The organism is Neptunicoccus cionae (assembly GCF_014643735.1).
In the GTDB taxonomy this organism is placed as follows: Bacteria; Pseudomonadota; Alphaproteobacteria; order Rhodobacterales; family Rhodobacteraceae; genus Amylibacter; species Amylibacter cionae.
On record NZ_BMKA01000001.1, the window covers coordinates 229,771 to 345,113 of the forward strand.

At 56.9% G+C, this 115,343-nt stretch carries 96 protein-coding genes, 1 tRNA gene, 5 pseudogenes and 1 riboswitch (2 of these 103 only partly in view); of the genes and pseudogenes, 59 read left to right on the forward strand and 43 right to left on the reverse strand.

The window, feature by feature from the left end:
- Nucleotides 1-1,384, reverse strand: the 5' portion of a protein-coding gene (locus tag IEX10_RS01005) for a phosphoenolpyruvate carboxykinase (RefSeq protein WP_188670065.1). It extends 221 nt beyond the left edge of the window; only the first 1,384 of its 1,605 coding nucleotides appear in the window; it begins with the start codon at nt 1,382-1,384; its stop codon lies off the left edge, out of view.
- A gap of 344 nt (nt 1,385-1,728) precedes the next feature.
- Here IEX10_RS01005 and IEX10_RS01010 point away from each other — a divergent pair, with 344 nt between their 5' ends.
- From IEX10_RS01010 to IEX10_RS01040, 7 genes are read left to right on the forward strand one after another with little or no spacing between them, the layout of a single operon-like run.
- Nucleotides 1,729-2,433, forward strand: a complete 705-nt coding sequence (locus IEX10_RS01010; protein ID WP_188670067.1) for a response regulator transcription factor — start codon at nt 1,729-1,731, stop codon at nt 2,431-2,433.
- 59 nt (nt 2,434-2,492) lie between these two features.
- Nucleotides 2,493-4,100: a sensor histidine kinase gene (locus IEX10_RS01015; RefSeq protein ID WP_229678383.1), complete on the forward strand. Its 1,608-nt coding sequence runs from the start codon at nt 2,493-2,495 to the stop codon at nt 4,098-4,100.
- 9 nt (nt 4,101-4,109) lie between these two features.
- On the forward strand, nt 4,110-4,553 hold the full coding sequence (locus tag IEX10_RS01020) for an HPr kinase/phosphorylase (RefSeq protein ID WP_188670069.1): 444 nt from the start codon (nt 4,110-4,112) through the stop codon (nt 4,551-4,553).
- A gap of 24 nt (nt 4,554-4,577) precedes the next feature.
- Nucleotides 4,578-5,465 carry an RNase adapter RapZ gene (rapZ, locus tag IEX10_RS01025; protein WP_188670071.1) on the forward strand — a complete coding sequence of 296 codons (888 nt, stop codon included), beginning with the start codon at nt 4,578-4,580 and terminating at the stop codon, nt 5,463-5,465.
- 24 nt (nt 5,466-5,489) lie between these two features.
- On the forward strand, nt 5,490-5,885 hold the full coding sequence (locus IEX10_RS01030) for a PTS sugar transporter subunit IIA (RefSeq protein WP_188671544.1): 396 nt from the start codon (nt 5,490-5,492) through the stop codon (nt 5,883-5,885).
- A 14-nt stretch (nt 5,886-5,899) separates the two neighbouring features.
- On the forward strand, nt 5,900-6,166 hold the full coding sequence (locus IEX10_RS01035) for an HPr family phosphocarrier protein (RefSeq protein WP_188670073.1): 267 nt from the start codon (nt 5,900-5,902) through the stop codon (nt 6,164-6,166).
- Complete coding sequence (locus IEX10_RS01040; RefSeq protein ID WP_188670075.1) at nt 6,166-7,029, forward strand: lysophospholipid acyltransferase family protein; 864 nt, start codon at nt 6,166-6,168, stop codon at nt 7,027-7,029. The genes IEX10_RS01035 and IEX10_RS01040 overlap by 1 nt, the downstream gene beginning before the upstream one ends.
- Nucleotides 7,030-7,064: 35 nt before the next feature.
- On the opposite strand, the gene soxR is transcribed toward IEX10_RS01040, so the two are convergent.
- Nucleotides 7,065-7,529, reverse strand: coding sequence for a redox-sensitive transcriptional activator SoxR (gene soxR / locus IEX10_RS01045; protein ID WP_188670077.1), 465 nt, complete (start codon nt 7,527-7,529; stop codon nt 7,065-7,067).
- Between the two features lie 81 nt (nt 7,530-7,610).
- Between soxR and IEX10_RS01050 the strand changes: the two genes are divergently transcribed.
- Nucleotides 7,611-7,994, forward strand: coding sequence for a VOC family protein (locus IEX10_RS01050; protein WP_188670079.1), 384 nt, complete (start codon nt 7,611-7,613; stop codon nt 7,992-7,994).
- 14 nt (nt 7,995-8,008) lie between these two features.
- Here the strand turns inward: IEX10_RS01050 and cobN are convergent, their stop codons facing one another.
- The 3 genes from cobN to cobW all read right to left on the reverse strand — a co-directional run bounded on the left by cobN (nt 8,009) and on the right by cobW (nt 13,317).
- Nucleotides 8,009-11,713, reverse strand: coding sequence for a cobaltochelatase subunit CobN (gene cobN, locus IEX10_RS01055; RefSeq protein WP_188670081.1), 3,705 nt, complete (start codon nt 11,711-11,713; stop codon nt 8,009-8,011).
- A 66-nt stretch (nt 11,714-11,779) separates the two neighbouring features.
- Nucleotides 11,780-12,232 carry a GNAT family N-acetyltransferase gene (locus IEX10_RS01060; RefSeq protein ID WP_188670083.1) on the reverse strand — a complete coding sequence of 151 codons (453 nt, stop codon included), beginning with the start codon at nt 12,230-12,232 and terminating at the stop codon, nt 11,780-11,782.
- Nucleotides 12,229-13,317: a cobalamin biosynthesis protein CobW gene (gene cobW / locus IEX10_RS01065; RefSeq protein WP_188670085.1), complete on the reverse strand. Its 1,089-nt coding sequence runs from the start codon at nt 13,315-13,317 to the stop codon at nt 12,229-12,231. The genes IEX10_RS01060 and cobW overlap by 4 nt, the downstream gene beginning before the upstream one ends.
- A gap of 76 nt (nt 13,318-13,393) precedes the next feature.
- On the opposite strand from cobW, the gene IEX10_RS01070 reads away from it, so the two are divergent.
- The gene (locus IEX10_RS01070; RefSeq protein WP_188670087.1) at nt 13,394-13,744 is read left to right on the forward strand and encodes a DUF1636 family protein; all 351 of its coding nucleotides are present in this window, start codon (nt 13,394-13,396) and stop codon (nt 13,742-13,744) included.
- A gap of 31 nt (nt 13,745-13,775) precedes the next feature.
- On the opposite strand, the gene IEX10_RS01075 is transcribed toward IEX10_RS01070, so the two are convergent.
- From IEX10_RS01075 to IEX10_RS01085, 3 genes are all read right to left on the reverse strand, one after another.
- A complete protein-coding gene (locus IEX10_RS01075; RefSeq protein WP_188670090.1) occupies nt 13,776-14,261 on the reverse strand; it encodes a DUF6130 family protein in 486 nt (161 codons plus the stop codon).
- Between the two features lie 3 nt (nt 14,262-14,264).
- Complete coding sequence (locus tag IEX10_RS01080; RefSeq protein WP_188670092.1) at nt 14,265-14,942, reverse strand: CbtA family protein; 678 nt, start codon at nt 14,940-14,942, stop codon at nt 14,265-14,267.
- 203 nt (nt 14,943-15,145) lie between these two features.
- A complete protein-coding gene (locus IEX10_RS01085) occupies nt 15,146-15,328 on the reverse strand; it encodes a CbtB domain-containing protein (protein WP_188670093.1) in 183 nt (60 codons plus the stop codon).
- Nucleotides 15,329-15,367: 39 nt separating this feature from the next.
- A riboswitch (cobalamin riboswitch) is annotated at nt 15,368-15,587 on the reverse strand.
- Between the two features lie 196 nt (nt 15,588-15,783).
- On the opposite strand from IEX10_RS01085, the gene smc reads away from it, so the two are divergent.
- From smc to IEX10_RS01100, 3 genes are all read left to right on the forward strand, one after another.
- The gene (smc, locus tag IEX10_RS01090; protein ID WP_188670095.1) at nt 15,784-19,239 is read left to right on the forward strand and encodes a chromosome segregation protein SMC; all 3,456 of its coding nucleotides are present in this window, start codon (nt 15,784-15,786) and stop codon (nt 19,237-19,239) included.
- A gap of 131 nt (nt 19,240-19,370) precedes the next feature.
- On the forward strand, nt 19,371-20,738 hold the full coding sequence (locus tag IEX10_RS01095) for a GMC oxidoreductase (protein ID WP_188670097.1): 1,368 nt from the start codon (nt 19,371-19,373) through the stop codon (nt 20,736-20,738).
- Nucleotides 20,738-21,166: a hypothetical protein gene (locus IEX10_RS01100; RefSeq protein WP_188670099.1), complete on the forward strand. Its 429-nt coding sequence runs from the start codon at nt 20,738-20,740 to the stop codon at nt 21,164-21,166. The genes IEX10_RS01095 and IEX10_RS01100 overlap by 1 nt, the downstream gene beginning before the upstream one ends.
- Here the strand turns inward: IEX10_RS01100 and IEX10_RS01105 are convergent.
- Nucleotides 21,163-22,335: a lytic murein transglycosylase gene (locus tag IEX10_RS01105; protein WP_229678384.1), complete on the reverse strand. Its 1,173-nt coding sequence runs from the start codon at nt 22,333-22,335 to the stop codon at nt 21,163-21,165. The genes IEX10_RS01100 and IEX10_RS01105 overlap by 4 nt on opposite strands.
- 207 nt (nt 22,336-22,542) lie before the next feature.
- Here IEX10_RS01105 and IEX10_RS01110 point away from each other — a divergent pair, with 207 nt between their 5' ends.
- The 5 genes from IEX10_RS01110 (at nt 22,543) to IEX10_RS01130 (ending at nt 26,567) form a co-directional block, all read left to right on the forward strand.
- Nucleotides 22,543-23,196: a peroxiredoxin gene (locus IEX10_RS01110; protein ID WP_188670103.1), complete on the forward strand. Its 654-nt coding sequence runs from the start codon at nt 22,543-22,545 to the stop codon at nt 23,194-23,196.
- Between the two features lie 192 nt (nt 23,197-23,388).
- The gene (locus IEX10_RS01115) at nt 23,389-24,432 is read left to right on the forward strand and encodes a glycosyltransferase family 4 protein (protein WP_188670105.1); all 1,044 of its coding nucleotides are present in this window, start codon (nt 23,389-23,391) and stop codon (nt 24,430-24,432) included.
- Nucleotides 24,417-25,151, forward strand: coding sequence for a glycosyltransferase family 25 protein (locus tag IEX10_RS01120; RefSeq protein WP_188670106.1), 735 nt, complete (start codon nt 24,417-24,419; stop codon nt 25,149-25,151). Before IEX10_RS01115 ends, IEX10_RS01120 begins: the two co-directional genes overlap by 16 nt.
- Entirely contained in the window at nt 25,144-25,719 is a 576-nt protein-coding gene (locus IEX10_RS01125; RefSeq protein ID WP_188670108.1) for a CatB-related O-acetyltransferase, read from the forward strand. The genes IEX10_RS01120 and IEX10_RS01125 overlap by 8 nt, the downstream gene beginning before the upstream one ends.
- The gene (locus IEX10_RS01130) at nt 25,716-26,567 is read left to right on the forward strand and encodes an alpha-1,2-fucosyltransferase (RefSeq protein WP_188670110.1); all 852 of its coding nucleotides are present in this window, start codon (nt 25,716-25,718) and stop codon (nt 26,565-26,567) included. The genes IEX10_RS01125 and IEX10_RS01130 overlap by 4 nt, the downstream gene beginning before the upstream one ends.
- 13 nt (nt 26,568-26,580) lie before the next feature.
- Here the strand turns inward: IEX10_RS01130 and IEX10_RS01135 are convergent, their stop codons facing one another.
- The 4 genes from IEX10_RS01135 to rpsO all read right to left on the reverse strand — a co-directional run bounded on the left by IEX10_RS01135 (nt 26,581) and on the right by rpsO (nt 31,655).
- Nucleotides 26,581-27,639, reverse strand: a complete 1,059-nt coding sequence (locus tag IEX10_RS01135) for a hypothetical protein (RefSeq protein ID WP_188670112.1) — start codon at nt 27,637-27,639, stop codon at nt 26,581-26,583.
- Between the two features lie 140 nt (nt 27,640-27,779).
- Nucleotides 27,780-29,903, reverse strand: coding sequence for a polyribonucleotide nucleotidyltransferase (pnp, locus tag IEX10_RS01140; RefSeq protein WP_188670114.1), 2,124 nt, complete (start codon nt 29,901-29,903; stop codon nt 27,780-27,782).
- A 185-nt stretch (nt 29,904-30,088) separates the two neighbouring features.
- Nucleotides 30,089-31,303 (reverse strand): MFS transporter, encoded by a 1,215-nt coding sequence (locus IEX10_RS01145; protein ID WP_188670116.1) that lies wholly within the window; start codon nt 31,301-31,303, stop codon nt 30,089-30,091.
- A gap of 82 nt (nt 31,304-31,385) precedes the next feature.
- Entirely contained in the window at nt 31,386-31,655 is a 270-nt protein-coding gene (gene rpsO / locus IEX10_RS01150; protein WP_188670118.1) for a 30S ribosomal protein S15, read from the reverse strand.
- Nucleotides 31,656-31,946: 291 nt separating this feature from the next.
- Between rpsO and IEX10_RS01155 the strand changes: the two genes are divergently transcribed.
- Nucleotides 31,947-32,813: a calcium-binding protein gene (locus IEX10_RS01155; RefSeq protein ID WP_188670120.1), complete on the forward strand. Its 867-nt coding sequence runs from the start codon at nt 31,947-31,949 to the stop codon at nt 32,811-32,813.
- 86 nt (nt 32,814-32,899) lie between these two features.
- Here the strand turns inward: IEX10_RS01155 and IEX10_RS01160 are convergent, their stop codons facing one another.
- Nucleotides 32,900-33,589: a glutathione S-transferase N-terminal domain-containing protein gene (locus IEX10_RS01160; RefSeq protein ID WP_229678385.1), complete on the reverse strand. Its 690-nt coding sequence runs from the start codon at nt 33,587-33,589 to the stop codon at nt 32,900-32,902.
- 4 nt (nt 33,590-33,593) lie between these two features.
- Complete coding sequence (locus IEX10_RS01165; protein ID WP_188670124.1) at nt 33,594-34,025, reverse strand: tellurite resistance TerB family protein; 432 nt, start codon at nt 34,023-34,025, stop codon at nt 33,594-33,596.
- Between the two features lie 101 nt (nt 34,026-34,126).
- On the opposite strand from IEX10_RS01165, the gene IEX10_RS01170 reads away from it, so the two are divergent.
- Nucleotides 34,127-35,773, forward strand: coding sequence for a lysine--tRNA ligase (locus tag IEX10_RS01170; RefSeq protein WP_188670126.1), 1,647 nt, complete (start codon nt 34,127-34,129; stop codon nt 35,771-35,773).
- Nucleotides 35,774-35,902: 129 nt separating this feature from the next.
- Here the strand turns inward: IEX10_RS01170 and IEX10_RS01175 are convergent, their stop codons facing one another.
- Nucleotides 35,903-36,385, reverse strand: coding sequence for a HugZ family pyridoxamine 5'-phosphate oxidase (locus IEX10_RS01175; protein WP_188670128.1), 483 nt, complete (start codon nt 36,383-36,385; stop codon nt 35,903-35,905).
- A gap of 139 nt (nt 36,386-36,524) precedes the next feature.
- On the opposite strand from IEX10_RS01175, the gene IEX10_RS01180 reads away from it, so the two are divergent.
- Together IEX10_RS01180 and IEX10_RS01185 are read left to right on the forward strand one after the other, a co-directional pair.
- Nucleotides 36,525-36,935, forward strand: a complete 411-nt coding sequence (locus IEX10_RS01180; protein ID WP_188670130.1) for a DUF4864 domain-containing protein — start codon at nt 36,525-36,527, stop codon at nt 36,933-36,935.
- Nucleotides 36,936-37,090: 155 nt separating this feature from the next.
- Complete coding sequence (locus IEX10_RS01185) at nt 37,091-39,385, forward strand: glycosyl hydrolase family 28-related protein (protein WP_188670132.1); 2,295 nt, start codon at nt 37,091-37,093, stop codon at nt 39,383-39,385.
- Nucleotides 39,386-39,454: 69 nt separating this feature from the next.
- Here the strand turns inward: IEX10_RS01185 and uvrB are convergent, their stop codons facing one another.
- A complete protein-coding gene (gene uvrB, locus IEX10_RS01190) occupies nt 39,455-41,638 on the reverse strand; it encodes an excinuclease ABC subunit UvrB (protein WP_373287395.1) in 2,184 nt (727 codons plus the stop codon).
- A gap of 538 nt (nt 41,639-42,176) precedes the next feature.
- Between uvrB and IEX10_RS01195 the strand changes: the two genes are divergently transcribed.
- The 5 genes from IEX10_RS01195 to IEX10_RS01215 all read left to right on the forward strand — a co-directional run bounded on the left by IEX10_RS01195 (nt 42,177) and on the right by IEX10_RS01215 (nt 45,226).
- A complete protein-coding gene (locus IEX10_RS01195) occupies nt 42,177-43,496 on the forward strand; it encodes a sensor histidine kinase (protein ID WP_188670134.1) in 1,320 nt (439 codons plus the stop codon).
- A 142-nt stretch (nt 43,497-43,638) separates the two neighbouring features.
- Nucleotides 43,639-43,950, forward strand: a complete 312-nt coding sequence (locus IEX10_RS01200) for an ETC complex I subunit (protein ID WP_188670136.1) — start codon at nt 43,639-43,641, stop codon at nt 43,948-43,950.
- A gap of 43 nt (nt 43,951-43,993) precedes the next feature.
- A tRNA-Arg gene (locus tag IEX10_RS01205) sits at nt 43,994-44,070 on the forward strand.
- 356 nt (nt 44,071-44,426) lie between these two features.
- Nucleotides 44,427-44,627 (forward strand): hypothetical protein, encoded by a 201-nt coding sequence (locus tag IEX10_RS01210; RefSeq protein ID WP_188670138.1) that lies wholly within the window; start codon nt 44,427-44,429, stop codon nt 44,625-44,627.
- Between the two features lie 329 nt (nt 44,628-44,956).
- Nucleotides 44,957-45,226 (forward strand): hypothetical protein, encoded by a 270-nt coding sequence (locus IEX10_RS01215; RefSeq protein ID WP_188670140.1) that lies wholly within the window; start codon nt 44,957-44,959, stop codon nt 45,224-45,226.
- A 31-nt stretch (nt 45,227-45,257) separates the two neighbouring features.
- Here IEX10_RS01215 and IEX10_RS01220 read toward each other — a convergent pair whose 3' ends face one another.
- Entirely contained in the window at nt 45,258-46,025 is a 768-nt protein-coding gene (locus IEX10_RS01220) for an SDR family NAD(P)-dependent oxidoreductase (protein WP_188670142.1), read from the reverse strand.
- A gap of 38 nt (nt 46,026-46,063) precedes the next feature.
- Between IEX10_RS01220 and pcaD the strand changes: the two genes are divergently transcribed.
- Nucleotides 46,064-46,900: a 3-oxoadipate enol-lactonase gene (gene pcaD, locus IEX10_RS01225; RefSeq protein ID WP_229678386.1), complete on the forward strand. Its 837-nt coding sequence runs from the start codon at nt 46,064-46,066 to the stop codon at nt 46,898-46,900.
- A gap of 78 nt (nt 46,901-46,978) precedes the next feature.
- Nucleotides 46,979-47,923 carry a DMT family transporter gene (locus IEX10_RS01230; RefSeq protein ID WP_308420673.1) on the forward strand — a complete coding sequence of 315 codons (945 nt, stop codon included), beginning with the start codon at nt 46,979-46,981 and terminating at the stop codon, nt 47,921-47,923.
- 178 nt (nt 47,924-48,101) lie between these two features.
- Here the strand turns inward: IEX10_RS01230 and IEX10_RS01235 are convergent.
- A pseudogene (locus IEX10_RS01235) lies at nt 48,102-48,277 on the reverse strand (transposase); the annotation flags it as partial.
- A 281-nt stretch (nt 48,278-48,558) separates the two neighbouring features.
- Here IEX10_RS01235 and IEX10_RS01240 point away from each other — a divergent pair.
- Nucleotides 48,559-52,317 (forward strand): peptidoglycan-binding protein, encoded by a 3,759-nt coding sequence (locus IEX10_RS01240; RefSeq protein ID WP_188670144.1) that lies wholly within the window; start codon nt 48,559-48,561, stop codon nt 52,315-52,317.
- Nucleotides 52,318-52,502: 185 nt separating this feature from the next.
- Here the strand turns inward: IEX10_RS01240 and tnpC are convergent.
- The 5 genes and pseudogenes from tnpC to IEX10_RS01265 form a co-directional block, all read right to left on the reverse strand.
- A pseudogene (tnpC, locus tag IEX10_RS01245) lies at nt 52,503-54,049 on the reverse strand (IS66 family transposase).
- A gap of 210 nt (nt 54,050-54,259) precedes the next feature.
- The gene (gene tnpB, locus IEX10_RS20165) at nt 54,260-54,499 is read right to left on the reverse strand and encodes an IS66 family insertion sequence element accessory protein TnpB (RefSeq protein WP_373287396.1); all 240 of its coding nucleotides are present in this window, start codon (nt 54,497-54,499) and stop codon (nt 54,260-54,262) included.
- Between the two features lie 11 nt (nt 54,500-54,510).
- A pseudogene (locus IEX10_RS01255) lies at nt 54,511-55,091 on the reverse strand (transposase); the annotation flags it as partial.
- A gap of 357 nt (nt 55,092-55,448) precedes the next feature.
- Nucleotides 55,449-56,114, reverse strand: coding sequence for a tyrosine-type recombinase/integrase (locus IEX10_RS01260; protein WP_188670148.1), 666 nt, complete (start codon nt 56,112-56,114; stop codon nt 55,449-55,451).
- 72 nt (nt 56,115-56,186) lie between these two features.
- Nucleotides 56,187-56,492, reverse strand: a pseudogene (locus IEX10_RS01265) (Arm DNA-binding domain-containing protein); the annotation flags it as partial.
- Between the two features lie 408 nt (nt 56,493-56,900).
- Between IEX10_RS01265 and IEX10_RS01270 the strand changes: the two are divergent.
- Complete coding sequence (locus tag IEX10_RS01270; protein ID WP_188670150.1) at nt 56,901-58,289, forward strand: aspartate aminotransferase family protein; 1,389 nt, start codon at nt 56,901-56,903, stop codon at nt 58,287-58,289.
- Between the two features lie 10 nt (nt 58,290-58,299).
- Here IEX10_RS01270 and IEX10_RS01275 read toward each other — a convergent pair whose 3' ends face one another.
- The gene (locus tag IEX10_RS01275; RefSeq protein WP_188670152.1) at nt 58,300-58,530 is read right to left on the reverse strand and encodes a hypothetical protein; all 231 of its coding nucleotides are present in this window, start codon (nt 58,528-58,530) and stop codon (nt 58,300-58,302) included.
- Nucleotides 58,531-58,730: 200 nt separating this feature from the next.
- On the opposite strand from IEX10_RS01275, the gene IEX10_RS01280 reads away from it, so the two are divergent.
- Both IEX10_RS01280 and IEX10_RS01285 read left to right on the forward strand, forming a co-directional pair.
- Nucleotides 58,731-59,768 carry an ATP-binding protein gene (locus IEX10_RS01280; protein ID WP_229678387.1) on the forward strand — a complete coding sequence of 346 codons (1,038 nt, stop codon included), beginning with the start codon at nt 58,731-58,733 and terminating at the stop codon, nt 59,766-59,768.
- 131 nt (nt 59,769-59,899) lie between these two features.
- Nucleotides 59,900-61,990, forward strand: a complete 2,091-nt coding sequence (locus tag IEX10_RS01285) for a S8 family serine peptidase (RefSeq protein ID WP_188670154.1) — start codon at nt 59,900-59,902, stop codon at nt 61,988-61,990.
- A gap of 7 nt (nt 61,991-61,997) precedes the next feature.
- Here the strand turns inward: IEX10_RS01285 and IEX10_RS01290 are convergent, their stop codons facing one another.
- Nucleotides 61,998-63,137: a phosphatase PAP2 family protein gene (locus IEX10_RS01290; RefSeq protein WP_188670156.1), complete on the reverse strand. Its 1,140-nt coding sequence runs from the start codon at nt 63,135-63,137 to the stop codon at nt 61,998-62,000.
- A 192-nt stretch (nt 63,138-63,329) separates the two neighbouring features.
- Between IEX10_RS01290 and IEX10_RS01295 the strand changes: the two genes are divergently transcribed.
- The 4 genes from IEX10_RS01295 (at nt 63,330) to IEX10_RS01310 (ending at nt 68,038) form a co-directional block, all read left to right on the forward strand.
- On the forward strand, nt 63,330-64,916 hold the full coding sequence (locus IEX10_RS01295; RefSeq protein ID WP_188670158.1) for an AfsR/SARP family transcriptional regulator: 1,587 nt from the start codon (nt 63,330-63,332) through the stop codon (nt 64,914-64,916).
- A gap of 106 nt (nt 64,917-65,022) precedes the next feature.
- The gene (gene speB / locus IEX10_RS01300) at nt 65,023-65,991 is read left to right on the forward strand and encodes an agmatinase (RefSeq protein WP_188670160.1); all 969 of its coding nucleotides are present in this window, start codon (nt 65,023-65,025) and stop codon (nt 65,989-65,991) included.
- A 1-nt stretch (nt 65,992) separates the two neighbouring features.
- A complete protein-coding gene (speB, locus tag IEX10_RS01305) occupies nt 65,993-66,937 on the forward strand; it encodes an agmatinase (RefSeq protein ID WP_188670162.1) in 945 nt (314 codons plus the stop codon).
- A 21-nt stretch (nt 66,938-66,958) separates the two neighbouring features.
- Nucleotides 66,959-68,038 (forward strand): Zn-dependent alcohol dehydrogenase, encoded by a 1,080-nt coding sequence (locus IEX10_RS01310; RefSeq protein ID WP_188670164.1) that lies wholly within the window; start codon nt 66,959-66,961, stop codon nt 68,036-68,038.
- Here IEX10_RS01310 and IEX10_RS01315 read toward each other — a convergent pair.
- A complete protein-coding gene (locus tag IEX10_RS01315) occupies nt 68,035-69,300 on the reverse strand; it encodes a GAF domain-containing sensor histidine kinase (protein ID WP_188670166.1) in 1,266 nt (421 codons plus the stop codon). The genes IEX10_RS01310 and IEX10_RS01315 overlap by 4 nt on opposite strands.
- 281 nt (nt 69,301-69,581) lie before the next feature.
- The gene (locus tag IEX10_RS01320; RefSeq protein WP_229678424.1) at nt 69,582-71,156 is read right to left on the reverse strand and encodes a SulP family inorganic anion transporter; all 1,575 of its coding nucleotides are present in this window, start codon (nt 71,154-71,156) and stop codon (nt 69,582-69,584) included.
- 221 nt (nt 71,157-71,377) lie between these two features.
- On the opposite strand from IEX10_RS01320, the gene IEX10_RS01325 reads away from it, so the two are divergent.
- Together IEX10_RS01325 and IEX10_RS01330 are read left to right on the forward strand one after the other, a co-directional pair.
- On the forward strand, nt 71,378-72,607 hold the full coding sequence (locus tag IEX10_RS01325) for a mandelate racemase/muconate lactonizing enzyme family protein (protein ID WP_188670170.1): 1,230 nt from the start codon (nt 71,378-71,380) through the stop codon (nt 72,605-72,607).
- 113 nt (nt 72,608-72,720) lie between these two features.
- Nucleotides 72,721-73,926, forward strand: coding sequence for a TCR/Tet family MFS transporter (locus IEX10_RS01330; RefSeq protein ID WP_188670172.1), 1,206 nt, complete (start codon nt 72,721-72,723; stop codon nt 73,924-73,926).
- A gap of 3 nt (nt 73,927-73,929) precedes the next feature.
- Here the strand turns inward: IEX10_RS01330 and IEX10_RS01335 are convergent, their stop codons facing one another.
- From IEX10_RS01335 to IEX10_RS01375, 9 genes are all read right to left on the reverse strand, one after another.
- Complete coding sequence (locus IEX10_RS01335; RefSeq protein WP_188670174.1) at nt 73,930-74,868, reverse strand: aldo/keto reductase; 939 nt, start codon at nt 74,866-74,868, stop codon at nt 73,930-73,932.
- Between the two features lie 113 nt (nt 74,869-74,981).
- Nucleotides 74,982-76,058, reverse strand: a complete 1,077-nt coding sequence (locus IEX10_RS01340) for a BMP family ABC transporter substrate-binding protein (protein ID WP_188670176.1) — start codon at nt 76,056-76,058, stop codon at nt 74,982-74,984.
- A 67-nt stretch (nt 76,059-76,125) separates the two neighbouring features.
- Entirely contained in the window at nt 76,126-77,058 is a 933-nt protein-coding gene (locus IEX10_RS01345; RefSeq protein ID WP_188670178.1) for an ABC transporter permease, read from the reverse strand.
- Nucleotides 77,058-78,146 (reverse strand): ABC transporter permease, encoded by a 1,089-nt coding sequence (locus IEX10_RS01350; protein ID WP_188670180.1) that lies wholly within the window; start codon nt 78,144-78,146, stop codon nt 77,058-77,060. Before IEX10_RS01350 ends, IEX10_RS01345 begins: the two co-directional genes overlap by 1 nt.
- A complete protein-coding gene (locus IEX10_RS01355; protein WP_188670182.1) occupies nt 78,133-79,644 on the reverse strand; it encodes an ABC transporter ATP-binding protein in 1,512 nt (503 codons plus the stop codon). Before IEX10_RS01355 ends, IEX10_RS01350 begins: the two co-directional genes overlap by 14 nt.
- Complete coding sequence (xdhC, locus tag IEX10_RS01360; RefSeq protein WP_188670183.1) at nt 79,641-80,570, reverse strand: xanthine dehydrogenase accessory protein XdhC; 930 nt, start codon at nt 80,568-80,570, stop codon at nt 79,641-79,643. The genes IEX10_RS01355 and xdhC overlap by 4 nt, the downstream gene beginning before the upstream one ends.
- Nucleotides 80,561-82,864 (reverse strand): xanthine dehydrogenase molybdopterin binding subunit, encoded by a 2,304-nt coding sequence (gene xdhB / locus IEX10_RS01365; protein WP_188670185.1) that lies wholly within the window; start codon nt 82,862-82,864, stop codon nt 80,561-80,563. The genes xdhC and xdhB overlap by 10 nt, the downstream gene beginning before the upstream one ends.
- Entirely contained in the window at nt 82,861-84,243 is a 1,383-nt protein-coding gene (gene xdhA, locus IEX10_RS01370; protein ID WP_188670187.1) for a xanthine dehydrogenase small subunit, read from the reverse strand. The genes xdhB and xdhA overlap by 4 nt, the downstream gene beginning before the upstream one ends.
- A gap of 274 nt (nt 84,244-84,517) precedes the next feature.
- Nucleotides 84,518-85,300, reverse strand: coding sequence for a sulfotransferase family protein (locus IEX10_RS01375; RefSeq protein WP_188670189.1), 783 nt, complete (start codon nt 85,298-85,300; stop codon nt 84,518-84,520).
- Between the two features lie 83 nt (nt 85,301-85,383).
- Here IEX10_RS01375 and dnaE point away from each other — a divergent pair, with 83 nt between their 5' ends.
- Nucleotides 85,384-88,893: a DNA polymerase III subunit alpha gene (gene dnaE, locus IEX10_RS01380; RefSeq protein ID WP_188670191.1), complete on the forward strand. Its 3,510-nt coding sequence runs from the start codon at nt 85,384-85,386 to the stop codon at nt 88,891-88,893.
- A gap of 54 nt (nt 88,894-88,947) precedes the next feature.
- Here the strand turns inward: dnaE and IEX10_RS01385 are convergent.
- Nucleotides 88,948-89,724: pseudogene (locus IEX10_RS01385) on the reverse strand (phenylalanine 4-monooxygenase); the annotation flags it as partial.
- 106 nt (nt 89,725-89,830) lie between these two features.
- Here IEX10_RS01385 and IEX10_RS01390 point away from each other — a divergent pair.
- Together IEX10_RS01390 and IEX10_RS01395 are read left to right on the forward strand one after the other, a co-directional pair.
- On the forward strand, nt 89,831-90,289 hold the full coding sequence (locus IEX10_RS01390) for an Lrp/AsnC family transcriptional regulator (protein ID WP_188670195.1): 459 nt from the start codon (nt 89,831-89,833) through the stop codon (nt 90,287-90,289).
- Between the two features lie 126 nt (nt 90,290-90,415).
- Entirely contained in the window at nt 90,416-91,636 is a 1,221-nt protein-coding gene (locus IEX10_RS01395) for a bifunctional alpha/beta hydrolase/OsmC family protein (protein WP_188671558.1), read from the forward strand.
- A 7-nt stretch (nt 91,637-91,643) separates the two neighbouring features.
- Here the strand turns inward: IEX10_RS01395 and IEX10_RS01400 are convergent, their stop codons facing one another.
- Nucleotides 91,644-91,835, reverse strand: a complete 192-nt coding sequence (locus IEX10_RS01400; protein WP_188670196.1) for a SlyX family protein — start codon at nt 91,833-91,835, stop codon at nt 91,644-91,646.
- Nucleotides 91,836-91,959: 124 nt separating this feature from the next.
- On the opposite strand from IEX10_RS01400, the gene IEX10_RS01405 reads away from it, so the two are divergent.
- The 4 genes from IEX10_RS01405 to hisG all read left to right on the forward strand — a co-directional run bounded on the left by IEX10_RS01405 (nt 91,960) and on the right by hisG (nt 95,784).
- Nucleotides 91,960-92,397 (forward strand): hypothetical protein, encoded by a 438-nt coding sequence (locus IEX10_RS01405; protein WP_188670198.1) that lies wholly within the window; start codon nt 91,960-91,962, stop codon nt 92,395-92,397.
- An 83-nt stretch (nt 92,398-92,480) separates the two neighbouring features.
- The gene (hisS, locus tag IEX10_RS01410) at nt 92,481-93,974 is read left to right on the forward strand and encodes a histidine--tRNA ligase (RefSeq protein WP_188670199.1); all 1,494 of its coding nucleotides are present in this window, start codon (nt 92,481-92,483) and stop codon (nt 93,972-93,974) included.
- Nucleotides 93,974-95,080 (forward strand): ATP phosphoribosyltransferase regulatory subunit, encoded by a 1,107-nt coding sequence (locus IEX10_RS01415; protein ID WP_188670201.1) that lies wholly within the window; start codon nt 93,974-93,976, stop codon nt 95,078-95,080. The genes hisS and IEX10_RS01415 overlap by 1 nt, the downstream gene beginning before the upstream one ends.
- Entirely contained in the window at nt 95,077-95,784 is a 708-nt protein-coding gene (gene hisG / locus IEX10_RS01420) for an ATP phosphoribosyltransferase (protein WP_188670203.1), read from the forward strand. The genes IEX10_RS01415 and hisG overlap by 4 nt, the downstream gene beginning before the upstream one ends.
- A 20-nt stretch (nt 95,785-95,804) precedes the next feature.
- Here hisG and IEX10_RS01425 read toward each other — a convergent pair whose 3' ends face one another.
- Both IEX10_RS01425 and IEX10_RS01430 read right to left on the reverse strand, forming a co-directional pair.
- Nucleotides 95,805-95,960, reverse strand: a complete 156-nt coding sequence (locus IEX10_RS01425; RefSeq protein ID WP_188670205.1) for a hypothetical protein — start codon at nt 95,958-95,960, stop codon at nt 95,805-95,807.
- 70 nt (nt 95,961-96,030) lie between these two features.
- Nucleotides 96,031-96,468 (reverse strand): DUF1489 family protein, encoded by a 438-nt coding sequence (locus tag IEX10_RS01430; RefSeq protein WP_188670207.1) that lies wholly within the window; start codon nt 96,466-96,468, stop codon nt 96,031-96,033.
- A gap of 158 nt (nt 96,469-96,626) precedes the next feature.
- Between IEX10_RS01430 and IEX10_RS01435 the strand changes: the two genes are divergently transcribed.
- From IEX10_RS01435 to purU, 11 genes are all read left to right on the forward strand, one after another.
- Nucleotides 96,627-98,891 (forward strand): adenosylcobalamin-dependent ribonucleoside-diphosphate reductase, encoded by a 2,265-nt coding sequence (locus IEX10_RS01435; RefSeq protein ID WP_188670209.1) that lies wholly within the window; start codon nt 96,627-96,629, stop codon nt 98,889-98,891.
- A 271-nt stretch (nt 98,892-99,162) separates the two neighbouring features.
- Complete coding sequence (locus tag IEX10_RS01440; protein ID WP_188670211.1) at nt 99,163-100,413, forward strand: sarcosine oxidase subunit beta family protein; 1,251 nt, start codon at nt 99,163-99,165, stop codon at nt 100,411-100,413.
- Nucleotides 100,413-100,700: a sarcosine oxidase subunit delta gene (locus tag IEX10_RS01445; protein ID WP_188670212.1), complete on the forward strand. Its 288-nt coding sequence runs from the start codon at nt 100,413-100,415 to the stop codon at nt 100,698-100,700. Before IEX10_RS01440 ends, IEX10_RS01445 begins: the two co-directional genes overlap by 1 nt.
- A complete protein-coding gene (locus tag IEX10_RS01450; protein WP_188670214.1) occupies nt 100,697-103,630 on the forward strand; it encodes a sarcosine oxidase subunit alpha family protein in 2,934 nt (977 codons plus the stop codon). Before IEX10_RS01445 ends, IEX10_RS01450 begins: the two co-directional genes overlap by 4 nt.
- Nucleotides 103,623-104,177, forward strand: a complete 555-nt coding sequence (locus tag IEX10_RS01455; RefSeq protein ID WP_229678388.1) for a sarcosine oxidase subunit gamma — start codon at nt 103,623-103,625, stop codon at nt 104,175-104,177. Before IEX10_RS01450 ends, IEX10_RS01455 begins: the two co-directional genes overlap by 8 nt.
- Before the next feature lie 36 nt (nt 104,178-104,213).
- On the forward strand, nt 104,214-104,864 hold the full coding sequence (locus IEX10_RS01460) for a helix-turn-helix domain-containing protein (RefSeq protein ID WP_229678389.1): 651 nt from the start codon (nt 104,214-104,216) through the stop codon (nt 104,862-104,864).
- A gap of 238 nt (nt 104,865-105,102) precedes the next feature.
- On the forward strand, nt 105,103-106,029 hold the full coding sequence (locus IEX10_RS01465; protein ID WP_188670219.1) for a class II glutamine amidotransferase: 927 nt from the start codon (nt 105,103-105,105) through the stop codon (nt 106,027-106,029).
- Nucleotides 106,030-106,707, forward strand: coding sequence for a GltB/FmdC/FwdC-like GXGXG domain-containing protein (locus IEX10_RS01470; RefSeq protein WP_188670221.1), 678 nt, complete (start codon nt 106,030-106,032; stop codon nt 106,705-106,707). It abuts the gene before it with no gap.
- Between the two features lie 9 nt (nt 106,708-106,716).
- A complete protein-coding gene (locus tag IEX10_RS01475; protein WP_188670223.1) occupies nt 106,717-108,060 on the forward strand; it encodes an FMN-binding glutamate synthase family protein in 1,344 nt (447 codons plus the stop codon).
- A 62-nt stretch (nt 108,061-108,122) separates the two neighbouring features.
- Nucleotides 108,123-109,448 (forward strand): type III glutamate--ammonia ligase, encoded by a 1,326-nt coding sequence (gene glnT / locus IEX10_RS01480; protein ID WP_188670225.1) that lies wholly within the window; start codon nt 108,123-108,125, stop codon nt 109,446-109,448.
- 143 nt (nt 109,449-109,591) lie between these two features.
- The gene (gene purU, locus IEX10_RS01485) at nt 109,592-110,476 is read left to right on the forward strand and encodes a formyltetrahydrofolate deformylase (RefSeq protein ID WP_188670227.1); all 885 of its coding nucleotides are present in this window, start codon (nt 109,592-109,594) and stop codon (nt 110,474-110,476) included.
- 81 nt (nt 110,477-110,557) lie between these two features.
- Here the strand turns inward: purU and IEX10_RS01490 are convergent, their stop codons facing one another.
- A complete protein-coding gene (locus IEX10_RS01490) occupies nt 110,558-111,115 on the reverse strand; it encodes a c-type cytochrome (RefSeq protein WP_188670229.1) in 558 nt (185 codons plus the stop codon).
- Nucleotides 111,116-111,293: 178 nt separating this feature from the next.
- Between IEX10_RS01490 and IEX10_RS01495 the strand changes: the two genes are divergently transcribed.
- Nucleotides 111,294-112,217: a lipid A-modifier LpxR family protein gene (locus IEX10_RS01495; RefSeq protein ID WP_188670231.1), complete on the forward strand. Its 924-nt coding sequence runs from the start codon at nt 111,294-111,296 to the stop codon at nt 112,215-112,217.
- 173 nt (nt 112,218-112,390) lie between these two features.
- Nucleotides 112,391-113,011: a 30S ribosomal protein S4 gene (gene rpsD, locus IEX10_RS01500; RefSeq protein ID WP_188670233.1), complete on the forward strand. Its 621-nt coding sequence runs from the start codon at nt 112,391-112,393 to the stop codon at nt 113,009-113,011.
- 161 nt (nt 113,012-113,172) lie between these two features.
- On the opposite strand, the gene IEX10_RS01505 is transcribed toward rpsD, so the two are convergent.
- Nucleotides 113,173-114,186: a hypothetical protein gene (locus IEX10_RS01505; RefSeq protein WP_188670235.1), complete on the reverse strand. Its 1,014-nt coding sequence runs from the start codon at nt 114,184-114,186 to the stop codon at nt 113,173-113,175.
- A gap of 294 nt (nt 114,187-114,480) precedes the next feature.
- Between IEX10_RS01505 and IEX10_RS01510 the strand changes: the two genes are divergently transcribed.
- Nucleotides 114,481-115,343: the beginning of a SulP family inorganic anion transporter gene (locus IEX10_RS01510; RefSeq protein ID WP_188670236.1), read on the forward strand. The gene runs 889 nt beyond the window's last position; 863 of the gene's 1,752 nt are visible here — the first part of the coding sequence; its start codon is at nt 114,481-114,483; its stop codon lies beyond the right edge, outside the window.

A 115,343-nucleotide genomic window follows, 5' to 3' on the forward strand; every position in this document is an offset into this window, starting at 1 on the left:
TCAGCGACCCGTCCAGTGCCGCGGTCAGCAAGGTCCGCGTAGCGTGGATCGGCATCCGTGAACCTGTCCCATAGGCGCCCCCAGTCCAACCGGTGTTCACCAGCCAGCAGGTCGCGCCTGAGTCTGCGATCCGGTCGCGCAACAAAGCGCCGTAAGCCTCGGGGCGGCGGGGCATGAATGGCGCGCCAAAGCAGGTGGAGAACGTCGGCTGAGGCTCTGTCACGCCCCGTTCGGTGCCGGCCACTTTGGAAGTAAAGCCCGACAGGAAGTGGTACATCGCCTGCGCCGGTGTCAGACGGGCAATCGGGGGCAGCACGCCAAAAGCATCACAGGTGAGCATGATGATATTGCGCGGCGTCCCACCAAGACCGGTTTCCGAAGCGTTAGAGATATAGTGTAGCGGGTAGGCGCAACGCATGTTCGCGGTCAGGCTGTCATCGTCAAAATCCAGTTCTTTGGTGAACGGATCGTAAACCATGTTTTCGATCACAGTGCCGAACTTTTGCGTGGTCGCATAGATTTCAGGCTCTGCTTCTTGGGACAGGTTGATCGTCTTTGCGTAGCATCCGCCTTCAAAGTTGAACGTGCCGTTGTCCGACCAGCCGTGCTCGTCATCACCGATCAGGATGCGGTTGGGATCAGCTGACAGGGTTGTTTTGCCAGTGCCAGACAGTCCAAAGAAGACCGCAACATCATCCGTGTCGTCCTTGGCGTGGTTGGCAGAGCAGTGCATCGGCATGACGCCATGGTCCGGCAACAGGTAGTTTAGCAGAGAGAACACGGATTTTTTGTTCTCACCGGCATATTCTGTCCCACCGATCAGAATCAGCTTTTTCTCGATAGAGATCGCAATAACCGTATCAGTCCGGCACCCGTGTTTGGATGGGTCGGCCTTAAAGGTCGGGCAGTTGATCACGGTGTATTCAGGAACAAAACTGTCGAGCTCTTCAGGTTCGGGACGCCGTAGCATGGTGCGGATGAACAGCGAATGCCAGGCAAGTTCGGTAACCATACGAACATTTACACGGTAGTCAGGGTCGGCCCCACCGAACAGATCCTGTATATAATATTCCTTGCCCCCCATATGGGCGAGCATATCGGCGTGCAATTGGTCAAAGGCATCTGCCGCCATTGGGGGATTGTTTTCCCACCAGATAGTGTCTTTGACTGATGGTTCGTCGACAACGAATTTGTCTTTGGGGGAGCGGCCGGTGAATTTGCCGGTGGAGACCAGAATCGTGCCGCCTTGGCCCAGCTCGCCTTCGCCTTTTTTGATCGCAATCTCGATCAGCGCAGATTCACGCAAATTGTAATGTGCAGTTGCGACGCCGGTAATACCGGTTTTTTCCAGCGTCTGGGTCGGATTTACGCGACCTGCTTCCATATTAATGCTCCTCAAAGCGGGCGCGGCTTGCGCGGCCTGCACTTGAATTTAACGATTGCGGCCGTTGGAGACCCTTTGTTTTGTGCCGTTTCAGCAACGCGGTTTGTATAGCACCATCGTCTTTGAATGGAAGTCTCGGGAGGCGTGCAATAGCGCGCAGTTAACGTTAACTTGGTAAAAAAGTTTTTTTCGAACGTTAAAAAAGTGTGACTCAAAGGACAAAAATAGGAAAAATTGTGGCGAAAAATAGACCATTTAGCCCAGAAACCGTTTGCCTCGTTAACCAAGCATAACCTAAATGGGCGTAATAATAAAAATAATGCAGGCAAGTATCGAGGGCAAAAATGGCACGAATTGCGTTGGTCGATGACGACCGGAATATCCTCACTTCAGTCTCTATGACACTGGAAGCAGAAGGATATGATGTTTCTACTTATAATGATGGGCTACAGGCGCTGAATGCGTTCACGGACGAGCTGCCGGACATGGCTGTGCTCGACATAAAAATGCCCAGAATGGACGGTATGGATCTGCTCAGCCGCTTACGGCAGAGAACGGACATGCCAGTGATTTTTCTGACTTCCAAAGACGACGAGATTGACGAAGTGCTTGGTCTGCGCATGGGCGCTGACGATTACGTGCGCAAACCTTTCTCCCAGCGTCTTCTGGTAGAGCGGATTCGCGCGATTCTGCGCCGTCAGGAAGCCAAGCTTTCAGATGCCGGTAAAGCCGAAGACACACCGAATGAAAATCTGATCGAACGGGGCGATTTGACCATGGATCCACTGCGCCATGCCGTGACATGGAAGGGCAAACCGGTCAGTCTTACAGTTACAGAGTTCCTTCTGTTGCAGGCACTTGCCAGCCGCCCGGGCTTTGTCAAAAGCCGCGACCAGCTGATGGATGTAGCCTATGACGATCAGGTTTATGTGGACGACCGTACCATCGACAGCCACATCAAACGCTTGCGCAAAAAAATGCGCAGTGTGGATGACGACTTCTCGGCAATCGAGACGCTTTACGGTATCGGGTACCGGTACACCGAGTAATGGCGTTGCTAGCGGACGAACATATAACGGAAAAACCGCGCGGGGGCCGGGGATTTTCGTTGGGACGCATAGCTAAAGCTATCGGATTACGCGGCGGCTCCGGCCTGCTGCGATCTTTCGGGTTGGAACAATTGACGCGCATCCGCACGTCTGCGCTGGCGCGGCGCATTATTACGTTCAATCTGATTGCCTTGTGCATCCTTCTAGTGGGGATGTTGTATCTGAACCAGTTCAAGGGCGGTGCTGTTGTTGAAAAACAAACCAGTATGCTTATCGAATCAGAACTGTACTCCAGTGTGATTGAGGCAAGATTGCTGGATGAACGCACGCCGAACAGTGCTTTGATCAGCGGTCTGCCGGTGTCAGAAGGTCTTATTGCACGGGTTTACCTTGGCGATAGCGCGCTGGCGGCACAGCTTGAAGGGGCTGCAAGTCCTTTTGAAACGGGAAGCGGTATTCTGGCTTGGCTGGGGCGCGCGATGGATGTGCTGCCGGGCCTGCGCAACATGGGGGGGGGCAACACCCGCATGTCCGAGCAGTTCTTCGCAGATGAACTGTCCCGTGCTGCGTTATCCGGGCAGGAATTGATCCGCCGCGCTTCCACGCAGGACCATGAAACTGTGCTGGGTGTTGGGCGTCCGATTCTGGTGGATGGCAATGTGGCGGCGGCGATGGTGCTGACCTCTCAGCCGGGGTATCTGGATGGTCTGATCCACGCCGAGCAACAAGCCGTTTTGCGGCTGTTTTTGCTGGCTGTTGTGGTTTCTGTGGTTCTGTCTGTCGTACTGGCCAATACCATTGCGAACCCGATTCATGATCTGGCACGGGCCGCCGAAGCGGGCACAACCCGCGAAGGCCGTCAGGGCGATGCGGCGCGGGTTCGAATCCCCGACCTGTCGGGTCGCCCCGATGAAATTGGCCGGCTAAGCCGTGCCATGCGGGACATGACCTCTGCGCTTTATGACCGGATCGACACAAACGAAGAGTTCGCCGCCGATGTGGCCCATGAGATCAAAAACCCTCTGGCCTCTCTGCGGTCTGCGGTGGAAACCCTGCGAATTGCCCCCGAAGGGGATGGCCGTCAGCGGTTGCTTGATGTGATTGAACATGACGTACGTCGTCTGGACCGTCTGGTCAGCGATATTTCCAACGCTTCCCGCCTTGATGCGGAACTGGTGAAGGAAGAAGAAGAACCCTTCGACCTGACCTTGATGCTGAGCCGGATTTCGGATTTCCACAGTCATGAAGCCAATGACAAAGGCGTAGAACTGATCTGGGATGCACCAGCCAAGCCGATCATCTTTGACGGTATGGAGGCGCGACTGGCGCAGGTGTTCGTTAACCTGATATCCAACGCGGTGTCGTTCTGTGGTGAAGGCGATGCGGTGCGGGTCTGGGCGCGCGAGAAAGACAACCGCGTGTTGGTGGTTGTTGAGGACACTGGCCCGGGCATCCCCGAAGAAGCGCTGACCAAAGTGTTCACGCGCTTTTATTCCGAACGCCCAGAAAGCGACTATGGCAATAACTCCGGTCTCGGTCTGTCGATTTCAAAGCAAATCGTAGAAGCCCATAAAGGGGTGATCTGGGCCGAAAATATCCATCCGCAAGACGCTGGAGAAGGCGATGCCCCGTTGGGTGCCCGGTTTGTGGTTGGTCTGCCAGTCTGACCGGCGACGATGATCGACACGATTGAAAAAAGCCCTGTCCACGGCACTGCGGTTGCAGTCAACGGGCGGGGCTTTTTGATTCTCGGGCCGTCCGGAGCAGGGAAATCCGGTCTTGCTTTGAAAATGATTGCGCTCGGTGCGGTGCTTGTGGCTGACGATCAGGTGCTGCTGGAACGCTTGGACGGGAAGATCTGGATGCGTGCACCTGAAAATCTTCACGGATTGATTGAGGCCCGTGGCGTGGGGCTGATACACCAACCTGCACTTTCCGAAGCGCGTCTCAGCTGTGTTGTGGATCTTTCTATCGAACCCGAGACGCGAATGCCACACCCACAGAGCGTTCACGTATTAGGGAGCAGAATTGACTTGCTAAAGGGGCGCAATCTTCCAAATCTGTCGTCTATTCTGCTACTCTTGGGACGTGATGGACCAGCCGGCGCGCGACAGGCGTAGACGGTCCGCCGCGCATTGGCCGCTATGATTGAAAGACCGATCAAGGACGTGAACACCACGGTTGTTCTTGTCACCGGACCTTCCGGTGCGGGGCGGACCACTGCAATCAATGCCTTCGAAGATCTTGGCTATGAAACAATCCACAACATCCCGCTTGTGCTGTTACACAGGCTGATCACGGGACCCTCTGTCGGGCGTCCGATGGCACTGGGGATTGATGTGCGGACGCGGGACTTTTCGGTCAGTGGTGTCTTTGAGATACAAGAAGCCTTTGCGCAAAGCGGCGAATATGAACCTTCGCTGCTGTATCTGGACTGTCAGGCGGACCGGTTGTTGCGGCGTTACTCTGAAACACGACGCCGCCATCCTATGGCGCTGGCCCAAACACCGGCGCGTGGGATCGAGTTGGAAGCAGAATTGCTGGCCCCGCTGCGGGATCGCGCGGATATTCTAATCGATACCACCACATTGACGCCCCATGACCTCAAGGCGGATATCACAGAGCTGTTCGGTTCAGAGAATTCAACAGGGCTGGCCGTTTCGGTTCAGTCATTTTCCTACAAAAGGGGGGTGCCCCGGGGGGTGGATATGGTCATGGACTGCCGTTTCCTGCGGAACCCTTATTGGGATGAATCCCTGCGCGGTAAATCTGGTAAAGATGCCGAGGTGCTGGCCTATGTTCGGGAAGATTCCCGCTATGAGCCATTCTTTTTGAAACTGAAAGATTTGACCTCACTGCTGTTGCCTGCCTATCGTGAAGAAGGGAAAGCGCATTTCAGTATCGGGCTGGGGTGCACCGGCGGACAACACAGGTCTGTTGCCCTGACAGAAGAATTAGCCAAAGCCCTTGCGGCCGACGGTTGGCAGGTGTCTAAGCGGCACCGGGAAATGGAACGGCGCAGGAACGCCTGAAGGTTTGTGAAGGAGTGGTCCGGGTTGATCGGGATCGTGATTGTTGCGCATGGGGGGCTGGCCAAGGAATACCTGGCCGCTGCCGAGCATGTGTTGGGTAAGCTGGAAAATGTCGAAGCCATTCCAACTGCCGCAGAGGTGGATCGGGACGCCAAGCAGAATGAAATCTGTGCAGCGGCGGACCGGGTGGATGAAGGTGACGGCGTGGTTGTGGTAGTGGATATGTTTGGATCTTCGCCCAGCAACCTCGCCATGAAAGCCTGTTCCGGATCAGGGCGCAGGATCATGTATGGTGCCAACCTGCCCATGCTGGTAAAACTTGCCAAATCCCGCAGGCTTCCTTTGGATGTTGCGGTGGAGCAGGCTATTACGGCCGGAAAAAAGTACATTAATGCCAGCAATGGTCTTCAAATTCCCTAAAGAAAAGGTGCCCCGTGCGGTTGGACCTCGATATTATTAACGAAAAAGGCCTGCACGCGCGGGCTTCTGCGAAATTTGTAGAAACAGTAGAGTCTTTTGATGCGCAGGCGACAGTCGCTAAGGATGGCATGGAAGTGGGCGGTGACAGCATTATGGGATTGATGATGCTCGCGGCTTCCAAAGGCAGTCAGATTGCTGTAGAGACCAGCGGAAACCAATCTCAAGAGCTGGCGGAAGCCCTGCGGGAGCTCGTAGGTGACTTTTTCGGCGAAGGAAAGTAATGACTGAAAAGCAAAGTGTGATCCTGGAGGCCACCGGCGGGACCGAACCGTATAAGGCCTCGGAACTTACTTATGCAGGGTCTTTTGATTCGCCGCTCAAGCGGGTCCTGATACAAATCATCGAGAACCTGACGGGCCGTCTGAAACTGTTGTGGCTGGTCCGCCAGTGGGAGCGGGACGAGAACCGTGATCCCGATTTCTGGAAATCGGTACTTGACCGGCTGGACATCAAACTGACCACGCCGCAGGCGCAGCTTGACTACATCCCCAAAGATGGCCCGTTGGTCGTGGTGTCCAACCACCCGCACGGGTTGGTGGATGGGATCGTTATGGCCCATTTGCTGAGCCACGCACGCGACGATTACAAGATTCTGGCCCGTGCTTTTCTGCGCCATGTGCCACGGATTGATAAATACTTGCTGCCGGTGGCTTTCCCCCATGAACCGGGCGCGATCCAGACCAATATCCGGATGCGCAAGGAAGCGATCAACCACCTTAAAGAGGGCGGTTGCATCGCGTTGTTTCCGGCAGGTACGGTGGCCACCAGTGACACTTGGTTCGGACCTGTGGTTGATCCCGAATGGATGCCCTTCACCGCAAAAATGATCCGTCAGTCCGGTGCGCAGGTGCTGCCGGTGTTCTTCCCCGGTGCAAACAGCCGCGCCTATCAGATCGCTAACAAACTGTCGGTCACACTGCGCCAGTCGCTTTTGTTGCATGAGATCAAGCACGCCATGCACAAGGATCAGGGTGTAGTCGTGGGGGAGCTGATCTCCCCCGAGGATTTGAAGTCTTTTGAGAAAGACGGGCCTGGTTTGATGAAGTTTCTTAAGCAGAAAACCTATGATCTGAAACCGGCCTAAGGGTTGAGTATTTTTGGAACATTGAAGCCCGAGGTTCAGATGTCTTGGGAGCGGTCGCCCATTAGGTAGCGCGGACCTGTGCCCTTCGTGGCGGCCTTGTCAGCGGGATTGTACAGGGCGCAGGACTGCAGCGACAGGCACCCGCAGCCGATGCAGCCGTCCAATTTGTCCCGCATGCTTTCCAATGCGGCGATTTTTTCATCGAGGTGGCTTTTGAAATGGGTGCTGATCCGGCTCCAGTCCCGTTTGGTCGGGGTGCGCCCTTGGGGCAGCCGGTCCAGCTGTTCCTTAATCTGTGCGATGGAAAAGCCGAATGTCTGGGCGATCAGGATGAAAGATACGCGGCGGATATCAGCCCGCAGGAATCGCCTTTGCCCGCCTGAATTACGTTCGGGAAACAACAGGTTTTGCGTTTCATAGTAGCGCAGCGCTGACACGGCCACGCCGGTGCGGTCTGATAACGTCCCGATTGATATAGTTTTTTCTACTCTCGCAGGCATTCTAAATAAATCCTTGACCTCAAGTTAGGTTGAGCTCGTAGCCTAGGTTCATCAACTATCTTTATCAAGAAGGAGACTGTTATGGCCGAGGTCAGACTGGAACATGCAAACATCACTGTGAGCGATCCGGAGCGGAGCGCGAAAATGCTGGAGGATATCTTCGGATGGAAGGTGCGTTGGGCGGGCGAGGCGATTGACACCGGACGCTCGATCCATGTGGGGGGAGAGGAAAGCTATCTGGCGCTTTACCACAGCGGTACGGAGCAGGGTGCTGCCGGTGACAGCTACAAAACTGTGAACGGTCTGAACCATCTAGCGGTTGTGGTGGATGATTTGCACGCGGTCGAGCAAAAGGTCCGCGCCGCTGGTTATACGCCGGGCGAGCATCACGATTACGAGCCCGGCGAGCGGTTCTATTTCCGAGACCACGACGGGATCGAATTCGAAGTGGTCAGCTATGCCTGATGGGGTGTGATCCCCTAGCGCAACTCTTCGAGCGTGGCTTTTGCAGAATTGGATTTCGGCGTCCAGAGGCCGCGCTCGATTGCTTCTAACAGTCGTTCGCTGATTTCCCGCAAGGCAGGGGCGTTATGGTCGTTTAAGAAATCGCGGGTGTCCTCGTCCTCGATAAAGGCGGCGTGGACCAGATCGAAGTGATGGGACTTTACCGCGCCTGTGGTGGCAGAAAACGCGAACATGTAATCCACCGTTGCGGCGATTTCGAACGCGCCTTTGTAGCCGTGGCGTTTTACACCGTCGATCCATTTCGGGTTCACCACGCGGGAGCGCACAACACGGGAGATTTCTTCGTCCAGCGTGCGGATCACAGGACGTTCGGGGCGCGAATGGTCATTGTGATAGATCGGTCGGTCCTGCCCTTGCAGGGTGGATATCGCCGCTGCTGCGCCGCCCTCAAACTGGTAGTAATCGTCTGAATCGAGCAGGTCGTGTTCGCGGTTGTCCTGATTTTGCACGATGGCTTCGGTTTGGGACAGCCGGGTTTTCAACGCTTCCTTCGCGCGGGTGCCTTCGGTTTTTGCGCCATACGCATAGCCGCCCCATTCGAGGTAGGCTTCACCCAGATCGGCCTTATCGGCCCACAGCCGCTCGTCGATCATGGCTTGCAGGCCCGCGCCATATGCGCCCGGTTTGGAGCCGAACACACGGAAGGCGGCTTCCTCTGTGCCTTCAGCCTTAAGGCGTGCGGCGGCAGGGTTTTGATCTGCGGGTTCGTCCAGTTCCATCACCGCGCGGGCGGCGGAATCCACCAGTGCCATTTGCTGTGGGAAGGCGTCGCGGAAGAAGCCGGAGACGCGCAGGGTGACGTCCACGCGGGGACGGGCCAGCACAGAAAGCGGCAGGATTTCAAAGCCGGTCACGCGGCGGTTTGCGCTGTCCCATTGGGGTTTTACTCCCATAAGCGCGAGGGCTTGCGCGATGTCGTCGCCGCCCGTGCGCATATTGGCGGTGCCCCACGCGGTGATCAGCAATGTGCGGGGCCAGTCACCAAAGTCTTGCAGGTGGCGTTCGATCAGCAGGTTGGCGGATTTCCACCCCAACTTCCAAGCGGTGGGAGTGGGCACGGCGCGGGAATCAACTGAAAAGAAGTTGCGGCCAGTGGGCAGAACATCCATGCGGCCCCGTGTGGGTGCGCCTGAAGGGGCGGGCGGCACGAAGCGGCCCGACAGTGCTGTGAGAAGGCCGTCTGTTTCGGCAGGCCCACACGCGCGCACAGTGGGGCGGATGTGGGATTGGATGTAGGCGATGACCTCGGCCGTGGTTGGCAGGTTGCTGGCTGCGGCGCCATCAATCAGCAGGGTGGCGAGCAATTCGATACGCTCTACCGTGTCGCCGGTTGTGCGCCACGGGCTGTCGTCCAGATTGCTAAGGCGTTGCGGGCGCGGGCCGGTCCACGGATCAGCCATAGCGCAGTCGAGCGGGTCAAAGCCGAGGTTCAGGTCATCCGCAATCGCCCGTTGGAGGGAGGCATCCCCGCCGGTTCCATCGCCACGCGGCACGCGGGCCAGTGCGGCGATCAGGTCGGTTTCAAGGCGGTCGGTGGGGGAGGCCCCGAAGATGTGCAACCCGTCGCGGATTTGGGATTCCTTCAGCTCGCACAGATATTCGTCAAGTTTGGCGAGGTCGTTTTCCTCATCCCCCGAGGTCATGCCGGCATCTGTGTCGATGCCAGTGGCCGAGGTCAGCGCCAGAATTTCCTTGCGCAGATGGGTCAGGCGGCGGGGATCAACACCTGCGGCCTCGTAGTATTCGTCAACGAGGGCTTCAAGATCGCGCAGCGGGCCGTAGGTTTCAGCACGGGTCAGGGGCGGCGTCAGATGGTCGATGATAACCGCTTGTGCGCGGCGTTTGGCTTGGGTGCCCTCGCCCGGATCATTGACGATAAACGGGTAGATATGGGGCATCGGGCCGAGGATCGCCTCGGGCAGGCAGGTTTGTGACAGCGCCAGCGCCTTGCCGGGCAACCATTCCAGATTGCCGTGTTTGCCCATATGGACAATCGCATCGGCGCGGAACTGGTTGCGCAGGTAAAAGTAGAAGGCGAGGTAGTTGTGTGGCGGCACCAGATCGGGGGAGTGATAGGTGTCCGTCGGGTCGATGTTATAGCCCCGTGCCGGTTGGACGCCGACAACAGCGTTTCCGAAGTGGAATATGGAAAGGGCGAAGTGGCCGCAGTCGAGCTCTCCGGCGGTGTAGAACGGATCGGCTTCGGGTTTGCCCCAGCGGTCTTCGATTTGCGCACGCACCTCGTAGGGGAGTTGTGCATAGGCGATCTGGTAGTCGGCCATGGACATCTCCACGCCGCCGGTGCGTTCAGCGCGGTCGGTCAGCCAGTTTGTCGGGCCTGCCATGATTTGCGTCATCAGGGCATCGCTGTCTGCGGGTATGTTGTGGATGGTATAGCCTGCGGTCTCCAGCGATTTCAGCGTGTTGACTGTCGCCGCGGGGGTGTCGAGCCCGACACCATTGGCGAGCCGTCCGTCTTTGTTTGGGTAATTGGCGAGGATCAGCGCCGCGCGGCGCTCCTTTGTCGGGGTCTTGCGCAGGCTGGCCCAGTTTTTCGCAAGTTCCGCGACGAAATCGATCCGGTCCCCGACCGCGCGGTAGGTGGCGATGGGGCATTCGGTGGACTCGTCAAAATAGGCTTCGCCTTTGAACGATACCGCGCGGGACAGGATGCGTCCGTCTACCTCTGGTAGGGCGACATTCATGGCGATGTCACGGGCTGTAAGGCCGTGTAAACCAGAGGCCCAGCTTTCCTCGGATGCGCCGGACAGGACCACCTGAAACACCGGCGCGTCATTGGCAAAGGGTGCTGCGAGCGGGTTGGTTGTGGGCGCATCCTCTGTATGGGGGGAGCCTACGGCGAAGGAGGTGCAGTTCAGGATCACCGACGGCGGTGCGGCGGTGAAAAGGGATTCCAGCGTGGCGGTTGAGATCGGGTCTTTCAGTGAAGCCACAAAGACTGGCAGAGGGTTCAGTCCGGCCCGCAGCAGGGCTTTGGTCAGGCGGTTGATCGGGTGCAGTCCTGCGCCCTGTACCAATGCGCGGTAAAAGACCATCGGGACAACAGGCGCATCCGGCGTCCAGCTTTCCTGTAGGGTGGCAAGGTCGGCAATGCCAGCACCCGGCCAGTAAATACCTGCCCGCAGCAGCGGTTTGGCGGGAGCGGGTTTTTCGCTGCCCTCTACCATCGCACCGGCGTAGGACAGGAAGTTGGCGTTATTTTCGGGACCGCCTTCCACCATGTAATTCCACAGGTTTTCCCAATCCTCACGCGGGACAGTTGAAAGCCGCCAGAGATCCTCGTCCGGTTTGTCGTCCCCGGGGAGGGCGGCAAAAGGAATCCCCTGCTGACCAAGGTGAATGGCGTATTGTTCCAGCCCGTATTTCCAATAACCGGTTCCGCCAAGGCAGCGGGCGATGACCAGTTTGGACTTTGTTGCACAGTTTTCGATATGCAGGTCTACAGACATCGGGTGTTGCAGGTGGGTCAGATTGGCCAGCCGCAGGGTTGGGGCGTTCGCCAGTTCAGCGCGCGCTTCCGACAGGCCAGCCAGTTCTGTGTCGGCGGCCGAGATAAACACCACATCGGCAGGGGTTTGGCCCAGATCTACGGGTTCATTATCGTCAATCGTGCCGGGCTGGGCGTTCAGTAGGTGCATAAGGGGCGGGGCCTGTGTTTGGCGCGGGGGCCGGATGTTGAGTATTTTAGGAACATTGAAGCGCCGTCAGAGGGCCCGTTCCATGAAGAGACTTGCGGGGTGTTCGGGGTAATCACCGAAGGGGCCGCGAAAGGTGAAGCCGTGTTTCTGGTAAAGCTTGTGAGCAGCCGTCAGTTTGTCGCCTGTTTCAAGCCGGATCAGGGGCAGGTTCTGGTCCTGTGCGACCTCGATCAGCTTGGAGATCAAGGCGTTGGCAGCACCTTTGCCACGGGCCTTTGGTGCGGTGAACATGGATTTAAGCTCACCGTAGGTGCCCTTGTTTGCCAGCGCGCCGCAGCCGATGGTTTCAGCATCGTCCCTGACCACGAGAAAAGTGATTTCTGGCGTGCAGAGGTCTTCGATCTCAAGATAGTGACAGCTGTCTGCGGGGAAAAGTTCGTTCATCAAGGCGTGGCTGGCCTGAAGCAAACGGGTTGCTTCAGGGCTGCGGGGATCGCCTTTTTGAACGGTCAGGCTCATGCGCTGAGCGCAGTTGTGATTGCGGATTGGTCGAGACCGGATTCACCAATCACCACAAGGCGCGTTGTGCGGGATTCCTCTGCCGCGAAGGGGCGGTCGAAATAGGTGTCCACGCGGGGGCCAACGGCCTGAAGTGTCAGGCGCATGGGCTTACCCGAGACTGCTGCGAACCCTTTAAGGCGCAGGATGTCGTGCGCGCGGATCACGTCTGCGACCTGTTCAGCGAAGGCGGTTGGATCGGTGATTTCGGCCCGCTCGACCACGAAGGATTCAAATTCGTCATGCCCGTGGCTGTGTTCGTGCCCGTGGTGGTGATCATCGTCGTCGTGGTGATCGTCATCTTCATCATGGTGGTGATGATGGTGGTGGACTTCGTGGCGGGCGTCGAGATCGTCTTCCGCGCCGATGCCCTGACCGAGCAACACGTCAACCGGCAGCGCGCCCATAGAGGCTTTGACCACCTGCACACCATCGCGGCTTTCTGATTTCAGTTTGGTCACGAGGGATGCGGATTCATCACCCGATAGCAGATCGGATTTGTTCACCACGATCATATCGGCGCAGGCGATCTGGTCTTCGAACAGTTCGGACAGCGGTGTTTCATGGTCGAGGTTTTCATCCATCGCTCGCTGCGCATCCACTGCGGCCACGTTGTGGGCAAAGCGGCCTTCGGTGACAGCTTTGCCATCTACAACGGTCACGACGCCATCCACCGTCACCCGCGTACGGATTTCCGGCCAGTTGAAAGCACGGACCAGCGGTTGGGGCAGGGCGAGACCGGAGGTTTCGATCACAATATGGTCGGGTGCGTTTTCACGCTCCAGCAGTTTTTCCATCGTCGGGATGAAATCGTCAGCCACGGTGCAGCAGATACAGCCGTTGGACAGTTCCATCACATCGTCCTCGGTGCAGGTTTCATCGCCGCAGCCTTTAAGGATGTCACCATCGACGCCGAGGTCTCCGAATTCGTTGATGATCAGCGCGATCCGCTTGCCGTTTGCGTGTTGCAACATGTGACGGATGAGGGTGGTTTTGCCTGCGCCCAGAAAACCTGTGACGACTGTGGCGGGGATTTTAGCGGGCATGGAATGATCCGTTGTTGTTGGTTTATAGGGTTTGCGCTATGCGACGTCGGGTACTTGTCTAACGCGGGAGAGTGCTGTGCGCCATAGGCTGATCGTTTGCTCTACTTGTCGAGCCAAAGGAGAGGACACCTTCAGGGGGGCTGATCTTGCGACAGCGTTGCGGGAAAGTTTCGGGGCGGATCCTGACTTGCAGGATTTTTCAGTCGAAACGCACGAGTGTCTGTCCGCCTGTTCCAAGCCGAACAGCCTGTCGTTTCGCGCAGAAGGCAAGGCGGCGTATCTGTTTGCGGGTGTTGATCCCGTGGCGGATCGGGGCGACATCGCGGCCTTTGCGCGGTTGTATGCAGCCACACCGGACGGCTGGATCGAAGACGCCCGACCGGCAGGCCGCTTGCGCTTTTGTTTGATCGGGCGAATACCGGCGTAGCCGTTCGCATGTATCGCGTGCTTAAATATCATCAAGGCACGCGCACTGTCAGTTCGGTGCGCACCGGCTGACCGTCTACATGGATCGGGCTGTGGGAATTGGCGTTTAGTTCCACCGCGATAACGTGATCACCCGGTGTCAGGCCGGAAAGATGGAACCAGTTGCCGTAAAGCCGCGTCAGTTTTACGCCGTCCACGTAGATATGGGCGTGGCCGGTGTTTGGCGTATCGGCGGCGTTTACGGTTTGTGGTGTGAAGGTAAAGTTTCGTGTTCGGACCTCTAGGTTGTAACCAGACATGCTATCGGGGTGCAGCGTGGCGCTGATGGCAGGGGCGTTGCCGTCATTGGCAACGCTGATCGCGTCCATCTGGCTGTGATCGTGTTCTGCCATTTCGCCTGTGTGACCGGTAACGTGATCATGACCGTCGAGCGTAATTCCCTGCGACGCGGCCCACATGAAACCGATGCCTGTTCCAAAAAACAGGCCGATGATCAGGAAGGCGATCGGATTGCGCATGGTTTAGGCTTCCTTGTTCCAGAAATAGCCTGAGAGCATGCCAAGGATTGCCCAGCTTGCCAAGCCTACCGCCAACGCGCGGGCTGCAAAATGGGCGGCGATTTCGGGCGGGACAGGGCCTGTGAAGGTGTCAGGATGGGGCGCGCCGATGATATGGGGCACCGCAAGGCAAAGCAGGGCGATGGCCCAGACCACAGGGGATTTGCCAAACGCGATGAGCCAGAGGCCAAGCGCAGTTACGCCCACCGTGCCAAACCACCAGACCTGACGGGCGGCCACATCAGCTGCCGCCGCGCCGGGTAATTCCGGTGGCAGGCCCATAGCGGGCGCCAGCTGGACGGCAACGAAACCGGCAATACCCCAAAGGATACCGGTGCGCGGCGTGACTTCATGTCCTTGCTCAGTGGCGAGCGCTACACCGGCGACCAGCAAGAAGGCGTAGCCTGTGTAGATAATGGCGGTGAACAGCACGCTCATACCGTCGCGCAGGGGATCAAAGCCGGGCAGATCGGGGTGGGCTGTTGTGCCCGTGCCAGAAGCTCCGAAATGTACGAGCGCGCCGCTTTCATAAAGTTCGGATTGCAACAGAAGGGGTTGCACCAGCAGGAATTGCAACAAGGCAGCTGCAAAAGCGGTTATAAAACCGGCGAAAATTGCCGTGGTGATGATACGGGTTAGCATAGTAAAATCCATGGGGGCCGCAGGACCACCCGAACTGTCGGGCGAACCGCACGCGGCTGTTACCAACGTCCGCAGGCACCGATTTTGCGCGGGACCAACCGGCACCGCACGCCATGCGTCAAAAGCCAGTACGCAAATGCGTGCTGGCTATCCTGTCGGAATGATGTTGTGCGTTGCGCCGCAGAAACGGCGCCGTTGCACGCTTAGTGGCAGGGAAAGCCTGTAGCGTGGCGCACATCGTGGGCGGCGTCATGCAGTGTGGTTGCCTGAACGTGGCCTGCGATAGCAATCAGTCCAACGCCGACGAATGCGGCAAAGGCAATCGCCAGAACATTGCTGCCAACGAGGGCTTGGGATTTTACAGCGACTTGTGCTTCGGTCTTCATTTTATTGGTCTCCTTGTGCCGCCACTCCCGACAGCATGGGTTAAGGTCCGGTGCCTGGCTGGTCTCCTGACTTGCGGGTCGTAGCGATTGTGCTGCCTTCCCGGATAAATCCAGTGACATCTCTGCACATCGCTCTCCGCACACAGTCGCGGGGGCGGTTGTGGCATCGGGCCCCGGAGTTCGGTCCGCCCTGTCCACATTCCCAATTAATCCCCGACGCTTCGCGCCTTCGTGGGGAACCTTGCCTTTTCTTTCTGCCCTCATAAGGGGGCTCGGGTCAAGCTGCTTTGCGACAGGATGCAAGAAAGCAGCGGCAATTGGGCGGGGACGGACCGCCTTTGCCGATATATTGTGGATAACTCTCGCCGCATGGCCAAATGCAGGGGTTTGCGGTTGACTCGAAAGCCACCGTTCCAGATTTTGGCCCTTCATAAAGAATCAACAAGGTTGGCCCGTTGCAGTTCTCCAAAATTCGTCTGACAGGCTTTAAAAGCTTCGTGGACCCGACCGAGCTTATTATCTCGGACGGTTTGACGGGGGTTGTGGGGCCAAACGGCTGTGGCAAATCCAACCTTTTGGAAGCCCTGCGCTGGGTGATGGGGGAGAACCGCCCGACTGCCATGCGGGGCGGCGGCATGGAAGACGTGATCTTCGCAGGAGCGGCGTCCCGTCCGGCGCGCAATTTCGCCGAAGTGATGCTGACACTTGATAATTCAGAGCGTCTGGCGCCGGCAGGTTTTAACGATGCAGACACGCTGGAAGTGGTGCGTCGCATCACGCGGGATGCGGGGTCGGCCTATAAGACCAACGGCAAAGAGGCCCGTGCGCGGGATGTGCAGATGCTGTTTGCCGATGCGTCTACCGGTGCGCACAGTCCTGCATTGGTGCGGCAGGGGCAGATTTCCGAACTGATTAACGCCAAGCCCAAAAGCCGCCGCCGTGTGTTGGAAGAGGCCGCTGGAATTTCCGGTCTGTACCAGCGCCGCCACGAGGCAGAGCTGAAGCTGAACGGGGCGGAAAGCAATCTGGCGCGGCTTGATGATGTGATCGAACAGCTCGACAGTCAGCTTGGGGCGCTGGCGCGTCAGGCACGGCAGGCGGCACGGTACCGCGCCATTCTGGAAGAACTGCGCCAGTCCGAAGGATTACTGCTGTATCGCCGCTGGCGCGAAGCGGACCTGTCGCTCGCTAAGGCGATAGAGCAGTTGAAGCAGGCGACACAGCTTGCTGCTTCTGGGCAGAGTGGTGCTGAAAAGGCCGCGCAATTGCGCAAAGACCTTGAAGGCAAAGTGCCGCCCTTGCGCGAAGAAGAAACCATTGCAGGCGCGATTTTGCAGCGGCTTTCGGCGGAACGGGATGCGCTTGGCGATCAGGAAAACCGTGCGCGTGCAACGATTGAGACGCTGCAAAACCGGATCGAACAGCTTGGTAAGGATATAGACCGCGAAACCGGTCTGAACCGTGATGCGGAAGAAACGATCAAGCGGCTCGACTGGGAGCAGGATGCGCTGATAAAGGCCTCTGAAGGGCAGGATGAACGGATCGAAACGGCTGCGGCCGAGGCGAAGACGGCTGCGGCGGTGATGCAAGAGAAAGAGGCAGATCTGGACCGGCACACCGAAGATGTTGCCCGTCTTGCTGCCCGTCACCAATCCGCCCATCGCCTGTTGCAGGAGGTTCGCAGCGCCCAGAAAAAGCGCGAAGAACAGGCGGAGACTGCGGCAGACGCGGTGACGAAGGCCAAGGACGGTCTGACAGAGGCGGAGGCCCGTCTTGCAGAGGCCAGCCAGACCCATAGCGTTGCACAGGAAGCGGCCTTGCGGGCCGAGTCTCGGTTGGGCGAGATCGAAAACCGTCGCGCCGACGAACAGGCCCGCGACAGCGATGCGCGTGCTGCCCTGTCCGAAGCCGAAGGCGAATCCAATGCGCTGAATGCGGAGGTCGGCGCGTTAGAACGGGTGATCGCGCGGGACCAATCCGGCGGGGCGCAACTGCTGGACGAGGTGCGGGCGCGCAAGGGCTATGAAGCAGCGCTTGGGGCATCGCTGGCGGATGATCTTAAGGCGCCGGTTGTCGGGCCTGCGGGTGTTTCAGGTTGGGCGCAATTGCCGGATTACACCGATGCCGCCGCTTTGCCAGAAGGGGCGCAGCCGCTCTCGGGGTTTGTTTCAGCGCCCGAAGTTCTGACCCGCCGCCTGTGCCAGACCGGCGTTGTGAAACGGGAACAGGGCGGTGTTTTGCAAGGTGCGTTGAAGCCGGGTCAGCGGTTGGTGAGTATCGAGGGCGATCTGTGGCGCTGGGACGGGTATCGTGCCGGTGCTGACGATGCGCCCACGGCTGCGGCCTTGCGCTTGCAGCAGGTGAACCGTCTGGAAGAATTACGCGAGGCCCACCAATCCGCAGCGCAGACGGCCGCTACGGCACGGGAGGCGTTTGATACCGCCCACGCCGCCCTACAGGACACTATTGCTGCCGATCAGGAAGCCCGTCGTGCCCGTAAAGTGGCCGATGAAACCGCTAACAATGCCACCCGCGCCATGAGCCGCGCCGAGGCGGATCGCGATATGTTGTCGGGTCGGGTGGAAACCCTGACCCAGACGCTCGCCCGTTTGCAAGAAGAGGCTCTGGCTGCGACCTCGGCGGTGAAAGAGGCTGAAACTGCCGTGCGCGATTTAGGCGATCTGGAGGCGGCACGGGAAACCGTAGAGGCGCTGAAAGTAGCGGTAGAGGCTGCGCGGATGACTATGCTGACGAAACGCAGCATTCACGACGAACAACGCCGCGACACCGAGGCCCGCATCAAACGCCGTCAGGAAATCACGCAGGAAATCAGCGGATGGCGGCATCGTCTGGAAACCGCAGAGGCCCGCATTGCAGAGCTGGCCAGCCGGAAGGAAGCTTCGGAGCAGGAGTTAGCAGAGGCCACTGCCGCACCGGACGAAATTCGCGCCAAACGCGAGGAGTTGGGCCGCGAGATTGAAAAGGCGCAGGGCCGTGTTAAAGCCGCCGCAGATGCGCTGTCGGTGGCAGAAACCAATCTGCGTCAGGCCGAACAGGGCGAGCGGGATGCCGAACGTGCCGCTTCCGAAGCGCGCGAGGCCCGGGCCCGTGCCGATGCTGTCGCAGATTCCGCCCGTGTGCAGGTGGAAACCGCAGCCGATCGCATTCGCGAAGAGCTGGAAATCTCACCCGAGAAGTTGTTGGAACAGCTTCAGGCTGATCCAGAAGACATGCCGCAGGTGCAGATGATCGAAAACGATGTGGCGCGCCTGCGCCGCCAGCGGGATTCCCTTGGCGCGGTGAACCTGCGTGCCGAAGAAGACGCAAAGGAAGTGACCGAAGAGCGGGATACGCTGGTCACGGAAAAGGCCGATCTGGAAGAGGCGATCAAGACCCTGCGCACCGGCATTGCCAGCCTGAATAAGGAAGGCCGTGAACGGCTTCTGGCCGCCTTTGACGAAGTGAACAGCAATTTCGCGCTGCTGTTCAAGCACCTGTTCGGGGGCGGCGATGCCAATCTGGTTCTGGTGGAAAGCGACGATCCGCTGGAGGCCGGTCTGGAAATTATGTGCCAGCCGCCGGGTAAAAAGCTGAGCACGCTAAGTCTGTTATCTGGCGGGGAGCAAACGCTGACTGCGCTGTCGCTGATCTTTGCGGTGTTCCTTGCCAATCCGTCACCGATCTGTGTGCTGGACGAGGTGGACGCGCCGCTGGATGATGCCAATGTCACGCGGTTCTGCGATCTGCTGGACGAGATGACCCGCCGCACCGACACGCGGTTTCTGATCATCACCCACCACGCCGTCACCATGAGCCGGATGGACCGCCTGTTCGGCGTCACTATGGCAGAACTTGGTGTCAGTCAGCTGGTGAGTGTCGATTTGCAACAGGCCGAGCTTCTGGTGGGGTGAACGGGGTTTGGCGGCCCGAAGGCTCTTGCAGGATGTGAAGAGATCGATTCTAAATTGGCCAGCCAACACGACAGGAACAGGCCATCTTTACCACGCTAACAGTTTCACAGGCTAAGACGCAGACCTGGGATGTGATCATCGCAGGTTCCAGCTTTGCCGCGATGTTCTTTTTGCGTGGCCTGCCCGAGAACCTTCGGGTTCTGGTGGTGGAAAAGGGCGGCATTCAACTCCATGCCGACCAGTTGAAAAACAATATCCGCGTGGATGAAGACATCGCGGTCGACAACCGTTCAGGCTATCGCAAGCGCTGGAAGGCGCATACGTTGTTTGGCGGCAATTCCAACTGCTGGTGGGCCTGCACGCCGCGGTTTCATCCCAATGACTTCAAGCTTAACAGCCTTTACGGGGTCGGAGTGGACTGGCCGCTGTTCTATGATGATCTGGAGCCGCTGTACGGCGAAGTGGAGCAGGTCATGGAGATCGCCGGTGGCGGGTCCGATCATATCCTGCCCCGCAGCACCCCGTTCCCCTTTCCGCCCCACGCGCCGAGCCGCACGGATGTGGCATTGCAGGCCCACTCAACGAACTGGTTCGCACAACCCACAGCACGTTCCAACGGCGGGCGGCGGGCGCAGTGTTGTGTGAACGGGATTTGCGACCTTTGTCCGGTGGATGCGAAATTCTCGGTGCCAAACAGCGTCGATCTGTTCGCTCGTGACGGGGTTTCGCTGCTGCTGGGCGCCGAAGTGCGCGCGGTGGATGTGGCGGGGGCTGTCGCCCAAGGGGTGCTGGTGCGCGATGCAACGGGCGCTGAACATTTGCTAATAGGCGATCTTATCGCGCTCGGCACCAATGCGATCTGGAACGCGGGTATTCTGCTGCGATCCGGTCTGCAATCCAAGGTGCTGGGCCGGTATTTGCACGAACAGGTGGCGGTGACGGTGTTGCTCGATCTTGGGGCGGGGCAGAAAAACTACTATGGTGGGACTTCGATCACCGGCCACGGCTACGATCTGTATGACGGGGCGCATCGGGCGGAATATGGTGCGGTGCTGATGGAAAACCACAATGCGCCAGCTGCGATCCGATCGGAGGCAGGGCGTTGGATGGAACGGTTGCGCCTGAAACTGATTGCCGAGGATTTGCCCGTGGCCGACAACCGTGTGGTCCTGCGGGACGATCAGGTGATAACCGAATGGGGCGGTCATACGGACTATGCGTTCAAAGCGTTGGATGCGGCGGTCGCCAAGCTGCCGGAGGTTTTGCCGTTTGATATCGAAGGACAGAGTGTAAGCGCGCGTCTAATCTCTGAAGATCACATTCAAGGCACACATAGGATGGGCGTTGATCCGGCACGCTCGGTAATTGATACGGAACTGAAGTGCCACGAAGTGCGCAATCTTCTGGCGCTCGGGGCGGGGGCTTTCCCGACCGGACCGGCAGCGAACCCGACGCTGACGCTGTCGGCTTTGTCATTGCGTGCGGGGAGGGCGGTGTGATGGGCATATCTCGCAGAGCGGTGCTGCTTTCTGGCGGGGCGGTCGTCGCCGCTGCGGGGCTTGCGGCTTTCAGCTTTCGCCCGAAAGGGTTCACTGAAATCGGACGCGCTGCCTTACTGCGGGCTTACGGGCGCGAATTGCCCCATGATGTCATCGAGCCGTTCCTTGCCGATGCAGAGTCATTCTTGCGCCGCGAAACCCAGCTTGAGACCGCAAACACGCTGTACTTTATGGATGGGGCCTATGGTCTGCCCGAAGGGTTCGACAGCGAAGACTGGATCGAGGCATTTATGGTCCACCGTTTTGCAATGTCGACCACTGTGATTGCCGCCGCAGAAACCGGAGACCCTATAGAATACACAGGGTTTTTCGATCCCCACGGCGCGCCGTGTTCCAACCAGCTGTCGTATTTCAACGCGCCGGTCTAAAGCTTTGATAGCAGGGTGCGGGTCGGCCAGGCATCTGCTGGCAGGCCGAGGCGGATTTGTTCCTGACGGACCGCATCGCGGGTTTTCGCGCCGAGAATACCGTCCACTTTTCCCACGTCATAGCCTCGGGATTTCAGCTTTTTCTGCAGGGATTTCATCTGGCCGTCGGACAGGCCCGGCTCGGGGTTGCCTTCGTTAAAGCGGGGCGCACCTGCAAGGCGGGTGGCGAAATAGGCGGCGGTAGTCACATAGACCAGCGACTGGTTCCATTCGAGATAAACCTTGAAGTTAGGCAATGCGAGGAAAGCTGGACCCTTGCGCCCCTGTGGCAGCAGCAAAGAGGCTTGCAGCCCCCCATCCGGCATTTTCACACCGCGCGCTTTTACGCCAGCGGCGGCCCAGTCCGCCACGCTGCGGCTGGTGTGAAGACCTGTATTTTCCCAGTCGAGGGATTGCGGAACAGTCACTTCGACCATCCACGGTTCGTTCGGCCGCCAGCCGTGATGGGAAATCACGTTGGCACCGGACATCAGCGCATCCGCAGCCGAAGTTTTTAGCGAGACATGGCCATCGCCGTCTCCGTCCACGCCCCGTTCGATGATATCCTTAGGTAACATCTGCACCATACCGATTTCTCCGGCCCAAGCACCCGTCGTTTTCGCCGGAGAGAAATCGCCTCTTTCAAACAGGGTCAGGGCCGCGAAGATCTGGGGTCGGAACAATTCGGGGCGGCGGCAATCATGGCTCAGCGTCAGAAGCGCGTTCAGCGTGTTAAAGTCGCCCTGAACCGCGCCGTAGTCTGTTTCCAGCGCCCAGAAGGCCAGCATAACAGCAGGATCAACGCCAAAGGTGCTTTGGATGCGGTTAAACACGGAAGCGTATTTCTGGCGGTTCGATTTCCCCTTGGCCATACGGTTCGCGCTAATGACCCGCTTGGCGAAATCGGTGAAATCCAGCTTGAACACACCTTGCGCGCGATCCGCTGAGATGACCTTTGGGTCCATCCGCGCCTTGGCCAGAAAACTGTCTACCGAGGCTGGACTATGGCCCTTTGCCACAGCCTCTTGTTTGACGCCGGAGAGGAAGCTGCTGAATGATCCCCCGCACGTTTGTGCAAAAATAGGGGTGGCGAGTGACGAGATCAAAGCGGTTGCCAAAAGGTATTTCATAAAACGGACCATCCTAAACGGGTGAAAATTTGTTGCGAAGGAACACAGGCTGACGCTGCGACGCAAGTTAAATCGGAACCTAGTGCATCTGTCGGCAAAAGACAGCAACGCCGCAGGCTGCGGCATCACATTCCACGTTTCAGCCTTGAACTTTCCCTTGCGGCATCCCTAACTGTAGTCAAACGAACCAAAACACAGGAGTAGATCATGGGTTTGCGTATTAACGATGTTGTGCCGAATTTCACCGCTGAAACGGATCAGGGGACCTTCCAGTTCCATGACTGGATTGGCGACGGCTGGGCGATCCTTTTCTCTCACCCGAAGGATTTTACCCCCGTCTGCACCACAGAATTCGGCGCAGTGGCGCAGCTGGCGGATGAATGGGAAAAACGTGGCACCAAGGTGATGGGCGTTTCCGTGGACGGTGTGGAAGAGCACAAGAAGTGGAAAGGTGACATCGAGAAAGTCTCAGGCGCGACCGCAGGGTTTCCGATCATTGCCGATGAAGGGCTCGAAGTGTCGAAGGCCTTTGATATGCTGCCCGCCGAAGCCTATATGCCCGACGGGCGCACACCGGCAGACAGCGCGACTGTGCGGTCTGTGTTCATCATCGGGCCGGACAAGCAGCTGAAACTGTCGATGACCTACCCCATGACGGTAGGGCGCAATTTTGCCGAAATCCTGCGCGCGCTGGATGCGTTGCAGACAACCGCGAAACACGGGGTTGCGACTGGTGCGAACTGGCAAACCAGCGAAGATGTGATCATCCCGCCAACTGTGTCTAACGAAGATGCGAAGGCGAAATTCGGCGAGTTCAATACCGTGTTGCCGTACCTGCGCACCACCAAATTGCCAAGCTAAAGACCGGTTATGGACGCGGCGGTAATTGCCGCTGCGTCCGACATACCTTTGTGCGTGCTTGTTCCTGTAAGGCCTGGAACGTGCAGGCCATCCCCTGTTTGCGCCCCCGAATACTCTGGCTTATAGAGACAGTTAACGTCTGTGCGATCCGGCGATGTGCCAAAGGAAAGCAGCGCTGACAAAGGGGGCCGTGTGACAGAGCTGTTCGTCACCAATTTCAATCCGAACTTCACCGGAGTCTCGGCCACAGCGGCGGGGATTGTCGGGGTGCAGAAAGGGCAGTTTGATCTGGCACTTGTCGGAGAGCCATTGCCCGAATGTCCGGCACCCATCAGCCGGAAAGCTGCGATTGCCGCCAGCAAAACGCCGCCCAAGGGGCGTGATTTTGCGATCTGGCACGTCCGGCGTAATCCTGAAATGCGGGTGGCGATTTGGGCGCGGGACGTGCTGCGCTGCCCGATTAAGATTGTCTTTACTTCAGCGGCGCAACGATTTCATTCGGCCTATCCCCGTTGGTTAATCAATCGTATGGATGCGGTGATTGCGACGACGCCAGAGGCTGCAAATTTTGTGCCCCATGTTCGGGCTGTTGTGCCCCACGGTGTTGACACTAAACGGTTTTCCGCCGGACAGGATCGCAGTGCGGATTGGGATGCATTTGGCTATGGGGGGCGTGTCGGGCTGGCCACGGTGGGGCGCGTGCGTCCTGAAAAGGGCACCGATCTGTTCGTCGATGCGATGATCCGAACCCTGCCGGAGCACCCTGATGCAGTGGCCTTGGTTGTCGGTCGCGCGGCGCGGGAACATCGCAGTTTCGAGCAGGATCTGAAGGATCGCGTGGCCGCAGCCGGACTGTCGGATCGCATTCTTTTTGTGGGGGAACTGCCACCCGAACAGCTGCCCGCTTTGATGCGCGGAATTTCCCTGCTGGTGGCTCTGCCGCGGTATGAAGGTTACGGGATGACCCCGCTTGAGGCGATGGCCTCTGGCGCCCCCTTTGTGGCGAGCAATGCAGGTTATTACCGTGCCTTTAGTGGCAAAGGTGCAGCGGGTTCTGTGATAGGGCAAGAGGATGTGGACGGTGCCGTGGTCGAAATTAACCGGCTGCTGTCAGACCCCGCAACCCTTTCCCGCATGTCAGACTCCGCAGTGGCACGGGCGCGGGGTCATTACAGCATCGAAGGTGAAGCCGCAGGAATTGCGCAGGTTTACGAGGCATTATGGCAGAACGGATAGAAACCCTGATCATCCATCTGGCCCGCGCCACAGGACGGCGGGCGCAGGTGGACGGGTTGCTTTCGGGTACAGCTTATCCGGCGCGGATCATTGATGCGGTCGAAGGTAGCGTTCTGTCATCTGACCAACAGGATCGCGTCCTTGCGGATCGCCCCATTTTCAGGCCACGTTATCCGTTTCCTCTGAATGCAGGAGAACTCGGGTGCTTTCTAAGTCACCGTAGCGCGTGGCAACAGATCGTGGATGAAGGTTTGGATGCGGCCCTGATCCTTGAGGATGACGTGGCACTGGTGGACGGGTTTAAAGCGGCGGCAGCCTTTGCAGCGCAGCACGTTAGCGAGCTGGGGTATATCCAGTTTCAGGTGCGCCCGGTGCCTGAGCCCAAGACAAAGATGATTGCGCAGGGCGACACTGTTTCAATCGTTCGGCCGCAGGTTACGCCCTTGCGCACGTCAGCGCAGATGGTAAGCCACGCGGCAGCGGTCAGATTGCTGTCCCTGACCGAACAGGTGGACCGGCCTGTGGACACATTCTTGCAGAGCCATTGGTTCACCGGTTTGCATCTCTGTTGCGTTGTGCCATCGGGTGTAGAGGATCGTACGGCGGAATCCGGCGGGAGCACTATATCCACGCGCAAACCCGTTGCGGAAAAGATCAAACGGGAATGGAAACGGGCACGCTATCGGGCGGCTGTGAAAGGACGTAGTAGCAATGGCTAATCCCCTTGGTAGATGGCTGTTTAACAAGCAGCATAGCACGCGGATTAAAAGCGGGCGGGTGTCATTGCGTGCCGAAATCGGTACGGGTGTTAAGATCCAGCGTGGCAGCTATCTCGACAAGCACAGCGCAATCGGGGCCTACAGCTATCTCGGGAATAACTGCTCGGTTTCGGTGGCGAGTATCGGGCGGTATTGTTCGATTGCGGACAGTGTGATCATTGGACCGGGTGAGCACGATCTTGACGCGGTGTCGACCTCGGCGGAATTTGCGCGGGATGCGTTTGCAGAACTTACTGCCAACCCTTGCGAGATTGGCCACGATGTGTGGATCGGGGCGCAATGTGTGATCTTGCGGGGCGTCCGGATTGGAAACGGCGCAGTTGTTGGCGCCAATTCGGTGGTGACAAAGGATGTCGCGCCCTTCGACGTAGTCGCAGGCAGTCCGGCACGGATCATCCGTAAACGGTTTGCGCCGGAGCGAGAACAGATGATTACGGCGAGCGAGTGGTGGAAGCTGGACCGTGAAGCTGCTGCCGTAGAAATAAAACGGCTGGAGGCAGAGGCATGATTTCGACCCGTATTCGCGGAGGGTTGGGCAACCAGTTGTTCCAATATTGCGCCGGTCGGGCGTTGGGGCTGCGCCACGGTGTCGACCTGTCGCTGGACCTGCGGGATTATGACCGGCCAAAGGCTTTTAATGTCGGGTTGGATCACTTCAACATTTCGACGGTACCCCCTGTAAATTTGCCACCAGCTCGGGAAGATGGTGTTTTCGGGGCGTTGGCTAAGGTGCTCCGCGGGGGCGGGATGAAGTCTTATCGCGAAGCGTCTTTGGGGTATGATGCAGCTTTTGAGAGCCTCGGGGATAACACGCACCTTAAGGGATATTGGCAGTCAGAACGGTACTTTGCAGATTGCTCGGAGCAGATTCGCGAGGATTTGCAGATAATCACCCCGCCCAATGCGCAAAATGCCAAGATGCTGGAAGAGATTTCCGGGTGTACGGCTGTGTCCCTGCATATCCGGCGCGGCGATTACGTCAGCAATGAGAAATATAATGCGGCCCACGGCACCTGTGATCTGGCTTATTACGAACGGGCGGCGGGGTTCATTGCTGAGGAGCTGGACGCGCCTGTAATCTATGCGTTTTCTGATGATCCGGCTTGGGTCGCGGAGCATTTGGAGCTGCCATTCGAGGTGCGTTACGTCGGCCACAATGACGGCAACACCAACTATGAAGATCTGCGGCTGATGGCGGCTTGTCAGCACCATATCATCGCCAATTCGTCGTTTTCATGGTGGGGGGCGTGGCTGAACCCAGATCCGGCCAAGATGGTGGTCGCGCCGACCCGTTGGTATGCAGATCCGGACAAAAGCAATCCGGACATTCTGCCGGATGGCTGGTTAACAATCTAAGCGCGCTGCACCCTCAGCCGCGTTTTTCTTTCATGCGTTTGCGCAGGCGGGCCATGTGCAGATCGAAACCGGGGGCGAGTGTGGAAATGCCGCGCCGCAGGATCATGCCCGGAAGGCTGCCCCGACTGCCTTTTTCGGGGGGCAAGGCCCGTTCGGCGTAGATCATCCGCGTCTTTGCAGGTTTGGCGGGTGTCGCCATCGCCTGTTTTGTAAGCCGTGCGAACAGGCTCATCGTGTTGAATTCTTCCAGCAACAATTCACGGGCCTTACCAAGCGCGTCCCGCCTGTCCGACCACAGGTCTTCTCTCCGAGCTTGCATCATCCGGTTAATGGCCGCTTCAGGGTTGTCCATGTCCAACGGCACGATGCTGTCGGCAGGCAGTTCTTCCGCCACATTGGTGCAGCCCACATAAAACGGGAGCGCCCAGCAGAGCAGCGGATCAGAGAGCTTTTCGGTCCACGTGTAGCGACCGGCACCGTTTTCCAAAGACAGGTGGTATTTGTGGGGCAGCAGTGCGTCCATTTTGTCGTCTATCGGTTTGAACCCACGGCCGTAGAGTTCAATATGATCGGGGATTTTGTCTTTCAGCACTTCGATGAAGGCCAAACGTTTGCGGTGATATTCCGTGCTGGCCTTGGTGCTGGTTACGATGGAGATTTTGTCATCTTTGGCTGGGGGCTGAAGCGCTTTGAAGTGGTCATAGCCAAGCGCCGAGTCGAGGTTGGAGAAATCCACCCCAACGAACCACGGGAGGCAGTAATTGTGCTTGAGCCGTTCGGTTTTTAGCGGCTTTTCCCCCGGTGCTACAACGGCGGCGAACTGGTTGAGGAAGGCGGCTGAATAAGGGTGGATCTCCTCTGGCTCTCCGGCAACAAAGAAGCTGCGGGCGCGGGGCAGGGTGGTTTGCAGCGACCATGACGCACGCGTGTAGAGGATCAGCACATCTGCTGCGGGATCAACCGTTAGCCCAAAGGTAAATCGCACCCCCTGAAACTCCGGCTGCTTCCCTTTGGTCTGTTTGAGAAACAGGCGCGGGTCTATGTCTGTCAGGATATGGGCGTGTGGGGTCATAGTCGTTTCGAATGTTTGGTCGGGGTTCGTCCCCTTATAGCGCCGAAAGTCACCGACCTACACAAACAAAAGGCCCCGCGATTGCAGGGCCTTTCGGAAATTTGCAACAGAACGCCAAAGATGCTTTGGCGTGGGCTGTTTTATTCGCCAGCAGCGATTTCTTCGCCGGTTTCCTGATCGACCACTTTCATGGACAGGCGAACCTTGCCACGATCGTCAAAGCCCATCAGTTTGACTTTTACGGACTGACCTTCGGAAACGATGTCTTTGGGGTGGCCAACACGCTCGTTTGCCATTTGGGATACGTGCACAAGGCCGTCCCGTTTGCCAAAGAAGTTCACGAATGCGCCAAAGTCCATCACCTTCACAACAGTGCCGGTGTAGACGGTGCCTACTTCGGGCTCTGCCGCGATGGACATGATCATTTCGCGGGCGGCTTCAATTTGCGCACCGTTGGAAGAGGCGATTTTGATCACACCGTCGTCGTTGATATCGACTTTTGCGCCGGATGTTTCAACGATCTCGCGGATCACTTTACCACCGGAACCGATCACTTCGCGGATTTTTTCCGGATTGATGTTGATGGTTTCGATGCGCGGTGCATGCTCGGAGAAGGAACCGGTCTCGGACAGAGCTTTGTTCATCTCGTCCAGGATGTGCAGACGGCCGTCTTTGGCTTGGTCCAGCGCTTTTTCCATGATCTCTGTGGTGATGCCGGCAACTTTGATGTCCATTTGCAGGGATGTGATGCCGTTTTCTGTACCAGCCACTTTGAAATCCATGTCGCCGAGGTGATCTTCATCGCCAAGGATGTCTGTCAGAACAGCGTATTTGCCGTCGTCTTCAAGGATCAGACCCATAGCAACACCCGCAACAGGTGCTTTCAGTGGAACACCCGCGTCCATCATGGACAAGGAGCCGCCACAGACTGACGCCATAGAGGAGGAACCGTTGGATTCAGTGATCTCGGACACAACGCGAATGGTGTATGGGAAATCTGTAGCCGCCGGCAGCACAGCCTGAAGCGCACGCCAAGCCAGTTTGCCGTGACCGATTTCACGACGGCCCGGGCCCATCATACGACCGCATTCACCAACCGAATAGGGCGGAAAGTTGTAGTGCAGCATAAAGTTGGAGCGGAACATACCTGTCAGCGCGTCGATCATTTGCTCGTCGTCGCCAGTGCCCAGAGTGGTCACAACCAGACCTTGTGTTTCGCCGCGTGTGAACAGGGCGGAACCGTGGGTCCGTGGCAGGATGCCGGTTTCACCAACAATCGGGCGCACGGTGGACAGGTCGCGACCGTCGATACGTTTGCCGGTGTTGACGATGTCGCCGCGCACAACAGAGCTTTCCAGCTTTTTCATCGCGGTGGACAGGTTGGCATCTTCGCGGTCTTCTTCGGACAGACCTTCGATGATTTTCTCACGGGCGGCGGAAATCGCAGCGGTGCGTTCCTGTTTGTCCGTGTTCCCGAAAGCGGCGCGCATGTCAGCTTCACCAATGGCAGTGATTTTCCCGAGGATGTCGGAATAGTCAGCTGGCTGGAAGTCAAACGGCTCTTTGGCGCATTCTTCGGCCATGTCGATGATCAGGTCGATCACCGGCTGGATGGAGTCATGGGCGAACTGAACCGCGCCGAGCATTTCTGCTTCGGACAGCTCGTAAGCTTCGGATTCAACCATCATCACGGCGTCTTTGGTGCCTGCAACAACCAGATCAAGGCGCTGCTCAGGGTTGTTGCGCAGCTCGTGCATGTCGTCCACAGTCGGGTTCAACACATATTCGCCGTCAACATAACCAACACGACAACCGCCGATTGGGCCTCTGAAGGGCGCACCGGACAGGGTCAGGGCAGCAGACGCCGCGATCATTGCAACCATATCCGGGTCGTTTTCCAGATCGTGGGACAGAACAGTCAGCGTCACTTGGGTTTCGTGTTTGAAGCCTGGAATGAACAAAGGGCGGATCGGACGGTCGATCAGACGCGCAGTCAGTGTTTCTTTTTCGGTTGGACGGGCTTCACGTTTGAAGAAACCGCCCGGAATTTTACCGGCGGCGTAGTATTTTTCTTGGTAGTTCACGGTCAGCGGGAAGAAATCCATTCCCGGCTTTTCTTTTTTGGCGAACACAACAGCGGCCAGAACAGATGTTTCACCCAGAGTGGCGATAACTGTGCTGTCGGCCTGACGTGCGATTTTGCCTGTTTCAAGGGTCAGCGTCTCGCCGCCCCATTCAATTGATTTTTTGACTTCGTCAAACATACTTTTTCCTGTCTAGGCTACCGGGCCTTCCCGTATAGCCTTAGTTGTTTGGATGCCCCATTGCATCCCGCCCCGTACCATCGTTTGCAGCGGCGGGGCCGTATCACTGCATTTCAGATGCGCCCCCATACAGCAGCTTGGCTCAAAAGGAAAGCAAAAGGGCAGTTTCGTGTGTTGTGGACGGATCAGGGCTGCTTTGCCGCTTTGGAGAAGGTAAAGAGCAGAGTCGGGGTAACGACCATCGCTGCCATCAAGGCAAAGCCAAGCCGGTAGCTCTGCTCTGCGGGCAAGTTGGCTGTTTGCTGGATAACCACGCCGAACAGGGTCTGGAAGGTTGGAATCGCAGCGACTGCGATGATGGTATAAAGGCTGGTGGCGCGCCCGATCGCGGCGTCAGGTACGACTTGGCGCAGCTGCGCAATCAGGGGTACGTAAAACTGTTGGGCAAAGATCATTACGAACAACAGGACGTTTGCGGCCCAAAGCGGCATATCTGGAGTCAGGGCAAGAACGGACAGGCTGGCAACCGAAGTCAGAGCACCTGTCAGGATCACACTATAGCGGGAGAACCGGCCCCAACGATCTATAAAGCCATAAGTCATGCCAGAAGCCATGGTTGCGCAGAAGAACAGCATCTGGAACAGGCCGGTTTCCTCCAATGACAGCGCGTGGACGGCTTTGTAATATGGGCCACCCCAGAGGCCGGTAATCGCGGTTATCGGTGCCCAGATCACGCAGGACATGATTAGAACGGGACGCACCCTGTCGTCTTTTATAAGGCCAAGGAAACCGGGGGCAGGGCCGCTGTGTTCGGGTTGGTCAACGGGGTCTTTTTTGGTGACAAGGAAGACCGCAGCGGCGAAGGCGGCGGTAAAGACCGACAGGCCGATAAAGACGTTGATCCAGCCAAACCGCGCTATCCCTACTGCCAGCGGATAGGTGGCCAGCAAGCCGCCAAAGCCGCCAAGTGTCACCATCAGTCCGTTAAGGAACCCGAATTGGCTCGCCGGGAAATTTCGCGCCAGCAGCATATACATGCCAACGCCGCCCACAGACAGGCCAAGCCCCAATAGAATACGAGCGAGGATCAGGGTGGTGAAGCTGGACGTGAAAGTGCAGGCTAGCGTTCCAAAGGCAAGGATTAGCAGGAACAGGCTGATGATCCGGCGTGGCCCGACACGATCCAGCAGGGAGCCGATAAACCCCTGCGCAACGATATTGACCATGAAGATTACGGAAATCACCAGACCAAGCTGATCCGCCGTCAGCAGGTATTCATCCTGCCAGACCGGAGCAACAATCGCACCCGCAGCGCGGTGGAACTGGCCCATTCCAAACAGGAAGACACAAATTGTAATTACTATAAATGATTGCAAAGAAAATCGAATTCTACGGGTCATTTGGCGGACGCTACCCCCAAACGGAAAACGCCGCAACGTGATAACACGGTGCGGCGTTTCCTATCAGTAAGTGGCTGGTGCCTTAGCGGCGGATGCCCAGACGTTTGATCAGGTCCTGGTAACGGGCCAGATCTTTGTCTTTGGTGTAGTCCAGCAGTTTCCGACGCTGAGCAACCAATTTCAAAAGACCACGACGGGAGTGGTTGTCTTTTTTGTGGGTTTTAAAGTGCTCTGTCAGCGTGGTGATGCGGGATGTCAGGATAGCAACCTGTACTTCGGGCGAACCTGTGTCGCCTTCTTTGGTTGCGTAATCTTTCATCAGTTGAGCTTTAAGCTCTGGAGTAATCGACATCGGGGTCTCCTTTATAAGGTTAAAGGGTTATGGCACAAGCCGGGATGTCGTCCAGCAGGGCCCGTGGAGGCACCGCCCGAATGGCGGATGGGGGTCTATAGGCGGGAATCACCGGAAAGAAAAGGAAAAAGGGTGAAACGTGGGGGGGGGCACCCTATTTGGCCGCGCTGTGGTTAAGGCGCATTAACCATAAGTCTTTGAAATGCTGTATGTTTCTGGATTGTTCTGTTATTGAAACGAAACGCGGCGCCTTCAGCTTGGCGCGTGATAGCGGTATTAATCGGGTGTGTTATGATCGAAGTTCTCATTCTCTCTATGCTGGGGTTGGCGGGTTCCGCCTTGGGCGGTGCTGTTGCCGATGACGATGCCGAAGCAAACACGGACGGGGATGACCGCGAAGAAAACTTGCCAATCGACACCAGCCTTCTGATGCCAGAAGGCGCACGCGAAGAAGGGCTCGTGGCTGAAAGTTCGGGCGATGCGACCTATGGCACCGGCGCAGATGACCTGCTGACCGACTGGCACGGCGATGTGGAACTTTACGGCGGTGCCGGAGATGACATGCTGCAGGGTGGTTTCGACGGTGACAGCCAAAGCGTGTTTTATGGCGGCGATGGGGATGATACGATCCGGGACGGTGACAATGATGCGCTGATCTACGGCGGGGACGGGGATGACCGGATCACCGGTGGCCACGGACAATCGGAAATACACGGCGATACGGGTGATGACGTGATCGACACCGGCATCGCGACCGACACCGTTTATGGCGGGGTAGGTGACGACAGGCTTATCTCTGTGGGTAGTGGCGATAGCGATGATCCCGACCTTGTCTACGGCGGGTCGGGTGACGACGATCTTCACGCCTACGGCACGGCAGAACTTTACGGCGGGGAGGGGGCGGACCGTTTTACTGCGTATGCAAATACCTGGGTGGAAGATGCCCCTGTCATAGCGGATTTCAATCCGGCGGAGGACATCTTGTGTATAGAGATCGACAGCCACGAAGGGACGCAGGATCTGTCGGATTTTCAGGTGGAGGTTCAGGAATTTGCCGATGGAACAGGGGCTTCGGTCTTTGTAGACGGATATGAGGTGATGCGCGTTCCGGGCGGGCAGGGGATCCGGCTTGAGGATGTGGAGTTAAAGCTGGTTTAACAATTGCAATGGAAGGGTGTGCTGATCCTGCGGGAATTGGATACTTGAACCAAAAAGAGCTTATGGGTCGCGGAGCGTCTGCAAGCCTATTGTTGACCGAAGAGGATGTTGCGTTCGGCTTCCGTGTGGGGGCGGTTCGGACGGTTGTCCTTGCCAAGATTGACGCCTCTTTGCACTGCTGGCCGATCTTTTATGCGTGCCCGCCATGCGGTGACGCGGGGATAATCGTCTAACGGCAGCCCCATTGCCTTACCGATGAGCACCCAAGGCCAGCACATCATATCGGCAATGGAATAATCTTCGACGATATAATCCCGTCCGTTGAGGCGGCGTTCCAGCACACCGAGGCAACGCATATACTCACCAGCATAGCGTTTTGCCGCATATCCGTCTTGTTCGCTTTCAGGAGCGTAATTGTGAAAATGGCTGTGTTGTCCAGCCATTGGGCCCTGATTTCCGGTCTGCCAGAAAAGCCACTCCAGCGTTTCTTTGCGCAAAACGGGCTCGGTGGAAATAAATTTTCCGGTCTTCTCGGCGAGGTACCACAGGATTGCGCCGCTTTCGAACACGGAAACCGGCGCGGCATCTGTGTCGTGGTCGACGATGGCTGGCATTCTGTTGTTCGGACTGATCGCCAGAAACTCCGGCTCGAACTGCGCGCCCTTGCCGATTTCCAGCATTCGGGTTGTGTAGGGCAGTTCCATTTCTTCCAGGCAGATGGATACTTTCCAGCCGTTTGGCGTGGGCCAATAGTAGAAATCGAGCGGAGCGGTCACTGGGTCAATCCGACAGATGTCTGGCACGCGCGCCACGCTCGATCGCGGCACCATGCAACCGGTCGATGTTCAATTCGTAGCGCGTCTCTTCCAGAAAGCGCAGCTCACTTTCGCGCAATCGCCCGTCAGATGCTGCCACATCACAACAGAGCGCGTAGGCGGTTTCGTGGAATTTTTCGGGTATCGCGTCCCGTACCATGCCAAACAACGCATCAAGGCCGTCTTCTTCTTCCAGAAGATCGAAAACGGTCTGGGCGATGCCGCGAATCCTGTCAGCATCATAGACGCCGAAGATTGGCAGGTGGTTAACGATACGTTCAATCGACAGCAATTCAGCGGTCCGGATCAGTTCGTCAGAGACTGAAGTGGCAATCATCATCGCCACGAGCCCGTCCTGAAGGTTCCAAAGGCTGTCTGTCGGGGTGGTGCGGGTCATGCTTTCGCCCTTTAATGGTTAATCGGTCTGATAATATTGACGCAAGCGGGCTGGGGCAATAGGGAGTGGGCTTCGAACCCCTTTAAAACCGGATGATAAAAATGTCTGACCTTCGCGATCTTGCTCTGAGCTCTAAAGCATGGCCCTTCGAGGAAGCCCGCAAGATTTTGAAACGGTATGAAAAGGCGCCACCCGAGAAGGGGTATGTGCTGTTTGAAACCGGCTATGGTCCATCCGGCCTGCCTCATATCGGCACGTTTGGCGAAGTGGCGCGCACCACAATGGTGCGCCGCGCCTTTGAAGTCATGTCGGATATTCCGACCCGCCTGATCTGTTTTTCTGATGATCTGGATGGAATGCGCAAAGTGCCCGGTAATGTGCCAAATGCCGAAAGCCTGACCGAGCATTTGCAACGCCCCCTGACATCTGTGCCTGATCCCTTTGGCACGCATGACAGTTTCGGCGCCCACAATAACGCAATGTTGAATCGATTTCTTGATACTTTCGGGTTCGAGTACGAGTTCATCAGTTCCACCGAATTTTACCGTGACGGTAAATTTGACAAGGTTTTGCTGCGCGCAGCAGAACGCTATGACGATGTGATGAAGGTGATGTTGAAATCACTGCGTGAAGAACGCCGTGAAACCTATTCGATCTTTTTGCCGATCCATCCTGAAACCGGACGTGTGCTTTATGTCCCAATGAAGCATGTAGACGGCAAGAACGGCACGATCACCTTTGACGATGAGGATGGTAAAGAGATCACGCTGCCTGTCACCGGCGGAAATGTGAAGCTGCAGTGGAAGCCGGATTTCGGTGCGCGCTGGGCGGCGCTCGATGTTGATTTTGAGATGTATGGCAAGGATCACTCCACCAATACGCCCATATATGATCGTATTTGTGAAATTTTGGGCGGTCGCAAGCCGGAGCATTTCACCTACGAATTGTTCCTTGACGAAGACGGGCACAAGATTTCGAAAACTTCGGGCAATGGGGTGTCTATTGACGAATGGCTGACCTATGCGTCCTCGGAATCTCTGGCTTATTTCATGTATCTTAAGCCAAAAACCGCGAAACGGATGCATTTTGATGTGATTCCAAAGGCAGTTGATGAATACCACCAGCAGTTGCGAGCCTATGAAACGCAGGATGCAGCCGCGCGGCTGAATAATCCAGTGTTTCATATACACGGCGCGGATGTTCCAAAGAGCGATATGGTGGTGCCGTTTGCGATGTTGCTGAACCTCGCTTCTGTGTCGAGCGCGGAAACCAAGGATGCGCTTTGGGGCTTCATCAAAAAATACGCGCCAGAGGCCACTCCGGAGACGAACCCCACCCTTGATGCTGCGGCCGGATTTGCGGTGCGCTACTACCACGACTTCGTAAAGCCGAACAAAAAATTTCGCGCCCCAAGCGATCAGGAACGGGCCGCACTGGAAGATCTTGCGGCTGCCCTGCGGGATGAGAGTGTTGCCAAGGCGATGATCGATAAGAAAAACGCGGCAATGGGTAAGGGCGACGGGCCGGTTGACTCGCTTGACTACAGCGATGCGGATGATTTGCAATCTATCGTGTTTGCCGTTGGTAAAAACCACGGTTTTGAGCCGCTGCGCAATTGGTTCACCGCAATCTACGAGGTGCTGCTCGGCGCGTCCCAAGGGCCTCGGTTCGGTGGTTTTGTAGCGCTTTACGGCGTGGATGAGACCATTGTACTGATCGAGGCCGGACTAGCAGGCGAGCTTGGTTAAAATCCAAGACTGTTCTGATTGTGAAAGAATGCGGGGCGACGGGTGCGAACTCATCGCCCTTTTTGGTGGAATTGGGCGTGATTGCGCCCGCGTTATTTTGGATATTTTTGGCCAGAAGAAGCTGATGGGTTAACTGAGGTCCGCTGACGTCAGCTGGTAGGCTTTTCCAAATCCACCATTGAGCGCGGCGGAGGCGATTTTGAATGTCACAAAGTTGAAGTCGGCAAAGTCGATGTAGAGCTTTGATTTGGGGTGGGTCAGAAGATAGTGGTCGCGGATTGCTTTGTGCTCGGGGCCGGACCTATCCACGAAAGTTGCCAGTGCCTGAATGGATATGCGCGGGTGCGTTAGTGGATCGCCTTTGCTTTCAGGTTCTCCGAGCAGGAGGCCGCATTCTGGGGTGCTGCGCAGGGCTTTGGTGTGTTCGGATAGGTCCGAGATAAGTGTTAACGGAACGCCAGCGGGGGTCGTGCCGATGGCCACCCGCGTTACTGTCGGGGTCCGGCTGTTGGAGGGAAGAACGGCAAGAGCGCCAAATTTCGCGTTTTGGATCAGGGACTTTGCAAGAGTGATCGCCTCTGCGTCCGTTGGGCGGATGGGGTCTTGGGGCATGAAGCGCACCTGATTTTTGTAAGTCGGGGATGGCTCTGACGGCTTTGATAGTGATGCCGGTTTTCGATGCGACGATCAAGGGCGGTTTGACTGTGCTCTGCGGCGCGCTACTTTTATGCAATTATAGGGGAGGTTCAAGATGCGCGTTTTCACCTTTTTTGCCGCACTGGCGATGGTTGGTTTCCTTTCGTTTGCACCAGCGCAGGCCCAAAACAGCGATATTGAATCGGTGATCGGGGCTCAGATAGACTCTTTCCTGAAGGATGATTTCGAGACCGCCTTCACTTTCGCTGCACCAAATATCAAAGAGATTTTTCGCACACCGGAGCGTTTTGGCGTGATGGTGCAGCGCGGTTATCCAATGGTCCATCGTCCCGCAGAAGTGATATTCAAAGACCTGCGAGAGGAAGATGGCGTCCTGCAGCAATATGTTTCGATCATGGACGGTCAGGGACAATATTACATCGCACGGTATTCTATGGCGCAGATTGATGGCCGATGGCAAATAAGTGGTGTCAGTATTGAACGCTCGCCAGCGGTCGGCGTGTAAAAGCCGTTACGGCTCCGCACGCCGCGGTCACATCCTGTTTAGTCCAATTTGTTAACTCTCAGTTTGGTTGCGGTGAATTGCGCCGCATGCAGCTTAAACCGTCTTGCGCCCAGCTTGACGGCTTTGCTTATCCGCGGGATTTGAGAGGAACTAATATGAACAAAGCATTAACTGACGGTTTGCAACTGATGCCCCCGGCGTTCAATTTCGGGCTGGACGTCTGGTCGAGCGAGGACGGTACGCCGGGCACCGACACGTACGATGGATCCGCAAACGCCACCCTGATCGCCGCGGATGCGGACTTTGGCGACTGCCTTGAACTGCTGAAAACCAACAGTACCCAGAGCTTGCGCTACACCGGTGATACGCCGTTAGAGCCTGGCTGTTATTGGCAGATAAGGGCGCGAGTGAAGGCCGTGAGTGGACCGCTACCTTCTGTACGTATTGCCGCGTGGGCGGGTAAAAGTGGCGGGAACCATCTTTTAGGTGTGGTTGAAACGGGGCCTTCCAAGGCGCTTGAAAATTATGGTGAAGTGGTTGAGATCTCGGCAATAGTCGGCTCTGGGGATCGGGGTGGGGTGGATATGGTCTGGGGGCATGAAGCCGTCTTCGGGCATTTCGGCATTGATCTGACGGGTGTGAATGATGGTGTGGTGCGGATCGATGATCTGATTATTGAGGACGTGAGCAGCATTTACACACGCTCTATGCTGGACGTGGTCGATGTAACTGACTTTGGCGCTGTGGGGGATGGCAGCACCGATAACGTGGCTGCCTTTGAAGCTGCGGATGCGGTGGCCGCCGGGCGGACGGTTTTGGTGCCGGACGGTGTTTTTTACCTTAACAGTTCTATCACAATTGCATCTGAAATACGTTTTCATGGCACGGTTGAGATGCCTGATGATGCCCTTTTCCAACTTTTACAAAATTTTGATTATCCCACCTATTTCACCGCTTTCGGGGACGAGGAACTGGCATTTAAGAAGGCGGTACAGGCGTTGTTTAACTTTACCGATCACGATTCACTTGACCTGCAAGGGCGGTCTGTTGACATCAGCGCGCCGATTGATGTGCAGGCAGCAGTGGGGAACAAAAGCTCTTATTCTACACGGCGGGTGATCCGGAATGGCAGGATTGCGGCGTCTTCCAGTGCGGATTGGGATGTCAGTTCAGTTACGCGCACCGCGACTTATGATGCGGAAGACCCTTATATCCTGTCCGGTGTGCCTAATCCTGCGGGAGTGGTGGCGGGATCGCTGGTGACGGGCAGCGGTGTCGGGCGGGAAATCTATGTGCGAAACGTGGATGTGGGGACTGGGAAAATCACCTTGTCGAACCCGCTGTGGGCTGCCCCGACGAGCCAGAGTTATACCTTTACGCGATTCAAATATATGCTCGATTTCTCTGGATTCACCAGTCTGGCGCGGTTTACGTTAGAGAATATGGAATTCGCCTGCAACGGTCGCTCCAGCGGTGTCCTGCTTGCCGATACCGGTTTGATTTTCCACGTAAAAGATTGCTTTTTCACCTCTCCCAAAGATCGCGGGCTGACGTCTGCGGGGCGGGGCTGTGCAGGAATGATGCTGGATCGCAATCAATGGTTGTCGAACGAGCAGCCGCTGGCGGTGTCCAACCGCGAAAGTATCGGCTTTAACTGCAACAGTAACGATTTGAAATTGCGGCATAACAGGGCGTTAAGGTTTTTGCATTGGGCCGTGATCGGCGGGTCCGGTGCAATCGTTTCCGGCAACCATTTCTTTCAGGACGATGCGACCGGGGGCAATATCCGGTCGGCGGGGATCGTCATAACCAATAACCACCCGAAGATGACTGTCGTTGGAAATTATGTGGACAACGCCTTTATCGATTGGACGAATGAACATGATGCCACCCCCAGTATCACCAGCGGGTTTTCCTTTGGCGGGCTGACGATCACAGGCAACCATTTCACAGCTTCCGGCACCGCTGCCTGGTTTCGGTGGCTTTCGCTAAAACCCCACGGGACAGGGCATTTTATCAATGGGCTGAACATCAGTGGCAACGTGTTCAAAGCGTTTAACGGCCCGTCCTTGCAGCGGGTAGAGATGGTGGATGATGCCGTTGCCACCTTGGACAGCAGCAAATTTCGCAACATTACGGTGGAGGGAAATACGTTTAACAACGTGGATGCTCCGTTTATGAACCCGGCCACGGTAGAGGTCAGTCGCAACGCAGTGGATGACAGTTGGCGCACCAGTTTGAACCAGCACATGCCATTTGACGGGCAGGCCCGATACGTGACGGCGTTGGTGCCTGACGGTGCCATCCGGAACGGGTCTAACAGCAAAATCTACACGCAACCCTACTGCGAGGGAGGTGTTGGCACAGACGGAAAAAGCTTTGATATCAATTGGTCGGAGGCTGCAAAGGGGACTGTGCGGGCAACTGTTCGGTGTGACGACACGATCTAGGCACCCTTTTGCATATGCTGGAGATTTGGCCCGCCCTTCGAAATAGGGCGGGCCGCAATCAGTACGGCGCTAGAATTTGCGTTTCTGGCTTTTTCCTTTGTACACCCGGGTTCCGGCCTTGCCAGCGGTAGAACGTCCTTTGGATTTCTGCGCCGCGTCAGACGCTGCCTCTACCGCAGATTGGCGGGCGAGCGGATCATCCGCAACTGCCAGTTCCACGGCTTCAAGCCGCTTTACTTCGTCCCGCAAACGGGCTGCCTCTTCGAATTCGAGATTTTCCGCGGCTTTCAGCATATCCTTGCGCAGCCCGTCCAGATGTGCCTGAAGGTTCGCGCCAACCATCGGTTTGTCGATCTTTGCAGTAACGCGCGACATATCGGTGTCGCCCTCGTAAAGACCGGACAGCACGTCATCGACGTTCTTTTTAACAGTTTCGGGCGTAATCCCGTGTTCCACGTTGTAAGCGTGCTGTTTCTCGCGACGCCGGTTGGTTTCACCAAGCGCGCGCTCCATAGACCCGGTGATCCGGTCGGCATACATAATTACACGACCCTCAGCATTCCGCGCGGCCCGTCCGATTGTCTGCACAAGAGAGGTTTCAGAGCGTAGAAAACCCTCCTTATCCGCATCCAAAATCGCCACAAGTCGACACTCGGGGATGTCCAGCCCCTCTCGCAAGAGGTTGATCCCGATCAAAACGTCGAACGTGCCGAGCCGCAAATCCCGAAGGATTTCAATTCGTTCCAGTGTATCAATGTCCGAGTGCATGTAGCGCACGCGAATGCCCTGTTCGTGCATGTATTCGGTCAGATCTTCGGCCATGCGTTTGGTCAGGGTCGTCACCAACACGCGACCGCCTTCTTGCGCGACCTTGCGCACCTCATCCAGCAGATCATCCACCTGCGTGTCCACAGGGCGAATTTCGACCGGCGGATCAAGCAATCCTGTCGGGCGAATAATCTGTTCGGCAAAGACACCGCCGGATTGTTCCAGCTCCCACTTTTGGGGGGTGGCGGAAACAAACACCGATTGCGGGCGCATCGCGTCCCATTCCTCAAATTTCAGTGGCCTGTTGTCCATGCAGGACGGCAGGCGGAATCCATGTTCTGCGAGTGTGAATTTTCGCCGGTAGTCGCCCTTGTACATGCCGCCGATTTGGGGGACAGACACATGGGATTCATCAGCGAAAACAATGGCGTTATCCGGGATGTATTCGAACAGTGTGGGCGGCGGTTCACCGGGCGCCCGTCCCGTCAGATAGCGGGAGTAGTTCTCAATGCCGTTGCAAACGCCGGTCGCTTCAAGCATCTCAAGATCGAAATTCGTACGTTGCTCCAGTCGTTGCGCCTCTAGTAGTTTTCCTTCGCTTTCCAGTTGTTTGAGCCTGATTTTCAGCTCTTCCTTAATCTTCTTGATCGCCTGGTTCATGGTCGGACGCGGGGTCACGTAGTGGCTGTTGGCGTAGACGCGAACCTTATCCAGACTAGTGTGCTTTTCACCAGTCAACGTGTCAAATTCTACGATACTTTCCAGTTCTTCGCCGAAGAAAGACAGCCGCCATCCGCGATCTTCAAGGTGGGCCGGCCAGATTTCCAGGCTGTCACCTCGCACCCGAAAGGAACCGCGTGTGAAAGCATTGTCGTTCCGCTTGTACTGTTGTGCGACGAGATCGGCCATAACCGCGCGCTGGTCATAGTCTTGCCCCGTCAGCAAATCCAGTGTCATCGCAGTGTAAGTTTCGACCGACCCGATACCGTAGATGCAAGACACGGATGCCACAATAATCACATCGTCCCGCTCCATGAGGGCGCGGGTGGCAGAGTGGCGCATCCGGTCAATTTGTTCGTTTATCTGGCTCTCTTTCTCAATATAGGTGTCTGACCGCGCAACGTAGGCTTCTGGTTGGTAATAATCGTAGAAGCTGACGAAATACTCCACTGCATTATCTGGAAAAAACGATTTAAATTCGCCGTATAGTTGCGCTGCGAGAGTCTTGTTGGGGGCCAGAATGATCGCAGGCCGTTGAGTTTCCTCAATAACTTTGGCCATCGTGAATGTCTTGCCGGTTCCGGTCGCCCCCAGAAGTACCTGATTTTGTTCGCCCTCATGCACGCCGGCAACCAGTTCGCGAATGGCTGTTGGCTGGTCTCCGGCGGGGCTGAACTCCGTGTGCATGACGATTTTACGCCCACCTTCAAGCTTCCCGCGATGCTGAGGGACCGGTGTGGTTACAGGCATTTGCATTTCACTCATGGAGACTCCTTTGACGCCAATAGATGATCGTCTTTTGTTCCCGTTCAAGGCTTCAATAGGCGATTTTCTGGGCTTTCACCATTCCTTCGGCAATATGCCTGATATCTGATGACAGTTTTTGTCAGTACGTACAGTCATTTTTCTTGATTGGTTAACCATTTGTTTACTTCTCGTCAGAATAGTGAAGGAGGTCGGACCCATCCCGACCAAAGTGGCAGGTATCCATGAATCGGGCAGTAACGAGTAGGGCGCCTTGCGCAATTCAGAGTTGTTAGTGCGCATTAAATGCAACCTTTTGGGATATTTGTGATTGCTATTTGGGTGAATAGATGCCTGAATAGCCTTGCAAGCAGCAAGAACGGCTATCGATCGGGTGCATACCCACCACCCACCCCTCACTCCCTGTGTCCGGTCGATAGCCACCCTTCAACTTCCGCATCTTTTTAATATTTGGAACCGGCCCGGTTTTTCGGGACCTGTACATCATTTGGTAACCTCTCGCCTCTAACCTGATGGTGAACAATCGCTGGGGCGATGTATGCAATCTATTGGTAGATATCTAAATAACCTTGGTTTCATGGCTGTCATTGCCGGATTGGCTGTCGCGGCTCTGATTTTGGCGGCTCTCACCAACTGGACAGCGCCACGGGTGGAACGGGATCTCGCCTCCGAATTAGCGGCTGGAATGTTAACCTTCGAGCAGGAATTGGGGTATGGGGGGCTGATCCACAACTTTAAAAACTACCTTCTGCGCCCGGATGAAACAGCCTATCGTGATGCGGCGAAAAAAAATGTGGATCGCCTTTTCACAGAATTGGAAGGACTATCTAAACTGGTTCAACAGCTTGATATGATGCTCGATTTCGAAACCACGAGGAGAGTTATTAACAAGTATTCTCTAGCAATTGATCGCATTACAGCACTACACGGCCAAGGTCTCGCGGTTACGCAGATAGATGAACGGGTGCGAATCGACGACAGTTCAGCCTTTGAAAATATCGAACAAGTCGCCACCGCAGCGCGCGAAATACTGGCATTCCGCGCGTCTGAACAGGCGTCGCGAACTGCGGGATTAATTAGGTCAATCTTTCTGCTTATCGGTGCATTTTTAGTTTCGGTGGGGATTGTATTCGTTTTTCTGATAACAGACCGTCGCCGGCGCGCACGGGAACTGACTGCGGCGCATAACTATGCTGACGATTTGGAGGATATGGCACGTATTGCGACCCATGACATCCGTTCCCCGCTCAAGCAAATTGCATTTCTGGTACAAGAGGTGATTACCGATTGCTCCGAGAATGCCGGCCGGTTGAGCCTGGAAAGCAGGGAAGATCTTGACCTTATCCGGCAAAGAACCCTTCGGATAGACGCGTTGGTCGAAGGCACTTTGGGCCTGATGCGGACGAGTGCGCTTGCGGATCGGGTAGAGGTTGTAGACCTGCGCGTGCTTGTGCGCTCGATTGTAGAAATTGATGCGCCGCCTCATCTTCCGGTGAATATTGAAGGGGGGGATAAAATACGTGTCGATAAAGCCAAACTGACCGTTGTTTTACGCAACCTGATCTCTAACGCCGTAAAACATGGGACGTCGGCTAACCCGAACCTTTTGATCCGTTTGGTGCAGAAAAAGCAGACAGTTGAAATATCAGTGGAAGACAATGGACCTGGTATTGCAGAGCAGCATCGGGAACGTATCTTCACCCTGTTTGCCACTCTGGATGAAACGGGGCAGGACGATGATGTTGCTGGAATTGGCTTGCCGATGGTCCGCAAAATCGTGCGAAGACTGGGCGGGGAAATCGTCGTGGCGGGATCCACTTTGGGCGGGGCGGCCTTTTGTGTCACCCTGCCGCGTTGATTATATATGTGCAAACTCGGTACAAGGCGCTATTATACGGGTGAATAATGATGCGAAATGCAACGCAGAGCGGCGCATTTTACCTTTTGTCAGTGCAGATAATGCGCTAGATCATCCCAAAACGGGAAAGTTAAGGATACCCATGCTGGCACGAATTTACCAACCTGCACGCAATGCCATGACATCTGGTCAGGCAAAAACGAAAAACTGGGTTCTGGAATTCAGCCCGCAAGAGCCGCGCCAGATTGATCCGCTGATGGGCTGGACCAGCTCTGGCGACATGAATAGCCAAATCCGCTTGATGTTTGACAGCAAGGAAGCGGCTGTCGATTACGCCTCTTCCAATGGCATTCCTTTCACAATCGTGGACCCGAAAAATCGCAAGCAAAACGTGCGCAGTGGTGGGTACGGTGACAACTTTGCCACTAACCGGCGGGTGGTCTGGACCCACTGAAGGGCTTGCAAATCACACGATTTTTGGCCAGAAGGCCCATAACGGTCCCATAGCTCAACTGGATAGAGCATCTGCCTTCTAAGCAGAGGGTTTCAGGTTCGAGTCCTGATGGGATCGCCAGCCCTTCTTTAAAACGTCCCGTACGGCTGCGTGAAACAGGTTCTACCCGCGATTGCAGAGCATGGTCCTGTCTACGTCCAAACGGGATCGTGCAGCATCTACCCAAATGATGCGCTTTCTAGCCGCGATTAATGCCCACGCCGCTGATGCGGTAAACCTGGCACGGTTCCGGACGGCAATCTCCCCCATTGTTGTCAGGCGATAATAATCTCTTTTTTACCGCGGGCCTGACCCGCAAGCTGGGAAAACGTTAGGATTAGAAACGCGGCGGTACATTTTTCCGCCGCGGACGGGATCAACCGCCCGTTTTCTGTCGCTATGACCGCGTGGTCTTGGACTTTGGATCGGGGCATGACGTGCACGATACCAACACCCGTTCCATGAAAAAACTGTCCGCGATCGCTACTCTTGGCAAAATGCACGAGCGGGAGTTGCCCTGCCAGTGCATCATCAACAACGGTGTGACAAGCGCGGAATTGCGCGCGATCATTCCTGCAATCGGTGAGTGCTGTGGCGTTCCGCTAGCTTGGGGTGTTTTCGCGCGGTCTGTAGAGTGACCGATTCCAACGGCGCATAAACACCCTTAGTCCGAATCGGATGCGACAATCACCGGGTTGTCTCACGACAAATACGGCTGGAATTTGGCGTGATGGGCGGACAAACCTTGCCCGAGCAGCGATAATTTACTGCCCTATGACACCGTTTTGGCCGTTTAAAAATGACCATTTAAGTGAATGATCAAACAGCATTTTCCCCCTGAGGTTGTGCCTCAGATTTTTTGAAAATTAGTAGCTGTCTGATTTATTAAGGAAATATTAATTTTTGCCGCTAATTGGCCACTTTTGCAAACTAGCCTAAATATTAGCAAGGGATGGAGGGGCCTTTGGTGGACAAGACAGCAGAACGGACCGATATGACAGTTTTCAAAGAAATCTTTGATGCGGCTTTTCAAAAGGCGGGAACGGCCCCGTCTCCTGATGACTGGACGACCTGTGTATCGATTGTAGAAATTCGGCGCACCAGCCTTGCGCTTGCAGAACAATATCGCGAGCAGGGAGATCGGTTAAAGGTCAAACGGCTTGAAGAAAAGGCGCAAGAGTGCGAGCAGGTTTTCGCGGATCTGGCGGCCTATCTGGCAGAGGAACGGGCGGCCTGACACGCGCCCGCTCCGGAGTTTACGGTATAGTTTAGCGCGGTGCCATACGGATCGCGCCATCCAGTCGGATCACCTCACCATTCAGCATCGGATTTTCTACAATATGGGCGACGAGCGCTGCGAATTCTTTCGGGTCTCCCAGGCGGGACGGAAAAGGAACTTGCGCACCGAGGCTGTCTTGAACCTCTTGTGGTAGGCCTTCCAACAGCGGCGTTTTGAACAGGCCCGGCGCGATTGTGGCAATGCGCACGCCTTTATCGGCCAGATCGCGTGCCATCGGTAGTGTCATTCCAACGATGCCACCCTTGGACGCGGCATAGGCCACCTGTCCGACCTGACCTTCATAGGCCGCAACCGAAGCGGTGTTGATGATCACGCCGCGCTCCCCGTCGGGTAAAGACGGATCAGATTGCACCATGCCCGCCGCAGCGTGAGATGCGCAATAAAACGATCCCAGAAGGTTGACGCCGATCACCTTGGCAAACAGTGCCGGATCATGGGGCGCGCCTTTGGACACAGTTTTTGCGGCTGGACCGATACCGGCGCAGTTTACCAGAATGCTTTCCTGTCCTTGTACGCCCCGTGCCGCGTCGAACCCGTCGGCGACGCTGTCGGCATCAGAAACATCTACTTGCTGCCAGGACGCGCCGATCTGGGCGGCGGTGGCTGTGGCGGCGTCAGGGTTCATATCGAACAGGCAAACTTTGGCGCCAAGGCTGGCCAGATGGGTTGCAACCGCCGCACCAAGGCCCGAAGCGCCGCCGGTTACGATGGCTGATTTATTCGAAAGGCTGGTCATTATCGCATATCCTTGAATGTTGTTTTCTGGGGGTCTTTATGAAAGATGTGAACGACAAAGTACAACAGGGGAAAGGACGCGGTGTCATGGTTTCACGGATCGTGGAGGTTAACAACGCAGCGTTACACTGCCGAATCGAAGGCCCGTCGGACGCCCCTGTGGTGGTGTTTTCAAACTCGCTCGGGACCGATTTCCGGATCTGGGACGCGGTGGTGGCCGATCTGGCGCAGGATCACCGAGTGCTGCGCTATGACAAACGGGGGCATGGGCTCTCGGATGATCCCGAAGACGGCTGGACAATGGGTGAACTGGTTGCGGATCTGGCAGCCTTGATGGATCATTTCGGCTTGTCCGAAGCTACCGTAGTGGGGCTTTCGGTGGGGGGCTTGATCGCGCAGGGCCTTGCGGCGGAGCGCCCCGATCTGGTGCGCGTCATGGTGTTGGCTGATACCGCCGCGCGGATTGGAAATGATGATATGTGGAACGAGCGGATTGCCAAAGTCAGGGCCGAGGGGCTCGGGGTGATGGCGGATGGCATTCTGGAACGCTGGTTCGCCCCAGAGTTTCACAGCCATCCGGATTTCCCCATGTGGCGCAATATGCTGGTGCGGACCACGGCGCAGGGCTATGCCCGCGTTTGCGCTGCTATCCGCGATACGGACCTACTGGAAAGTACGGCCCGCCTTAATCTGCCGGTGTTGGCTGTGGTTGGAGACAAAGACGGCTCTACTCCACCGGATATGGTGCGTGAAACGGCAGAGCTTGTAAGCGGTTCCAGCTTTCAGATTATCCGCAATGCCGGTCACTTGCCATGCGTTGAAAAACCCGACGTCTTTACGTCATTGCTGCGGAATTTTCTGAAAGCACAGGAATAAACCACAGCTTCTCTGACAAAAGCCGCTGCAGAACAACTGTAAGCCGCCCTTGCACCTCCTTGCTATCTGGGATTGGGTGTGGCGACTCTTGTACAGGTGATTTCAATGGCTTCGGATATGCCGGACATGGACTATGGCCGCCCTTGGGTGGGCATCGGTTGGATGCTTTTGACGGGTGTGCTGTTTGTCGGCGTGACCGGCATCGTGCGCTATGTGGGATCAAACGTACCCGCGGCAGAAGCGGCGTTTATTCGTTATCTGTTCGGGGTGCTGTTCATCCTCCCGTTTATGGGGACCGGATGGCTCGGCCAGTTGGACCGGCGACTGGTGGGTACCTTTGCCTTGCGCGGGTTTTGCCATGCGATTGGTGTGATTCTGTGGTTTTATGCGATGGCACGCATTCCGATCGCCGAAGTTACGGCGATCGGTTATCTTGCACCGATCTACATCGCGATTGGTGCGGCAGTCTTTTTAGGCGAAAAACTGGCATTGCGACGGATTGCTGCGATTGTGATCGCCTTCATCGGTGCAATGATAATCCTGCGTCCGGGCATTCAGGAAATCAACTCGGGCCAGATGGCACAAGTCCTTTCCGCGCCGATGTTTGCTGTGTCCTATCTGGTAGCCAAACGGCTGACCGCACAAGCGGGGCCATCGCTGGTGGTCGGCATGCTGAGCGTGTTTGTCACCATAGGCATCGCCCCTTTCGCAATCGCTGTCTGGAAAACACCAAGCCCTACCGAAGTGGCCTGGCTTGCACTGGTCGGGGCCTTGGCCACAACGGCCCATTTTACCATGACCAAAGCCCTTAAAGCTGCGCCTTTGGCCGTAACCCAGCCCGTCACCTTCCTGCAATTGATCTGGGCCACCATTCTGGGGTTAGTGGTCTTTGGCGAGGCGGTGGATATGTTTGTGCTTCTTGGCGGCGGCCTGATCATCTGTTCGGTGAGCTTCATTTCTTACCGCGAGTGGGTGTTGTCCCGCCGTGCCAAAACGCCCCCGGCAGCAGCGGTTAAAACCTGAAGCGCAGCACGCGCCGCCTCCGGCGGTCATATCGTCAAGGCCATAATGCGTAATATTACTTAGACGAAATGGTTTCGATACAAAATGAATCTACAATGTTATCTTACTGTGCAAATTTGTAGATTGTGTACCTAATGGTTTGAACCCTACCAAAGCTTTAGCTTCTTAGGGGGAATTCATACATGCGCTTCAGACGGCGGTTCTCTTCCGCCATTTCCTTCATCTCGGACATCAAAGACGCGTCCATCTCGCCAAACTTGGCAAGAATTTTTAGAAGCTCGCGCTGCTCATCTCGCTCTCGTGGCACAGTTCGAAAACTGGCACGCCGCCTTCCGCTTGCTTCAGGATCGCCATGATCTGTGCATCGCTGGACCGTCGTAGTCGGTGTCGTTCTTCCGGTAGTCGCTTGTCAAAGGCTCACCGTCAATGTTGGCTATAAAAGTTTCACGCCGCCGATATGAATGTCCGACTGTCTCATTAGCGACATGAGTACTTTCGGGGAAGAAATTCTGGTCTTTTGCAGAATCATCAAAAATGTGTTATTTACTGTTTTATACCTATTGCAACAGCGGATGCCTTATGGCTCGCACGTCAAGCGCCGCACATACTATTTGACTTTCGATCACAGAAATTGAATGAGCATGGCCCATCGATTAATTATTGTTTTGATCTTCTTTGTGAATTCGGCGCTTCCGGCTGTCGGCCAGAACTTGAATGCAAACGATACCATTAATCTTGGCAATCAAATTTTGAACGACCTGTCGCAACCGAAGGGCAGGGTCCGGCAACCGGCACCTGTGAGAACGCGGGAGAATATTTGGCGACAGGCACCTGCGAAACGGCAGGCGCAAAAGCGGCTGCAAACATCGTCGGGCGATTATGCACTCGTATACCAAACCCAAGCGCTTCTTGCACAGCTTGGGTTTGATCCAGGCCCCTTGGACGGCGTCATGGGAAAACGAACTGCAAATGCAATCCGCCAATTTCAGGCTATGAAGGCCTTTGAGCAGACCGGACAGGTCAGCCGTGAATTGATCACGCAATTGCGAAGCTCTGACGGGTTGCGCGGCGGTGTAAACACTAAAAGCAAGGCGACTGCACCCACCTTCCAATCTATTTCTCCGAGCTTTAATTGCGATAGAGCCGCTACGATCGTGGAAATGGCTATATGCCGGTCGCGAGAGCTTGCGCAGTTAGATCGGGCACTGTCCTCCGCATACAGCGCGCAAAGGGATATCGCTTCGTCACTGGGAGCCTCGAGACTTGCTTCCGACCAAAAGGCTTGGCTCGCCCAACGAGATCGTTGTGGTGCCAGTATACCCTGCCTGTCGACATCTATGATCGGCAGAATTGCGCAGTTGGGGGGCACTTTGCCTCAGGGCGCGGGAAATGTCGTGTCCATGCAAACCGCAAACAGCGAGAGGTCAGGACCGGACGGCAATCCTGCGACAATTCCCCAAATCACTTCTCAAGCCTACATAGTTGACGGGCGCTACGCGATTTTCCAAGGAAGTTTCTATTCCCCGCCAGCGGGGATAAAACATGATGTCTACAAATCACAACATATTGCTGCATTGGAGCGCCTGTTTGATCTGGTCGGCATCGTGCCAGGTGACGAGCGATTTACAAACGGAAACTGGCCGCTATGGACAGGTGACTTTCTCGGCAAGTCTATTCTCAAAGCGCTTGCGGCTGAGGCGGCGAACGGCGTAATTACCCGCGAAATCCAGAACGAGTTAAATCGTCCCATACGACAGGGACGTTTTTCTCTGACTGAAAATATTCAGAGAAATCTTGCCAATGATTTCGAGAGGCAGCGATTCTCGGCGCTTATTAAAAAAAACGTTGCTGAATTTGTTCCCAGCCTGTTGCCGCAGGTTCCAGTACCCGTACGGCTCTATTGCCGTCTCGAAATGAAGAAGAACCCGGAAACCCTATCGCCGCTTTATGATTCCATCAACGAGGCCTTCTATGTGGTAAATTTTTCTCAAAACTGCGGCAATAACACGGGGGCTAATACTATTGGACGCACTCCCTGGCCGGCTGTTGGGGACCTGTTTCGGGGTGGTAAGTTTGAATTCGAAATCGGGACCCAAGACCATCCTATTATCATCAACCTGCCACCAAACAGAGCAGAGCAATTCGTAAATATCAGCGCTAAACATTCGGTCGATATCGGATTTGATGCCGAACTAATGGCGTATTCTACCCGTTCGCAAAATGACGAACTAATAACCAAGTATGCCATCCGCCGAACTGGTTCTTACAAGCTGTACTACCACGACCAGCCTGATACGCCGATCTACGAGTTCACGCCTGAACAGTTAGAACCAAAACCGCTTACGGCCGTAGAAAAGCAGGCGCGTAGACTTGGTGATATGGACAGAGTCTGGACTTTCAATCAGTTGGACGAACAGCAAGTCCTGCTTGATCTTGCAGAGGCGCGGGGGAGCTATTCCGAGAAGCTATTCGATGGTGATAAAATCCTTACCTTTTCAGTGCGCCCAAGGATTGGAAACTGGGAAACCGTGACATCGCCTGTTCTGGAGGCTGGGTTGAAGGACGGCCTGGACTTTAGATCAGCAAGGACGGTCGCGGAGTCACTTGGTCGCCCGCTGACATCGATCTTCGCCGCGCCAATGGGCCTGGTCGGACTTGGTGGTAGTCCGATTTCGCGGGTTTTTGTGGCGCTTCCTGACGTACTTGAGAACTACAAACGTCCTGCACCCGAAACTGATCAGAAACTGAATCTAGTAGTCAATTTTCAAATGAAAAAAGTATGGCAGCTTCCCACAACGCGAGGCCGCCCCGAAATTCTGATGTTCGCGGTTCCGGTGTCAGGTGCATACTACCCTGCTGAAAAAAAAGTCGGCGCGCCAGTGCAGCCGGTAAGCGAATTTCGTTTCGATACCGCCGTACCGATGGACTATTCGCACTCCCGCCTCGCACGTCCCCGTGACGTGGTCGCAGCCGTTGCGCAATCGATTGGAAGCGACACGGCCGAACTTATCGAGTCTATATACCCGTCAAGCTCTCAGAATGCTTTCGCCCGACGCGATGAGATTGAAATGCTAGCGTCTACGGCGGATCCTGTAGACCTTCATGGTTTCTGGATGACGGGGAACGGTCAGTTTGCCGATTTCGACTATGAACAGCAGACTTTTGGATTCAATTATCTGAATTCCAGCTTTTCAGACTACGTATCACGCAACGAGCGCAGGATTGCACGAGCTAAAATTTTTGAACTGACCAATTTGGATGAAGCGGGTGGCATCCGCTTTCCAATGCTAGAAAGTGAAGCGCGCCGCCTTCAGCAAGAGGTCGAGGGAAGTGACGCAATCTACCGTGCCCTGATCGTTGCCGATACTCCTATCGCGATAGGCGGAAAGTCTGGTTTGCCAATTCAGGCACGGATTGCGGAAATTGTCGTGTTGCGGCCTGGCAGCGACGCCCAAGTGGAGATTGATGCCAATATAATAGCGCGCATAGATATTTCATCAGACAGTGAAACTACCACCACTGATTTGCAGATTGTTCCTGCAACAACTGTGCTGGGCACATACGATATCCTTGATGTCCGCATCCGACAGGCGTTCGACTCTGTGTTGCCCGCTATCGAGACGTCTTTTGAACCGGAAACCGTCCTCTATGGTCGCAGAGAGTTTTGGGTGGGGCAGCAGAACTTACGACGGCCCATAACGCCAACTACCGCTCTTTCAGAGTCCACAATTCTTGTGCGCGATGGCGGGAGTGACAGCCTGACGATATTCCACGAGCCCCTTCTTCCTAATAATCCCGTGACAGGCATTGCCCGCACCATGAGCTTTGCCGTGGGTGCTCGCCCCTCACCAGATGCGGTAAAGGCGCTTTTGTTGGATAAGTACGGCGACATGGCCAAGAAACACAATTATGCTTTCAATTGGTTCCGCGATACGCGGCAAACTCAACTTGCACCTAACAGCGAGATGAGCATGAGTGAACTTCTCGAGTTATCTACGTCTGCGCAGAACGAGCAGACGCGTGCATTCCAGTGTAAACAACACTTGTCAGGTCTGACGCTCCAACTCGACAATTTCGCGCAGTCGCTGCTGCGCACTGGGTATTCGAAATTTACCTACAAACCCTATCCGGTGGTCGACGAAAACAATACCCCAATGCGTCTACCCGCGCCAAACCCTCTTTGGCCAGTTCTCCGCGTCGAAAGCTCCAATCCAAAATGCGGAGAAGATTTCGTCGTGGCGGCGATAGAACCGGACAGCAATGGACTAGTTTCCGTATTGCGCATTTTAGTGACGAACCGAGCATATCTTGCCGATATTGAAACCAAGGCCAAGCGAGCCCTCATCGATAACCAAGCTTCCGGACAGGGAAGCATCCCAAAAATTAAGCTCTGAGGCAAAATTCCAAGTTGGGCTACCTAAGCGGTGGGAGCCGCTTGGATAACACGGTGGATTTTTTTCCCGTGTTTTCACCCTGTAGTTGCGATCAATACGTTATGCCGGAATAGGCCATCGACCCCGCTTGCAGAGAACGAGTTTCGTGTTGTGTTGGATGAGTGTAGGGGGTGCGCCGATCCGGCTTATTTGACGTAATTTAACGGTAGCAGGCCGTTGATCTGGCTTCGTTTGTGGCCTGCGACGATAGCAGTGAACGTATCGGCCAGATAGGCATGCGGATCGTCACTGTTCAATTTACAGGTCTCGGTCAGGGCAGCGATGGCGCCCAAGCTGTGGCCCGGCGTCGTGGCGAGCCAAGAGTGCGTTCTTGCGGTTCAGAGCTATGGGACGAATCTCGCGTTCCAGTGCGTTTCTATCCATTTCGATACGGCCGTCAGTAAGAAACAGGCACAGTCCACCTCAGTATTATGCGATGCATTGCTTGGCAGGTGAATGCGCAGCATTCTGCCGAGAGGGCACTTGAGCGCTTCGCCCAGAGGGGCTTATGCAGACAGCCGGGCGCGAATGGTTGTGAGCCACGCTTCAAACGCGGCAATCAATTGCGCTGACTGGTCTTGCCTTGCTGCCAGTCGCGCCTCGGATTTCCTTTTCGATCCGGTAGAGTGCAGTGATCTGTTTCAACCCAGCTTCGGCGATGGGGGCGTCGCCAGATTGTGCAACCTCATGCAGCTTGTGTCGCGCATGCGTTCAGCAATAAGCGAGGGTCACTTGGTCGTCAGAGCGTTTGAGGAAACGGCTATATCCCGCATAACCAACAACTTGAAGGATGCCCGAGAAGTCTTTCAAAATGTCGTCAGCATATTGGCTAGATCGCCTTGGCGCATAAGTAAAGGCGATGCCAGGCCGCGCCGTGCCACCCCACGGCCGATCATTGCGGGCCAGCGCCCAGAAATACCCGGTCTTAGTTTTTCGTTTGCCGGGATCCAGAACGGGTACGCGGGTCTCGTCCATGAATAGTTTGGTAGAACGCTTTAGGTCAGCCATTAGCGCATTGAAGACAGGGCGTAGTTCGTAGGCTGCTTTACCAACCCAGCCTGCGAGGGTGGATCGGTCAAGGTCGATGCCCTGACGCTATAGATTTGCGCCTAGCGATAGAGGCAGAAGATCAGCGTATTTGCTAACCAAAACATGCGGCACTGTGGCCTCTGTCGGTATGCCGCCGGGTATCATCCGCGCGGGCGCAGTCGCTTGCACCACACCATTGGTGCAGGCCCGACAGGCATATTTGGGAGGCGGGTGACGAAGACATGGAACTGCGCAGGCACGATGTCCAGTCGTTTGGACTCGTTTCACCAATTACATGGCGCTCACCGCCGCAGCCGCAAGTCATATTATCGGGCGCAATTACCTCTTCAATACAAGGCTGATATTTTGGCAGTGACCCACGATTGGTGTTGCGCGGTCTTGCCGGACACGATGCGGTAGCATCTACCGCTTCGTCTTCAGCATAGACCACGGCCATCGCAGTTTCGATATCTTCCAGCGCCAGCCCAAGTTGCTCAGGGTCGGTCGTCTCAGAGATTGCGCCAGACTGGGCACGTTTGAAGTCAGATACCAGTTTCTCCAACTGGTAGGTACGACACTACTTGCGCGGATTGCGATCCTCTGACGCGATAAGAAGCGCCTTCAGGGTCTTAGCATCATTGGGGAGATCGGCAGGTTTTAAAATGAGGATGACTACCATTTCCGACACCTCAACAACTCTGCAAAAAGACAGCCTGATTCACTCTGCCCATTACTCGGCAGTGCACGTTTTCATGCAATAGAAGGGCACTCGGCAGACGCGCTGATAAAGCCCTTATTTTGCGCCAGTCAACCCCAAGAACAGCGCTTCAAACTAAGCGTGGTTCAAGGCCATCAGGCCATCCTTGATGGCAGGTCAAGTAAAGGCGTGTTCTTCTAATCTATTGTAATCCATGACCAGACCAGTGCCGTCCCAATACAGCAACCTCAGCCGATCTGTCCGCTTTGATTTAAAGATACAAACTGTCCCGGTGAACGGGTCCTTGCGCAGTTCGCTTTTAACCAACGCTGCGAGAACGACATGCCCTTTGCGGAAGTCGACCATTGCCCGACAGAGTATTGCGCAGCAATGCACGAGAGGGCTTGGTCGCCGCATCGATCCGCACCCGGTTTGATGCGCAGGTTTACCTCCAGTTCGCAGTAGATCCGATAGACCCTCTTGTGGTTCCAGCCGTAACCTTGGACGTTGCGCAGATACAGAAAGCACAGGCCGAAGCTCCAGTTGCGCTTGTTTGCTGTCAGGCGTTCCAGCCAATCGGCGATCTCTTCATTCTCATCGCTCAGCACAGGGCTGTATCTATAGCGGTCTCGCTGATCACGAACGCCCGGCACGCCGACGCAATGCTTACGCCGTGTCGTGCGACCGCATCCCTGGCATCTCTCGCCTTTGAGACGGCCTTAACGCTTTTTTCCAAGCGCTTCCTTCAGCAGATCATTCTGCATGCTCATCTCAGCATACATGCGCTTCAAGCGGCGGTTCTCTTCCGCCATATCCTTCATCTCGGATATTAATGACGCATCCATGCCCCCAAACTTGGCCCGCCATTTGTAAAAACTCGCGCTGTCTCTAAGCGATACAAGTATCGCTTGCCGACCACTGGCATCATTTCGTGCTCACGGCACAGCTCAGAGACCGGCACACCGCCCTCCGCCTGCTTCAAAACCGCCCCTCTCACACATGTAAACATGTGCTGCCCGGCAGTGCATGATCTGCGCGTCGCTGTATCGTCCGTACTTCATCGTAAATCTCCTCAGATATCTTGCCGAGAAAATTCTACTTTTGAACACCATTAATTTTAGGGGGGATTACCCTGCGAACTTCCGCTTTGTGGAAGCCGCGCCGCAGCATTGGGGCCTTGGGTGAACGGTAGGATTGGGCTGTTCAAGTTCAGTAAAGCTAAGGTCAGAATCTTCACGATACCTGCGAAGCCGATGGATTTGTGCACCTAGAAATGATTTCAGCACGGTGTCGGTTGTGAGAGTTCACGCCCGACACATGCCAATTTTGACAGGAATTATTGGTTGCCTGGAATCCTACATTAGCATCAGTCCCCACCAATCAAATAACCCGCCCAATCCGCCAAGTATGGTTTGCGGCGTTCGAGGTAGTCCGCGCGGTTATAGGCACCCTCCACATCGTTGACGGCGAAGTGTCCGAGGCAGGCCTCGGCCACTTCCCGGGCGCATTCTGTGCGTTCGGACAGCCATGTGCGCAATGTAGAGCGGAAACCGTGGGGGCGGGCTTCAAGGCCGCGCTCGACCATGTAGTTGCGCATGGACATCTTGTTCAGGGGACCGCCACGGCTGTTGGGAAAGAGATAGCCGTTCTGCTCTATCGCGCGGGCGAGATCGATCACGCGCAGGGCCTCATTGGACAGAGGCGCACGGAAGGGTTTGGTAAAGCCTTTGTGGCCTTTGACATGCTCTACAGGTACCGTCCAGACGTCCTCGATGATCTGCTCAAGCTGCATGTTGTTGACCGCATTCGAACGCACTCCTGTCAGCATCAGCATGCGGAGCGCCAGTTCTGCGGGTGCGAACTCTCCGAGCGATTGGTAAGAGGCTGGTGCCTCAGCCCAGTCGAGCGCGGCGATATGGGTGACGGTGTGTCTTGGTGCACCGAGCAGGATGCGTGCTTGGTCAATGATGCCGAGGTTCACGTCAAAGCCTTTTGCGATGGCGTAGGTTAGGATCAGTTTTAGTCGGGACAAGGCCTTCTTTGCTGTGACGGGAGAGGTCTCCCAGCCACGGGACAGTGCTTGCTTAATGTCATGTTGGTCAATCTAGACGACCGGCATCATTCCGAGATGGGGCAGAAGATGGTATTTGATCGGGCTGAACCACATCCCGTCCGACCCTTCATGCTTCAGCGTGGAGCGGTGGGCTTCAAATGCAGCATGGGCCAGAACATGGAACCGACCTTCCTGTGCACTTGCATGGTTTCTCTGTCGCCGCTTGATCTTGATTGGATCATCGCCGTTCGCCACAATCCGCCGCACATCATGGGCCGCTTTCCGCGCTTCTGCGAGAGACAGGAGGGGATAGGAACCAAGCCCCATCTCGCGCTGCCGACCGAGCAGCGAGAACCGGAAGGTCCATTGTGCCTGCCGCCTTTCTTCTTAAACAACCATAACCCCTGTCCGTCGCAATGCTTGCCAGACGACAGGGACTTTAACTGTGCGACTGTAAAGAAATTCGATTTTGCCATAAGGGTACCTCCGAAATATCTACAAACGCAGATGGTACTGCCCGAACACTTCCGGACCGCGCTGAGACGCTACCGCACTCTTATTAAAGCACGATTTAAATCTCAGAGCGTTTGTGAGAGCGCTTGATACGAAGGATATACCCCTCCGGCGGGAGTATTTGGGGAAAATGGAGCGGGGGCGGCGTGTTGGGCGTGTCTTTTCTACCTGTCTGACGAATGCGATTGACGGGTTTTGAACGGTCAGGCTAACGTTCCGGAAAATAGCCTGTTGAGCGTTAAAGGAGTGAAAATGAAACGGATTGACAACCACCTGCCCACCGCAGATTTGCAGCGGTTGGATGCGGCCCATCACCTCCATCCTTTTACTAATGGCGCGGAACTGGCCGAGAAGGGCGCGCGGGTGATCACACGGGCTGACGGGGTGATGCTGACCGACAGTGAGGGTGTTGAAATCCTCGATGGTATGGCGGGGTTGTGGTGTGTCAATCTTGGTTACGGGCGCAAGGAACTGGCCGAAGTGGCCGCCGCGCAGATGGCGCAACTGCCTTATTATAATACGTTTTTCCAAACTACCCATCCTCCTGTGGTGGCTCTATCAGCGCGGATTGCCGAGCTGGCGCCGGGCAATCTGAACCATGTATTCTTTGCGGGGTCAGGCTCGGAGGCGAATGACACAAACATCCGTCTTGTGCGTCACTATTGGGCGCTGAAGGGGAAGCCGGAGAAGAAAACCGTCATCAGCCGGAAGAACGCCTATCACGGGTCGTCTATGGGCAGTGGTTCTCTTGGCGGGATGGCTGGGATGCATGCGCAGGGCGGGATGCCGATCCCTGACATTACCCATATCGACCAACCTTACTGGTATGGTGAAGGCGGGGACATGGATCCCGCAGAGTTCGGTCTGGCCCGCGCCCGCGCGCTGGAGGCAGAGATCGACCGGATCGGGGAAGACAAAGTTGCGGCCTTTATTGCCGAGCCCATCCAAGGGGCGGGGGCGGTTATCATTCCGCCTGAAACCTATTGGCCGGAGATCCAGCGTATATGCGACGAGCGGGACATCCTGTTGATCGCGGATGAGGTGATCTGCGGTTTCGGGCGGACCGGCAACTGGTTCGGTTCCCAGACCTTGGGTATCCGGCCTGATATTATGACCATCGCCAAAGGCTTGTCGAGCGGCTACCAGCCGATTGGGGGTTCGGTCCTGAGCGACGAGGTGGCCGAGGTGATTAGCTCGGATGAATTCGCCCACGGGTATACCTATTCAGGTCATCCGGTTGCCTGTGCGGTGGCGCTGGAAAATCTGCGACTGCTGGAAGAAGAGAAAGTGATCGAACATGTGCGCGACACAGCGGCCCCTTATCTGGCGCAAAAATGGCGCGAGATCGGCGATCACCCAATGGTCGGGGAAGCGCGTATTATCGGAATGATGGGGGCGCTGGAAATGTCACCAGACAAGGCAAACCGTGCGCCGTTCAAGGCGGAAAAAGGCACGGTGGGTCTGCGATGCCGCGAGCGGTGTTTTGCCAACGGTCTGGTGATGCGTCATGTGGGGGATACGATGATTATTTCACCCCCGCTCATAATGACACCGGCCGATATTGACCTGCTGTTCGAGCGGGTGGTGAAATCTTTGGACGAGACCCTTGCAGGTCTCAAGTCCGATGGTTTGTGGGCCTAAGACGGCTGATTTATGGAACCAGTTTGTCGCGGAAAACGTAAGCGACGATCTGGTCCCGTGAGATGTTATAACGGCTGCGCAGGGTTGCATCATCCATTTCATGCATAGCTTCGATGGTTTCTGCACGGGATGCGGCGAGTGTCAGGTCTTCCAGAAAATCCAGGACAGCTACACCTGTTCCACGGATGGCGGCCCAAATCGTGCTGCCTAGGTTCGGTTTTGTGTCTGTTATATAAGCCATATTCAATCCTTTCACTCCGTGTCAGGAGCCTGTCATATTGTTGATGTTTAAATGGGATCTGGAAGGCGTTTGGACAACGCACAATCCGTTAAAGCCGATATGTGTATTTTGCATGGCTGGGACGGTTTTGTGGGATATCCGCGACATCGCGTTGTGCCTGACGCATGGATGCGGCATTAAAAGCGCAAAGGAGTTGTTGTATGTTGGACGCGGGGATTAGGGCCATTCTGGACGCTTTGGGCGTCGCTGTATTTGTGGTCGACAGCAACCAGACCATCGTATTCCGCAACGAATCCGCGGTCAGTTTATTTGGGACGGGCACGCAGGGGCGTAAGCTCGCCCATTATGTGCCGAACAAACGCTGCATCCGCGCGGTTGAGGACACGATCGATGAAGGCGGCCAAGCCAAGGTGGATGTGCGGCTGCAACTGGTTGTCCCAACGACATTTTCCATGACTGCAGTGCGGGTTGATCCGGATGCAAGCCGCTCTGATGCGCTGGTCGTGGTAAGCTTTGAAGACGTCAGCCACATTGAAGAAGCCGAGCAGATGCGGTCTGATTTTGTGGCAAACGTCAGCCATGAATTACGCTCTCCTCTGACTGCGCTGTATGGATTTATTGAAACACTTCAAGGGCCTGCGCGGTCTGATCCGAAAGCCTCGGACAGGTTTTTACACCTGATGGAGAAAGAAGCTGCGCGGATGGCACGGCTGATAGATGACCTTCTGTCCCTGTCCAAATTGCAGTCCGAAGAGAAATACGCGCCGACCACGGTGGTGGATTTGCGGCCGGTGCTGGAACGGCTGAGCGCGTCTCTCGAACCGATACTGGACCGTGAGGAAACTACGGTAAAGCTGGATATTCCCACGGATCTGCCAGAGGTCATCGGCATCACCGACGAATTGACGCAAGTTTTTGCAAACTTGATCGAAAATGCCGCGAAATATTCCCGCAACGGTGCTGTGGTGTCGATCAAGGCCAGCGTGGATGATGTGGAGCCGGACATGGTGCGCGTTTCTGTCAGCGATCAGGGCGAAGGGATTGCGCCCGAACATATCGCCCGCCTGACAGAGCGGTTTTACCGGATCGACAAGGGGCGGTCCCGCGATAAGGGCGGCACCGGATTGGGGTTGGCAATTGTGAAGCATATCCTGATGCGCCACCGCAGCCGGTTACAGATTGACAGTACTGTTGGCGTTGGTAGCCGTTTTTCCGTGGTGATACCCCGCGCCATGTGACTTTACCGCTGACTGTGTGAATAATCCGTTAATAGGGAACGGGCAGATAACTTGTGTTTGACACAAATGCCGGTTCTGCCGTCTGATACTTCCAAACATTTACGTAATTTGCATTTTAAGGACGTATCGGGATGGATTTCAGCTGGAGCGCGCCGCAGGAAACAACAGTCGTGGACGGGTATCTCGACTGGTTCGATCACGTATACCAGCCCCCCGGCGGCGGGGCGCTTGGCTATCGGCCCTTGCTGGTGCGGGTGAAACCGACAGGACGGCCTGCAACACTGCTGAAAACGCTGCGCTGGTTGAAACGCAAGCTCGACAGCGCGGGGCAGGGTGCGGATTTCCTTATGGACGGTGTCGAACAAACGTATCTTGACCGGTTGCTCGATAATCCTCCAGCTAATGACGCTGCGCCCGATCTGTTTTTGCACGTCTCCAAAGCGTTGGGAGATTTCGGGGGCGATTATGGCAAATGGCTGGAACCCCTGCCCAACGGGGCGGCGCGGCCGCCAGAGCCTTCCGCACCAACGCCATCGGGCGGAACACCGCGACCAGCACCGGTTGTGGCGGTGATCGACGATGCAATCGGTTATCTGAACGCGCGGTTTGCAACCGGACCGGCGCAACATCGCAAGACGCGCTTGGCGGCTGTTTGGTTGCAGAGCGAGGATCGTATCGTGGATGACGGCGGACAAATCGGGATGACTTGCGGGCGCGTTCTTAAGTCGGACGACATTAACACGCTGCTGGCGCAGGGGGGCAAGCTGGACGAGTCGGCGCAATATAGTGCGATGAACAAGGCGCTTTATGACCATCAGATCAGTCCGGTCTGGCATGGTATTACGGCGGGGGGCGGCTCTGAACTGGCTAGCACACACGGCACGATTGTTGCGGATATTGCTGCGGGGGCTGATCCGCAAGACGCTACGGACAAGCTTTGTGAATGCCCGATGCTGGCCGCGCAATTGCCGCCCCAAGCGGTGGAGGATACGTCCGGAGCGAAATTGCAGCCCTATGTTGTGCGCGCTTTGCGCTGGATTATCTGGCAGGCGGACAGCTTGCAGGTTGACGGTCAGCACCGCCCGCTGGTGGTGAATATCTCCCTTGGTGTGCTGGCGGGGTCTAAAGATGGCACCAGCCTGATAGAGCGTCAGATCGCCGCCGAGATTTATCGGCGTGAAACCCGCACGGGCAGCCCGATGCGGGTGGTCTATGCCTTTGGGAATGACGGTTTGACTCGACAGGTCGGCTCGATTGATCTGGTGCCGGAGACGCCGCAATCGGTGACCTTGCGGGTGCAATCCGAAGACTACACCCCAAGCTTTGTCGAAGTGCGCCCCGATGATCCAACGGCGCTGACACTTGGGATCGAGAGCCTGTTGTCTCAACCGCTTGCGCTAGGGGAAATTCCTGCCGGTCATTGTGTGTCCCTTGCCCGTGGCGCAGGTCCGGCGGTTGCCCGCATTTATGCGATTGGCCCGCAAGATTTGGACGGGGGCGGGCAGGCGGCGGGATATTACCTGCTGGCGATTGCTCCGACGGCCAGTTTCGAGGGGGGCAAGCCAATCGCGCCGAGCGGGCCTTGGCGGTTGTCCCTTGGTACAGATACAGCAGCGCAGAGCGTGCGGATTGAGGTCCAGCGGGACGATCGGCCCTTGGGGTTTCAAGCACTGGCTCGGCAATCCTATCTGGATGACACGTCTTTGTGGGATTGGAAGCCGCCGCAGAAGACCCCTTATGCGCCGAAAGCAGATGGTCCGGTTACGCGAATCGGGACGGAATCCGGCTGGTTGTCCGCTGGTATGCCCAAGCAGGTCTACTGCGTTGGCGCGGCCTTGTGTGACACCGGCTTTGCCGCGCCTTATTCCGCTACGGGCGGTCCGGCGTCTGCGAAAGAGCCCAGTATTTCGGCCATTGGCGACAGCAGCTGGACCCTACGCGGCGTCTTGGCGAGCGGTACGCTGAGCGGCAGTGCGACTGTGATGTCAGGTACGTCTGTGGCAGCGCCCCAGATCACGCGGCAGCTGGCACTGTTGTTTGCAGGCGGCGCGGACATTGGGCCGTGGCACCCGCCCGCGGATAACGCCGCGCGGGAGATGGCAGCGCTCGGGGCGCTCGACTGGTCTTTTGCGCCGCAATATGAACTGGACCAGCTTGGCCCGCTTAATGTTTCTGGAGAGGCAGGGTTACGGCCCCGCCTTGATGACGGGTACCGCCCTTAGGGTCGCGCTAGCTCCATTCTGCCGCTGCGGCATCCCAGAGTTTTGACAACAGGTTTTCCCGCCCTGTCGCGGGCAGTGGGATCTCGGTTCGGGTGATGGTGGGATCATTGCTGCCCGGCATGGTTTCCCCCAGAAGCGACAGGTTGAAATCCCCCTGAAATGCCCCGCCGTTAAAAGCATAGGCAGAGGTTTTATCGGCCTGACTGCAATAGTTCATGATAAATTCCGCAATCGCGATGCCAAGGGTCGCGCCTGCAACGCTGTCGGTCGGAAAGTGAACGCCAGCCACAGTCCGGTTCAACGCAATCCGCGCCGACAGACGGTAGGCGGGCAGCTGATCCTGCACGCCTTGCACAGGTGACTGGAAATCCGGATCGCTTAAACGGGCAAGCAGGGTCGCGGCAGCGAAGCTTTCGGTGGCGTGACCGCTTGGCCACGCGGGATGATCCGGAGAGGCGATCATCGGCTGGACCTCTTGCGCAAAGGCGATCGGGCGGGGGCAGTCAAACAACTGCTTCAGCCGCATCTCGCAGACCTGACAACTGCGCTGCACCAGCGCCAGCAGTTCCAGCGTCCATTTGTGGGTATCGTTCGACAGATAGCTGAGCGCGCCGAAATAGGGTGTCAGATCACCGATCTGAGACTGAATTTCCGCCTGACGGTCAAACCGCAGATCGGCAGCGGTGCGCAAATAGTAGAGTTGCTCTTCAAACTGGGGCAGTCCGGGGCGCGTCAGGGTGACAATCGGTGTCAGGGTTGTGCCGTCCTGAAAGCTTACGCCTGCTTCATTGTGGGTGACGGTGTTATCGACCCGCAAAAGGCCCATGATCTCGGCAAGGATCGCCGCGGAGCGCGGGTAGCTGCCCATCTTCTTGAAGGTGCGCCACTGTCGCGCGGCACTGCTGCCGTTGCCTGTTTGATAGGATACGGGGCGTTTCGGGGTGCCGTCCCAGAACCGTTGGGTGCCGTCCCGCGTGGTGATCAGTCCAGTGCCCAGATACGCAGAGCCGCCCTGACCTTGAGGCCCCTGCGGCCCTTGGGGGCCTTGCGGTCCCTGCGGGGTTTGTGGGCCTTGCGGACCTTGTGGGCCCTGCGGACCTTGGGGGCCTTGCGGACCCTGTGGGCCTTGTGGTGTATAGATTGCCATAAACCAAACTCCTTTAAACAATTGCTACATTGAATGAACTGACAGGGATTATGTCAAATCATCGCTGCAAACTGCTGCATGTATTCACGATTAATTCACACTCATGCGAAACACCTGCTAAGATACCACCATTGGATGCAAACCCTGACAGGGGTTCAAGTCCAAGCGTACTTAAGGGCGAATTTTAGCGTTGTGACCAATTCATTATCAATCCAAACCATAGGACCACTGCAAATTCTGGGTCCGGACGGCGAAATCCTGACGCCCAAAGGGGCGAAGTCTTGCGCGTTATTGGCCATTCTTGCGTTGACCGACGGGAAGGCGCGGCCAAGACGTTTTTTGGAGGAGAAACTGTGGAGCGGGCGTGATCCTGAACAGGCGGGGCAAAGCCTGCGTCAGGAGTTGACCCAGATCCGCAAGGCACTCGGGGTGTATAAATCCTGTTTTGTGGTGGATCGTACCACGGCTCGTTTGGACGCCGCGGCTGTGGACGTGGACTGGGATAATGCAAGAATTAGCACAGATGACACGCGCGAGTTGCTTGAAGGCCTTAGCGTTCGTGACCCTGCCTTTGAAGACTGGCTTGGCGAAGTGCGCGAAGCCTTTGATCGCCGCAAGACGGCGCTTGCTGCACGCAGCCACGGATTGATCTTACGCACCCGCAGAAGCAACGGGCCGGAAGGGTCCAAAAGCATCCTGAGCGAGGTTCTCGCGGATCAAATCGGCCAGAATATAGCTGAACAGGTGCGTGCGTGGCGGCAGGTTAACGTGCGCATGGCAGAATCCGATCAGGACGAAGCCGAAATTGAGATCAGCGCGCATGTGGCCGAAGAAGACGGAAAAAGCCTTGCCTTTATCCGTCTGATCCATCCCGCAACGGGGCGTGTGCTGCACACACAAAAGGCGCTGGTGAACAGTGGCGCTTTGCAAGCGGCGAGCGAGGATTTGCTGGCCGATATAACCATTGAAGCTGCGGAAAAGACGCTTGATGCGATGGGCAAGGCGTTCCCGTCGGAACGGCCCGAACTGGCATCGGCCGCAATGGCGCGGCGGGCGGTGCGGGAAATGGAGAGCTTTGAAGCGGGGCGTCTGGATATTGCGGAGCGTCTGTTGGACAGTGCCTTTGATATTGATCGCAACGGGTTGTTTCTGGCGTGGCAAAGCCTGCTAAAAACCATCCGCCTGACTGAACTGCTTAGCACAGATGCGCAGGCGGATATGGCGGTGATCGAAGAACTGAACCGCAAGGCGATGGAACTGGACGGGGAAAACCCGCTGGTGCAGGCTTTGGTCAGTCAGGTGCAGGTCTTGATGTTCGCAGACCTCGGTGCGGCTAACGCGGTGGCGCAGCAGCGGCTCGATCCAAACCTGTCGGGCGCGTTTTCGATGGTATCACTGGCCAGCGCGAATATGTGGGACGGGGACAGTGAAGCCGCCTATGCGCTAACGAAAAAAGCGACATCTGTGGCGGGGCGATCCAGCTTCCATCACTGGTGGGATACGTTCCACTGCATCAGCTGTATCGCTTCCGGGCGCTATGAAGAGGCGATCCGCTTTGGGGAATCCGCGCGTAAGACGGCGCCGAACTTTCGTCCGCCGCTGCGCCATCTGCTAGCACTGTTCGCCCACACGGGGGAGCGGGAAAAGATGCACATCGTGGCGGACCAGTTGAAGCGGCTGGAACCCGATTTCTCGCTCGAACGGTTCAAATCGGACGAGGCCTATCCCGTGCGCACCCTGCGCCATGCCAATCTGCTGGATTTCCCGATCGACGACTGATCTGCCGGGCTGACGTTAAACAGTTTTCTGAACCGCCCTGCCAAAGCGGGCTTGTCTTTTGCGCCGCGTGTGCAAAAGCTGTGGCCAAACAGCAGAAAGGCGCATCATGGCACTGGAAGACGCAGCAAAAGTCATCGACGAAGGCATCACGCGGCAGGGTTTTAAGGGGCACGGGTTTGAGGCAACATACGCGGGCGTGACTTCTTTCCTGCGCCGCACGTATACCAAGGATCTGACAGGGGTGGATCTGGCGGTAACGGGTATTCCCTTTGACTGCGCTGTCACCAATCGCCCCGGCACACGGTTTGGCCCCCGCGCGATCCGCGAGGCATCGACCCTGCAATCCCCCGATGCACCCTATGGCTGGGATGTGGACCCGCTGGTGGAATTTAACGTAGCCGATTACGGCGATGTGGCCTTCGATCATGCCAAAACGTGGGAGTTCCCAAAGGCGCTTCAGGATCATATCGCCGGTATTTTGGCCACAGACACCGCCTGCCTGTCCCTTGGCGGGGATCACTATGTGACCTATCCGATCCTGAAGGCCCATGTGGAAAAGCACGGGCCGGTGTCGTTGTTGCAGTTTGATGCGCACAGCGACACATGGGTGGACGATGATCCCGAACGGATCGACCACGGCACAATGTTCTACAAGGCCGTGAAAGAGGGTTTGGTGATCCCCGAACGCTCGGTTCAGGTGGGTATCCGCACCACCAACGAGGATACGCTGGGCGTCAACATCATCGACGCCCCCGAGGTCCACCGCATCGGTCCCGAAGCGACTATTGCGCGGATCAAGGATATTCTGGGGGATCATAAAACCTATGTCACATTCGATATAGACGGGCTTGATCCGGCGTTTGCACCGGGGACGGGCACACCGGTCTGGGGCGGACTGTCGAGCGCGCAAGCCGCTGCAATCCTGCGCGGACTTGCGGGGATCAATGTCATCGGCATGGATGTGGTCGAAGTTTCCCCCCAATATGACATCAGCGGCGCAACGGCGATTGCCGGTGCCCATGTTGCCACAGAACTGATGTGCCTCTGGGCTCATCGTCAGAAATTCGGAGCTTAAGATGTATAATCAACCTATGGGCGGGAATGAAATGCCGCGTTTCGGGGGGCCGGGGACGTTTATGCGGCTGCCAACAGCACAAACAGCAAAGGGGCTGGATGTGGGGTTCATCGGCATCCCGATGGATATCGGCACAAGCTGGCGGTCTGGCACACGCTTTGGCCCCAAACAAATCCGCGCCGAAAGCAATATGCTGCGCCCCTATAATATGTGGACCAAAGCCGCCCCGTTTGAGCATCTGCAATGCGCTGATCTGGGCGATGTGGCGATCAATACTTTTGATCTAAAGGACTCCGTCCGCCGGATCACCGCCTATTACGACGAGGTGCTGCAACATGATGTCATCCCGATGACCCTTGGCGGCGATCACACGCTTAGCCTGCCGGTGTTGCGCGCGATTGCCAAAAAACACGGGCCAGTTGCGCTGGTCCATGTGGATGCCCATGCGGATATTAATGAGCATATGTTCGGAGAGGACATCGCCCACGGCACCCCGTTCCGCCGCGCCCATGAAGAAGGGTTGTTGCAAGACGACAAGGTGTTCCAGATCGGGCTGCGGGGCACAGGCTATGCCGCTGACGATTTTGACGAGGCACGGCGCTGGGGCTTTACCGTGGTGCAGGCAGAAGAAACCTGGCACCAATCCCTGACCCCGCTGGCCCAACAAATCCGCGAGAAAATCGGCGATACGCCGTGTTATATCACCTATGACATCGACAGCCTTGATCCGGCCTATGCACCCGGCACCGGCACGCCGGAGATTTGCGGGCTGACACCACCCCAAGCGGTGGAACTGATCCGCGGGCTGAAGGGGTTGAACATCGTGGGCACCGATCTGGTAGAGGTCTCGCCCCCTTATGATCCAAGCGGCAATACCGCACTGGTGGCGGCGAACCTGATTTATGAAATGCTGTGCATCCTGCCCGGTGTCTCTGGCAAAAGCTGAACCGAACAAAGGAAAAGCCCCATGAAAGCTGCCGTCTGTCACGCCTTTGGCGAAGACCTGAGCATCGAGGAAATCACCCTGTTGCCCCCCGAAGCAGGGCAGGTGCAGGTGAAGCTTGAGGCCTGTGCGATCTGCCACTCCGATATTTCATTTATGGAGGGCGCGTGGGGCGGGCATCTGCCAGCGGTTTACGGGCACGAGGCCGCAGGGCGTGTCGCGGCAATCGGGTCGGGTGTGGCCGGTTACAACATCGGCGATCCGGTGCTGGTGACGCTGATCAAATCCTGCGGCACCTGTCCGACCTGTGCGGACGGCCATCCGGTGAACTGCGAAACCGGAACCGACCGCGTGGCGCAATCGCCGATCCGGCTGGCGGATGGAACTGTGGCTGAACACGGGCTGGTCACAGGGGCTTTTGCGCAAGAGGTGGTCGTGGATCAAAGCCAGATCGCGTTACTGCCCGAAGACATCCCGATGGATGTGGCAAGCCTGCTGTCCTGCGGCGTGATCACGGGACTTGGCGCTGTGGTGAACACCGCAGGGGTGCGCCCCGGTGCGTCTGTCGTGGTGATCGGCGCGGGCGGTGTCGGGCTAAACGCCATTCAGGGCGCGCGGATTGCAGGGGCCAGCACGATCATAGCACTTGATCTGGAAGACGCGAAGCTGGACGGTGCGCTTGAATTTGGGGCCACCCATGCGCTGAACGCCGGTGCTGAGGGGCTGGTCAAAAGGGTGCGCAACCTGACAGGGGGACGCGGTGCGGATTACGTGTTTATCACCGTTGGCGCGATCAAAGTTTTTGAAACCGCACCACGTTTCCTTGCACCGCGCGGCCAGATGGTCATGGTCGGTATGCCCCCGTCGGGCGCGAAGGCCAGCTACGAACCTGTCGTTCTGTCGGCGCTCAGCCAGTCGATCACGGGGTCGTTGATGGGCGGCACGGTGCTGAAACGAGACATTCCGTGGCTGATCGAGCTTTACCGGCAAGGCAGCCTGAAGCTCGATCAACTGATCACCAACCGGTACCCGCTCGACCAGATAAACGAGGCGATTGCGGATACCAAAGCAGGCAAGTCACGGCGGAATGTTATCGTGTTTTAGGGAAGGGACGCCGCCGCCGCCGGTGCCGTTTCCATCAAATGTGCCGCTGGAACCTCTACCGCTTTCAGGCGCCATGCCGGCAAACGAATGATCGCACAGGTGGATGCTGCGTCGGTCCGCACTTCAAATTCACCGCCGTGGAGTTCTACCAGTTTTCGGGTCAGGGGCAGCCCCAGCCCAAGACCGCCTTTTGCGTCACGGTGATCCAAGTCGCCCCCGACAACAAAGGGTTGGTACAGGGCGTTCAGCTCCACACTTTCATCCAGCTTGCCGTTATCCGTAATGGTGATTTCCAGATTTCCAGCGGTATCCAGACGACTGCCGACTGTAATCTCTGTGCCGCCATGGTTTATCGCGTTTAACGCAAGCGCATTAAGTGCAATTTTGATTTGGTCCGCATCAATTAAAACAGGCGCGAGGAATGCGTCAGGATCACAGGAAATCGTTTTTAACTGGCCTTCCTGACCGGGCAGGACCATGCTGGCCGCGTCTTCGAGGAGGGACTTCAGATCGCAGCTTTGTTCGTTCAGACGAAGTTCGCCGGTGGATACGTCGCTGAATTCGATGACCTTTTCGACCAATCCCTTCAGATGCTTGGCGGATTTGGCTGCTGATGTGATCAATGAGTTGTTGATCCCTTTTGTCATTGTCTTTTGTAGCAGCTGCATGCTGCCCATCAAAATCGTTAAAGGGGTGCGCAATTCGTGGCCGACAAGCGTGATGAACGTAGACTGGATCGACTGGTCCTCTGATTGCTCTACGGGTTTGGGCGGCACATTTTCAAGCGCTGCAACGACGGCTTTGCCCAAGTCTTCCAGAATGGCCATCTGCTTCTCGCTTGGGGCATCATGGGGGACCAGATCCAGACCGCACAGGCTGCCAAATCTTTGCCCTGACGACAGAACCAGCGGCACACCTGCATAAAAACGCGCACCGGGCCCGCCTTCTGCAACCATCGGGTGCGTTTCAAATCTGGGGTCTTTGCTTAGGTCGGGAATAACCATCGGCGCGCCGGACATGATCGTGTGGGTGCAAAAACTGTTATTTTTCGGCATCCTCTCCAGTTCGATCCCCACAACGGATTTATACCATTGGGTGTCTTCTTCAACGACACTGATGTGTGCAATCGGACAATCCAACAGCCGTCTCGTCGCCTCGCAAATAGCGTCAAATACGGCAGTGTTTGCTTCTTGCAAGCCTGGCACTGCGTAAACAGCACGGATGCGGGCTTCTTCGTTGAAAGGGATCGGATAGGTTCGCACTTACGCCTCATTGGTTAGATTGTTTAACATGTTGTTAAGGCGAAGAAGAGTGTTCAGATAGCTAAAAGAAAAGCAGGCGCCGTTGGGCTCATCTTGCGTGACTTAGCGGCAACATCCGCTCGGACCGTCCCCCCGAACCTTAACTCCGTTCCCCGAGCATAACGTAAAGCTTAACCACTTTGGACCTGCCTTCAATCAGTAGCATTGCGCAGGTACAGCCCATGAAAAAAGGCGCGGAGGATAAACCTTCGCGCCTTTTCAGTATGTGTGTTTGAGCTGCCCTAGTGGCTGCCGATGCGGCCCAGTTGCACGTCGTAATCAACGCTTAGGCGATAATCGGGGTCGTCGTCCATATCCACCATTAACTGTCCGGCCTTGGTCAGCAACTGGTGACAATCGCGGCTGAGGTGGCGCAGCATCAGGCGTTTGCCTGCGGCGTCGTATTTCTCGGCCACAGCCTCAATCGCTTGCAGGGCGGATTGGTCCACAACGCGCGACCCTGCGAAATCGAGGATTACAATGTCGGGGTCTTCTGCGGGTTTAAACAGCTCCTGAAAGCGTGTGGCAGAGCCAAAGAAAAGCGGTCCGGTGATGTCGTAAACCCGCGCACCCGGTTCGGATTTGCTTTCGTGATGGGTGGCGGAAATCATTGATGCCGCGTTCCACGCATAGACCAGCGCGGATACGATCACACCGACAACGACCGCAATAGCAAGGTCTTCGGCAACGGTCACGGCTGTTACCAGCAGGATCACAAAGGCATCTGCGCGGGGCACACGGGCGAGAATACGCAAGGACTGCCATGCGAAGGTGCCGATCACCACCATGAACATCACACCCACCAGAGCGGCCAGTGGGATCATTTCAATGATAGAAGAGCCGACAAGGATAAAGGCCAGCAGGAACAGCGCGGCAGAAATGCCGGAGAGGCGTCCGCGACCGCCAGAGTTCACGTTGATCATGGACTGGCCGATCATCGCACAACCGCCCATACCGCCGAAAAATCCAGTCACGGTATTGGCAGCACCCTGCGCCAGACACTCCCGCGAGGCACCGCCACGCTTGTTGGTAATCTCGCCTACAAGGTTCAGGGTCAGCAGGCTCTCGATCAGGCCAATGGCGGCCAGAATGATCGAATAGGGCAGGATGATCCAAAGGGTTTCAAGCGTGAAGGGAACGGAAGGAATGGCAAAGGCGGGCAGGCCGCCTTCAACCGAAGCCATATCGCCAACGCGGGGAACGGGAATGTCGAACAGGATAACGACTATTGCAACGATGCCAATGGCCGCCAGCGGGGCAGGGAAGGCTTTGGTCAGGCGTGGTGTGGCCCAGATAATCCCCATAGTCGCGGCAACCAGCGCCAATGTGATCCACAAGGTCGAGCCGGACATCCACGTATGACCACCAGCACCGTCGGGCATACGGAACTGCTCCATTTGCGCCAGAAAGATCACAATGGCCAGTCCGTTCACAAAGCCAAGCATCACCGGATGGGGCACCATACGGATGAATTTGCCCAGCCGGAAAATCCCCGCGCCAATCTGGATGATCCCCATCAGGACGACGGTGGCAAACAGATACTGCACCCCGTGGTTCGCCACGAGAGAGACCATAACAACCGCCAGCGCGCCGGTTGCACCGGAGATCATTCCGGGGCGTCCGCCAAAGGCTGCCGTGATCAACCCGACGATGAAGGCGGCGTAAAGCCCGACCAACGGGTCAACGCCGGCAACAAAGGCAAAGGCCACCGCTTCGGGGACCAGTGCCAGCGCAACGGTCAGGCCGGACAGAATGTCCGTGCGGGTTTGGGGAAGGTTCAATTCCCGACTACGGGAGAAATAAGTGTTCCCGCGCAGGCGGGAGGCTAAATCTGAGATAGGTGTGTTTTTCGTCACTTTGGCGGTTTCCTGCTATCGGTGCTGGGCCGTGGCTTAGGCGCTTCGGGGCAAAAGTGAAAGGGTGGTTTTCGCCTGAGCCGCGCTTGGGGACGTAAATAGCGCTAAAATTCACGCAAACAGACTGGAATCCGGTGCGCAGGCAGTCCAGTGTGGCGCAAAACAACAGGGACGGTGTTGCAATGAAACTGAGCGATCTGGAGATTTTTGTTGTCGGGAATCCGCCTCCGGGCTGGGGCGGGCGCTATTTCATCTTTGTGAAACTGACTACGGATAACGGGATCGTCGGCTACGGCGAAGTTTACGCAGCCTCTGTTGGGCCAGACGCAATGTGTGCTGTGATCCGCGATGTATTTGAACGGCATATGGCAGGGGAAAACCCCGAAAATATTGAAATGATGTTCCGCCGCGTTTATTCCAGTGGCTTCACGCAGCGCCCCGACCCGACAACCATCGGGGCGTTTTCGGGGATGGAGATTGCCTGTTGGGATATCCTTGGTAAGGCCCATGACCGCCCCGCCTATGCGCTGATGGGCGGTTTGATGAACGAACGTATCCGATCCTACACCTATCTTTATCCGATGGATCATCACGACCAGAGCAGCTTTTGGTCCGATCCACAGGCCGCTGCTGAATCCGCCGCTGAAATGGTGTCGCTCGGCTTCACTGCAGTGAAGTTCGATCCCGCCGGTCCCTACACCCTGCGGGGCGGTCATATGCCTGCGATGGGGGACATCGCACAGTCGGTTGCCTTCTGCAAAGAAATCCGCGCTGCTGTCGGGGATAGGGCGGACCTGTTGTTTGGCACCCACGGACAGTTTTCCACGGCGGGTGCGATCCGTCTGGGCCAAGCGATTGAGCCTTATTCACCGCTGTGGTTCGAAGAACCTGTGCCACCGGATTGCGTCGAAGAAATGGCCCGTGTCGCAAACGCCGTGCGGATACCCGTTGCCACCGGAGAGCGTCTGACCACCAAGGCAGAATTCGCGCCCGTGCTGCGCAGTGGTGCGGCCAGCATCCTGCAACCCGCGCTTGGCCGGTCCGGTGGGATACTGGAAACGAAAAAGATCGCCGCCATCGCCGAGGTTTACAACGCCCAAGTCGCCCCGCACCTTTATGCCGGACCGGTGGAATGGGCTGCGAACATCCAGCTTGCGGCGAACATCCCGAACCTTTTGATGGCTGAGACCATCCAGACGGGCGGGGCGTTCCACATGGATCTGATCAAGCATTCGATCACTTGGGAGGACGGATTTATCCTTGCGCCGACTGCGCCGGGTCTGGGCATCGAATTTGACGAGGATTTCGCCCGCGCCCATCCTTGGACAGGGCAGGGGCTTCATCTGGAAATGCAGGAAGCGCCGTGCAGTTATGACAAGCCCAACGGCTTTACCGGAGGGGCGGCGGACTGACGGACGTGCCGTGCCTTCCGGTACGGCACCTGTCCAAGAATAGCGCCTATTTTGTTGTCAGCTTTGCACGGGTGTTCTAGAACATTCCGACGCCTTTTCGGAATACTCCCTGCATGACACAGAATAAAGCCATTCATTTCATCCTGATCACCGTTGTGATTGATGCGATCGGGATCGGGTTGATCATGCCGGTGATGCCCTCGCTTTTGCTGGATCTCGGGGGGAGCACGCTGGCCAATGCCGCGATCTGGGGCGGTATCCTGTCCACCGTCTTTGCTGCGATGCAGTTCCTGTTCGGCCCTTTGGTCGGAAACCTATCGGACCGGTTCGGGCGGCGCAAAATCCTGCTGGTGTCCATGACAGTGATGGCGATTGACTATGTGATCATGGGGCTGGCCCATGCGCTGTGGCTGTTGTTTTTGGCCCGTGTGCTTGGCGGGATCACGGCGGCGAACCATTCTACCGCTGGTGCGGTGATAGCGGATGTGTCCAAGCCCGAAGAAAAAGCCGCGAATTTCGGGTTGATGGGGGCGGCCTTTGGGATCGGGTTTATCCTTGGGCCGATGCTGGGCGGGTTGATGGCCGAATTTGGCCCCCGCGCGCCATTCTATCTGGCGGCTGTCATGGCGGGCGCGAATGCGGTGTTTGGCTACTTCGTTCTGCCTGAAACTGTCACCGACAAGAACCGCCGCGCGTTTGAATGGCGCCGCGCCTTACCCCACGGGGCTTTCCGGTCTGTTGCGGCGATACCGGGGCAGGGACGCATGATGATCGTGCTGTTCTTTCAAGAAATCGCCTTTGTGGTCTACCCCGTTGTCTGGGCGTTCTACACCATCGGAAAATTCGGCTGGGAGCCGTGGCTGGTGGGCGTATCGCTTGGCGCGTTCGGGGTGATGATGGCGATCAGTCAGGGGTTGTTGATCCGGTTGGCGATCCCGCGTCTTGGAGAATACGGCACCGCTCTGCTGGGGCTGTCGATGGAGATGCTGGCCTTTGTTGGCATTGCCTTCGCCCCAAGCACTTGGGTGATTTTTGCGCTGCTGCCAATCAGTGCGCTCGGCATGTTGGCCGGTCCGGCCATGCAAGGCATCATGAGCCGCGCCGTTCCCGATGACGCGCAGGGTGAATTGCAAGGTGTGGTCAGCAGCGTTCGGGCGATGGCGTCAATCATCGCACCGTTGGTGATGACAGGGTTGTTCAGCTGGTTCACCCGCGAAGGCGCTGCCCTTTATTTTCCGGGCGCACCGTTTATCGCATCGGCCTTTCTGATCCTGATTGCGCTGTGGATTTTCCGTGGCTGGCGGCGGGATGTGTTTTAGCGCCTAAGCCTCTTCCAGACGGTCGGTCGCGGGGGCTGGTTTTGCTGACAGGGCGGCAATCTCTGCATATGCCTCAGGGCTTAACGGCGCTGTCATAGCCGCGAGCGACGGGCGAAGCTGTTCTACCGTGCGCGCCGAAATGATCGGGGCGGTTATGGCTGGGTTCGCAGCAACAAACCCCACTGCCAAAGTGGCCGGATCAACGCCTTTGTCAGCCGCCAATTCAACGAGATCTTCGGCTGTTTGGTGCATTTGCTTCAGTGCATAGCGTGCCGCATAGCGGTGATCCTTCGCCAGCCGCCCGTCCACCTGTTTGCCCTTGGCGTATTTGCCTGTCAGCAACCCGCCACCCAAAGGGGAATAGGGAGTGACCTTGATACCTTCGGACAGGCACATGGGCAGTAATTCCACTTCGGCCTGACGCTTCACGAGGTTATACATCGGCTGGATCACGTCGATCTTTGTGCCCGCCGCTGCCGCCACGCCTTGCGCCTTCATCACCTGCCACGCGGCATAGTTTGACACGCCGATATAGCGGATGCGGCCCGCCTGTTGCATCCCTGCCAGTGTGTCGAAGGTTTCCTGCAAGGGGGTGTCATCGTCAAAGCGGTGAATGAAGTAGATGTCCACATAATCCGTCTGCATCCGGCGCAGGCTCTCGTCCAGTTGCGCTGTCAGATTTTCGCGGCTCGACGGGCCAACGTAACCGCCCTTGCTGGTCAGGATCAGGGAGTCGCGCTCTGCTTTGGCAAGCTGGCCGAGAATGGTTTCGGAGGCCCCGTCTGTATACACCCAAGCGCTGTCAAAAAAGTTTATGCCAGCCTCGCGGCAAGTTTTGAAAACGGCTTCGCTTTCAGCCGCGTCGGAACCGCCGCCAAATTGCATGGTGCCAAAGCAAAAAGAGGAGGCGGGTGCGCCGTTCAGGGCGGTAAATTCGGACATAGGATAACTTTCACACAATGGGATTTGCGCGCAGGTTAATCCGGAAGTTCAGGGGATGTAAACGAAAAGGCCCGCGCGGATGCACGGGCCTTTTGCAAGTCTGTTAAGGCGGATCAGTTAGGGATCTCTGCCTCGATGCCTTCAACGTAGAAGCTCATGCCAGCCAGCGTGCCGTCATCAGCTGTTTCGCCTTCAGCCAGCCACGCGGAACCGTCCTGCTTGTTGATCGGGCCAGTGAAGGCGTGAACCTCCCCAGAGGCCAGTTTATCGGCCAGTTCCTGTGCAGAGGCACGGACTTCGGCAGGGATCGCTTCGGTCATCTCGCCGATTTCAACCATGCCTTCTTTGATGCCGTGCCATGTGTCGGTGCTTTCCCAAGTCCCGTCCAGCATCGCCTGTGTGCGCTCTACATAGTAAGGTGCCCAGTTGTCGATGATAGAGCTGACCCGTGGGTTCGGCGCGAACTGACCCATGTCGGACGCCTGACCAAAGCCGATGATGCCTTCGTGCTTTTTCATCTCGGACATAGGCGCAGTGGAATCGGTGTGCTGCATGATCACATCCGCACCCTGTTCGATCAGCGCGTTGGCGGCATCTGCTTCTTTGCCCGGATCAAACCATGTGTAGGCCCAGACGACTTTGAATTTCACTTCGGGGTTCACCGCTTTGGCCGCCAGATAGGCAGAGTTGATGCCGCGGATCACTTCGGGGATCGGGTAAGATGCGATGTAACCGATGGTGTTGGTTTTGGTCATGTGACCGGCAATGTGCCCGATAACCGCGCGGCCTTCGTAAAAGCGTGCGGAATAGGTGGACACGTTATCAGCGCGTTTGAAGCCGGTGGCGTGTTCGAATTTCACGTCAGGGAACTTCTTCGCCACGTTCATTACGTGATCCATGTAGTTGAACGATGTCGCAAAGATCAGCTTGTGACCGGACAGCGCCATCTGGGTCATCACACGCTCGGAATCTGCGGATTCCGGTACGTTTTCCACATAGGTGGTCTCAACCTTGTCGCCCAGTGCTTCCACAATCGCCTTGCGGCCCTGATCGTGTTCGTAGGTCCAGCCCATGTCACCCGGAGGGCCGATGTAGATGAAGCCGACTTTCAGCTTTTCTTCAGCGAAGGCCGCACCGGCAAGGCCGGTTGCTACTGCCGCGCCTGCGAGCAGAGTTTTAATGAGGTTCATGAGGGTCTTTCTCCTAGTTGGTCTTTTTTGGTTGTCTTGAATGTCGCGCGATTGGCGAACGGTTTTGTTATGTGGATGCAAAGAACGTCTTGCCCAAAGATGCCGGAGCATTCAGGGACTGGCGCTTCTTGTCGGACGCCATGATAACCAGCACGATGATGGTTGCAAGATAGGGCGTCATGGACAGATAAGCCGGTGAAATCGCCAGACCTGCGGCCTGAAGGTTCAGTTGCAGAACGGTGACGCCGCCAAACAGATAGGCCCCGATAATGGCGCGTCCGGGCTTCCAGCTTGCAAAGACGACGATGGCAAGCGCGATCCAGCCAGCGCCAGCGGTCATGCCCTCGGCCCATTGAGGCACGCGCACCAGCGACAGATAGGCCCCGCCAAGACCGGCACAAGCCCCGCCAAACGCGATGGCCAGCATGCGAATGCGGATCACTTTATACCCCAGCGCGTGGGCCGCATCGTGGCTTTCACCCACAGCGCGCAATACCAGCCCGCCTCGTGTGCGGGTCAGGAAATACCAGATGGCAAAGGTCAGTGCCAAAGAGAAATAGATCATCGGATCATGGCCAAAGACGATCCGCCCCACCACAGGCAGATCGCTGAGGACCGGAATGTGGATTTGCGAAAACAACGGCGGGTTGATCCCTGTGTAGCTATGCCCGAGTAGGGACGCGAGCCCGAGCCCGAACATGGTTAATCCCAGTCCTGTCGCCACCTGATTGGCCATCAAATACTGGGTCAGCACCGCAAAGATCATCGAGACCGCTGCGCCGCAGATCGCGCCAAACAGAAAGCCGAGCCACGGCGAACCCGTGGTGACAGCGGCGATAAATCCGCAAACGGCGCCGATAATCATCATGCCTTCCACGCCAAGGTTCAGGACACCGGATTTCTCGACAATCAGCTCTCCCAAAGCGGCCAGCAGGATCGGGGTAGAGGCCGCCATCAGGCTGACAATCAGCGTAACCGGCGAAATAGAGGACAGGTCCATCAGCGGGCCTCCTTTGTGGATGCCCAACGCAGGCGGAAGTTAACCAGAATATCGACGCCCAGCAGGAAGAACAGCAACATGCCTTGGAACACCTGAATGGCAGCGGCCGGAATGGACATCTGGAACTGTGCCAGTTCGCCGCCAATGTAAGTCAGCGCCATCAGCAGCCCTGCCAGCAGGATGCCGACGGGGTGAAGCCGCCCCAAAAACGCCACGATAATCGCGGTAAACCCATAGCCAAGCGGGAAGTTCGTGGACAGTTTGCCGGCAGGACCAGTGACTTCGAACAAACCGGCAAGCCCCGCCAGCGCGCCTGATATGCCAAGGCACAGCGCCACGGTGGTATGGGGATTAACGCCCGCGAATTTAGACGCCCGTGCAGACTGGCCCGATACGCGGATTTGAAAGCCGAAGATGTGGCGCGTCAGGAAGATATACCCAACGATGACAACGCCCATCATTACCAGCACGCCAAAATGCAGACCGGTGTTAGACAGCAGTTCTGCGTTAAAGGCGGACTGGTATTCGTTAAAGTTGCGCGACACCGGAAACCCCATGCCGACAGGGGATTTCATCGGCCCTGTGACCATTGCGGCCAGAAACTGCGCTGCCACATAGACCAGCATCAGAGACACGAGAATCTCATTCGCGTTGAAGCGGATTTTCAGGATTGCAGGGATCATCGCCCACAAGAAACCGCCAAGCCCACCCATGATGATGATCAGGGGAAAGACCAAAGCGCTTTCGAGCGGATACAGCGCCAGTGCGGTGCCGCCACCGACGACAGCGCCCATGATAAACTGGCCTTCTGCGCCGATATTCCACACATTGGCGCGAAACCCAAAGGACAGGCCGATTGCCATCAGGATCAACGGCGTGGCTTTCACTAGCAGTTGCGGGCGCGTGTAGCTGGCGACCATATCGTTAAACAACGGGTCCCAGAAAATGATCCGGATCGCGGTGAACGGGTTGTTGCCAAGGATAGCGAACAGGATGCCACCTGCAATCATCGTCGCCACAACGGCAATGATCGGGGTCAGCAGCACCATCGCGCGGGAGGGTTCTGGACGTGCTTCAAGCCGCAGCATGATCGACCTCCGTTCCGCCCATCAACAGGCCGATTTCTTCAATTGTGACACCGGATGCAGATCGCACGCGGGACAGCCGCCCTTCGGAAAGTACGGCAAATGTGTCGGATATTTCCATCAATTCATCCAGATCCTGACTGATCACCAGAACTCCGGCTCCTTGTTCGGCCAGTTCCAGCAAGGCCTCACGGATGAAGGCCGCCGCGGAGGCATCAACCCCCCATGTGGGTTGGTTCACCACCAGTACATCGGGGCGCTGCATGATCTCGCGGCCGATAACAAACTTCTGCAGATTGCCCCCTGACAGGGACTTTGCCGCATGGCTCGCCCCCGGTGTGCGCACGTCGAATTTTTCGATGATGGCACGGGCGAAATTCTGGGTGGCCTGCCATTTGACAAAGCCCTTGTTGGTTAACCGTTGCCGCGCGTGACCTGTCAGCAGCGCGTTTTCTGTCAGGGACATATCGGGCGCCGCCGCATGGCCGAGCCGTTCTTCCGGTGCGGCCAGCAACCCTTGCAAGCGGCGGTGGTTCGGACCCTTATTGCCAATCGCCGCGCCCTTGAGGGTGATCGCAGCGTTTTGGGTCAGTTCTTCCCCCGACAGGGCCAGCAGCAGTTCGTCCTGCCCGTTGCCAGCAACACCGGCCACGCCCAGAACCTCCCCCGCATGGAGCGAGAATGTCACATCCCGCAAGGAGGTCCCGAACGGGTCTTTCGACGGCAATTGCAGGTTTTTCACGTCCAGCAGCACAGGGCCGGGCTGGTAGGGGCGTTTGGTGGGGGATTTCAACTCGGTCCCCACCATCATCTCTGCCATTGTGCGCGGGGTTTCTTCAGCAGGCACACAGGTGCCGACGACCTTGCCCAGCCGCAGTATGGTCGCATTGTCACAAATGGTGCGGATTTCTTCCAGCTTGTGCGAAATATAAAGGATCGACGTGCCCTCATCACGCAAACGGCGCAGGGTCTCGAACAAAACGTCCACTTCTTGAGGCGTCAGAACCGATGTGGGTTCATCCATCACCAGCAATTTGGGATTTTGCAAAAGGCAGCGCACGATTTCAACGCGCTGGCGTTCGCCTGCGGACAGATCGCCGACCATCCGGTCGGGATCAAGCGTCAGGCCGTATTTCTTTGACACAGTGCGGATTTCGTCGCTAAGCGCATCGGTTTCGGGCGCATCGTCCATGCCAAGGGCAATGTTTTCCGCAACACTAAGCGCTTCGAACAGGGAAAAATGCTGGAACACCATCGCCACACCCGCAGCCCGTGCGGCGCGGGGTTCATGGGGGGCAAAGGCTTGGCCGTGCAGCCGCATTTCGCCGCTGTCAGGGCGCACCAGCCCGTAGATCATCTTGACCAGCGTGGATTTCCCCGCGCCGTTTTCCCCAAGCAGGGCATGGACCTCTCCGGGGGCGATTTCAAATCCGACGTTATCATTGGCAACAACGCCCGGATAGGCTTTGGTCAGACCGGATAGGTGCAACAGTGGGGTCATGCGGTGGCCTCTTGTTGTGCGGTGCTGACCGCGTCAAAGGTTAATAATTCGCTGGCCACGCCAATTGCAATGGCTTTGGGGGTCTTGCCCAGATCCCGCCGCCCGATCGGGCAGATAATGCCCTCTATTTGGGCAGTTTTATGACCGAGCTCTGCCAGTCTGGAGGCAAAGCGCCTGCGTTTGGTGGCGGACCCGATCAGCCCCAGCGTGCGGTGCGGGCGGGACAGGATCGCGTGGCACAGATCAAGGTCGAGCGCATGTGAATAGGTTAGCACAAGGTGGTGCGCATCGGCAGGTGCGTGTTTCACCGCATCCGCCGGATTTGCTGCCACCAGCGGGGCGGCGTGGTCGGGGATCGCGTCGGGAAACCGCTTTGGCGCGGTGTCGACCCACGTTATGTCAAACGGCAACCCCTCCAGCGTATCCACCAGCGCACGGCCAACATGACCTGCGCCGTAAATCCAAAGTGGGGTGGCGGGTTGTTCCAGTGGTTCCATCAGCCAGCCCTGCTGCCAGATGAGAGGGGCAGCCTGTCCGCTGCTGCGTTGGCTTTTTTCAGCGCGGCGCAGGGCTAGAGGCTTATCTGTGGTGGTCCCGACAGGACGGATATAGCTGTCAGCACCGTCGGGCAGGGTGTCCTGTGTGAAAGGTTCCAGAACCAGCGTCACAGCGCCGCCGCAGCATTGGCCAAGGGCAGGGCCGAGCGGCATTTTCAGTGCTGTGGGTTCAGTAATCCGGCGCGCATGCTCTACCGCTTGCAGTTCCAGCGCGCCGCCACCGATTGTGCCGCTTTGCCCAGTAGGCCAGACCAGCATCGACGTGCCGGTTTCTCTTGGGGTTGATCCCTGATGACCCACGATCACAATTCGCACCACACGCCCGTGGGTGCCTACGGCCGAGCGCAAGGACGCAAGGTTCAGTCCCACGACTGCCCCCTTTGTGCCATGACCGCGCGCAAGACTTCCTCGGCTGTGGCGGGGGCTTGGAGGTCGGGATAGATTGATCCGTCACCACAGGCCGCAACTGCATCTGACAGCGCCAGAAACGCCGAAATCCCGAGCATCAGGGGCGGTTCGCCCACGGCTTTGGATTTGTAGATGGTGTCGCTGACGTTTTCACCTTTGTTCCAGAGCGCGACGTTGAACACATCGGGGCGGTCCGAACAGGCGGGAATTTTATAGGTGCTGGGCGCGTGGGTGCGCAACGCGCCTTTGTCGTCCCAGACCAGTTCTTCGGTCGTCAGCCAGCCCGCGCCCTGCACATAGCCGCCTTCAATCTGGCCAAGATCAATCACCGGATTAAGGGATTTACCCACATCATGCAGAATATCAGTGCGTAGGATGCGGTTCTCGCCAGTCAGCGTGTCAATCACTACTTCCGTAACTGCTGCGCCATAAGCGAAGTAGAAGAACGGCGTGCCCCGTCCGGCGAAGCGATCCCATTCAATGCCGGGTGTGGCGTAAAAGCCGGTGGAGGACAGGGAAATCCGGTTCTGGTAAGCCAGAGAGACCACTTCGGTGAAGGGCACAACCTGTGTGCCGATGGTCACGGCGCCGTCTTCAAAGCGGATCTGGTCTTTGGGGGTTTGCCAGTGTTCGGCGGCAAAATCGCTCAGGCGTTCAACGATTGTATCGCAGGCAGCTTTGACCGCCATACCATTCAAATCCGACCCGCTGGAGGCCGCAGTGGCCGAGGTGTTGGGCACTTTCCCGGTATCTGTCGCGGTGATTTTTACAGCTGATAAGGGCTGTCCGAACCGGCTGGCCGCGACCTGCGCGACCTTGGTAAACAGGCCTTGTCCCATCTCTGTGCCGCCGTGGTTCATGTGGATCGAACCGTCGGAGTAGACATGCACCAGCGCGCCCGCCTGATTAAGATGGGTCAGCGTAAAGCTGATCCCGAATTTCACTGGCGTCATCGCCAGCCCCCGTTTCAGGCGCGGGTTTTCATGGTTGAACCATTTCACTTGCTCGCGCCGTTTGGAATATTCGGCGCCCTCCAGCAGTTCGATGGCAATCTGGTCCATCACATTGTCACGCACTTCCATGTGGTAGGGCGTGGTCTGACCGGCGTTTTGGGACATCGGTGCATAAAAATTGGCCGTGCGGATATAGGTCGCGTCCACATCCAGCGTATGGGCGATGTGATCGATCACCCGTTCGATCCCGACCACCCCTTGCGGCCCGCCAAATCCACGGAATGCAGTGTTTGAAACGGTGTTGGTTTTCAGCCGGTGCGACACGATCCGGGCATTGGGCAGGTGATAGGCGTTATCCGCGTGCAACATGGCGCGGTCCGCCACCGGCAGCGACAGGTCCTGCGCCCAGCCACAACGGCAGTATTGGGTGAATTCCACCCCTTCGATCTGGCCCGCACCGTTAAAGCCTACGGTATAATCGATGCGGAACTCATGCCGTTTGCCTGTCACGACCATATCGTCGTCGCGGTCATAGCGCATTTTTGCGGGGCGTCCGGTTTTTGCCGCGACAACTGCCGTGGCGCAGGCCAGTGCGTTGCCCTGACTTTCCTTACCGCCAAAACCGCCGCCCATGCGCCGGATTTCCACACGCACCGCGTGGAACGGTACGTCTAGCGCAGCTGCCACTTTGTGCTGGATCTCGCTCGGGTGTTGGGTGGAGGAATGCACCACCATATCGCCGTTGTCCTGCGGCAGGCTCAGGGCAGCCTGTCCCTCTAGGTAGAAGTGTTCCTGCCCGCCGATTTCAATAGAACCGGTGATCTTGTGTTCCGCCTGTTCAATCGCAGCATCGGGATCGCCTTTCAGAAATTGCAAAGGCTCCTCAAACTTGGTGCCTGCTTTGATCGCGTCGTCAATGCTCAGGATTGCGGGTTTCTCGGCGCAGTTGATCTTGCCCAGACGGGCCGCCTTGCGTGCGGCCAAATGGGATGTCGCCACCACCAGAAACAGCGGCTGGCCGAGGAAATGGATCGTGTCCGTCGCCAACAACGGTTCATCGTGGTTGGACGGGGACACATCGTTGTCGCCGGGCAGATCAGCGGCTGTCAGCACATCGATTACACCCTCAGCGGCGCGCACTGCATCAAGGTCCATCGAGAGCAAGTCGCCGTGGGCGACCTCGCTTAGGCCAAAGGCCAGATGCAGGCAGTTCGCAGGCGTTGGAATGTCGTCAACATAATGGGCGGCACCGGTGACATGCAGGTTGCCCGCATCATGGGGATTGGGTTTTGCAACGCTCATGCCGAAACCTCCAGAACCGATGTGGCAAGTCCGTTGTCTTCGTCAAAGTAACGCTGCAACAGATTTTTCGCGGTGGTGGCGCGATATTCCGCAGAGGCCCGCATATCGCTGATCGGTTGATAGTCCTGCGCGAATTTCTTCATCGCTTTGGTCACAGTGCCTTGGGTCCACGGCCTGCCGATCAGGGCGTCCTCAACGGCTTTGGCCCGTTTCGGGGTGGCGGCCATTCCGCCAAAGGCGATCCGTGCGGTGGCCACCTTGCCATCAGTCACGGTGATGTTGAAGCAGCCACACAGCGCAGAAATATCCTGATCAAAGCGTTTGGAAATCTTATAGCATTTCAGCCCGCTCGGGTTGTTGGGGATGGTGATGCCACAGATAAATTCCGCGGGTTGGCGATCCTGTTTGCCGTAGTCGATGAAGAAATCTTCGATCGGAATGTCGCGAAAATCATCGCCCTTGCGCAGATGGACCCGTGCGTTCAGCGCGATCAGGGCAGGGGGGCCGTCCCCGATGGGCGAGCCATTGGCCACATTCCCCCCGATGGTGGCAGCATTGCGCACCTGATTGGACCCATAGCGACGGATCAACTCGGCAAAACTGGGGTAGCGTTCAGCCACTGCTGCGCGCAGGGTGTTCAGCGTCACAGCCGCACCGATGGCGATGCCGTTGTCGTTTTCCTCAACCCCGAGCAGGTCTTCGATCTGACCGACAAAAGCGACAGGGGTGATGTCGCGCAGGTCCTTGTTCACCCAAAGCCCCACATCCGTTGCCCCACCCACCAGCGTGGCGTCGGGGTGTTCCAGATACCAGTCGGCCAGCTCGTCCGAGGTGCGCGGCACAAAGGCGTCTCCCGATTGCAGGGTTTTCAGCAATTCCGCGGGCGTGGCGGCGTCCTGTTGCAACCACTCCGGCTTGGCGGCCCGTTCCGAGACTTCGGCAGCGCGGATGATCGGGGCGTAGCCCGTGCAACGGCACAGGTTGCCCGCCAGCAGATCGTCGTGATCGGTCTCGCCGTTCTGGTGGGCCGTTGCCATCGACATAATAAATCCCGGCGTACAATACCCGCATTGCGATCCGTGCAAATCGACCATGTTCTTTTGAACCGGATGCATTTCCCCGTCCGGTCCGCGCAGCCCTTCAACTGTGCGAATGGATTTGCCGTGCAACTGGGGCAGGAACAGGATGCAGGCGTTCAGCGCCCTTGCGCCATTTTCGTCCGTCACCATCACCGTACAAGCGCCGCAATCGCCTTCGTTGCAGCCTTCCTTTGTACCGCTCAGCCCGCGGGATTCACGCAGATACTCTAGAAGGGTGCGGGTAGGTTGGGCCTGATCCAGCTGGACCGGTGTTCCGTTCAAAAGAAATTCGACCTTCATGTTGAAATTTCGCTCGCCTCTCTGTTGCGGGCACCAGCCGTTTTGCTCGGTGCCATAAATCACTGGTGCAACTTCTTATACCAGCAGAACAACTCTCCCTTAACATAGCAAGATTTTTCTTGCCGGAGTGTCTGTGATGCCGGTGGGTTACATCATTCAAACTGCGCAATTAAACAGTTTATCAAAGGTTTGCGAGTGATTTTCTACGAAACGTTGAAAGTCTGTCAGGCTTTCGATGTCGAAACTCACTCTGCGAATGGGCTGAGCGGAGGCGCTATATAACAGTCCGGTAATCGAGCGCGGCCATCACATCGCCGTCTACCTTGCGGTAGATAAATTCCAGATCGCGCTTTTTGTAATCCGCCTTCAGCTTGTGGTATTTGTAGCGCCGCGCATAATCCTCAAACCGCAGATTGTCCGATGCTTTGATAGAGCGGCGGATGTTGGTGTAACCGTTCGATGTCGCCGGAATATATTCCGCGATCCGGTTCAGGGTATCGTTAAAATCCGACAGCAGATCCTCATAGCGGATATGGATCACGTTTTCGGCGGTCTCCATCAGATCCACATAGCCACGCATTTTGCGGTTCCACAACTCTATCGGGCTTTCGAGCGGTTTATCCCCCAGATTGTCCCGCTCTGACAGGGGCCACGGCGTGGTTAGGAACTGATCAAACCCCATGTCGTCGTGTGTCCACAACGGGTTTTCGGGTCGATTGTGCAGGGAGGACAGGAAGAAAACGGGGTGTTTGGTGATCAGCAGGAACAAGGTGTCCTGCGCATGGGGCGCAGCGCGGATCACGTCCACAGGCGGGGCCGCGTGTTTCAACCCGAAATCGGAGTAGAGAATCCGTTCGTGGTATTTATCCTGCAAGCGGTTTGCCTCGGCAGGGCGCAGTTTGGGTTTATACTGCTGCAACACCAGCCGCATCACCCGTTTGTCCACACCAAAATCCCCGCGCAACAGATCGGTAGCGAAGTTCTTGTTCACCAGTTTGGACAGATAGGTGGCGCCGGTATTCCGCTCGCCATAGATCTTGGTAAATAGACAGGTCATCGGCTGCTCGGGTCTTGTTCTTTTTTGCTTGGGACATTGTGCTACGGCTTTCGCCCCTTTGCAAGCTGCGATAGATTGACTGGATGAGCACATCCCCCCGATTCATTCACCTTCGCCTCCATTCCGCCTACTCTTTACTGGAGGGGGCGATACAGGTTAAGAAACTGCCTGATATGTGCGCCAAAGCCGGTATGCCGGCGGTGGCTGTCACCGACAGCGGCAACCTGTTTTCCGCGCTCGAGTTTTCCGAAACGGCGGCCAAGGCGGGTATCCAGCCGATTGTAGGCTGCCAGATGGATTTGGCCTATGCCGCAGCGGCGCAACTGGGCGGTAAGACACCCGCGCCCCGACCCATTGTCCTGCTGGCACAGAATGAAGCGGGCTATCTCAACCTGATGAAGCTGAATTCCTGTGCGTTTCTGGAAAGCGGCGATCAATTGCCTCACATCACGCTCGACGAACTGACCCGCCATTCAGAAGGGTTGATCTGTCTGACAGGCGGATCGCTTGGCCCTGTGGGTCAACTGGTGCAGGACGCACAGGTGGAGGCAGCCAAGGCGCTGCTGACCCGCATGGCCGAGATGTTCCCGAACCGTCTTTATGTTGAACTGCAACGCCACCCAGAAAACGGCGCCAAAGGCACTGTGGCAGAACGGGCAACCGAGCCGTTCTTCGTGCAGACCGCCTATGCGATGGACCTGCCGCTTGTGGCGACCAATGACGTCTATTTTCCAAAGACCGAAATGTATGATGCTCATGACGCGCTGATCTGTATCGCGGACGGGGCCTATGTGGACCAGCAGGAACCCCGCCGTCGTTTGACGCCGGAGCATTATTTCAAGACGCCCGCGCAAATGGCCGAGCTGTTTTCTGATGTGCCAGAGGCGATTGAGAACACACTCGAGATCGCCAAACGCTGCGGCTTTCGCGCCACCACACGTGACCCGATCCTGCCGAAATTTGCCGACGACGAGGTGGTCGAGTTGCGCCGTCAGGCCAATGAAGGCTTGCAAGCCCGTCTTGCCGTAATCCCCCATGCCGCCAGCGTTGAGGACTATCAAAAGCGGCTCGACTTTGAACTCGACATTATTGAGGGCATGGGATTTCCAGGCTACTTTCTGATCGTTGCGGATTTTATTAAATGGGCCAAAGACAATAACATTCCCGTGGGTCCGGGGCGGGGGTCCGGTGCGGGTAGCCTTGTGGCTTATGCGCTGACGGTGACGGATCTCGACCCGCTGCGATACTCGCTGCTGTTTGAGCGGTTCCTGAACCCCGAACGTGTGTCCATGCCCGACTTTGACATCGACTTTTGCATGGATCGCCGCGAAGAGGTGATCCGCTATGTGCAGCAGAAATACGGTCGTGACAAAGTGGGCCAGATCATCACATTCGGTGCGCTTCTGTCCAAAGCAGCCGTGCGCGACATCGGGCGTGTGTTGCAGATGCCTTACGGGCAGGTGGACCGGCTGTCCAAACTGATCCCCGTGGAAGGCGTGAAGCCTGTCTCCATCGAAAAGGCGCTGGCGGATGAACCCCGCTTGCGCGAAGAGGCCAAGGCCGAACAGGTCGTAGACCGAATGCTGACCTATGCCCAGCAAGTCGAGGGGCTGTTGCGCAACGCATCTACCCACGCGGCGGGTGTGGTGATCGGGGATCGACCGCTCGACGAACTGGTGCCGCTCTATCAAGACCCGAGATCCGACATGCCCGCTACCCAGTTCAACATGAAATGGGTGGAGCAGGCCGGTCTGGTCAAATTCGACTTTCTGGGTCTGAAAACCCTGACCGTGATCCAGAACGCGATGGACCTGATCGAAGGGCAGGGCCGCCCCTTGCACATCGGGCCGGATGGCACGCAGCTTTATGAACCCGCTGATGGGGCCGAGGGTGACATCGGGGCGATCCCGCTGGACGATGAACGGACCTATAAGCTTTATGCAGATGCGCGTACGGTCGCGGTGTTTCAGGTGGAATCGAGCGGCATGATGGATGCGCTGCGGCGCATGAAACCGGACTGTATCGAAGACATCATCGCGCTTGTGGCGCTCTACCGTCCCGGCCCGATGGAAAACATCCCGAAGTTCTGTGAGGTTAAAAACGGCATCTCGGAACGGGACAAACTGCACCCGTCGATAGACCATATCCTTGACGAAACCCAAGGCATCATCGTCTATCAGGAACAGGTGATGCAGATCGCGCAGGAAATGGCGGGATATTCCCTTGGCGGCGCGGATTTGTTGCGCCGTGCGATGGGTAAAAAAATTCAGGAAGCGATGGACGCAGAGCGGCCGAAGTTCCTCGAAGGCTCGGCCAAAAATGGTGTGGACAAGAAGAAAGCGATGGAGGTCTGGAACCTTCTGGATAAATTCGCCAACTACGGGTTCAACAAATCCCACGCGGCGGCCTATGCGGTGGTGTCCTACCAGACCGGCTGGCTGAAGGCGAACCATCCGGTAGAGTTTATGGCTGCAGTCATGAACTGCGATATCCACCTGACCGACAAGCTCGGCGTGTTTATCGAGGAAACCAAGCGCCGTCTGAAAATCGACGTGGTGCCCCCCTGTGTGAACCAGTCGCTGGCGACATTTTCCGTGTCCGAAGGTAAGATCCACTATGCGCTGGGCGCGTTGAAAAACGTTGGCGGGGAGGCGATGAAACTGATCGTTGACGCGCGGCTGGCGGACGGTCCGTTTCAGGATCTCTTCGATCTGGCACGGCGGGTTGATCTGAAACGGGTCGGTAAACGTCCGATGGAAATGCTGGCCCGTTCGGGCGCGTTTGATCAACTGGATGCAAACCGGCGTAAATGCCTTGAAAGCGTGGACGCGCTGGTGGCCTATTCCGCCTCCACCCATGAACAAAAGAACAGCGCGCAGGGTGGCTTGTTTGGTGACAGCGGCGAAGACCTGCCTGCGCCGCGCCTGCCCATGCCCGAAGACTGGCTGCCAACCGAACGTCTGGCGCAGGAACATCAGGCGGTGGGCTTTTATCTGTCGGGGCATCCGCTCGATGATTACCTAGGTCCGCTGAAACGCAAAAACGTCCTGACCCTTGCGGAACTGGAACAAAAGGCGCGGGGCGGTGCAGTTGCCGCAAAAATCGCCGGATCAATTTCGGGCAAACAGGAACGGAAATCCGCACGGGGCAACCGCTTTGCCTTTGTGCAATGCTCCGATCCCACCGGCCTTTATGAAGTAACGGTATTTTCCGACACGCTGGAAAAATTCCGCGACATGCTGATGCCGGGCGAAAACGTGGTGCTGACGGTTGAGGCGACGATGGAGGCGGACCAGCTTAAACTGCTGTGCCGTGGCGCGCAGGCGGTGGATGCGGCGGTGGCCGATGCGGCGTCTATGGGGCTGAAGGTCTATATCGGGGAAGAGGCCGCCATCGGCTCGGTCGCGACCCGACTGGAAGAAGCCAGTAAGGGCGGCAATCCGCGCAGCCGCGGTCCGGTGCATCTGGTGCTGATGCACCCCGAACTCCCCGGCGAGGTGGAAATCGCACTGAAACAGGAATACGTCCTTAACCCGCAAATCAAAGGCGCGCTAAAACACGTCCCCGGCGTGCAACTGGTCGAAGAATTCTAAACGGGGAACATCAGGCCACAGGCTTCAATGTTCCCCAAATACTCAAAACCCGCCCTAAGCCGCCTTCTCAAACAGCGCCGGTAAATCCCCCTGCGCTTTGGCCGTGTCGATTGCTTCTTTCAGATCGGTTTCCAGCAGTTTGGGCAAATCCTCAAAGCTGTCGATCACGAAATACTGCGGTTGCACGATATCGATCCGGTAGGGCGTGCGCAGCATGGTCGTCAAATCTGCCGGTGTGTAAACCGCATTGCCCGAACAGGCGAAATCCGCCTCGGACGGAGAGCTCGCAACACCCGCACCATAGCCGCGCAGCCCGTCCGGCGTGTTGATCATGCCAAATTCAATGGTGAACCAGAACAGACGGAACAGGTGCCAGCGATAGCCTTTGCCAAGCTCTACTGCGATCTTGCCGAAAGCCTCGATAAAGTCGGTGTAGGCCTGATTGGTCAGCAGCGGGCAATGGCCGAACACCTCGTGAAACAGGTCCGGTTCTTCGATATAGTCCATATCCTCACGGCGGCGCAGGAAGGTGGCTACGGGGAATTTGCGATCGGCGAGCAGGGTGTAAAACTGGCTCGGCGGGATGATGGCGGGAACGCCTTCAACGCCAAAATCGGTCAGTTCCCCCAGCCGTTTGTCCACATCACGCAGTTGCGGCACCGCTTTGGCCTTCAACCCAAGCAGGTCTACCCCATCCAGATACTCCGGACAAATCCGCCCCTTCAAAAACGCGATCTGGCGGTCGAATAATTCACCCCAAACAGCGTGCTCGTCTGTGGTGTAATCATAGTAACCGGTTTCGTCAGGGTATTTCGAAGCATAGGCCATAGGTGTCTCCTTGTTTCGCCCAGTTTAGGCCCGCTCTGTTGGAAAAACTTGTCACAGATTGGCGGGATCGTTAGGGTTTTGGTAAGATTTTCCGATTAATGGGGGTGTTGTGGAATTTACTGATCAGGAAAAGGCGATACTGCGGATTATCCAGTCAGATGCCGGCTTGCCTCTGGCGCGGATTGCGGAGTCGGTTGGCATGGCCCAAAGCACTGTCTGGCGCAAAGTGCAGGAGTTTGAGGCTCTCGGCCTGATTGACCGGCGGGTGACATTGCTGAATCCCAAGAAGGCAGGGGTGGGGCTGTGTGTTCTGGCGCAAATCCGGATGCGCTCTCATACGCAGGAGGCGGTGGACGGGTTCATTGCAATGGTGCGGCGCCATCCTGAAATTCTCGAATGCCACGCGATATCCGGTTCGGCGGATTATTTCATCAAGGTGCGGGTGGCCGATGTGGAGGCCTACGAGCATTTCATGAGCCACAATCTGTTGCGCAGCGATCTGGTTAAAACGGTCGTGTCCAATTTTGTGCTGAAAGAGATCAAACACGCCACCGAATTGCCGCTATAGGGGCTGCGGGTATCGGAAAGTTGAAACAGGGCGCGGCCGATGTCACATCCACGCGACCAGACGGGGCTTACGCTTGTTTCGCAAGCCTTGCGGTGTTTTCATGCGCTGATCCAAGGAGAGCATGTGATGAAGAGCGAGAAATTTACCTTTGAAGGGCATTCCGGCGAAGAACTGGCGGCGCGGTTAGATCTTCCGGCTGGACGGGTGCTGGCGACGGCTGTGTTTGCCCATTGCTTCACGTGTTCCAAAGATATTCCGGCAGCGCGGCGGTTGTCCCAACGGCTTGCGGCGGCGGGTATTGCGGTGCTCCGCTTTGATTTCACCGGATTGGGGCATTCCAAGGGGGAATTTTCCAACACAAACTTCACATCAAACGTGCAGGATCTGGTTCTTGCCGCCACAGCGTTGCAGGATCGGGTCCGCGCGCCCGGATTGCTGATCGGCCATTCCCTTGGGGGCGCGGCGGTTTTGCGGGCGGCTGCCCAAATTGACAGCGCTAAGGCGGTTGTGACCCTAGGCGCGCCTTATGATCCGGCCCATGTGCTGCATAATTTTGGAACCTCTTTAACCGAAATCGAAGAAAACGGGGCAGCAGAGGTTTCCCTCGGCGGGCGTCCGTTTACCATTCGCAAAGGGTTCGTTAAGGATGTGTCCGCCGTCAATCTTGCAGAAGCCATCGGCAACCTGAAACGTGCCCTGCTGGTGCTTCATGCGCCGATGGATCAGACGGTTGGGATTGAAAATGCCTCGCAGATTTTTGGGGCGGCGAAACACCCCAAAAGCTTTGTCACGCTCGACAATGCGGATCATCTGATCAGTGACGGGGCGGATGCAGAATATGCCGCCGAAGTCATCGCATCGTGGGCAGGGCGGTATCTGGGGCTTAGCAAACCTGCCGCCCCGATTGGTGCCCCAGAAGGCGTGGTGCGCAGTGATGAAGCTGATCCTGAAGGGTTTTTGCAGGATATTACCGCTGGTCCGAACCATCATGTTCTCGCAGATGAGCCAGAAGCGTATGGCGGCACCAATCTGGGTATGTCACCTTATAATTTGCTGTCGGCGGGGCTAGCGGCGTGTACCTCTATGACGATCCGCATGTATGCCCGGCGCAAGGGCTGGGATCTGAAGGATGTCAGCGTGGCTGTCACCCACGACAAGATCCACGCCAGCGCCTGTGCAACCTGTGCCACCACCGAAGGTAAGGTGGATCAGTTCAACCGCAGCATCACCCTGACAGGGGATCTGGACGCGGAACAGCGTCAGAAGTTGATGGAGATCGCCAATAAATGCCCTGTGCATCGCACGTTGGAAAGCGAGATCAATGTCACCACCGATCTTGCGCAATGAGTGCAGGTCAGTAGTGGGGCGGGGGCTGGTCCGAGAAAGTGACAGAACCGTCGCCCGCTGATTGATCGCGGGCCAGTTCCAACAATGCCGCCACCTGTCTTTCCAGCAGGGTTATCCGTTTGGCCTGATCCGTCACCACATCCGACAGGTCCTCTGCCGTTTTGATGGTATGGGCCAGTCGCTCTTCCAGCAGTGTCATTTTCTGTTCATCCGTCATGGCGGGATTTTAACCAGAATTGGCCGGGCTCACAATTGAAAAAGGAGTGAGGGAAATCGCGTCCGCGTGGTAGAATCGCGACAGGTGTATAAGACAGGAGAGTGTTATGAAGCGTTTCTTTGCCGTGATTCCGTTGCTGGTTGCCTTGATGGTCGCCTTGCTGGCGCCGCTCGCGCAGGCTGCGCCGCCTTTCGGGGCTTTTGCGTCGATTCGGGATATGGAGTTGATGGTCGGAGGTAAGATCAAAACGCTTGATTTTGATGGTGCGCTCGCGGTGATTGATCCTGCCGGACGCAGCCTCTCGAAAGAACAGAAGGACCGCTTTGTTAACAGCCTGAGCGGCTATTTCCTGCACCCGATGACGCAAGAGGCGCTGCTGAAGGAAGAAATCCTCGGCGGTGGTTTCCGGCGGGCAATTTATGCCTACTGGCGCGATGATCTGCCGGTTTACCTTTACGTTGTGACCCACTCCCGCGAGGATGCGGTTTGGCTGTTGCAATACAATATCGACACCAGCTTTTCCAAAATCATCGGCCAATTCTGATAAAGCGGCTGTTAAACCTTGCCAGTTGCTTGTCCCTTCACGGATTTTCCTTTATCGGGTGAGCCGAAATTAGGATCAATCCGATGGCCAAAGACAAGAAAAAGAAAATTCTACGCCCCAAGGCTTTACCGCCCAAGGGGTTTCGCGACTATTTCGGGGCTGAAGTGGTTGAGCGCAGTGAAATGCTGCGCGAAATCACAGCCGTTTACCATCGTTACGGGTTCGATCCGCTGGAGTCTTCGGCTGTTGAAACGGTTGAGGCACTGGGTAAGTTTCTCCCCGATGTGGATCGCCCCAACGAAGGCGTGTTTGCGTGGCAGGACGAGGACGATTCCTGGATGGCGCTGCGGTACGATCTGACTGCGCCGCTGGCCCGTGTTTATGCCCAGAACCGCAACGATCTGCCATCGCCCTATCGCCGCTTTGCGATGGGTCCGGTCTGGCGCAACGAAAAGCCGGGACCGGGGCGCTATCGCCAGTTTTATCAGTGTGATGCCGATACAGTTGGCACGGCGAGCATGGCAGCAGACGCAGAAATCTGCGCGATGCTGTCCGACACGCTGGAAGCCGTCGGCATCCCGCGCGGCGATTACATCATCCGCGTGAACAACCGGAAGGTTTTGAACGGTGTGCTGGAAGTTGCTGGCCTGTCCGGTGACGATAAGGACGCCGAACGGGGTATCGTGTTGCGGGCCATCGACAAGCTGGACCGTTTGGGTCTGGACGGTGTGCGGGCCTTGCTGGGTGAGGGGCGCAAGGATGCCTCGGGCGACTTTACCAAAGGTGCAGGGCTTTCGGATGAACAGGCCGATGTGGTCATGGGCTTCATGAGCGCTAAGCGTGACACGGGGGCAGAAACCTGCGCCCGCCTGTCCGAACTGGTGCAAGGCTCTGACATCGGGGCTCAAGGTGTTGCCGAACTCGAAGAAATCGCCAGTCTGCTGGATGCGCAAGGTTACGGTCCCGACCGGATCGACATTGACCCCTCGGTCGTGCGCGGACTCGGCTATTACACCGGCCCAGTTTACGAGGCCGAGCTTACCTTTGAAATCCTCGACGAAAAAGGGCGCAAGCGGCAGTTCGGGTCTGTTGCGGGGGGCGGGCGTTACGACGATCTGGTCAAACGCTTCACCGGACAGGAAGTCCCTGCAACCGGCGTGTCCATTGGTGTGGACCGATTGCTGGCCGCGCTGCGGGAAAAGGGGCGGATCAACAGCACGGCGAAAGGGCCGGTGGTTGTAACCGTGATGGACCGCGACCGCATGTCGGATTATCAGGCGATGGTGGCAGAGCTGCGTGACGCAGGCATCCGCGCCGAGGTTTACTTGGGCAACCCCAAGAACTTTGGCAACCAGTTGAAATACGCCGACAAACGCGAAAGCCCTGTGGCAATCATCGAAGGCGGCGATGAAAAAGATCGCGGCGTGGTGCAGATCAAGGATCTGGCCCTTGGCGCGCGACTGGCCGCAGAAATCGAAACTTCCGAGGAATGGAAAGCCCAGCCAGCGCAAAAGGAAATTGCGCGGGGTGATCTGGTGGCCGAAGTCAAAGCCATGATCGCACGGGCGGCGGAGTGATGAAAAACGACCGGCGCGCGCGCATCAAGGAAGTGGCCGACAGGCTGGCGGCGGGGTTTGTTTCGGCAGGGGCTTTGCCGGTGGAAACCGACAGTCTGCTGCCTGCGGATGTGCTGCTGGACCTCTACGGCGAGGATATTCGCGCAAGGGCCTATGTGACCCATGATCCGGTGCAGGGCGAACAAATGCTGCGGCCCGATTTTACCGTGCCCATCGTGCAGCGCCATATGGCCGAAGGCGCCGAACCGGCGCGCTATACCTATAACGGCAACGTCTGGCGCAAACAGTCCGGCGGGCGGCCAACAGAATACACCCAAGTCGGGTACGAACTGTTCGACCGCACCGATCCTGCCGGCGCCGATGCCGAAGTCTTTGCGATGTTTTCAGGAATGCTCGCGGGCTACCCTATAAAGGTGACAACAGGGGATATGGGCATTTTGCTGGCTGCTGTTGACGGGTTGAAAACCACCGACCGCCGCCGCGCGGCCCTGCGCCGCCACGTCTGGCGTCCTGTGCGCTTTGTGCGCTTGCTGGAACGTTATGGCGGGATGACGCCGCCACTTGAAACCCGCAGCGATTTGTTGGATCAAGTGGCTGCGCAAGGGGCGGAAAAGGTTTTGGCGCAAGCCGGAACACCGCAGGGATTGCGTTCTGAACAGGAAGTTCTGGCGCGGATTGCTGTGTTACAACAGGACGCCGCCGCCGCGCCGATCTCCTCCGAGGAGGTGCAGATGCTGGAACAAGTGCTTGCGCTGAAAGACACCTCCAGCGCGGCCCTTGAAACGCTGCGCGACATGGCGGCCAGCTTTCCGGCACTTCAGGCACCAGCGGATGCGATGGAGGACCGTCTAAAGGCAATGGCCGCCCGCCGTGTGGATGTGGACAGCCTGCCGTTCGAGGTCTCTTTCGGGCGGACATCAATGGAATACTACGACGGGTTCGTCTTTGGCTTTACCTCGCCGGATCGCCCAGATCTGCCGGTGGTGGCCAGTGGCGGGCGCTATGATGCGCTGACCCGTGTGCTCGGGCAGGGACGTTCTATCGCCGCAGTGGGGGGCGTGATCCGCCCCGAAGCGCTGGTGGCTGTGCAGGAGGGCGCGCTATGAGCCTGAAACTTGGGATTCCGTCCAAGGGGCGATTGCAGGACAAGACAATCGACTGGTTTGCCCAGCATGGTATCACCGTGCAACGCACAGGATCGGACCGCGAATATGCCGGTCAGGTGATTGGCGTGGACAATGTGGAGCTGGTGTTGCTGTCGGCGGGGGAAATCCCCAAGGAACTGGCTGCAGGGCGTATCCATCTGGGGGTGACGGGCACCGATCTTGTGCGCGAAAAAATGCCCAGCTGGTCCGACATTGTGGCCGAGGTGGAACCGCTTGGCTTTGGTCATGCGGATCTGGTGATTGCAGTGCCGGACTGCTGGGTTGATGTGACCACGGTCGACGATCTGGACGCAGCTGCGGCCCAGTTCCGCGCGGATCACGGGTTCCGCCTGCGGATTGCTACGAAATATCACGGGCTGGTGCGCGATTATCTGAGCGGCGAAGGCGTGGCCGATTACCAACTGGTGGACAGTCAGGGCGCAACCGAAGGCACGGTCAAGAACCTGACCGCCGAGGCGATTGCGGACATCACCTCCACAGGGGACACGCTGCACGCCAACGGGCTGCGCATCCTGTCTGACGGTCTGATCCTCCAATCCCAAGCTACGATGTTTGCCAGCAAAACAGCCGAATGGGACGCCACCGCGCTGTCTGCGTGGAGCGGATTTTCCAAAGGCTGTGGCTGGGCTGATAAGCCCTTTTGAGAGTCTTGAGGATCAGTCCGTCAGCTTGACGCCTGATCCACGCACTGGCTGGTCTTGGCATCCCAACTTTGCCCTGTCGGGCAGGATGCAGCGGTGTCATGGGAACTGTTGCAGCCAGCCGCGAAGGACAGCGCCGGTGCCAGCGTCAACAGGGTGGAAAGTAGAATTGTTTTCATCTTTGAACCTCCATCTGCCGCAAGCATAGCAGATTTCGGCGGAGTTTTCGATGAAAAGCTAATAGCGGGCCTAGCGCAGCCCGATATCCGCCAGTGCCAGCGCCAGTTCTTTGGGCAGCGCATCATCCGATTTGCGCGAATCCGGCAGGTCGCTCGGCGCGTCTACGGGCTTGAGGTACCGCCAGCCCTGAAACGGACGGCGCGGGGCGCTGGAGGTGCGGATCAGTTTCGGTTCCATCAGAATGGCGCAGCGGCGCACACCATCCGCACCTGTCACCTCGTCCAGCCGCACGATATTCTGACGGGCCTGCACAAAACCCTTGATCACCCAGTAAAGCGAGCCGCCATTCAGCAGAGCGTCCTCCTGTTTGGGCCACATGCGGGTGATATGGCTGGACAGATAGGTCCGCCCGCCGGATTTCGCCCGCAGCGCGATGGCGGTCTCCAGATCCTCATAGCTGTCGATGCCGACGCAGAGCTTGATCAAGTTGATGTGTTTTTTTGACATGGTATCGCTAGATATAGTATGGTTAACGTCAGAATAAAGCGATTCCTTTGCAGGGGAAAGTGTAATAGCTGCCCAGAATCGTTTGACGCCTCGTGACACAACATCTAGGAACGGGGCTCCGCCAAACAACCACGCGACCGAACACAAGGCTTACTGATATGACCTCTTTTTCAGCTCCGATTGCCGAGCAAATCTGGGATATGAAATACCGTTTCAAAGACGCATCGGGAAAACCGATCGACGAAACAGTAGAGGACAGCTGGCGCCGCGTGGCCCGCGCGCTGGCTAAGGTGGAAAACAAGCCTGACGTTTGGGAAGAGCGTTTTTACGATGCGCTGGAAGGGTTTAAGTTCCTGCCAGCGGGCCGGATCCTCGCCGGTGCGGGGACAGAGCGGTCCGTTACCCTGTTCAACTGCTTTGTGATGGGCACAATTCCCGACAGTATGGCGGGTATTTTCGATATGTTGAAAGAGGCCGCGCTGACCATGCAGCAGGGCGGGGGGATCGGCTATGATTTCTCTCCGATCCGTCCAAAAGGGGCTGAAGTTAAGGGCGTGGCGGCGGATGCTTCCGGACCACTGTCCTTTATGGATGTTTGGGATGCTATGTGCCGCACGATCATGTCTGCGGGTTCGCGCCGAGGTGCGATGATGGCAACCATGCGCTGTGATCACCCCGATGTGGAAGACTTCATCACCGCCAAACAGGACAGTGCGCGTCTGCGTATGTTTAACCTGTCCGTTCTGGTGTCGGACCCGTTCATGGAAGCGGTGAAAGAGGACGGCCCGTGGGAACTGACTTGGGGCGATAAGGTTTACAAAACCGTGCAAGCGCGGGATCTGTGGAACCGGATCATGCAGTCCACCTATGATTATGCCGAACCGGGTGTGATTTTCATCGACCGGATCAACCAGAAGAACAACCTCAATTATTGTGAAACCATCGCGGCCACCAACCCGTGCGGCGAACAGCCTCTGCCGCCGTATGGTGCCTGTCTGCTTGGTTCGATCAATCTGGCGACGCTGATCGAAAATGCGTTCGAAGGCAATGCCGCACTGAACGAAAACGCGCTGGACGATCTGGTGGCGACCGCCGTTCGGATGATGGATAACGTGGTGGATGCCAGCCAGTTTCCATTGGAAGAACAACGGGTTGAAGCCCACGCCAAACGCCGGATCGGTCTGGGTGTAACGGGCCTTGCCGACGCACTGCTGATGGTTGGCGCGCGCTATGGTTCTGAAGAAGGCGCGACCCTGACAGAGGATTGGATGGGCCGGATTGCCCGTGCAGCCTATCGCGCTTCTGCCCGTCTGGCCGAAGAAAAGGGTGCTTTCCCGCTCTATGATGCGAAGGCGTTTTTGGACAACGACTCCATGACCTCTATGGATGAAGAAACCCGCGCATTGGTGGCGGAACACGGCATCCGCAATGCGCTGCTGACCAGTGTGGCCCCAACCGGAACCATCAGCCTTTATGCAGGCAATGTGTCGAGCGGTATCGAGCCTGTGTTCGCCTATTCCTACACCCGCAAGGTGTTGCAAAACGACGGGTCGCGTTCAGAAGAAGAAGTGGTCGATTACGCGGTGGACCTGTGGCGTCAGAAATTTGGCGACAAGGAACTGCCCGATTACTTTGTGAACGCCCAAACGCTCGCCCCGCTGGATCACGTGCGCATGCAGGCCGCAGCGCAAAAATGGATCGACAGTTCGATTTCCAAGACCATCAACTGCCCCGAAGATATTTCGTTCGAGGATTTCAAAGAGGTCTATATGGCTGCTTGGGATCAGGGCTGTAAGGGCTGCACCACCTACCGTCCGAACGATGTGACGGGTTCGGTGCTGAGCGTGTCCGAAGAAACCGACACCGCGCCGGAAATCGACACAGGTGCGGATGTTGTATACATCGCAGAGCCGCTCGACCGGCCCGAAGCACTGGACGGTCACACCTACAAGATGAAATGGCCGGAATCCGAGCACGCGATCTACATCACCATCAATGACATCATCCAGAACAACCAGCGCCGTCCGTTTGAAGTGTTCATCAACTCCAAAAACATGGAGCATTACGCATGGACGCTGGCGCTGACGCGGATGATTTCCGCTGTGTTCCGGCGCGGTGGCGATGTGTCCTTTGTCGTTGAGGAGCTGAAAGCAGTATTCGACCCGCGCGGTGGCGCTTGGGTGCGCGGCAAGTACATCCCCTCCATGCTCGCCGCGATTGGTAGCGTCATTGAGGAACACATGATCCGCATCGGCTTTATTAACGGGGAAGGGCAACACCTGAAAACCGATCCCCACGCCGAGATCATCCAGATGAATAGCCCCGCACGCGGAAAAAGCTGCCCAAGCTGCGGCGGCATGGGCCTGCAAATGGTCGAAGGCTGCATGACCTGCCTGGACTGCGGCCACTCTAAATGCGGCTAAGCATGGAGACGCGGGTGTATCTCTGCGTCTGTGCTTTAGGGCTTGGCGCTATGATGCCTCCCGTTCTTAACAACACCCCTTACGGTTCTCCGTTTGGGGTGTTTTTGGTTGCCGGCTTTTTCGTGCTTTCCGTAAATTAAACTTTTATTCCCCAAATGATTGTTGTTAGTCTTAGGCCGAATGGTTCGGTCGCGAAACAGGCGAAAAGATTCGTTGCTGTCGACGCGCGGGGCTGGCGGAAAGTTTCACATCGGTCTCGAAAGGGGATCTCATGCGATATTCAGGTTTTCGGGTCATTAAAGAGGCCCTGACCGGTCACAAGGGGTGGAAACCTGTCTGGCGCGATCCGGAACCAGCCTCCCATTATGACATAGTAATCGTCGGGGGCGGTGGTCACGGGCTGGCAACGGCGCATTATCTGGCCAAGGAATTCGGACAGGCCCGTGTTGCTGTGATTGAAAAAGGCTGGATCGGTGGCGGCAATGTGGGGCGCAATACGACCATCATCCGATCAAACTATCTGCTGGATGGGAACGAGCCGTTCTATGAGTTCTCGCTCAAGCTGTGGGAAGGGTTGGAGCAGGATCTAAACTATAATGCTATGGTCAGCCAACGGGGCATTTTGAACCTGATTCATTCCGATGGGCAACGGGACGCGTTCATTCGTCGTGGCAATGCTATGATCCTGAATGGTGCTGATGCTGATCTGATGACGACCGAGGCGATCAAAAAGAAATACCCTTTCCTGAACACAAGCGACGCCCGTTTCCCGATTCAGGGCGGGTTGGCGCAGCATCGGGGCGGAACCGTGCGCCATGATGCTGTGGCGTGGGGCTATGCCCGTAGCGCGGACAGTCACGGCGTCGATATTATCCAGAACTGCGAGGTCACGGGGTTCCGGATCGAAAACGGAGTTTGCAAAGGGGTCGAAACCTCTCGTGGGTTCATCGGGGCGGGGAAGGTCGGCTGTGCGGTTGCGGGCAGTTCGGGCCGATTGCTGAGTCTTGCAAATATGCGCCTGCCCATTGAAAGCCATGTGTTGCAAGCTTTTGTAACCGAAGGTCTTAAGCCGGTGTTGCCCGGTGTGATCACCTTTGGTGCAGGGCATTTTTATTGCAGCCAGTCGGATAAAGGTGGGCTGGTCTTTGGTGGAAACCTTGACGGCTATAACTCTTATGCGCAGCGGGGCAATTTGCCAGTGGTTGAAGATGTCTGCGAAGGTGCGATGGCGATCCTTCCCATGTTGGGACGCGCGCGCATTTTGCGGATGTGGGGCGGGGTGATGGATATGTCGATGGACGGTTCGCCGATCATTGACCGGACGCATATTGACGGGCTCTACTTCAACGGGGGCTGGTGTTACGGGGGCTTTAAGGCGACGCCTGCCAGCGGTTTTGCGTTTGCCCACTTACTGGCGCGCGATACGCTTCATCCGACGGCCACGGCCTATCGGTTGGACCGTTTCAGAAAAGGTTATTTGATTGACGAAAAGGGGGTGGGCAACCAGCCCAATCTGCACTGATGATTATTGATCACCCTCTTCTTGGCCCGCGCGACAGTTCCGAATTCACCTATCTGGGCGATGCCAGTCTGATTGACCGCCCTGATCCTGCAGGCGAAGACGCCTCCAGCGACTTTTATGATTATGCCTATCTGCGGGATAATCCAGCGGGCTGGCACAAGGAACTGTGGTTCCACGAAGCCGGAGACCGGTCCTGGCTGGTTGTGACCCGCAATACAGTGACCCATGAAATTTCCAAAGTTGAACTGGCCAGCGATGTGGCCCGTGCGCAGGGGCGGTCGAAATGAGCCAGAAAAACCGGATTGAAGGCGGGCAAATCAACCGCGATAAGGTGTTGAATTTCACCTTTGATGGCAAGCGCTACAGCGGAAATGCGGGGGATACTCTGGCTTCGGCGTTGCTGGCCAATGGTGTGCGGTTGATGGGGCGGAGTTTCAAGTATCATCGCCCGCGCGGCCCTTTGACAGCAGGTTCGGAAGAACCAAACGCCTTGGTACAACTGCGCAGTGGTGCGCTACAGGAACCAAACACCCGTGCCACCACCGCAGAGCTGTTTGATGGGCTGTCCGCCACCAGTCAGAATCGGCTTGGCACACTTTCGTTTGACCTGCTCGCGGTGAATGACCGTCTGTCGAACTTTCTGACTGCGGGATTTTATTACAAGACCTTCATGTGGCCCAAAGCCTTTTGGGAAAAACTCTATGAACCGGTGATCCGCCGTGCGGCAGGGCTTGGGTCACTGTCCCTGAAAGATGACCCGGATGTGTACGATAAGGGCTTTCTCCACTGTGACCTTCTGGTGGTCGGGGCGGGGCCGGCTGGGCTGATGGCGGCTTTGACAGCGGCGCGCAGCGGTGCGGACGTGATCCTTGCGGACGAGGATTTCGCAATGGGTGGGCGTCTGAACAGCGAAACCCTTACAATCGGGAATGAAGCGGGTGCGGATTGGGCCGCGGCCACAGTGGCAGAGCTGGCCAGTTTACCAAACGTCCGCCTGATGCCGCGCACCACGGTGATCGGAGCGTTCGATCACGGTATCTACGGCGCGGTGGAGCGGATGAACGACCACCTTGCAGTGCCGCAATCCGGCAAGCCCCGCCAGATACTCTGGCGTATCTACACGAAGAAAGCAGTGTTGGCGGCAGGTGCGATCGAGCGTCCTATCGCCTTTGCCAACAATGACCGCCCCGGTGTCATGACCGCAAGCGCGTTGCGCAGCTATGCCAACCGCTTTGGCGTTGCGGTGGATCGCCGTGCGGTGATCTTTACCAATAATGACGATGGGTATCGCAGTGCGGCGGACCTGCATGCCAAGGGGATCAGGGTTACGGTCGTTGATCCAAGGGCCGATGTGTCTGTGTTGAAAGACTATGAGGTGCTGTCCGGCGCACAGGTGATCGACACGATGGGGCGGCTTGGGCTGACCTTTGTGAAAATACGCCTCGCTGACGGGGAAGAGCGCACAATCGAATGCGGCGCGCTCGGGGTGAGCGGCGGCTGGAACCCGAACGTGCATTTGACCTGCCATCAGCGCGGGCGGCCACGCTGGGATGACGGGCTTGCCGCCTTTGTGCCTGCTGATTTGCCAGCCGGAATGCGTGTTGCCGGTGCGGCTGCGGGCGATCTTTCGACCGCTGGCGCTTTGGCGGGTGGTGCGCGTGCGGCGCAAGAGGCGCTGGAGCTGGACGGGGCGATGCCCCCGTTGCCAGAGGCGGAAGATGCGCCCGTCAACATTACTCCATTCTGGTATGTGAAAGGGGACGGGCGGGCCTGGCTTGACCAACAAAATGACGTGACGGTTAAGGATGTCCGGCTCAGCCATCAGGAAGGCTTCCGGTCGGTGGAGCATCTGAAGCGTTACACCACGCTTGGAATGGCGACCGATCAGGGAAAGACTGCCAATATGGGCGGCTTGGCCGTCATGGCAGAACTGGCGGGCAAGGCTATTCCCGAAGTTGGCACAACCATTTTCCGCCCGCCTTATACGCCGGTTGCAATCGGCGCTTTGGCCGGACGCCATCGCGGGACCGAGTTTCATCCCACGCGCCTGACGCCGTCCCATGTGTGGGCCAAAGAACAGGGTGCGGTTTTCGTAGAGGTCGGCAACTGGATGCGAGCGCAGTATTTCCCGCGTAGTGGCGAGGAAAACTGGCTTGATACCGTCAACCGCGAGGTTCTGGCGACCCGCAATTCGGTTGGTGTGTGCGATGTGACCACTTTGGGTAAAGTAGACGTGCAAGGCGCCGACGCGGCGGATTTCCTGAACATGATTTATTGCAACGGCTTTGCAAAGCTGGCGGTGGGTAAGGTGCGCTACGGGCTGATGCTTCGCGAAGACGGGATCGCGCTTGATGATGGGACGGCGGCGCGGCTGGCCGAGGATCATTTCGTTGTCACAACCACCACAGCCAATGCTCTGCCCGTCTATCGTCACATGGAATTTGTGCGGCAGTGTCTGGTGCCGGATATGGATGTGCAGCTGATCTCCACCACCGAGGCTTGGGCTCAATACGCGGTGGCGGGGCCGAATGCGCGCCGTGTGCTGGAACAGATCGTCGATCAGGACATCAGCAACGATGCTTTTCCCTTTATGGCCTGTGGCAACGTCACGATCTGCGGCGGGCTGCGTGCGCGTCTGTTCCGCATCTCCTTTAGCGGTGAGCTGGCCTATGAAATCGCCGTTCCGACTGCATATGGCGATGCGCTGATGCGCCGGATCATGGAGGCGGGCGCTGCGTTTGACATCACCCCTTACGGAACGGAAGCGCTTGGGGTCATGCGGATTGAGAAGGGCCATGCCACCGGAAACGAGCTGAACGGAACCACCACGGCGGCGAACCTTGGTATGGGGCGAATGGTCAGTACCAAGAAGGACAGTATCGGCGCGGTGCTGTCGCGCCGCGAGGGGCTGAACACTGAAACCGATCTGCGGGCTGTTGGGGTGAAACCTGTGGACAGTGTGCAAAGGGTGCCTGCAGGTGCCCACCTGATGGCGTTGGAAGGTCCGGTGGACGCTACGCGGGATCAGGGGTATCTGACCTCTGCCTGCTACTCGCCAAACCTTGGGCATCACATCGCTCTGGGCTTTTTGAAGGATGGCGCGAACCGTCTGGGGGAAACCATGCGCGTGGTCAGTCCGCTGACCGATGAGGTTGTCACCGTGGAAATTTGCAGCCCGCATTTCATTGATCCAGAGGGGGAGCGGCTTCGTGCTTGATCTTAAACCTACACCCGCAATCGGCGTGCCCGATCAGACGATCGGAACCGTAACCATTGCGGAAACTGACGGCGTTGCGTTGGCCTCGGTTGCGGCGCGCAAAGGACAACTCGTTGCCAGCGAAGCCACACTGAAATCCCGCCTCGGGGCGGTGCCGCCGGTGGGCGGGGCAGTCTTTGGCGATGCCGAAACCGGTTTCTGGACAGGATCGGATCAATGGATGATCACCGCTTCTTTTGACAGCCATGAAAATCTGGCGGATCAGTGGAAGGATGAACTGGGCGCGGCCGCTTCTGTGACGGAACAATCCGGCGGTTGGGTCGTGTTCGACGTGACCGGTGCGGATATGCTAGCGATGTGTGAATTGCTGTGCAGCGTGGCGATCCGCCGGATGGAAACGGGCGATGTGCAGCGCACCATGGTCCATCAGATGGGATGTTTCGTGATCTGCTGTGACGCGGGCTTGCATATCCGTATAATTGGCCCCCGTGCCTCGGCCCTTAGTCTGCATCACGCCTTGATTGGGGCGGCCACCGCTGTTGCTTGACCGATTGGGCGAGAGGCTTAGAACGGGGGGAAATTCATGACAACGAAAAAGAATGCCATGACCGTTGCCCCGTTCTCTCAGGATCCCCACAGCCTGCGCGAAGCCCGTGAAAAAGTGCTTGAAGTGGCCATCGGTCGAGAGGTGCGTGCGCACCGTCGCAAGCAGAACATTACCGTGGCGGCCCTGTCCGAAACCACCGGTCTGTCCGTTGGAATGTTGTCAAAGATAGAGAACGGCAATACGTCGCCCTCTCTGACCACTCTGCAATCGTTGGCCAATGCGTTGTCGGTTCCGATCACCATGTTCTTTCGCGGATTTGAGGAAGAGCGCACAGCCATTCACACCAAAGCGGGAGAAGGTGTGGAGCTGGAGCGTGAAGGCACTCGCGCTAATCATCAGTATAACCTTCTTGGCCATCTGGGGGCCAACAAAAGCGGGGTCATCGTAGAGCCTTATATGATTACGCTCAACGAAAACTCGGACGTATTTCCCACGTTCCAACATGACGGGATTGAAACGATCTACATGCTGGAAGGGGAGATAAACTATCGTCACGGCGATCAGGTTTATCCTTTGAGGCCGGGGGACACCCTGTTTTTTGACGCGGATGCTCCTCACGGGCCGGAAGTGCTCGTGAAACTGCCTGCGCGCTATCTTTCGATCATCAGCTACCCCCAGAATACCTGAACGCCGTCCCGTTTAGCTTGTCTAGCGGATGTACCGCCCGCCAGCCCGTGGCGGTGCGCCGGATTTTCTGTGGCTGTTTGGCATTTCATCTGTGCCGCGCAGCAGCCGAACGCTAACCAATTCGACGGCGATCTCTGATAGTGAAAAAATATTCCTGACAGTTGCTCTACTTTTCCCAGAGTGATAGCAAGGGATTCGAGAACCTGCGTTGTGCAGGGCAACAAACGAGGATAGCTGAATGTGTGGGATTGTCGGGTTGTTCCTGAAAGACAAATCGCTTGAGCCGCAGCTTGGGTCATTGCTGGCAGGGATGCTGGTCACGATGACGGATCGCGGGCCGGATAGTGCGGGTATCGCAATTTATTCCAACGAGACAAAAGACCAATCCAAGATCGTGGTGCAGTCGGACACTCCTAAGACGGATTTCGACGGTTTGGAGGTTGCGCTTGCCAATGCTTCGGGCGTGACCGTTGGGATGGAGGTTTCCAGCACCCACGCTGTTTTGTCGGTGCCAAACGGGGCAATAGATGCGGTCCGCACTGCGATTGCAGCAGTCAATCCGGCGCTGCGGATAATGAGCCGTGGCGACACGCTGGAGATTTACAAAGAGGTCGGCCTGCCCAAAGACGTTGCATCGCGCTTTGCCATTGATGTGATGTCCGGCAGTCACGGCATCGGTCATACGCGCATGGCCACTGAATCTGCTGTGACGACAATGGGGGCGCATCCTTTCAACACCGGCAATGACCAGTGCCTTGTGCACAACGGTTCATTGTCGAACCACAACAGCCTGCGCCGCAAGCTGCGCCGCGAGGGTATCCACATCGAAACCGAGAACGACACAGAGGTGGGCGCGGCCTATCTGACGTGGCGGATGCAAAACGGGGCGACTTTGGGGGAGGCTCTGGAAAGTAGTCTCACCGATCTGGACGGGTTCTTCACCTTTGTGGTCGGTACCAAAGACGGCTTTGGTGTGGTGCGCGATCCGATTGCTTGCAAGCCTGCTGTCATGGCGGAAACCGAACAATACGTGGCTTTCGGGTCCGAATACCGCGCATTGGTCGACTTGCCCGGCATTGAAACCGCCCGCGTCTGGGAGCCGGAACCGGCGACCGTATATTTCTGGAGCCATTCCGAGCAGCCCATCAAAGAGGAAGCCGCATAAATGCAAACATTAGACATGGCGGATATTGAACTGCGCGAGATGAATGCAACGCTGCATGCGCAGGCCGAAAACACCAACCAGACAGCTTGGGAAATCAAAAACCCCAGAGGCGCGCACGCCATTGCCTGTGGTCTGGATGCCCCGATTGAAGTCACCGTGAAAGGGTCCACCGGATACTACTGCGGCGGGATGAACAAACAGGCGACGATCAACATCAAGGGCTCTGCTGGTCCGGGTGTTGCCGAGAACATGATGAGCGGCACAGTCGTGATCGAGGGTGATGCCAGCCAGTATGCCGGTGCGACAGGCCACGGCGGGCTTCTGGTGATCAAGGGCAATGCTTCCTCTCGTTGCGGGATTTCCATGAAGGGGATTGATATAGTTGTGCATGGCAATATCGGGCATATGTCCGCGTTCATGGCGCAATCGGGCAATCTGGTTGTCTGTGGTGATGCGGGCGAGGCGCTGGGCGATAGCCTTTATGAAGCGCGTCTGTTTGTACGTGGTTCGGTCAAATCGCTCGGGACAGATTGCGTCGAAAAGGAAATGCGGCCTGAACATCTGGAGATCCTTGCGGACCTGCTGGAACGATCCGGTGCGGACGCCAAACCCGAAGAGTTCAAACGCTACGGTTCGGCGCGAGAGCTTTATACCTTCAAGATCGACAATGCGTACTGAGGACGAGCGATGACTGATACAACCAACGGCGCACCCCGCACGACACCTATTCAATCTGCGACTTTCTCTGATCCGATCAACGCGGAAATCCGGCGGGCAGCGGCCACTGGGATTTATGACATCCGCGGGGGCGGGGCAAAGCGCAAGCTGCCCCATTTCGACGATCTGCTGTTTCTTGGCGCGTCCATTTCGCGCTATCCGCTGGAAGGCTACCGCGAGAAATGTGATACTTCCGTGACGCTCGGGACGCGGTTCGCAAAGAACCCGATCAAGCTGGATACTCCGATCACAATCGCAGGCATGTCCTTTGGTGCGCTATCGGGCGCTGCCAAAGAAGCGTTGGGCCGTGGTGCGACCCTAGCAGGCACGTCTACCACCACCGGTGACGGTGGCATGACAAGCGAGGAACGGGGCCACTCCAACAAGCTGGTCTATCAATATCTGCCATCGCGCTACGGTATGAATCCGGACGACCTGCGCCGCGCGGATGCGATTGAGATCGTGGTCGGGCAGGGCGCGAAACCCGGTGGCGGTGGTATGTTGCTGGGCCAGAAGATCAGCGACCGCGTAGCGGAAATGCGCAACCTTCCCAAAGGCATTGATCAGCGTTCTGCCTGTCGTCACCCTGACTGGACCGGTCCGGATGATCTGGAGATCAAAATTCTCGAACTGCGCGAGATCACAGGCTGGAAAGTTCCGATCTACATCAAGGTTGGCGGCGCGCGTCCCTATTTTGACACCACGCTCGCGGTGAAAGCTGGGGCCGATGTTGTTGTGCTTGACGGTATGCAGGGCGGCACCGCTGCGACACAGGATGTTTTCATCGAGCACGTCGGGCAGCCCATACTGGCCTGCATCCGCGAAGCAGTACGTGCTTTGCAGGACCTTGGGATGCACCGTGAAGTGCAGCTTGTGGTGTCTGGTGGTATCCGCACCGGTGCGGATGTGGCCAAGGCAATGGCGCTGGGGGCTGATGCGGTGGCAATCGGGACCGCAGCCTTGATCGCGCTGGGTGACAACGACCCGAAATGGGAGGCCGAGTATAACGCACTTGGCACCACCGCGGGGGCTTATGACGACTGGCACGAGGGCCGCGACCCTGCGGGGATCACCACGCAAGATCCCGAACTGATGCAGCGCTTTGATCCTATTGAAGGGGGGCGGCGGCTTAATAATTATTTGCGTGTCATGACGTTGGAGGCGCAAACCATCGCGCGGGCCTGCGGCAAAAGCCATCTGCACAATCTTGAACCGGAAGATTTGTGTGCCGTGACAATGGAGGCCGCCGCAATGGCCAAAATTCCGCTGGCAGGGACCGATTGGTACCCGGGCAAACCGAACACATCATTTTAGAGGAAAACGAGGGCGCGGCCGCAAGGTACGCGCCCCTTTATTTGACCACAGGGACTACTGCAATGACCAAAGATCTTGCCAAATTCGCAGCCGACAACGGCGTTAAATACTTTATGATCAGCTTTACTGATCTTTTCGGTGGCCAACGGGCCAAACTGGTGCCCGCCCGTGCTATCGCAGACATGCAAGAAGACGGAGCGGGTTTTGCCGGCTTTGCCACATGGCTTGACCTGACACCGGCGCATCCTGACATGCTGGCCGTGCCGGACCCGGATGCTGTGGTCATCCTGCCGTGGAACCGCGAGATCGCATGGGTTCCAGCGGATTGCGTCATGGAAGGTGAACCTGTGGCGCAAGCCCCGCGTAACGTGCTGCGCCGCCTGATCGGTGAAGCTGCCGAGGAAGGGATGCGTGTGAAAACCGGTATCGAAGCCGAGTTTTTCCTGCTGACCCCTGAAGGTGATCAGATCAGCGATCCTTACGACACCGCTGCCAAACCGTGTTATGATCAACAGGCGTTTATGCGTCGGCTAGATGTCATTCAGGAGATCAGCGATCACATGCTGGAATTGGGCTGGAACCCCTATCAGAACGATCACGAAGACGCCAACGGGCAGTGGGAGATGAACTGGGATTACGACGACGCCCTTGCAACGGCTGACAAGCACAGTTTCTTCAAGTTTATGGTCAAAACGGTTGCAGAGAAGCACGGCTATCGGGCGACCTTTATGCCAAAGCCGGTGGAAGGTCTGACGGGCAATGGGTGTCACGCCCATATTTCGGTCTGGGATCTGGAAGGCACCAGCAACGTCTTTGCGATGGAGCCAAACGACAGCAGCCAAACAGCCGAACTGGGGCTTTCCGAAAAAGGGCGACATTTCCTTGGCGGGATTATGAAACATGCAAGCGCGCTGCCTGCGATTACCAACCCGACGGTCAACAGTTACAAACGGATCAACGCGCCGCGCACCACCTCTGGTGCCACATGGGCCCCGAATACGGTGACATGGACCGGCAATAACCGCACCCATATGGTGCGGGTGCCGGGGCCGGGCCGCTTTGAACTGCGCCTGCCTGACGGGGCGGTGAACCCCTATCTGTTGCAGGCGGTGATCATTGCGGCGGGTCTGTCCGGTGTGCGCACCAAAGCCGACCCCGGAAAGCGCTATGACATTGATATGTACGCCGAAGGGGGCAAGGTGCGCGGTGCGCCCAAACTGCCGCTGAACATGCTTGATGCCTTGCGCGGGTTTGACAGGGACAAGGGACTGAAATCCGCAATGGGTGAAGAATTTTCCGCCTCTTACATCAAGATGAAGATGCAGGAATGGGACAGCTTTGTTGGCTATTTCAGCCAATGGGAAAAAGACAATACTCTCGACATCTGATCTTTCTTCAATCCCGACCCTTTGAAGGATTGCAACTGCCGTTATTTGCATCCTAGACAATGGATGTGACCAGTCAGGACCGCCAGAACCCGTGGCTCTGACTGTTTGTGACCGAACCGACTATAATTCCCAAGGAAACGCTCATGAGCAAATATGCCCTTACAGTGACCTGCCAGTCCCGTCGCGGGATTGTTGCGGCCATTGCCGGTTATCTCGCCGATCAAGGCTGCAACATCACCGACTCCGCCCAGTTCGACGACAAGGAGACCGGAAACTTCTTTATGCGTGTCAGTTTTGATACTGACGGCAGTGCCGGACTGGACGGGCTTTCCGAAGGGCTGAAGGATGCGGCTGCAACCTTTGATATGACCTATGAATTCCACGACGAGGCGGCCAAAATGAAGGTCGTGATTATGGTGTCCCGCTTTGGCCACTGCCTGAACGATCTGCTTTATCGCTGGCGCATCGGGGCGCTTCCGATTGACATCGTGGCGGTGATTTCCAATCACATGGACTATCAGAAGGTCGTGGTGAACCACGATATTCCGTTTCATTGCATCAAGGTCACAAAAGAGAACAAGCCCGAGGCAGAGGCGCGGATTATGGGCGTGGTTGAAGACACCGGCGCCGAATTGATCGTGCTGGCCCGCTACATGCAGATCCTGTCGGATGAAATGTGCCAGAAGATGTCCGGCCGGATCATCAATATCCACCATTCCTTCCTGCCGAGCTTTAAGGGGGCGAACCCCTATAAGCAGGCGTTCCAGCGCGGTGTAAAGTTGATCGGGGCGACATCGCATTACGTCACCGCCGATCTGGACGAAGGTCCGATCATCGAACAGGATATCGTTCGTGTGACCCACGCCCAATCACCAGAGGATTACATTTCATTGGGGCGGGATGTGGAAAGTCAGGTTTTGGCCCGCGCCATTCACGCCCATATCCACCAGCGTGTGTTTTTGAACGGGAATAAAACCGTCGTCTTCCCCGCTTCTCCGGGGTCTTACGCATCGGAGCGGATGGGCTAACAGAGTTTTTTCTCTGACAAAAATCGGCCCGCTGACACCCTGAAAACGCAGGGTGGCGGCGGGCCGTCGTGTGTTCTTGCTTTATTTTTTAAGGCGATAGTCCTGATGGCAGGCAGAGCAGGTTTTGGCGGTTAGCATGAACAGTTCGTCCACCGGCAGGGCAGCATAGGTTTCAAGGTCATGCGGGGTTTTCGTTGCGGGTGTTTCGCCGGAAGGCGGGTTTGCGGCGGCAAGGACCAGCCCTTCGCCCTGCAGCGTAAGCCTGTCTGCCAGTTTGGAAAACCGCTCCCAGTCCTGCCAGATTTCGGGGCGTGCCTCACTCGGGGCTTCGATTGATCCCTCCGGAAATCCTTCCAGCATCGCAGCACCGGCGTGATCCCTCAGGGCTTGCGCAGCGACCGCAATCGCGTCGGGGTCCGGTGACGGGCTTTTGACCTGTTTGGCAATCGCCTTCATAGAACCGGCCAGCATACCCATTCCATCCATTCGCTGTTTGACCACGCCAGTGGCCTTGTCATGGGCATGGGCGGGAACTGTTGTGGCCAGAAGGGCCAACAAAATTGCGCCTTTAATGGGTGTTAGCAGCATTTTGGCGAAGTGTGAAAAAGTCAGCGTGCCTGTTAGGGTCTTGTGTTTCATAGGGTCTCCCTGCGGTGTGTTTTTCCCGTCGATAGGGGCTCCTGCAGGGGGAATGTCAAGAACAAAGGCAGCGGTGCAACACCTGTGTGAAAAGCAAGGGAATGCGGGTTTTGCTGCTGTCGCCAAAGGGCGGATGGCCCTAGTGTGAGCCAAACAAATAAGAGCAGAGACTACTAACATGCGGGTCGCAATTCTTGCAGCACTGGGCGTAATGCACGCCGGTCTGGCGCAGGCCGAGGGGTTTGCCTGGCCGAAACTGGACAATATTGTGGGCGTGTCCCGCCTGTTCAACAACGACTTTCTGGGCGATGGCAATGATCGCTGGCGCACAGGTTCCTACGAGGTCTCTGTGACCTTCGGGGAGCAAGTCCTCGACGGGATGCCGAGCGGACCATTCTCTTTGATGCAGTACCGCCTGCGCAGCGAGATCATCGCGCCAGCGGACCTTTCGGCGACGACGGCGTTTCCAGATCGCGCTTATGCCGGTGTCATCGGGCTTGGGGCGTTCACCCATTATGAAAAGTGCGGGTACAACCTGTCTTATGGTGGGGAACTGGTGTTTGTTGGCCCGTCTACCGGTGTGGGGCGCTTCCAGAGGTGGGCCCACAAACAGATTGGCGCGCAACAACCCAATATGCTCGGGGAGCAGCTTGGGGATCATGTTTACCCAACTCTTCAGGGAGAGATTTCCAAAGATTTTCGGGCAGGGGACACCCTGTTCCGGCCCTTTGCAGAAGCGCAGGCCGGTGTTGAAAGCTACGCCCGTGTCGGCGTTGATGCAGTTTTCGGTAAAAACCTGTCCCGCAACTTTTTCGTGCGCGAACCGATTACCGGCCAGTTGGTGACGAACGTGCGCAGCAGTGATGACCGCAGCTTCGGCTTTATGATGGGCGGCGATGTGGCCTATGTCGGAGACAGCAAGCTGTTGCCTGAAAGCCGTGGTTACACCGTCGAAAGCTTCCGCCCGCGCGCCCGCGCTGGATTCGTCTACGAAGGCGAGAGTGCGGGGCTGTTTTACGGTCTGACATGGCTTGGCAAGGAATTCGAAGGCCAGAGCGACAGCCAAGTGACAGGCTCTCTCAATGTGAAATTTAATTTCTGAGCGATTGGCGGGCAGGGGCTGTTGACTCCGCCCGTACAAGGCTTATAAGCCGCCCATCCGCGCAAGCGGTTCATTGGTGTTGGTGGCCCCTGCAAGGGGATGCCTGTCGGGCTTCGGGAAACCGGATAAGACCAAAGGACAACGCCCTTCGAAACCTTAGAAGGAGAACAGCCGTGACGAAACGTACAGCTGCCAAATACAAAATTGACCGCCGCATGGGCGAAAACATCTGGGGCCGTCCTAAGTCCCCGGTAAATCGTCGTGAATACGGCCCTGGTGTACATGGTCAACGCCGCAAACAAAAACTGTCCGATTTCGGTATCCAGCTGCGCGCCAAGCAAAAGCTTAAAGGATACTACGGCGATCTGACAGAAAAACAATTCCGTCGCATCTACGCCGAAGCTGTTCGCGTAAACGGCGACACAGGTGAAAACCTGATCGGTCTGCTGGAGCGTCGTCTGGACGCGGTTGTTTACCGTGCCAAGTTCGTTCCAACTGTTTTCGCTGCACGTCAGTTCGTAAACCACGGACACGTGACTGTGAACGGCAAGAAAGTGAACATCCCATCCTACCGCGTTCAAGAAGGTGACGTGATCGAAGTGCGTGACCGCTCCAAGCAAATGGCGCTGGTTATGGAAGCACTCGGCAGCTCCGAGCGTGACTTTGCAGACTACCTCACAGTAGACGCCAGCAAAATGCGCGCAGAATTCGTTCGCACACCTGGTCTGGCCGATGTGCCTTACCCAGTTGTGATGGAACCGAACCTGGTGGTGGAATTCTACGCGAAGAACTAATCTTCGCCGACCCACACAGAATTCAAGGCCGTTCCCTTCGGGAGCGGCCTTTTTCTTTGGCGCGAAGCTATCGAACGTGACAGGCATAAGGATCTGTACAGGACCTCAAACGCAGGCAGGCGCAATGGCCTGACTGAAGGTGTTTCGCGTAGGAATGTGGCTCAGTCGTCGCCGCAGATGGATTGCAGGGCGATCCACTCCGCGTCTTTCAGCGCAAGGCGATAGTCTTCGGGGTAGGGATCACGGGCGATCAGTTCTGCCGTGCTCTCGCCGCTGGCATCCAGTGCATAGGCATAAGGTGTCGAGGTCATCTGCGCCTGTTTGAAAACAGCCAGCAAGGTCTCCGTATCCGCCCGTATCAATGGTGCTGTCAGCACTTGCCGTGCATAACCGGCCAGCGCATCGTCAGGCAGATCGCCATTTGCGATAAAGGTCAGTGTGCGCCGCGTGCCGATCTTGCGGAACATCCGCTGCATCGGATCATCCTGCGCTGCAATCGCCCGTTCCCGCAGCACAAAACCGGCTGCAATTTCGGGACCGGCGTTCTCTTCTACCAGCACACGGTTCAACAGGATGTTCCCGCCGGGCAAATGGGCCGCGAACCGTGCCCCCAGATCGACGATATGGATTTCGCCGCCATCAGGCAGCAGCCAGTTCTGGAACTTTTCCAGCGCAGCCTGCCCCAAAGGATCCTGACAGGCTGTGCCAGTCAGAACATCGGTCTGGCGCAGCACTTTCTGCCCGATCTGATGGGCTTTGGCCGCCGGAAGGATGCGCGTTGCGTAATCTGCCGAGATCGACGGCAGCCAGAACAGCAAAATACCAAGGCTTAGTGCCAGAAAAACCGCGCCAAGCCCCCAGCGCAACCGGCCGGGATGGGGCCCGGTCTTGCGAATGGCGCGGCGCACCTCTTCGATGGCGCCGTTCATTGTTTCGTCGTCGATTTCCAGCGTCTCCGAACCGCTTTGATCCGGACTGTAGAGACGGGGACCATCGCCCGCCGTCAGGCTGCGCACGGCGGCAAGGGACCAATGGGTCAGCGGTTTTCCATTCGCGTCAGACAACACCAGTGAGGACGCACCAAAGGACACGATCACCTCGCGTCGTTGATCCGCTTCGGATTCCTTCCAAAGCCCGATTGCTTCGAGCCGTTGATATTTCTTGAGCGCTGTCACTGCGTGCCTATATCGGCCTGTGGCCTGTTTTTTCAGGAATCATACACCGTCTTGTTGGATGTGTGTAGGCAATTCTCTGTCTCGCATGGAATCGGCTGTAAGCAACGTTCTGGTCTGAAAGTTCCGGTTCATGGTCCCCGGCGCGGGGCGATCCTGTCAACAATCGGGCCAGTACGGAATTATTTAAGAGCCAGTACGCTTTGTATTGGTGCCAAAGATTGCAATACTGAGGCAACAGGCGTAGGGGCTGCCCTACACCCTGCCTATTTTTGTTCCTGATGTCCGGAAGCTGTCATGCGTTATTCAGAGTATTTTCCGCCCCTTCAATGGTACACCCGCGTCAATAGAAACACAGTTGCTGCGGATGCCTATGCGGGCCTGATTAACGCAGCACTTGTGTTGCCGCAGGGCGTGGCCTTTGCCACAATCGCGGGGCTTCCGCCGCAATACGGCTTGTTTACCGCGATCATCACTGCAGTCGTGGCGGCCCTGTTCGGGTCGTCGATGATCATGATCTCGGGGCCGACAACGGCGATTTCTGCTGTGTTGTTTACCACCCTGTCGGATTTCGCAGCCCCCGGAACAATGCAATATATCGAGATGGCTCTCACGCTGACGATCCTTGTGGGGTTATTCCAGATCGCGGGGGGATTTGCGCGGCTTGGGGGGCTTGTCTCTTTTGTGTCCCATTCGGTGATGACGGCCTTTACGATGGCGGCGGCGCTGCTGATCGCTGTCAGTCAGTTGGCAGGCGTAACGGGGATCGTGGTGGAACGGGGCGGCAATATTGCAGAGCGTCTGATGCGGCTGGCCGAGCATTGGGGGGATGTTAACCTTTATGCGCTATTGATTGCCGGAACCACGCTAGCGCTGGCCGTACTGATGCAGAAGTTCACCCCCAAGCTGCCGGGATTCCTGATCGCGCTGCTGGCAGGGTCTGCGCTGGCCTACGGGATTGATGCGGTGAATCACGGTGTGGAAATGGTGGGTGCGTTGCCAAGCATGATGCCCCAACTGGCCCCACCTACGCCAAGCGTGCGCGATGTGGTGCAACTTGCCCCCGGTGCGGCTGCGATTGCGCTGGTCGGCGCGCTTGAAGCGATTTCCATTGGCCGCTCCTTCGCGGTGCGGCGACGGGAAGCTTTTGACACCAGTCA

Excerpts from the sequence above, each read along its gene's own strand:
- IEX10_RS01010 (WP_188670067.1), top strand. The coding sequence starts at position 1,729 with ATGGCACGAATTGCGTTGGTCGATGACGACCGGAATATCCTCACTTCA.
- IEX10_RS01020 (WP_188670069.1), top strand. The coding sequence starts at position 4,110 with ATGATCGACACGATTGAAAAAAGCCCTGTCCACGGCACTGCGGTTGCA.
- rapZ (WP_188670071.1), top strand. The coding sequence starts at position 4,578 with ATGATTGAAAGACCGATCAAGGACGTGAACACCACGGTTGTTCTTGTC.
- IEX10_RS01040 (WP_188670075.1), top strand. The coding sequence starts at position 6,166 with ATGACTGAAAAGCAAAGTGTGATCCTGGAGGCCACCGGCGGGACCGAA.
- soxR (WP_188670077.1), bottom strand. The coding sequence starts at position 7,529 with ATGCCTGCGAGAGTAGAAAAAACTATATCAATCGGGACGTTATCAGAC.
- IEX10_RS01050 (WP_188670079.1), top strand. The coding sequence starts at position 7,611 with ATGGCCGAGGTCAGACTGGAACATGCAAACATCACTGTGAGCGATCCG.
- cobN (WP_188670081.1), bottom strand. The coding sequence starts at position 11,713 with ATGCACCTACTGAACGCCCAGCCCGGCACGATTGACGATAATGAACCC.
- IEX10_RS01060 (WP_188670083.1), bottom strand. The coding sequence starts at position 12,232 with ATGAGCCTGACCGTTCAAAAAGGCGATCCCCGCAGCCCTGAAGCAACC.
- cobW (WP_188670085.1), bottom strand. The coding sequence starts at position 13,317 with ATGCCCGCTAAAATCCCCGCCACAGTCGTCACAGGTTTTCTGGGCGCA.
- IEX10_RS01075 (WP_188670090.1), bottom strand. The coding sequence starts at position 14,261 with ATGCGCAATCCGATCGCCTTCCTGATCATCGGCCTGTTTTTTGGAACA.
- IEX10_RS01080 (WP_188670092.1), bottom strand. The coding sequence starts at position 14,942 with ATGCTAACCCGTATCATCACCACGGCAATTTTCGCCGGTTTTATAACC.
- IEX10_RS01085 (WP_188670093.1), bottom strand. The coding sequence starts at position 15,328 with ATGAAGACCGAAGCACAAGTCGCTGTAAAATCCCAAGCCCTCGTTGGC.
- IEX10_RS01100 (WP_188670099.1), top strand. The coding sequence starts at position 20,738 with ATGGGCATATCTCGCAGAGCGGTGCTGCTTTCTGGCGGGGCGGTCGTC.
- IEX10_RS01105 (WP_229678384.1), bottom strand. The coding sequence starts at position 22,335 with ATGAAATACCTTTTGGCAACCGCTTTGATCTCGTCACTCGCCACCCCT.
- IEX10_RS01110 (WP_188670103.1), top strand. The coding sequence starts at position 22,543 with ATGGGTTTGCGTATTAACGATGTTGTGCCGAATTTCACCGCTGAAACG.
- IEX10_RS01120 (WP_188670106.1), top strand. The coding sequence starts at position 24,417 with ATGGCAGAACGGATAGAAACCCTGATCATCCATCTGGCCCGCGCCACA.
- IEX10_RS01125 (WP_188670108.1), top strand. The coding sequence starts at position 25,144 with ATGGCTAATCCCCTTGGTAGATGGCTGTTTAACAAGCAGCATAGCACG.
- IEX10_RS01130 (WP_188670110.1), top strand. The coding sequence starts at position 25,716 with ATGATTTCGACCCGTATTCGCGGAGGGTTGGGCAACCAGTTGTTCCAA.
- IEX10_RS01135 (WP_188670112.1), bottom strand. The coding sequence starts at position 27,639 with ATGACCCCACACGCCCATATCCTGACAGACATAGACCCGCGCCTGTTT.
- pnp (WP_188670114.1), bottom strand. The coding sequence starts at position 29,903 with ATGTTTGACGAAGTCAAAAAATCAATTGAATGGGGCGGCGAGACGCTG.
- IEX10_RS01145 (WP_188670116.1), bottom strand. The coding sequence starts at position 31,303 with ATGACCCGTAGAATTCGATTTTCTTTGCAATCATTTATAGTAATTACA.
- rpsO (WP_188670118.1), bottom strand. The coding sequence starts at position 31,655 with ATGTCGATTACTCCAGAGCTTAAAGCTCAACTGATGAAAGATTACGCA.
- IEX10_RS01155 (WP_188670120.1), top strand. The coding sequence starts at position 31,947 with ATGATCGAAGTTCTCATTCTCTCTATGCTGGGGTTGGCGGGTTCCGCC.
- IEX10_RS01165 (WP_188670124.1), bottom strand. The coding sequence starts at position 34,025 with ATGACCCGCACCACCCCGACAGACAGCCTTTGGAACCTTCAGGACGGG.
- IEX10_RS01170 (WP_188670126.1), top strand. The coding sequence starts at position 34,127 with ATGTCTGACCTTCGCGATCTTGCTCTGAGCTCTAAAGCATGGCCCTTC.
- IEX10_RS01175 (WP_188670128.1), bottom strand. The coding sequence starts at position 36,385 with ATGCCCCAAGACCCCATCCGCCCAACGGACGCAGAGGCGATCACTCTT.
- IEX10_RS01180 (WP_188670130.1), top strand. The coding sequence starts at position 36,525 with ATGCGCGTTTTCACCTTTTTTGCCGCACTGGCGATGGTTGGTTTCCTT.
- IEX10_RS01185 (WP_188670132.1), top strand. The coding sequence starts at position 37,091 with ATGAACAAAGCATTAACTGACGGTTTGCAACTGATGCCCCCGGCGTTC.
- uvrB (WP_373287395.1), bottom strand. The coding sequence starts at position 41,638 with ATGAGTGAAATGCAAATGCCTGTAACCACACCGGTCCCTCAGCATCGC.
- IEX10_RS01195 (WP_188670134.1), top strand. The coding sequence starts at position 42,177 with ATGCAATCTATTGGTAGATATCTAAATAACCTTGGTTTCATGGCTGTC.
- IEX10_RS01200 (WP_188670136.1), top strand. The coding sequence starts at position 43,639 with ATGCTGGCACGAATTTACCAACCTGCACGCAATGCCATGACATCTGGT.
- IEX10_RS01220 (WP_188670142.1), bottom strand. The coding sequence starts at position 46,025 with ATGACCAGCCTTTCGAATAAATCAGCCATCGTAACCGGCGGCGCTTCG.
- pcaD (WP_229678386.1), top strand. The coding sequence starts at position 46,064 with ATGAAAGATGTGAACGACAAAGTACAACAGGGGAAAGGACGCGGTGTC.
- IEX10_RS01240 (WP_188670144.1), top strand. The coding sequence starts at position 48,559 with ATGAGCATGGCCCATCGATTAATTATTGTTTTGATCTTCTTTGTGAAT.
- tnpB (WP_373287396.1), bottom strand. The coding sequence starts at position 54,499 with ATGCGGCGACCAAGCCCTCTCGTGCATTGCTGCGCAATACTCTGTCGG.
- IEX10_RS01270 (WP_188670150.1), top strand. The coding sequence starts at position 56,901 with ATGAAACGGATTGACAACCACCTGCCCACCGCAGATTTGCAGCGGTTG.
- IEX10_RS01275 (WP_188670152.1), bottom strand. The coding sequence starts at position 58,530 with ATGGCTTATATAACAGACACAAAACCGAACCTAGGCAGCACGATTTGG.
- IEX10_RS01280 (WP_229678387.1), top strand. The coding sequence starts at position 58,731 with ATGTTGGACGCGGGGATTAGGGCCATTCTGGACGCTTTGGGCGTCGCT.
- IEX10_RS01285 (WP_188670154.1), top strand. The coding sequence starts at position 59,900 with ATGGATTTCAGCTGGAGCGCGCCGCAGGAAACAACAGTCGTGGACGGG.
- IEX10_RS01290 (WP_188670156.1), bottom strand. The coding sequence starts at position 63,137 with ATGGCAATCTATACACCACAAGGCCCACAGGGTCCGCAAGGCCCCCAA.
- speB (WP_188670160.1), top strand. The coding sequence starts at position 65,023 with ATGGCACTGGAAGACGCAGCAAAAGTCATCGACGAAGGCATCACGCGG.
- speB (WP_188670162.1), top strand. The coding sequence starts at position 65,993 with ATGTATAATCAACCTATGGGCGGGAATGAAATGCCGCGTTTCGGGGGG.
- IEX10_RS01310 (WP_188670164.1), top strand. The coding sequence starts at position 66,959 with ATGAAAGCTGCCGTCTGTCACGCCTTTGGCGAAGACCTGAGCATCGAG.
- IEX10_RS01325 (WP_188670170.1), top strand. The coding sequence starts at position 71,378 with ATGAAACTGAGCGATCTGGAGATTTTTGTTGTCGGGAATCCGCCTCCG.
- IEX10_RS01330 (WP_188670172.1), top strand. The coding sequence starts at position 72,721 with ATGACACAGAATAAAGCCATTCATTTCATCCTGATCACCGTTGTGATT.
- IEX10_RS01335 (WP_188670174.1), bottom strand. The coding sequence starts at position 74,868 with ATGTCCGAATTTACCGCCCTGAACGGCGCACCCGCCTCCTCTTTTTGC.
- IEX10_RS01340 (WP_188670176.1), bottom strand. The coding sequence starts at position 76,058 with ATGAACCTCATTAAAACTCTGCTCGCAGGCGCGGCAGTAGCAACCGGC.
- IEX10_RS01345 (WP_188670178.1), bottom strand. The coding sequence starts at position 77,058 with ATGGACCTGTCCTCTATTTCGCCGGTTACGCTGATTGTCAGCCTGATG.
- IEX10_RS01350 (WP_188670180.1), bottom strand. The coding sequence starts at position 78,146 with ATGCTGCGGCTTGAAGCACGTCCAGAACCCTCCCGCGCGATGGTGCTG.
- IEX10_RS01355 (WP_188670182.1), bottom strand. The coding sequence starts at position 79,644 with ATGACCCCACTGTTGCACCTATCCGGTCTGACCAAAGCCTATCCGGGC.
- xdhB (WP_188670185.1), bottom strand. The coding sequence starts at position 82,864 with ATGAGCGTTGCAAAACCCAATCCCCATGATGCGGGCAACCTGCATGTC.
- xdhA (WP_188670187.1), bottom strand. The coding sequence starts at position 84,243 with ATGAAGGTCGAATTTCTTTTGAACGGAACACCGGTCCAGCTGGATCAG.
- IEX10_RS01375 (WP_188670189.1), bottom strand. The coding sequence starts at position 85,300 with ATGACCTGTCTATTTACCAAGATCTATGGCGAGCGGAATACCGGCGCC.
- dnaE (WP_188670191.1), top strand. The coding sequence starts at position 85,384 with ATGAGCACATCCCCCCGATTCATTCACCTTCGCCTCCATTCCGCCTAC.
- IEX10_RS01395 (WP_188671558.1), top strand. The coding sequence starts at position 90,416 with ATGAAGAGCGAGAAATTTACCTTTGAAGGGCATTCCGGCGAAGAACTG.
- IEX10_RS01400 (WP_188670196.1), bottom strand. The coding sequence starts at position 91,835 with ATGACACTGCTGGAAGAGCGACTGGCCCATACCATCAAAACGGCAGAG.
- IEX10_RS01405 (WP_188670198.1), top strand. The coding sequence starts at position 91,960 with ATGAAGCGTTTCTTTGCCGTGATTCCGTTGCTGGTTGCCTTGATGGTC.
- hisS (WP_188670199.1), top strand. The coding sequence starts at position 92,481 with ATGGCCAAAGACAAGAAAAAGAAAATTCTACGCCCCAAGGCTTTACCG.
- IEX10_RS01415 (WP_188670201.1), top strand. The coding sequence starts at position 93,974 with ATGAAAAACGACCGGCGCGCGCGCATCAAGGAAGTGGCCGACAGGCTG.
- hisG (WP_188670203.1), top strand. The coding sequence starts at position 95,077 with ATGAGCCTGAAACTTGGGATTCCGTCCAAGGGGCGATTGCAGGACAAG.
- IEX10_RS01425 (WP_188670205.1), bottom strand. The coding sequence starts at position 95,960 with ATGAAAACAATTCTACTTTCCACCCTGTTGACGCTGGCACCGGCGCTG.
- IEX10_RS01430 (WP_188670207.1), bottom strand. The coding sequence starts at position 96,468 with ATGTCAAAAAAACACATCAACTTGATCAAGCTCTGCGTCGGCATCGAC.
- IEX10_RS01435 (WP_188670209.1), top strand. The coding sequence starts at position 96,627 with ATGACCTCTTTTTCAGCTCCGATTGCCGAGCAAATCTGGGATATGAAA.
- IEX10_RS01440 (WP_188670211.1), top strand. The coding sequence starts at position 99,163 with ATGCGATATTCAGGTTTTCGGGTCATTAAAGAGGCCCTGACCGGTCAC.
- IEX10_RS01445 (WP_188670212.1), top strand. The coding sequence starts at position 100,413 with ATGATTATTGATCACCCTCTTCTTGGCCCGCGCGACAGTTCCGAATTC.
- IEX10_RS01450 (WP_188670214.1), top strand. The coding sequence starts at position 100,697 with ATGAGCCAGAAAAACCGGATTGAAGGCGGGCAAATCAACCGCGATAAG.
- IEX10_RS01460 (WP_229678389.1), top strand. The coding sequence starts at position 104,214 with ATGACAACGAAAAAGAATGCCATGACCGTTGCCCCGTTCTCTCAGGAT.
- IEX10_RS01465 (WP_188670219.1), top strand. The coding sequence starts at position 105,103 with ATGTGTGGGATTGTCGGGTTGTTCCTGAAAGACAAATCGCTTGAGCCG.
- IEX10_RS01470 (WP_188670221.1), top strand. The coding sequence starts at position 106,030 with ATGCAAACATTAGACATGGCGGATATTGAACTGCGCGAGATGAATGCA.
- IEX10_RS01475 (WP_188670223.1), top strand. The coding sequence starts at position 106,717 with ATGACTGATACAACCAACGGCGCACCCCGCACGACACCTATTCAATCT.
- glnT (WP_188670225.1), top strand. The coding sequence starts at position 108,123 with ATGACCAAAGATCTTGCCAAATTCGCAGCCGACAACGGCGTTAAATAC.
- purU (WP_188670227.1), top strand. The coding sequence starts at position 109,592 with ATGAGCAAATATGCCCTTACAGTGACCTGCCAGTCCCGTCGCGGGATT.
- IEX10_RS01490 (WP_188670229.1), bottom strand. The coding sequence starts at position 111,115 with ATGAAACACAAGACCCTAACAGGCACGCTGACTTTTTCACACTTCGCC.
- IEX10_RS01495 (WP_188670231.1), top strand. The coding sequence starts at position 111,294 with ATGCGGGTCGCAATTCTTGCAGCACTGGGCGTAATGCACGCCGGTCTG.